Raw genomic sequence first — 94,038 nt, 5'->3', positions numbered from 1 at the left:
TCCGCCAGCGCGGCGAGCGCGAACGCCGGACCCAGCCACCAGGCCGGCGGCCCTGCCGAGGCGCCGAGCGCCAGGGCCGTGGCGGCGCAGGCGAGCGCGGGCAGCGCGGGCAGCAGCGCCGTCCGTCCGCCCAGGACCAGCTCGGTCCCGGCCAGCGCCGCCGCGCCCACGATCAACAGCACCGCGGCAAGTTCCGGCCCGGAGGCCCGGACCGGCAGCGTGGTCGTCAGCAGCCGGCGGGGCCCGTCGAGAACGGCCCGGCCAGGAGCGGCGGCGAGCAGGGCGTAGGCGATCAGCCCCGCGGCCGCCACCGCGGTCCGCTGGCCGTTTCCGAGCCGGTTCCTCACGGCGACGGCACCGCTGAGCACAACCGGAATCACGGCCGCGCCGATCACGAGGAGCTCGAACCGGCCGACCGGCCCGGCCCGGTGGTATCCGCCGAAGACCGGGGCGAAGGCCAGTCCGGCCAGAGCGGACTGCGTCCCCACCGGCAGCAGGGCGAGCACGGTGCCCCGCTGAGCACGGCCCGAGGCCGTTGCCCGCGGGCTGGCCGCGGCAGCCGTTCCGGCCGCAGCCGGAACGGTCTCGGCGGTGGCGTGGGCGGTGGTCACGGCGTACCCAGCCGACGCCAGGCCGCGATGACGGCGACGGCGGTCGCGGCGCGGAGCACCACCGTGCCCGGCCGTGGCACCGCCACCGGCGGAGCCGCCGCGGATCGGTCCTGGTCGGCCCGCAGCTCGGCGACCACGACCAGCCGGTGCCGCCCTGACCGGGACAGTAGCGCCGCGGCCGTACCGTCGTCGTGGCCGGTCACGACCACGACGCAGCCACCGGGGGCGATCCGCTCGAATGTGTGCAGCACCGGGGTGAACGAATCATCCGTGGTCGGCAGGGCCGCGGCGAGCCGGTCCAACGGATCGCTGCCCGCTGTCTGCGCCGGGTCCTCGCCGAGGATCCGCAGCGTCGCGCGCTCCGGGCGGTCCCGCGCCGATCCGGCCAGCCGGCCGAGCGCGAACGAGGCGGCGACCTCGACCGCCTCCTCGAACCGCTCGGGGTCATAGACCCCGGCACGGGTGTCCAGCACCACAGTGACGGTCGGCTCGTCGCTGTCCACGTGCTCCCGCACCATCAGCCGGCCTGTCCGGGCGCTCTGCTTCCAGTGGATGCGACGGGGGTCGTCCCCCTGCGCGTACTCCCGCAGCGAGACGAAAGCCGCACTGCCCGCGTTCGCTGATGGACGGACCTGGCCCTCCATGTCGAGGACGACCCCAGCAGGGGCGTGGCGCAGCGGGTGGACCCGCGGGCGCACCCAGACCGTCAGCTCGCCGGCGACGACCCGCGAGCGGCGAAATATTCCGAGCAGGTCGCGCCGCTCGACCGTGACCGGACCGAGACGGAGGACACCGCGCCGGACCCCGGTGACGGGGTAGCGCACGGTCCGCCGCCCGCCGCGGGCCAGACCGGCGATGGCCACCTCGACCGGTTCACCCTGGATTCGGTCGACCGCTACCAGCCGCGGGCTGGGCCACCGGGAACTGTTACTAGCGGTGATACTGCCCAGGGTGACGTCGCCGACGGTGAGATGACCTGATCGCACCGTGCGGTCCACCGTGAGTCGGGGCCGGACCAGCACGGATGCCCCAGCCAGAAGTACCGCGGCCGCCCAGGTCCCCGCCAGGGTGACCAGGAGTGGGAAGCCGGCGGCCATCCCGAGAGCGCCGGTACCGGCCGTCGTGGCCATGACTCCCCAGCCGACCCGGGTGACCACCGGCTCGCGTGCCGCTGTCGCGAGCGCCATCGAATCAGACCGCGTCGGTGGTGGTCGGCACCGGGACACCGGCGAGCACATCGTCCACGACGTCGGCCACCCGCGTGCCGCGCACGTCGGCGTCGGTGGTGAGCACCAGCCGGTGCGTGAGAACCGGCCGGGCAACCGCCTTGACGTCGTCAGGGACGACATAGGGCCGTCCCTGCCCATAAGCCAGGGCCTGCGCCGCCCGCAGCCAGCCGAGACTGCCGCGTGGGCTGAGACCGAGGCGTAGCTCGGGCCGGGTCCGGGTTCGCGCCGCCAGGCTGGCGATATAGCGGACGATCGACGGCGCGGTGTGCGCGGCTCGGACCATACCGATCATCTGGTTGACCACCCCAGGGGAGGTCACCGCCCCGAGATGAGGCGCCTCGGCTGCCGGGCCGCCGGAGAGAATCGCCATCTCGGTGTCAAGATCCGGGTAGCCCACCGAAATGCGCATGAGGAACCGATCCAGCTGGGCCTCCGGCAGGCGGTAGGTTCCCTCCAGGTCGATCGGGTTCTGAGTGGCCAGCACCATGAACGGTCGAGGCACCGGATGCGTTTCGCCGTCCACGGTGACCTGCTGTTCCTCCATCACCTCCAGCAACGCGGACTGAGTTTTCGGCGAGGCCCTGTTGATCTCGTCCCCGACGACGACGTTCGCGAAGACCGCGCCTCGCCGGAATTCAAACCGACCTGTCTCGGCCCGCCACATCGAGATTCCGGTGATGTCGGACGGGAGCAGGTCCGGCGTGAACTGGAGACGCTGCCAGGTGCCGCCGACGGAGGTGGCGAGCGCCTTCGCCAGCGAGGTCTTACCGACTCCCGGGACGTCTTCCACCAGCAGATGGCCGCCGGCGAAGAGACACGCGACCGCCAGTCGAACCACATCCGTCTTGCCATGGACGACTCTCTCGACGTTCGCCACCACGGCGTCGTGAACCTGGCGGAAGGCGGTTCCGTCATCGGAGTAGTTCGGGTCACCTGAGTAGCCCAGGTCACCGGAGTAGCTCGGGTCACCATGACGGTCGGGGCCGCCATGCGAGCCGAACGGCTGGCGGGCGTCTTCCGACCGGGGAAGGTAGGTCATTCTTTCCTCGCGAGATCGGGCGTGTTCGGGTCGGTCATCGGGCGGCTATGTCCAGGCACTCCGGTGCCGGAACGGCCGGGCTGGGAGAAACCTGCGCGGTCCGGACCACGGCCGCGGCGCGGAAGCAGTGCCGGCCTTCGGCCAGCCCTGGGAACAGGCGGGAACGCTGGCCGGCGGGCAGCGCGATGTCGGATTCCTGGTTCAGGTACACGCGGTACTCGACCGCGCCGGGCAGATCCGTTCCGGCCGAAAGCGAGACCCTGGCGGCATCTGGGCCGGCCGCCTCGACCGTGATGGCGACGGGCACCAGGGACCATTCGGCGGCCGTGGTGGGTGGTGGGGCGGCCGGTGGGCGTTCGCGCAGCGCGAGGCCCACCCCGACGCCGGCGCCGGCGAGCAGCGTGACCAGCACGGCCGCCGCGAGCCTCCACCACCCCTGCCGCGACGACGGGACATCCTTGGCCGGCGGCCGCGGTGGGACGGCGACCGTGGCATCCGCCGTCAGCAGCGATTCGGCGGTCCGCCTGTCCGCGGCCGGCGCCGACCGCTCCGGACCAGCGTTGTCGCCTCGGCTGTCGATGCTGGTGAGCAGACGTGCCAGCTCGGCGGCGCTCGGTCGTTCCTCCGGATCCTTGCGCAGGCATCGCTCGACCGCGCGCCAGAGCGGGCCGGGTAGGTCCGCGGGTCGTTCTGGCCGCTGCTGGAGATGCGCGAGCATCAGCGCGGCCTCGTTGTCGGCGTCGAACGGCCGCCGGCCGGCGAACAGCTCGTAGGCCAGGACCCCGAAGGAGTAGACGTCCACCGCCGGTGTCGGCGGCCTCGCCGCCGCGAGTTCCGGAGCCAGGTAGGCCATCGTTCCCATCAGGCGGGACGAACGGGTGAGCGACGAGTCGCCGGCCACCCGCGCCAGCCCGAAATCGGTCAGCCGGGCGACCGCGGTCGCGCCGCTCCGGTCGATCAGTACGTTCTCGGGCTTGACGTCCCGGTGCACGATGCCGGCCTCGTGCACGGCGGCCAGGCCTTCCGCCACCTGGGCGAGCAGGCGGCGGGCCTCGTCCCGCGGGAGCCGGCCGGCCGTGATCATCCCGCGCAGGTCGGGGCCGTCCACCAGTTCCATGACGATCGCGAGCGTCTCGCCCTCGATGACCAGGTCGAGGACGCGCACGACGTTGGGGTGGCGCACTTTGGGCATCGCATGCCGTTCACGGACGAACCGGGTCACCGTCTCCGGCTGCTCCGCGAGATCCGAGCGCAGCACCTTCACCGCGACCGCCGAGCCGGTGTCACGCCGCCGCGCGCGCCACACCTGGCCGGTGGCACCTCGACCAATCGGTGTGTCGAGCAGGTACCTGCTCCCGAGCTCTCTCCCTCCCTCCCCGTTGTTCCCGCCGTCCCTGGTGGGGCGCGCGGACGCTCCCGGTGCCGGCGCCACCGGAAGTGGAGCGGTCGGCGGCCGGGTTTCCAGCTGTTCGAACGAGCGGGCCAGCAGACTGCCGAACTCACCGGCCGACGCCGGGCGCTGCCGGGCCTGCGGCGACATCGCCTGGCGGACGACATCCACCACGGCCGTCGGGACTCCGCAGCCGGCCAGGTCCGGAACGGGGCCGGTCAGGGCCCGGAGTGCCACGTCGTCATCGCCCACCTCCAGCCCACCTGTCGCCGCGTAGGGCATCCGGCCACACAGCAGGGTGAACACGGTCGCCGCCAGCGCGTACACGTCGGAGGCAACAGTCCAGTCCTCTCCCCCGATCACATCCGGTGGCCGGTAGCCGGGGTTCGGGCCCGGGCCGTCCGGGGCAAGCGCGGGCAGCAGTGGGTGCGCAAGGACGATCTCCCCGGCCGGCGCCGCCAGCAGGTTCGCCGGCGTGATGTTCCCGTGCAGGATGTCGGCCTGGTGCAGGGCGTCCAGCGCCGGGCAGATCACCGCGACGACACGCAGGATGTCGTGAGCGGCCAGCGGGCCGTCCGCGCGCAGCCGATCGGCGAGCGACCCGTCGGCCCGGCCGCTGACCAGGAAACAGGAGCCGTCGTCGGCGAGGCCCGCGGCCAGCAGCGGCCAGAGCCGGGGGTGGTGCGGGGCGGAACGGAGATCCTCGGCCTGGTCGAGAACCCGGCCGGCGGTGGCCGGATCGAGCTGACCGACGAGATGCACGGCGACGGCGAACTCGTCGACGAGGCGGGTACCGGCGACGACAGGCCCCAGCCGGCCGGAGGCGAGCTCCGGTCCGAGGCGGTAGCCGGGGAGCCCGTCCGCCGGGTGAGCCCGGGAGCGTCCCGTGTTGCCGGTCCGCCCGAACTGCCCGGTGTGCCCGCCCCCGGCCCGCCCCGTGTGACCTGGGTGCGGCGGAACGTGTCCGGGCTTGGGTACTTTCACGATCCGGCGGTCCTCCCGGTCACGCGACGAGACCGGCAGATGGCCGGAATCGGAGGAGCCGGGACGACTGGATCCGGACCACTCGGAACGAAAAGGTAGCGCGGCGGCGGAAGGCGGTCGGATCGCGCCGTTGAGTGAGAGCGTCACGATCTGACTCCCGCTCCCGCTCCGGTGGTGGCGGCGGCGGTTCGCGGGTCGCCATGGTCCAGCACCTGGACGAACTGGTGGCGCCCGCGTGCCACCAGCAGCGCGCGGCCCGCCGGCCACTGCCCGAGCACCGACCGGGGCAGCCGCAGGTCGAAGACCTCGCCATCGGACGGCTGGGCCGGACAGAGCAGCAGGCCGGACCTGGAGCGCCGAGTACCCGCGATCCAGCCGCGGTAACGGGCGGCGACCAGATCCTCCGTGGTGCCGGCGAGTACCAGCAGCGAGCCGGTGTCACGGGCGCCGCGTAGGAACGCTTCGAGCAGGTCCGACACGCCGAGGTCGTCGACAAGCTCGGCGTCGTCCACGACGACCGCGACCGCCGTGCGTGCGTCGCGCACCTCCTCCAACCGCCGGGCCAGCTCCGCGCAGTTCTCGACGACCGCCCGGACACCGGGCAGTCCGGCGAGCCCGCGCAGCGGCGACGGTCGCGGGGCGAGCGCTATGACGGGCAGCTCACCGCCGACCCGACCCCGCAGGGTCGTGACGATCGAGACGAGGGCCCCGCTGCGGCCTGAGCCCGGCGGGCCCGCCACCACGAAACAACCACCGAGGGCGGCCAGGTCGATGTCGACCGCGGCGAGTTCGTCGCCGCCGACGGCCGGCGCACAGACCCCGGGGCCCCTCGCGGGGCCGGCCGGCCCGGTCAGCTCTGCCTGGGTGACCCGGTCGGGGAGCGGGTCAAGGCGCCGCGGCCCGCGACCCGCCGGGACGGGCGAGCGGCCGACGAGCCCCGCAACCAGCGCACCGATGTCCGCCGGGTTGTGGCGGGCGATCTGCACCTGCTCGCCGGTGGCGGCCCAGAGCGCCCGCCCCGTCGGCATCCGCGTCGGTACCCCGCGCCGGTCCACCCCGCAGACGCTGTAGTCCTCCCGATCCGCCTGGCGCAGCACCAGCCGGGACTCGACCAGCCCGCTGAGGCGATAGCCGAAGCCAGACCGGTCCGTGCTGAACAGCACGGTGATTCCGACGGACGACCCGTGGCGCAGCAGGCGCTCCACGGCCTCGATGAGCCGGCCGCCGTCGATCTCGTTGTACCGGGCCTGGAACGCCTCGATCTGGTCGAGCAGCACAACCAGATAGGGCAGCCGGTCCGCTGGGGCGGCCGCGGACCGCTGTTCGGCCAGCGAACTGTGACCGTCCGCCGCCAGGCGTTCGCGACGGCGGGTGATCTCCTGATCGAGGAAGGCGACCAGTCGGTCGAGGCGGGCCGAGTCCGCGCCGTCGATGACCGCGCCGGTGTGCGGCAGCGCCGCCAGGCTGCGCAGGCCTCCGTTTCCGCAGTCGATCACGTACAGGTGCGCGTCCTCCGGGCCGGCCGCCTGGGTCAGGCTCGCGGCCACGGTGCGCAGCGCCGTCGACCGGCCGCTGCGCACCGTGCCGATCACCGCGACGCAGCCGGTGCGCTCCAGGTCGAGGACGAACCGGCGCTGGAGCTGTTCGGATGGCAGATCGGCCAGACCGATCGGCAGCCGGACAGGCGTGCCAGCCCCCTTCCCAGTCCCAGCCCCGGCGTCGGTTCCCGGCCCGGCGCAGGCCGCGGCCGGATCATCGCCGGTGGGGAACGCCGCGAGCTCGGCGCCGGTCAGCACCTCAGGCAGCGGATCCAGCCAGGGCCGCCGCGGTCCGGTGAACCCGTCCCGCTCGGCTGCCGCCCGGAGATCGGAAATGATCGCATCGAGATCCGTCCGGCTCGACGTCGCTTCCGGCGTGACCGCTCGGGAGACCGCGCCGGCCTCGGCCAGACCCCGGGCGACCACCCGCGGGATTCCAGCGCCGGCCGGACCCGCGGTTCCGGCGGCTTCGGCGGCTTCGGCGGCTTCGGCGGCTTCGGCGGCTTCGGCGGCTTCGGCGGCTTCGGCGGCTTCGGCGGCTTCGGCGGCTTCGCCTGGCCGCGCCGGGTCTGCCAGGGCCGGGCCCCCGACCCTCGCCGCCTGGAACAGAGCGAGCTCACGGTGACCGGTGCGCAGGTAGGCGCGCCCAGGCTGGGCACTGGACAGCTGGGCGGCATCCGGCACGCCGATGACGTCCGTGCTGTCCTCCCGGCTGGTGACCCGAAGGCAGATCCGGAGATTGACATTCGCCCGCAGGTCAGGGGTGACGACGCCGGCCGGCCGCTGGGTGGCGAGAATGAGGTGGATCCCCAGGCTGCGCCCGCGCATGCCGATGCCGACCAGCCCTGGTACGAAGTCCGGCACCTCCTCCACCAGGGTGGCGAACTCGTCGACGATCACGACGAGCCGCGGCAGGCCTGGCCCCGTCCGCCCCGGCCCGGCGACCGCTTCGCGCTCCGCCAGCGCCCACAGCTCGTCGATGTCCCGGGCACCGGCCACGGCCAACAGCCGTTCCCGCCGGCGGAGCTCAGCTCCCAGCGAGTCCAGAACCCGGTTCGCGTGGTGGCCGTCCAGGTCGGTGACAAGGCCGACGCAGTGTGGGAGGGCGGCGGCCGCCGTGAACGCGCTGCCGCCCTTGTAGTCAACAAGCAGGAAGGTCAGGGCGTCCGGTGGGTTCGTCTGCGCCAGCGAGGCGACCATGGTCTGCAACAGTTCGGACTTCCCCGCGCCGCTGGTCCCGGCGACAAGCGCGTGCGGGCCGTCCCGGCGCAGGTCGGCGCTGACCGGCCCGTCCACGCCGACACCGAGCAGCATCCGGGTCGATGGTCCAGCCGGACGGGCCAGCGCCGTCACGCCGGCCGCCTTCGCCAGCTCGGTGTATCGCACCGTCGCCGGCAGCTCGGCACACCGGGCGGAGCCGAGCAGGCGCAGCGGCCGCAACGCGCGGGCGATCCGCCCGGCCAGTTCGGCGGAGACGCCGTCGGCGAGCACGCTGTCGACGGGCTCGGCGCCCGGCTGGCTGACCCGCAGCCGGCTGCCGCCCGCGCCCTGAGCGGCCAGCGTGGCGCGGCACTCGTCGGGCAGGCCCTCGGGCTCGTCGTCCAGGCACAGCACATACACGCGAGCCGTGGGCCCGTCGCGGAGCAGATCGGTGAATCCCCGCAGCGACCGGGCCTGCCGGGCACCGTCGACCACGACCACATAGGCGCGGCCGTCCGCGGCCGGTCCGTCGACCTCGGGCCCGTCCACCGTCGCGCTGCCGGCAAGCGCGCCACCGGCCGCGGCGCGGCGCCCGGCGATGATCGTGCGCAGCTGGGCGATTCTCGCCTCCGCCTGGTCCGTGTCCGCCCCGACCAGGCGCCACGGCCCCCCTGCGGCGGTGGCGCCCGGCCGAAGGTGTTCGAGCCACAGCAGCCACTCCCAGGCGGGGGCGGCGTCCGGGCGGCTGGTCAGCAGAACCAGGCCGACTGTGTCCGGGTCGTGCAGGACCGCGAGCTGGACGAGCAGCGCCCGGCTCAGGGCAAGCACCGTCGGCCGCGGGCCGGCCAGGCCGACGACCCCGAGCGTGGGCAGGTCGACGAGCTCCGGCACGAGCCGGCAGGTGGGCATCGTGACAGCGGGGGCGGCTCCGGTGACCCGGGCCGCCAAAGCACGGTCGACCAGGCCGCAGCGCAGCAGCAGGAAGTCCTCGTCGCGCGGACGGCGTTCCCACAGCCGTCCGCCGGGGCCCTGGGCGATGGCCAGCAGCGTCGCCGGGTCAGGGAATTCCGCCCGCAGCCTCCGTCCGCTCTCGGTGGCGTGAGCGCGCAGATCGGCGTCCAGCCGCTCGAGTACCTGGTCGTGCTCGGCGGTCAGGCGCCGGTACTCAGCCCGGCCACCGCGCCGGTCGCTCCACGCGCTCACCAGCAGCATCACCGGCGACAGCACCATGAAAGCGAGGTAGTAGCGGGCACCCGGCATCACCAGGAACATCACGGCGGCGGCGATCAGCGGTAGCACCACCGACGCGACCGGGAACCGGAACGCCCGTGGCTCGGTGGGCGCTGCGGGAGCGTCGAACACCGGCTCCGCGCGCGCTCCGGGGATGCGCGGCGGCCGGTTCACCAACCAGCCGAGCTGGCCGGGGTCCGGGCTGAGAAGGGCCGCGGGGCGAGCTGGCCGCCGCAGCGCAAGCACCGTCTCGCCCAGTTGGAAGACGTCGGCCTCCCGCAGGACGGCGGGGCCGTCGAGCCGGAAACCGTCCCAGGCGACGCCGTTGCGGGAGTCCAGGTCGCGGAGCTCCACCGTCTCCGGCGCCGTGATCGTCAGACCAGCGTGTTCCCGACTGACCTCCGGGTCGTCCAGCACGATGTCGCTTGCGGGGCCACGCCCGATCCGCACGTCGCCCCCGGCGGGCAACGGCACCGTCAGCCCGGCGTCCAGGCCACCGACCACCGCCAGCTCCCAGGGGCCAGGTGCGTCCGCTGCCGCAGGGCTGGTGGTGGGTTCGGCGGCCGGGTGGCCCAGACCGACGACCGCCCCCGGCATCAGCCCGGCGTCGCGCAGCGTGCTGTCGTCGTCCAGCTGGGTCCCGCCGAGGAAGAGCGCCCGGTCCGCGGCCTGGAACGCACGCACCGCTGCCCGGACATCACCGACCCGGGTGTGCGGCCCGGCATCGGCCCAGACACGGTGCCGCCCGCCGTCGACGTCGACGAGTTCAAGGTCGAGATCCATCGCGCTGCCGCCCGCCGCTGCCAGTCTCCGCCGCCCCGACCGGTCAGGAGCCGGCGGCCGTCAGCGCTTCGGCCCGGCGGCGGACCTCGTCCGCGGCGGCGGTCAGCGCGGCCGACAGACTGCGCAGCGCCGGCCGGTACTCCGTCTCCCAGGAGGCACGGAACCTGTCCGCGGCGCCGCCCTTCCAGTGGGCGTTCTGCAACTGGGTGGTCAGCTCCGACAGCAGCGTGTCGACAGATCCACTCTGCCGCCTGAGGCTGGTGTTCAGAGCATTGAGATCACCGATCTCGGCACCGATGACGGCCATGCGACACACCTCCGGACTCCTCCCGCGGCGGATCCGCGGGACGGGACCGACGGTAGGGATCACCGCCCGGCGCGGGAATCGGAAACCCTCCCCATTGACGGCGTCGCGCGGTGGTCAGCGTCGCAGCAGCCGCAGGTCATCCCGGGTGATCAGACGGGTGGTGATGGCGTACTCGGCAAGCTTGGTCAGAGCGTTCCACCCCATCAGGTTCGGGACGCCGGCGTCGGTCAGCCTGACCCGCAGATGCTCGATCCGTTTCACCAGGGTGGTGCGTGGGACATCCAGCCGCTTCGCCGCCGCGGCGTAGCTGCGTGGGTACGGGTCGTACCGGGGCGGATCCTCCAGGTAGCCGGCGAACAGAGCGACCAGAGCGAGCCGGTCCGCACTGTTGATCATCACCTTCTCGCCGGCGGCGGTGAGTGTGCCCGTCGCCGGCACCGGGGCACTGACGCCGTCTCCTCCGCCGTCGACTCCGTCGCCACCGGCGCCACCGGCGCCACCGTCGCCTGTTCGGCCTGGTCCGGCGACGGCCACCCGCAGCGAATAGACCCGGTCGGCGCCTTCGAGGACGACGCGGACCGGGCTCTCGACCGCGACCCGCCGGCCCGGTGGGACGACACTGCGCAGGCCGAACTCGTCCACGACCGCGAACAGCCGCTTGTCGCTGTCGTTCGACAGCCACCACAGGCTGCCGTCACCCTCGCTCTCGACCGAACCAGCGATCCGAGAGATCGCGGCGTCGCCGGCGGCCAGCCGCACTGTGCATTCCAGCGAGCGGCCGAAGGTCAGCCGCTGCCCGGCGGACAGCGGGAACACCTGACCGTCGTATTCGACCTGACCGGTCATCTGAGGGAAGCCCTTCCCATTGCGGTTGTGATGGTTCGTGTCCATATCATCGCGCCGAGCATCACTGAGCCAAGCGCCGACAGGGAGATCCGTGAGCCCGCGACCGCGAACCGCAGCCGCCACCTCCGCCACCGCGGACCGCCGGCGGCGGAGGCGGCGCCGATCAGCACCGCTCTCGCGGCTGTCGTCCTCACGGCGGCGCCCGGTGCCGAGCCTCGCGGTGCTGCGGGGCGGTGGCCGGCCGCGCACCCGCCTGGCCCTGGCCGCCTTGCTCCTGGTCGGGGCTGCCGCCGTCTCGACCGGAACCGGCTACCGGGCGTCCCAGGCCGTGCTGGGTGACGCGAGCACCTATCTGCCGAGCGGTCACACCGTGGCGCACGTCAACGGCATCACGGGTGAGGCGGACGCCCAGGTCCAGGGCTCCCTCGCCGCCGAGCGGGAACGTCTGCAGACGGTGGAGGTCGGCGGTCAGCTTTACGTCGTCAACCAGGACACCGGCGTGCTGTCCCAGGTCGACACCGCGGCGATGACCGCCTCCCCGGTGCCCGGCGCGGCACCGGACGGATCGCAGCGTGCCCTGTCGGCCGGCGGCGAGAGCGCGTACCTCACCGGTACCACCCCCGCCGAGGACGGACCGGCCGGTTCGGATCAGGACGCGGCGGCCGACAGCGACGCCAGCCGGACCGGCGCGGCCCAGGACCACCCGGATTCGCGCGGTCCGAGCTCGAACGGTCCGGGTTCGAGTGGTCCGGGTTCGAGTCGTCCGGGTTCGAGTCGTCCGGGTTCGAGTGGTCCGGCCCACAGCTCGGTGTCGCGGCTGGGCGGCGGTGGAGGTCTCGGGGCTCCGGTCCACCTGGACGGCCGGATCGTCGGGCAGGCCGCGGATTCGGCGGGAACCCTCTGGGTCCTGCTGGAAGACGGGCGACTCGCCCAGATCCGCGGCTCCGAACTGCTGCGCACGGTGAACGTCGGACTGGACAACCGCCTCGGGCTCACCCTGGTGCACGACCGCCCGGTGGTCGTGCGGGCCGACGCCGGCGAGGTCGTCCTCGTCCGATCGGACGGCGGAGTCCGCACGACCCCGGTCAGGCTGCCGGCCGGCGCCGAGATCCAGATCTCCGCCCCGAGCGAGACCGCGGGCGCGCTGTGGCTGGTCGTGGTTCCGCGGCGACAGATGATCCGGGTGGATGTCGAGCAGGGCACGGTGGGCGCACCGATCGCGCTCGGCAACGATGATCAGCCCCGGTACGGCCGCCCGCTGGAGGCCTACGGACGGTTGTACGTACCGGACACCACGCATCAGAAAGTTCTCTGGCTCGACGCAGCCACCCCTGCCGCCGCAAGTGAGATCGCGATGCCGGCAGGCAGTTCCGGTGACATCGAGCTGAAGATCGACGGTGGCCGAGTCTGGATCAACAACCAGTACGCCAGCTGGGCCGCCACGGTCTCGCCGGACGGCACCAGGTCCAGCGTCGACAAGGGCGACGGCTCCGGGCCCGCCGGCACCGCCGATGCGGCCGGCCCGGCGGGCGGCGCCGGTACCGGAGCGACAGGGCCGCCGGCCGCGGCGGGCATCCCGAGCACACCCCCGACGCAGCCGTCGTCCACCCCGCGGGCACCCGTCGGCCGCGCCTCTTCGAGCCCGTCACCCGCCCCGCCGGCGCCGTCGACCCGCTCCACCCCGCCGGCACCACAGCCGGCGCCGGCCGGTCGTACGCCACCTACCGGCGGTGGTCCCGTCGGGCAGTCGCCGGCTGGCGGACCGGCCGCCAGCGGACCGGCCGGCGGAACGTCGCGCACGACCCCGGCGGTACCGACCGTCACGGTGCCCGACGTCCGGGGCCAGCAGCAGACCGCTGCCTGCGCGGCGTTGCGCGCCCTGCGCCTGGAATGCCGGCCGGTGGCATCCGGCCAGCTGGACGGCGGGGCCGTCGGCACCGTCGTCAGCACCGACCCGAAGCCCGGGAGTCAGGTGCAGGAGCGATACATCGTCGAGGTCCGCTACCGAGACCGCGCGCAGGTGCCTGACCTGACCGGCAGGGAGGTCACCGCGGCCTGTAAGGAAGTCACCGACCTCGGGCTGACCTGCACCCCGACCGCGGAGGGCCTCGCGAGTGCCGCTACCGGCCTGAACCTGGTCACCGGGCAGGACCCGGTGGGAGGGAGCCCGATCGATCGCGGCGGCCAGGTGAGACTCGCCTACCCGGACAAGGTCGCGGTCCCCTCTATGGTCGGCACCGACGCCGCGGGCGCCTGCGGCCAGCTGGCGAGCACGGGCTTCACCACCTGCACCGCGACCGACCTCGGGCTCGCGCCGGCCGGAACGACCCCCGGGGTCGTGATCGACCAGCAGCCGGTCGCGGGCAGCGCCGCGGGGCCGGCCGACCCGATCACCGTCCGCTACTACGGTGGCGCGCCGGTCGCGGTGCCCAACGTGGTCGGGATGAACCCGGCGACCGCCGAGGCGACGATCAGATCGGCCGGCCTCAACCCGGTGCCGTCCACGGACTACCCGACGAACCAGCCGAACTCCGTCCAGACGCAGGACCCGGCGGCCGGTACCGCGGTGCCCCCGCAGGCCTCCGTCACCTACGCCTACGAGGACGCCGCCCCCGTACCGCTGTACCTGCACAGAACCCCCGAGAAGCCCTATTACTACCTGTTGAGTACCAATCCGAGCGAGGCCGGACACGTCCTGATACGGCAGCTCGGCAGCGTGTTCTCCGCGGCATCGCCGGGCGGTGGCACCGCCCCGGTCTACCGGTCCCGGTGCGCCAGCGCCTGCGGCAAGGGGGGCGTGACCTACTACTTCTCGATGAACCCCAACACGCAACAGGGCTATGTCGCCGAAGGGATCGCCTTCTACGCTTACGCCAACCGCCCGGCCGGCACCCTGCAGGTCGACGCGATGTTCAACCCGGCGGACGTCTCATGGGTGTGGGCGGTGAACCCGTCCGACGGCTACTCCGAGTACACGGCCCGCGGCTTCACCAGCTACAACTTCGCCCTCGGCTACATCTGGCCGTAGGAGTCGGCTCGGGAAGGAGCCGGGCGGGGCCGAGCTGACAGCCCCGCCCGGCGAGGGTCAAGGAATCGGCACGATCGGCGGCGGCACGGGGAGCGGCGGCAGCCCGCCGCCCGGCTGGTCACCCGAAGCGGGAAGATCTTCGAGTACCTGCCGGGCCCCGTCGACGACGTCGTCCACGGCTCCGTCGACAGCGTCGGCGACCCGGTCAAGCAGCCCGGGCGGCGGCGGCGGGGGCGGCGGTGGAGGCAACGGCTCGGGCAGTTCGACGGGTGGCTGACACTGATCGAGGTTCCGGTTGGCTCCCTCCCGCAGGCGGTTGGCGATCTCGCCGTCCGCGACGTCGTTCAGGGCCTCCCGCAGCTGGCCGACGCCGGCCTTCGCCCCGCCGGCCGCACCACCCGCGGCCGCCGCGGTGGATTCGTGGATCAGGTTGCGCACCGGGTCGTCCAGCGGGCATTCGAAGTCCTCCACGATCCGGCGCAGCCTGTCCGCCAGACCGGCCGGTGCGGCACCCGGGGCGCCGCCCGCGCCTGCTCCCGGCTTCTCCGCGGCGTCCGCCAGCTCGGCGAGGACCGCGCGCGCCCGCACATCGCGCCCGAGCCCGTGCAGGGCCCCGCCCGCCCGGGCCATCACCCCTCCCAGCCTGCTCAGCTCGGCCTGCGCCTGCCGCCCGAGCCCCAGGGGCAGGTCGTACCCGGCCGTCAGCGTCGGCAGCGCCGAGCTCATCCGGCGGCCGACGTCAGTCGCCCGGTCGAGGTCGGCGGCGACAGTCCGCATCGCCGCCGGGTCGAGTCGCAGATACTCGGTCATGTCCGCCCCCACCGGGCCCGGTCACGGACGGCCGCCTCGTAGCGGTCGGATCGGCGCTGCCAGTCCGTCTGCGCCAGGGTGAGCTCGTCGGCCGCCCGTCGCAGCTGGGAGGCGAGCCCGCGCAGCGAGCCCTCGGCGTCGTGGGCCGAGCCCTGCCAGTCGCTGATCGCGCCGCGAACGAAGCGGGCCGACCGGCCCGTCCAGCGGTCAGAGCCGACGATTCCGTAAATCGTGCCGGCCGCGCGGATCTCGTCGGCGAGGGCCTGCGCGTACGCGTCGCACACCGACGCCAGTGCCCGGCAGTCCCCAGGTGATCCGGGTGGTTTTGGTCCAGGAGGAACATCCATACCGGCGACGTTAGGAATCGCCCGGCCACGATGTCGATGGCAAGCCCTTCCCTGCGGAGGCCCTGGTATGGGTGCCGCTCATCCGGATCCGTGCGGGCAGCGACGGGTGCGCCGCAGCCCGGCGTCGCGCCTCCTGGCGCTGTGCGACGGACGGTTGAACCGTCCTGTCGACGTTTGCGCTGGTCAGGTGGGGCGAGTGGGCAAGGGCGGGCACAACCCGAACCACCACCCCGTGATCCCCGGCCCCACGATCTCCATCCCCGATCACGTGAACAGGCCACCTACCAGCGGAAACGCACGGCGACGCCGTCGTACGTCCACAACCGACGCATCGGCCGCCGCTGCAAGTTGACACCCGTACGGCCGGACGCCGGGTACGGCCCCGGCCCACGGCGCGCCCGGCACCCAGATCGGCTCCCGTCGCCGGGCAGTCTGGAACTCGAGCACGCCGCCTGGGTCCCCCCGACGTAGTCGACGGCCCCGCCGACGTTGTCGACCGGCCACGGCCGACCCATGCCTGGCCGCCACCGCCCGTCGCGCCGTGGCAGGAGGCCGTGGCCAGCCGCGCCGGTGGGGCCAGCCGCGCCGGTGGGGCCAGCCGGGCCGGTGGGGCCAGCCGGGCCGGTGGGGCCGGTGGGGCCGGTGGGGATCCCGGTCAGGCCCCCGGTTCTTCCGCGCCTCCCGGGCGGGCACGCGCGGACGGCGCGGACCCCGCGAAGGCGGCCCGATAGGCACTCGGGGAGACGCCGACGACGCGGCGGAAGTGCGGGCGCAGGGCGACGGCGTCGGCGAAGCCGGCCCGGCGGGCGACCTCGTCCACGCTCAGGCCGGCGGACTCCAGCAGTCGTTGCGCCCACAACACCCGCTGGGTGAGCAGCCACTGCAGGGGCGAGCTGCCGGTCCGCCCGCGAAAGCGCCGGTCGAACGTGCGCCGGCTGAGGTGGACGTGCGTCGCCATCGCGTCGACGTCGAGCGTGACGTCACCGAGCCGGTCCAGCGCGAAGGCGATGACGGCCGCCACCGGGTCACCGTCCTCGACCGGCGGTAGCGGCCGCTCGATGTACTGGGCCTGGCCGCCGGTGCGGTGCGGCGCGACGACGAGGGAACGCGCGACCGCGTTCGCGGCGGCCGGGCCCCGGGCCCGGCGCAGCAGGTGCAGGCAGGCGTCGATGCCCGCGGCGCTGCCCGCGCTGGTGACGATGTCGCCACCGTCCACGTAGAGCACGTCCGGGTCGACGGTGACCAGCGGGTGATCGGCGGCGAGCCGGCCGGCGAACCGCCAGTGGGTGGTCGCTCGCCGGCCGTCGAGCAGGCCGGCGGCGGCCAGCACGAACGCGCCGAGGCACAGTCCGACCACAGTGGCACCGCGGTCGGCCGCCGCGGCGAGTGCCGACAGGAGCGCGTCCGACGGCGGCGCGCCGTCCGGAGTCCGCCAGCTCGGCACGATCACCGTCCCGGCGGTGCCGAGCGCGTCAAGGCGGTGCGGTGGGTCGAGGAGCATCCCGGCCGAGGTGGAGAGGGGACCCGGCTCGCCCGCGACCGCCAGCACCGTATGGGCCGGGACGTCGGGGTGCACGGGCCCGAACACCCTGGCCGGCACCGACGCCTCGAACAGTGGCATGTCCTGCCCGAACACGACGGCGACGGTGTCGCCGTCCCGCGCCACCGGCATGGCCCCTCCCCTCCGCCCCTCCACGGCGCCGGGATCGGGGCCGCACCGGCTGTGGCTGTGGCTGGATTCTATCGAAGGATGGCTTTCCAGCCACTCCCTCTGGGACATCCCGTCGGGGAGTCTGTCGATGCCGGCCCCGCGGGGCGCGGCCGGCGGCCTCGAACGCGAGCAACAGGGAGTCATGTCATGGTCAGGCGCGCAGTCGTCGTCATCGACGTCCAGCAGGAGTACGAGACCGGGGCGATGCGGATCAGCTATCCGCCGCTCGCGGGATCGCTGGCAGCGATCGGCCGGGTGATGGACGCCGCGCACGAGCACAGGATCCCGGTCGTCGTGGTGCAGCAGGACGCACCGGCCACCTCGCCGATCTTCGCCGTCGGCAGTCCTGGCTGGCGGCTGCACCCCGAGGTCGCCGACCGCCATCGCGACGTCCTGTTCCACAAGCGGCTGCCGGGCGCGTTCACCGGCACGGAGCTGGAGGCCTGGCTTCGTGACCGCGGGATCGACACCGTCACGCTGGTCGGTTACATGACGCAGCACTGCGTGGGCACGACCGCGCGCCAGGCCTCACACCTCGGGCTCGCCGTCGAGGTCCTCGCGGACGCGACCGGCACTCTGGACTACCGCAACGAGGTGGGCGCGGTGGACGCGCGCAGCCTGCACCATGGCGTGCTCACCGTGCTGCATGCCGGGTTCGCCGCCGTCGCCACCACCGACGACTGGCTCGCCGCGCTGCCCGCGAAACGCCGCCTCCCCGCCGGCTCCCTCGCGACAACGGCCGCGGTGGCGCCGCGAGGCGCTCACCCGGCCGTCTCGACCACGACCACGACAGCGGCCATGGTCGCCGCCGGTGACACGACCGGCGGCTGAGCCCGCGACGACGCCTGCACGACGGCGTGTCGCCATATGTCCTGCAGACGGGACTCGGCCGCGACCATGCCAGCCGCGACGACCGCGGCATGTCTACCAGCGGAAACGCCCGCCCGTGCCGTCGCGCGTCGGCCACCGACGCGTCGACGACGACTGCCAGATGATCTACGGGGCCCGGGTCGCCGCAACAGCCCGGACACACGACTCGGCAGGCCGTCCCACGCCTGGGCCAGCTCAGGCAGAGCATCCGCCATCGGCTGTGCCGTCGTGGAGCGAATCGACGATCTCCTCAGGAGGAACTGGACCTTCGCGTCGATCGGGCGTCCACGGTACGCCGACTGAACAAGGTCGAGGCCATCATCGACGGTCGTGTAACCGAGCTTGCGATAAAGGAACGCGATGTCCTCGGCGTCAGCTTCGACACGGGCCGCGAACAACTTCCCGGCGGTGGCGCCGGAACCGCTCCTCGGCAAGGTCGCCATGTGAGTCCGCGTCGCCGGCGGCGGCATCACGAGGGGAGTTCGGCAGAATGCCGCCATGACTTCCGGATCGTTCGCCGAGTACCTGGCCGGATTGGACAAGGCAGCGCTGACGGGATTGCTGCGGGCACGGCCGGACGTTCGGGCCGAGCCCGTCCCGCGTGGGTTCGAGCAGCTGGCCCAGCGGCTGTGCGGGCCGGACTCGCTGGTTGCCGCGCTGCGCTCGATCGATCGGGATGCGGTGGTCGTCGGTCAGGCGGTCGCCGCCCTGGGATCGCGGGCCACGGTTGAGACCGTGGCCGATCTGGTCTCGGCACCGGAACAGGACGCGCCAGGAAAGGCCGTGTGGGACGCGGTCGGCGAGTTGTGCGGCCGTGGGCTGGCCTGGTTGGAGTCCGGGACGATCCGCCTGCCGGAACGACTGGCCGAGCACTGGGCGGCTGAGATCGGCGATGGTCGACCATTGGCCGTGATCGCGAGGTCGGCGCTGGTGGACGACGTGCGTTCGGCGGCTGACGCGCTGGGCGTCGAGGTGAACGGGCTACGTAAACCGGAGCTGATCGCCCGGTTGGTGGACGTGGCTTCCGACACCCGCGCGATGGCCGACGTGGTGCGCCGGCTGCCCAGGCCCGCGCGGGATCGTCTGGACCAGATACGCCATCGCTACAGCCAGATCTACCTGGGCTATGCCGCGCCGGCGGCCACGGGTGCCGAACGTACGTTGGCCGCCGCGGGCTTGGCGTTGCGGGTCAACGGGCGGTTGGAGGTGCCCCGCGAGATCGAGGTCGCGTCCTGGCTGGCGCAGCGAGACCTGCTGCTGACCGGACGGCCGCGGATCCCTTCCGCCACGGCCACGAGTGAGTCGACACTGGCCGCCGCCCAAGCCGCCGCGGCGGATCTGCTCCGTGGCGTCACGGCCCTGCTGGACGAGGCGCGCGCGCATTCGATCGTCGCGCTGAAGAAGGGCGGAGTCGGCCCACGGGAGCGGTCCCGGCTGGCCGCGCGGCTGGCGCTGCCGGTCGAGACGCTGGTGCTCGGTATCGACCTGACCTATGCGGCCGGGCTGCTCGGCCGGGCGGACACGGGCTACGCGCCGACCGATCGGTACGCGACGTGGCGGGAGGCACCGCCGGCCCACCAGTGGTCCGCGCTGGTGACCGCATGGTTGATGTTGGAACATGCCCCGACCAGCCGGGAGATCGGCGGAGACAAGGAACTGGCCCCGCCGCTGCCCCTGGCCTCGGCCGCCGGTGGGCTACGACGCGCCCTGCTGCGCGCGGCGCGCGGTGGGCTGTCGTTGCGGGTGGCCGGCGAGCACATCGACTGGTTCTTCCCGCTGCATCTGTACGGGCCAGGCGAGCTGCGGGACAAGGCGGCCGCCGCGATACGGGAGGCGGAGCTGCTGGGTGTCGCCGTCGCCGACGTGCTGACCGACTGCGGCGAACAGCTCGTGGCCCTTCTCAACGAAGACCTGGCCGCCGGCGAGCCGGCGGACGCGGTGGACTCGGTGGACGCGTTGGCCGAGCGGGTTGCCGGGGTGCTGACGGAAAGGCCGTGCACGGTGATACTCCAGTCGGACCTCACCGCGGTGGTGTCCGGCCAGCCGACGACGGCGGTCTCGCGGCTGCTGGGAACAGCGGCGGTGAGTGAGTCCCGGGGCGCTGCGGGAGTATGGCGGTTCAGCCCGGCCAGCGTCCGTGCGGCGTTCGACGCGGGCTGGACCGCCGCGCGACTGCTGGCCGATCTGGCGGCGGTGTCTGATCGGCCGGTGCCCCAGCCGTTGGAATATCTGGTCAAGGATGTGGCTCGCCTCCACGGGAAGATCCGGGTGCGGGGAATGCGCTCGTGCGTCGTGGCCGAAGAGGCCTTGATCAGCGAGATTCTGCATACCCGGTCATTGGCGAAGCTGTCCTTGGCGCGGGTAGCGCCGACGGTGCTGTCCAGCCCGCACGAGCCGCACGAGGTGCTGGCACGGCTGCGTGCGGCCGGACTGTCCCCAGTCGCCGAGGACGCGACGGGCACAGTGATCGTCGAGAAGCAGCAGGAGCACCGCGCGGCTGCGCCCCGGTCGGCGGCGCGGGCCGCGTCCACCCGGGTCCGGCCCCGGATGGATGCGGAGAAGCTGGCCGCACGGCTGCTCGCGGACCCGGATGGCGCGGACAGCGGCGGGGCGGATACCTCGGAGACGTCCGCGCGGCTGGCGCAGCTGAACCCTGGCCTGACCGATACCGAGATCATCCTGCTTGCCGACGCGATCGAGGCCCAGCGCGACGTGTTGATCAGCTACCGGAACAAGGCAGGAAACCGGACTGCCCGGGAGATCCAGCCGCACCAGCTGTACGGCCGATGGCTCGAGGCGTGGTGTCACCTGCGGGACGCACAACGGGACTTCACCGTGGCCAACATCGAGTCGGTCGCCCCGGTCGGCTGACCCCGTCGGTGGCCCTCACCGACTGCCTGTGCCCGCGCCCGACATCAGGCGACGAGGCCACTCACGCTCCAGCCCTCGGTGGGTTCAGGTGCCTTCGCGTACAGCTGCGAGGACTCGACGCAGGTCGACAGAGAACTGGGGTAGTTGCTCTCTGGCCGCGGTGTGCAGTATCTCGAGGTCGACGGACCAGTAGCCGTGGACGATCCGGTTGCGTAGCCGGACGGGCTGCTTCCAGGCGATGTCGGGATAGCTCTTGGTGATCTCTTCGGAGAGCTGACTGGCGGCTTCGCCGAGCACGGTGAAGTTCCACAGGAGCGCGTCGCGGCGCTGCCGGTCCGCTTCCAGGGCGCTGACGGTGATTCCGTCGGTGAGTTTCTGTGCCTGGTCGGCCGCTTCGATCATCTCGCTGAGAAGGAGGACGTCACGCCGCATAGACGGGCCGTGCCTCAGCCAGGACGGACGAGCGGAGCAGCGGGTGGAGCCCGCGGGCGGAGACCAGATCGACGGGCCGTCCGAACAGGTCGGTGAGGTCATCGGCGAGCTGCTCGATGTCCCAGCCCAGACGCCGGCCCGGCGCAAGGGTGTACAGGATGTCGATGTCGCTGTCAACGGTCGCGGTGCCGCGCGCCTGCGAGCCGAACACCTGGAGTTCCGCGATCCCGTAACGAGCGCAGATCGCGGCCAGGCGTGCCCTGTCGATCTCTACTCCGGCGATGGACCCCACAGGTCAAGGGTAGCCGCAGGAAGCTCAAGGTCCAGGGCGCACCGTTCCAACGCGCATCGCCGCTGATCATGACTGCCCGTTGACCAGCCGCACGGGCAAACCGCGACTCACTGGCATCACGCCCGCCCCGGCGACTCGGACCGAGGCCAGCGGCACCCCGAGGCGGTTAAGGGGTTAACTCAACACCGGCAAGCGAGCTCTGGACCACAGCGCCCGCCGGGGCGAATCAGGCGACGGTTCGGATTGCGCGAACTTTGCACCAAGCAAAAAGTTCAACTAGGCCAGGGCGGGCAAGCGCACGACGTCGGACCAACACGTGGCGGGCAAGAGGACGGTCGACCCGCTCGTTTGACATCTGATCTCGGCGTTCCCTATAGTAAAAGGCGCCGACGCGGGGTGGAGCAGCTCGGTAGCTCGCTGGGCTCATAACCCAGAGGTCACAGGTTCAAATCCTGTCCCCGCTACTTTAGTATAATTTGCTAGGGCTTTTTCTAATGTGCCCGCCTCAAATGTCTGTCGAGGCCTTGCGCGTCTCGGATCAGCTGCGATCAGCCGATCGTGCTCACTGTCCGGCCATAACCAACGGCGGGTTGAAGAGCCACCGGCTCAGCTGCGGCTCCCACTATCGGTCCTGTGATGGCAGGGCCCGGTGTCAGTCGACTACGGCTGCCGGATGACCCGCAGCGGTGGGCACTGAGCACACGGGGTAGCACGGGCGTCCCGCGCCTGGGCCGGCTCAGGCAAATTCTCCGCCGCTGTCGTCATGGAGCGACTCGACGATCTCTTCGAGGAGGAACTGGACCTTCACATCAATCGGGCGGTCACGGTAGACGGACTGGACGAGGTCGAGGCCTTCACCGACGGTGGTGTAGCCGAGCTTGCGATAAAGGAACGCGATGTCCTCGGCGTCAGCTTCGACACGGGCCGCGAACAGCTTCATCGCCAGCAGGTACTCGGCGGAGGCGACGTCAACGGTGAGGTGGTCGGCTTCGAAGTACCTGGTCGCGGCCGGATCCGGACCAGGTAGGAAGCCTTTCACCGCGTCGTTGAGCCAGTCAGCCGAGAGGCCATGGCGCTCGGCGAGCGCGCCCGCCGCCGCACGGACGACCTCGGATGGCAGGAAAACGGCGTCAAGATCACGGGTGGATCGGGTCGCGTCGTAGACGAGGGCGAGCGCGGCGCCGCCGACGAGAAAAAGGTCGGCCTTCGCGCCACGCCGGCCCAGTTCGTCGTTGAGCTCCTGGAGCAGGCTCGTGATCGACTCACGACCGAGACCCGGACTGGTCACGTCACGCCCGCTGAAGCGCGCCGCCGGTGATGAACACTCCCCGTTTACGGAACGACAGCGGGGACTCGACCAACGCCCGAGGATGGAGGCCCCTCAGCGTGGTGACGAACCACCACGGCACCGCCTCGAGCTCAGGATCGCGCACCCATGCGGGAGGCTGCCATCCGTCTCGACGGGCAAGGTGCTCTCCCAGCGCGGCAAGCGCCGCGTCCACCCGGCGGTCGCCGGCCATCCGTGGGCGTTCCGCCCACATTGCACTCGCCGCAGCGAGGCCCTGATGCCGCAGAACGCTGGTGTAGTCGTCGAGCATCTGTACAACGGCGTGCCGCCAGATGTCCTGCAGGCGGGACTCGGCCGCGACCATGCCAGCCGCGACGGCTGCGGCATCGTCAACCGTTCGGAAGGCGCGCAACGAGTCCACGTCACTACAGTACGCCGCTGATCATGGCATCTGCCTCGCTGAGTGGAGTCCGCTGAGACGTGGCGTACGTCAGTTGCCTAACCGCCCGTCCTCGGAGCATCGGCCCGCGTGCCTCGTTCGATGAGTAGACCGTCTCGCCAGTTGGCATCCGCTGCGAGCAGTCGAGCGGTTACAGCCTCCTGCGGCAGGCGAGCTGCGCCGCGCAGCAACTCGACGGCACGAGGGCGCTCATTCGGCTCGAGCCATGCGCCAGCTTGGCTGGCACCAGCGGCTGGCCAGGCTGCGGCACCCCGATGTTCAGTACCAGTCGGTACAGGCCTGTGGCCGGTCGCTGCCCCGACGTGTCCGGAGACTCAGGAAGTTGAGGGTTGTGCCAGATCCTGTGGACAGAACCGGGCACAACCCGAACCGCCACCCCACCATCCCCGGCCCCACGATCACCGTCCCCGATCGCATGGGCAGGCCGCCTACCAGCGGAAACACACGGCGACGCAGGCATACGGCGCCACCCAGAATCCCGGCCGCCGCCGGCGGCTGACCCCAGGGTTGGGGCTGCGGTCCGTAGCCCCAACCCTGCCGAGTCCGGGAATCTAGACGCGTCCGATAGAAGTCAGCTGATGGTGTTCGCGAACGCCGCACCACGACGTACGTCGTCGGGATGGACGGCGGGGCCGTTCACGTCGAGTGCGGCCAGGAGTGCCGCTGTCGGAACCTGGTAACGCCAGCCCAGCCGCATGACGCGACATGGGAAGCGCTCGGCGTGGACCAGCTTGTAGGCGGTGTTGATCGAGATCCCGACGGCCCGCGCAGCGGTACGCAGGTCCACGACGGTCGGCAACTCGAACAGCTCAGGGAAGGTGAGCCGCCGGTTCGTCACGCGGCCTCCCCCTCGGCGCGAGACCCTGCGTGGCCAGGCGGAAGCCTCAGCCCGAGCCGCTGAGCGACGGCACCGAGCCGCTCGCCCTCCACCTTGACCGGATCGCCGTCACCGCTCTGTTCGACAGCCGGCGCAGTGTCATCGACCAAGCGCTGAAAGGCGGCGATCGCTCGTGACGCGTCAAAGGGGGAGGCGTCGAGTGCCTGAACAAGCTCGATGTCGGCGGTGGGCGTTTCGCACCGGGGGCGGGGGACAGCGCGCCGAACATGACGGTATGTGGCCGACCATAGCCAGGCGCCAAGCTCCGGCCGGTCAGGGTCCGCCGAGCGGGCCGTGACAAGGAAGGCGCTGACAGCCTCGGCCTCCAGCTCGGCCAGATCCGCCACGAATCCGAATCGACGGCAATTCCAGCAGATCCTGCGAAGCCCGGGTGCCATCATCCAGATCGTGACCACGTCCCAGGGGTCCCGCTTCTCACGACTGGTGCGAAGAAGACGCGACCAGATGCTGTCACGTACTTCAGACGGCACGCCAGGATCCAACAGCATATCCCGCATCCTTTTGACAGAAATCTGCTCGACCTCAGTGGCCCCGGGGTACGGGACATCCACGGTGAGCTCCAGCATCGCAGGCATCAGCGCCACATGGGCATCGACGGAGTCGAGAACACGGTCGCGGAGCAGGATTACCAAAACAGTTCCCCCTCGGGCTGACGAGGCTTCTCGTACACGGCTATGCGCCGCCGCCACGGTCCTGCCCACCCCAAATGGGGACATGTACACCTTGAGGTGGTCTCGTCGTAGGCCCTCGCTCCCGGAGATGGCCGGTGCATGCCACGGCTTGGCCGACTCGTCAGAAGAGGGCAGGTTCGGAGGAGGGCGCTCCGTTGCGAGACCCGCCCACCCATCCGCCGGCCGGCATGTCCGATCTGCGGCGGGCCCCACCGACAGGGCGACGGCAGTCCCCACGACGAGAGCGCGAGTCGCGTAGATGGCCGACGTCTCGTGGCGCACGGCGCGTTCGTTGGGATCGCGCGGCGCTGGGATCACGGCCGCCGACCTGCTGATGGCATCGACTCCGCGAATGACGCCGGGACGGCGGAGGACATCGCCGACCATTGCCGCCGGTTGACCGCTTGATCTCGGTGATCGTCGCTGCGGCTGGGCGCGGTTTCGAGATCGCAGGTCTCGATCCAGATCGTCCCCGCATGATCCCGAGACGCGCGGTCGACAGCGCGGCCAAGGTGCCGCGATTGACTCGCGCGACGACGCGAGAGCAGTACACTTGGGTACTGAACCATCTGCCCCAAGGGGACGTGTCATGACCTACCGCCTGGAGATCGTCAGCGAGGTCCGGGAATGGCTGCATGACCTCCGTCGAACAGACCGAGATACCGCGATCCTCGTCGGCCAGGCCGTGACGGCGCTTCTCGACGAAGGCCCCAGCCTGGGCCGACCGCTCGTTGACAGGATCAAGGGCTCGCGACTCCACAACCTCAAGGAACTCAGACCCGCCTCGAGCGGAACCAGCGAGGTTCGCATCCTGTTCGTCTTCGATCCCGAGCGCCGCGCGGTCCTGCTCGTCGCCGGAGACAAGGCCGGGCGGTGGTCAGCCTGGTACGACAGGGCGATCCCACTGGCCGAAGCCCGCTACGCCCTCTACCTCAAGGAGCGTGACCTATGAGCGCCGCCCACGGGTACGACAGAGACGGGTTCCTCGCCGAGTTCTTCCCCGAAGAGCACGACCGCCACGAGGTCGAAGCAGGGGCCGAACGGCTCGTGGCCGAGAACCGCGCACATCGGCTCGCCGAGATGCGCCGACGACTGGGCCTCACCCAGGCAGAAGTCGCCGACCGCATGCACGTCCGGCAGGAACGCGTCTCCGCCATCGAACGGGCCAACATCGACGCCAGCGAGCTACGCACCCTCGCCGCCTACGTCAAAGCGCTCGGCGGGCAGCTGGAGATCATCGCGGACTTCGGAGGGGAACGGCTCGTTATCGGCTGAACGACCTTAGCCTGCCCGACCGGCGCCCCAAGAGATTCCAGCACCCGCCCCACCGATGCTCTCACCCGAATCCGAGACCCTCATCGCGTCGCCGATCTGGTCGACGGGCGGTTTCTGGCAGGCAGCGCAGCGGGAGCGTCCTGTCGGCAGGATGGCGGGCCAACCGGGGAGCTGGTGCACCGGCGGGGTCACAAGCCCAAACGAGACCAGGATTAAGACCACAAAGCCCGCCAAGATCCTTGGCGGGCTTTACTCTGCCCGGTGCTGATGGTGGGCAGGGGCGGGGTCGAACCGCCGACCTTCCGCTTTTCAGGCCGAACTGACCGTCATTCCAACGTCCGTAGACGTACGTTTTCGGCCGTGGAAGGCCGCTGACGTACGCGCCGGTTCGCCGACGTTGCTACACCCGTTGCTACACCTCGACGAGGCAACGAACGGGCCGTTCCCGGCAGCCCGGCAGCGCTTTCGCGCACCCCAGTCCTCCGGGCGAGAGGGCACGGTGGCGCCCAGCGCACCGGCTTCGAAGAGCCTCCCCCACCCCACGCCCGAGGTCAGGTTGGCGTGGCCTACTTCTACGACCACCGGCTGGGGGTGGTGACGAGTGAGCCCCATCATGACGAACCCCGCGGAGCCGAACATCGATGCTGCTGCTCCCCTCACGGCAGCGGTCGTAAAGCTCGTCACCGCGACGATGGCCGCTGTCGTCAGCCTGACGTTTCTGTTCGGATTCGGTAATGTCCTCGCGCTCGGGCTACGACTCGGCGTCCCGATCTGGGTCGCACCCCTGGTCGCCCCCGCCGTGGATCTCTCCGTCCTCGGACTCCTGGGAACCCGGCACCTCGCTGTGCACGGCGGCCCAGCCGAGGTGATGCGGTCAGCGCGACGCCTCCTCATCTTCTCCAGCACGGTAACCCTGGCCCTGAACATTGCCGAACCCCTGATCGCCGGGGACTACGGCAAAGCCGCCTTCGACGCCGTCGGCCCACTCCTCCTCATCGGATGGAGCGAAGTCGGCCCCGGCCTCCTCCAAGCCATCCAGAACACCGGAACCCACCAGCCATCAGCAGCCGACCATTTCACAACACAGGTAAAGGGAATCGGTAGAACCTCGACTCTGACCGAAGTTCGCACGCGCCCGCGAGGAGCCGCGCGGACCCTGCCGAGCCCGGGGAGGTCCGAACTCCGTCCGCAGGTGACCGAACATCAGCTCCTCGAACGAGAATGCGGCTGCGGGACACGGACGAAGGCGACCCCACCGGCCGGGGTGGACGCCCCGGTCCAATACGGGCCCCGGGTGACCGCGGCGGCGGTCTACCTGTATTCCGGTCAGTTCCTGTCGAAGGACCGGACCGCGACCGCGCTCGCCGAACTGGATCGATGTTGGTCGACAGTCGGGTGTTACTATGACTATAGGTCAGCTGCGATTATTATAATCGCCCAAGCCTCGGACCGGAGCTTCTCCCTACCTCCGCCAGACCTCTCCTGGACCTATGCCTCGAAGCCGCGGAGGCGCTCGGCGGGATCAGTGGCATTCAATAATCGTGGCGTTGGCGATGCCGCCGCCCTCGCACATCGTCTGCGGGCCATAGCGACTACCGTGACCTCAATATAGTTCAGCAGCGTGGACATCATCGGCCAGGCCCTGCCCGGCCGACACAGCCATCGTCACGATCTTTCTCTCCCACCCCGCCAAAGGTCACAAGATGATAGCCATCACCTGACTCACCTCATGCTGACGGATAGGACAGTTCTGGAGCAATATCGTGTACGGCTTGGGAAACGACCAGCTCTCGAGCACTCCCCTCCAGCGGGCGGCCCCCGGACGCTCAGGCCTCCTGACTCACCGGTAGTCGTCGACGCCCCACGCCTGCAGCCGTCGGCGTACATCGACAAGGCACCGTGTGGCGTCGGCACCATCGACCGCACGATGGTCGAACGTCAGGGCGAGCCGGATGATAGGTCGGATCGCGATTGTTTCCTGGCCGTCGGCGAGCCGGACGGCCCATGGGCGCCGGACGATCGTGGGCATGCCGAGGATCCCGACCTGCGGCTGGTTGATGATGGCAGGCGCCGAGACCGCGCCCACCGATCCGGGGTTGCTGATCGTGAAGGTGCCCGCCCGATAGTCGTCCGCGCCCGCCTTCCGGTCACGCACGCGAGCAGCGGCGTCGACGATGGACTGTCCCAGCGCCTCGACGGTAAGTCGCTGAGCACCACGGATCACCGGGACCATCAGGCCGCGTGGGGTGTCCACGGCGATACCGAGGTTGATCTCTCGCCAGCGCAGCAGCCGTTCGTTCTGGAACGTCGCGTTCAGGTCCGGATGATCCAGCAAAGCAGCACAAGCCGCTCGAGCGATGAACGGCAGGAAGGAAAGCTTTGGCTGTCCGGCTCCCTGCCGCTGCGCGTTCAGGGCGGCGCGGACGTCAGTCAGACGACCGAGGTCGACGTCGACCTCGGTCGTCATGTGCGCCGAGGTGCGACGGGATCGCGTCATGTGCTCGGCCGTCGCCTGGCGGATCCGACTGGTTGGGACGGCCTCGAACGGCACGTCCTCATACCCTGCCGGAATTTCTGAGTCGTTCTTGGGCGACGGCGACACTTCCGGTGCCTTGACCGGGAGCGATGTGATCTGCGCACTCGCCGCTCGGCGGCTTACGTCGTCCGGGGTGATCCTGCCACCGCCACCGGTGCCGGCGACCGCCGCGATCTCGACCCCGAGCTCAGCAGCCGTGCGGCGAGCCAGTGGAGAAGCCGCAGGACGATTGCCTCGGGCAATACCGGCGAGGAGCTGCGAGATCGCGGCTTCGTGGTCGAACGGTCCCGAGCTCACGTTGGCAGGACCGGAGCTCACGTCCGAGGTGCCGGAGGGCGCGACAGCTGTCGAGGGAGAGGGCGCGAGTCCCCGCCCTGGCTCCCCGACCGGAGCGGCGAGAGCCGGCCCGTCGGCGATCCGGGCCGCTGTGGGGTCCGGCACCGAACCGTCCGCCGTCACGACAGCGAGTGCCTCGCCGACGGGGACAACGTCGCCCTCGGCAAAGCGCTGCTCGGCCAGCACACCGGCGACAGTGCTCTCGATCTGCGTGTCCACCTTGTCCGTCGAGACCTCGCAGATCGGCTCACCGACGGCAATCTCCTCACCGACGTCCTTGAGCCACGTGGTCAGCGTCCCCTCGGTCACCGAGACGCCGAGATGGGGCATCGCCACGACGTCGGCACGTGGACCAGGAGTGGGCGCGGTCCCAGGCTCGGGACCGGCCACGGGCTCGGCAGCCTCGGACGCCGGAGGTTCGATCACGATCTCCTGCACCGCCGGTGCCGTCGACTCGGGGTTGGTCTCCTCACCCAACCCCGCGACGACGGCCAGGACTTCACCGACGGGCACGACGTCATCCTCGGCGAAGCGCTGCTCGGTCAGCACACCGGCGACAGTGCTCTCGATCTGCGTGTCCACCTTGTCCGTCGAGACCTCGCAGATCGGCTCACCGACGGCAATCTCGTCACCGACGTCCTTGAGCCACGTGGTCAGCGTCGCCTCGGTCACCGAGACGCCGAGATGAGGCAGGATCACATAGCTCACGACTGCACTCCTAGATCTTGAAGACCGCGAGGGCGGCACGCACGATCTCGTCGACCGAGGGAATGGCCGCCTGCTCCAGAACCGGATCCTGGGGCAGGGGGGTGTCGCTGCCACACACCCGCCAGACGGGGGCATCGAGTGCGAAGAACGCCCGCTCCTGCACCTGGGCGGCGATCTCCGCGCCGAAGCCCGCCGTGCGCGAGGCCTCGTGTACCACCATCAGGCGGTGCGTCTTCTCGACCGACGCCACGATCGCGTCGATGTCCAGCGGCACGAGGGTTCGCGGATCGATGACCTCGACGTGGATGCCCTGTGCGGCCAGGCGGTCGGCTGCCGCAAGTGCGCGTTCGACCATCAAGCCGGTGGCGACGATCGTCAGGTCTGATCCCGGCCGCGCGATCCGCGCTGAGCCGAACGGCACGAGGAAGTCCGGTGACTCCGGGACAGCGCCCTTCACCCGATAGAGGCTCTTGTGCTCGAAGTACAGCACAGGGTTGGCGTCACGGATGGCCGTCTTGAGTAGGCCTTTGGCATCAGCGGGGGTCGCCGGGACCGCGACCTTCAGACCGGGGACGTGCATGGCCAGGGTCTCGATGCTCTGCGAGTGCTCGGCCCCGGCTCCGCCGACCACTCCGGTGGGGAGGCGGACCACGACAGGCAGGGTGAACTGGCCACCATGCATGTAGCGCCACTTCGCCAGTTTGTGGAAGACCTCGTCGGCCGCGGTGAAGATGAAGTCGGCGAACTGCAGCTCGACCACCGGGACCGCGCCGGCGAGCGCAGCACCCGCGGCGCCCCCGACGATGAAGGTCTCATTGATGGCCGTGTCCCGGACACGCGACGGGCCGAACTCCTCGATCAGCCCTCGGGTGAGACCGAAGACTCCGCCGAGCTTTCCGATGTCCTGGCCCATGAGGAACACTCGGTCATCGCGCCGCATCTCCTCGGCGAGTGCCTCGTTGATGGCGCGTCCGTACCCCATGACACGCTCGGTCGACCCGGTCACCGACTGCTTGGCCGTCATGCCCACACGTCCTCGTAGATCACCGTGGTCTCGGGCCGCGGCGCAGCGAGAGCCTCGTCGAAGGCTTCCGCGACCCGACGGCGTGCGTCCGTGTCGATGTCGCGCCGCTCGTCGTCCGGGAGGAGCTCGCCGAGCCGGTGCACCGGATCGTTCGGGATCTCGTCGTCCTTGACGCGGTCCTCTCGGTACGGCTGCCGGTCGCCCTCGTAGTGGCCGCGGATCCGGAGGGTCTTCGCCTCGATGAGCGTCGGTCCATCTCCTCGTCGTGCACGCTCGATGGCCTCCGTCGTGGCGTCCATGACCGCGATCGCGTCCTGTCCGTCGACGATGACACCCGGCATTCCGTAGGCCGAGGCACGGTCGGCGATGTTCGGGGTCGGGCTCTGCTCTTCGAAGCGTGCGGACAGCGCCCACCCGTTGTTCTCGCACACCCAGACCACCGGCAGCTTCCACACCGAGGCCTGCAAGGCCGCTTCGTGCCAGGTGCCACGGCCAGACGCGCCGTCCCCGAAGAAGACCACCGTGACCCGACCATCGCCCAGCAGCTGCGACGCGAGCGCGGTACCAGCGCCGAGCACGAAATTCGAACCGAGCGTGCCGCCCTGTCCGAGGACACGCTTCTCGGCGCTTGCGAAGTGAACGGTGCCGCCGCCCTTCCCGCGGGTGCTTCCCGTGACCCGACCCAGCAGGTCACCGAACAACGCAGCGAGCGGCATGCCTTTGGCATACGCGTAACCGAGGCCACGATGAGCGTAGTAGAGGTAGTCGTCAGGATCCATCGCGGCGATCGCGCCTGCCTGCAGGCCCTCCTGACCGATGCCGGGGTGCCAGAATCCGCCGAACCCCTCCGTCTCGACGTAATCCCTGATCCGCAACTCGGCGAAGCGGATCGTCACCACTGTCCGGTAGATGTGGACCAGGCGTCCTTGGCGAGTGAGCTCGGCGGGCTGGAAGGGAGCGATCAACACTCGCCATCTCCTGTGGTTGCAGAACCGAGTTGGTTATGCGGTTCGCCGGCGAGGGAGGGCTGCCACTCCGGCAGTCGGCTGGCCGGCGTCGGGGACGTCACAGCGCGGCCATCGCGCCGCGGACCATCAGTGTGACCGAGCGGTCGACAGGGCCGAACTGCTCGACAGCGGCTGCTGCCACCTCGCAGATCTGCGGATCCGAGACGTCAGACTGGCACGCGCGAACCTCCGTGTCTGTCGCACGCAGCTCGTCGGCCACTTCCTCGAGAGCCACCGCCCGCCGTGCCGTCGGGACCAGACACGTACCACCGACAGGGGCGGGTGCCCCGGCGGACCCCACCCCCAGGTCGGAGCTCGCACCGGTGAGGACGACGACACGACCGTCGAGCCGAAGCGACCGCGACAGATCCACGACGCCTCCCAGAGAGTGATGGAGGGAAGCACTGCGACTTCCCCCTCGGACGAGCCATTGTAGGCTTCTGAGCGAGCGCTAGGTCAATAGCGAAGGAGAACCCAGGATGGCACGATTCCAGGTCGTGGTACTGACGAGAGCGGTCGAGGGGCGCCGCGACGAGCTCGCGAGGTGGTACGACGCTGAGCACATCCCTGACCACCTCCGGGTGCCCGGCTTCATGTCCGGCACACGCTTCACGGTGAACAAGCTCGACGCTCCCACAGATTTGCTCGACTGGGACTTCATGGCGGTCTACGAGCTCGAGACCGACGACCCGGCGGCCGTGATCGCAGAAGCCCGCCGCCGCCTAGGTACCGCGGAGATGCCGGTCAGCCCCGCCCTGGACATGTCGCAGACCATCGCCGTCCTGACCACACCCGCCTTCTCATCCACGCCCACACCTTGATCTAACGTACGCTAACTAATAGCGTGACGATCTCGTCCCACCGACACATTGGGGTTCAACCATGAGTGAGTCGCCGACGTCCCCCGTCGAGTCCACGACCGCGTCAGCCGAAGGCCTCAAGCACGGAGAGCTCTCTGGAAAAGCAGACGACCCCGTCATCTGGCTCGCCACGGTGTCGCAGGCGGGTCAGCCCTCCATCAGGCCGGTCTGGTTCGTCCTGCACGAGGGCAAGCTCGTTACTTTCAGCACCCCCAAGGCGTGGAAGGTCCGGCACGTCCAGGCCAATCCAGCGGTTTCCGTCACGTTCCATACGGACCGCGCCGCGAAGAGCGTGCTTGTGGTGACCGGTCGCGCCGAGGTCACCCTCGAGGGCACCCCGCCGTCCGCGATTCCGGCGTACTGGAAGAAGTACGAGACGGAGATGAACCACTACGGCTATACCCCGGAACGCTTCGACGAGCTGTACCCCGTGCGCATCACCATCACCCCCGACAAGTCCTGGGGCTGGTAAGCCGAAATCAACAGAGAAGGAATGCCTCCTGTTGGCCCCTCCTCGAATTCGCGGCGGATGACCTCCTGGACCACATCCGCAGGGGACTCGGGGAGGCAGGGACGACATAATGCGGCGCTTCGAGATCCGACCCGTCCTTCACCGCCCAAATGATCCTCGGCATGCTCCGCGGCGTCCTCGACCGGTACGGCCATCCGGATCCGCTCTCCGCCCACGCGATCGCAGCGAGCCGCACCCGTGCCGCCGTCCAGCTCGCCATCCACGCTGCCGCCGTCTAGCCCGCCTGTCGCACATCAGGCAGACGGCCACGTCACTCCGTGAGTGACGCCAGTGGTGCGGCGAGCTCGCGCCACTGGTACTCGGGGACTGTCCGCTTCTCCGCTGACAGAGCCTGCACCGCAACGTGGTCCGCGCCAGCGTCCAGGTGCTCCTTCACCCGCCGCACGATCGCGTCGGCGTCACCCCAAGCCACCATCGCGTCGACGAAGGCGTCCGTCCCGCCGTCCGCGAGGTCGTCGTCGGTGAAGCCCAGGAACTTCACGGCATTGGCATAGTTCGGCTGGGACAGGTACACGCTGGTGTAGCGCCGGCCGATCGCTCGCGCCCTGACCGGGTCAGTCTCCAAGACCACGGCCTGCTCAGGCGCGAGTAGCGGTCCCGACCCGAGGATCTCTCGCGCCTGAGCCGTATGCTCCGGGGTGACGAAGTACGTGTGGGCACCCTCGGTCCGCTCGCCCGCGAGACTGAGCATCTTCGGTCGTAGCGCTGCCAGCACGTACCGCGCCGGCGTCGTCGGACGCTGTGCCGTGTAGGGCGCACCCGCGATCCCATCGAGGTACTCGCGCATCGCCGTGAGCGGCTTGTCGTAGTTGTGACCGCGCAGCCCTCCGACGAGGTCGGCGTGACTCACGCCGAGGCCGATGAGCACACGCTCCGGAAACGCCTCGGTCAGCGCCTTCGTGGCGCAGGAGGCAGCCACTGCGTCGCGCGCCCACATGTTGGCGATGCCGGTAGCTCCGATCAGGTGGTCGGTAGCCGACAACAGCAGGGCGAGGTGCACGAACGGGTCTCGACCTGCGACCTCGGGGACCCAGACCGCGCCGTAACCGAGGGACTCGATCTCGGCGGCGAGCTCCTGAGCGCGGGCCGCGGGCACCGTGTCCAGCGCTCCGGTCCAGATACCGACGGGCGGCAGGGGGAATCGTGTCGTGGTCACCCAGCCACCCTAACTCTCTTGAGCTAGCGCACGCTAGACAGTAGCGTGAGCGCACTTCGTCCAGTCGAGACACAGAGGTGGCAGCATGCATCGCGTCACGACCGAGCGCCGAGGTCGCGTGCTCGTGATCCGGATGGATCGTCCCGACAAGCGGAACGCCGTCGACGCGGCGATGACCGCGGAGCTGGACGCGGCGCTCAACACTCTCGAGGACGACCCCGAGCTGTGGTGCGGAGTCCTCACGGGCGGTCCCGACATGTTCTGCGCCGGCACGGACCTCAAGGGGGGCCCCGGGACACCGACCGAGCGAGGCGGCAACTACGGCGTCGTCAAGCGCCGCCGCAGCACGCCGCTCGTCGCGGCAGTCGACGGGATCGCTCTGGGCGGCGGCTTCGAGATCGTGTTGTCCTGCGACCTCGTCGTCGCCGGCCGCTCCGCGCGGTTCGGCCTGCCGGAGGTCAGCCGGGGCGTGATCGCCAACTGTGGCGCCCTGTTCCGCGCTCAGCGTCCGCTGCCACTCAATATCGCCAAGCAGATGCTCCTGACCGGCCAGCCCTTGTCGGCGACGCGCGCACATGAGCTCGGCCTGGTCTCCGAGGTCGTCGACGACGGCACGGCACTCGAGGGAGCTCTGGTGCTTGCCGAGCAGATCTGCCGAAACTCGCCCTTCGCGGTCGGCGAGACGCTGAAGGCGGTCGAGCAGGTCGTCGGCGCCACCGACGAGGCTGGATGGGCAGCCACCGCAGAAGCCCTGTCCGCGATCCTCGCCAGCGCCGATCGCAGGGAGGGCGTCCAAGCCTTCCTCGAGAAGCGCGAGCCGCAGTGGGTCGGTCGCTGACCGCGGATCGCACCGACGCCGCTGCACGCGGCGAGGCGGTCGTCGCCGAGTCCTTCCCGACCGCCGAGACCGATCTCGACGACGTCGTCAGTGAGAACGGGATCCCGTCGCTGATCTTGCTCTCGAGTTGAATCGCCACAAAATCAGGACCAGATCCCGCTCCCACCGTCACAGCCAAGCGCGCTCGCAACCTCAGGCGAGGCCCCTCGCCGGGATGGCGACGTGCTTCGCGCGGAGGTACTCCCCCAGCGACTTCCCCTGGTGGTCGATGCGCACGTTCGGTGAAGTCTCTGTGCCGAGCAGTCCCTTCACGACGAAGTGCACGGCGTTGAGGCGCGGCAGCTCGTGGCGGATGATCCTCAGGTCGCGGGTCTCGGGCAGGAGGGCCCGGAGAGCCTCGGTGGACAGGGTCGAGCGCAGCCAGGGCCAGTCCGCTCTGTCCGTGACCCACACCCCGAGGTTGGAGTCCGACCCCTTGTCACCGGACCGGGCGTGGGCGAGCGTGCCCAGCGGCAGCTGGGCGCCGTCTGCGTCCGCCCGCGGAGGCTCCGGGTGTTCGGGCTGCGCGATCTCGTCAGGCTCGGCGTATCGCGAGGGACGCGGTGCCTCGACCACGCTCCCGTCCTCGAGGACCGCGACGTGGTCGAGGACCTCGACGTCCACCAGGCCCGGCCAGTAGCCCATTCTCGGCCACGGCGGTCCGAGCCGCTGCGCGCCTCCGTCGAGGTGTAGACCGGGGAAACTCTGGAGATAGAGGCCGAAAAGGACTCCGGCGAAGGAGCGCAGCGCCTCGCGCCGTTCGGCGATCGCCATGACCCGGATCGGGACGGTGGCTTCCCACTGGGTGGAGGGGTTCTCGACCGCGGCTCCGACGGGGCTCACGTCCAGGACATCAACCTCGCCGAGTGCGTCGTGCAGCTGGGATCGGAGCAAGGCGACCTTCGCCCCGACGTCAGGTCCGGTGCAGAAGACAGTCTGGGAGGTCTGCCATCCCGTCTGGGCGAACAGTGCGATCTTGGTGGTCCGCGGCGGTGGGGTCCCGGCCACGGGGCCGATACCGACGCGGTCCGGGCCGAGCTGGGTCAGCTCGACGGTGTCGAGGTGCACGGTCACATCCGGGTTGAGATAAATAGGGCCCTGGATCTCGTACACGAGCTGAGCGGTCACGGTGTCCACCGTGACGGTGCCGCCGTCACGGCGGTGCTTGGTGATCACGCTGCTGCCGTCGGCCGCGATCTCGGCGATGGGGAATCCTGGATGTCGGACCCCGGGCACCTTCTGGAAGCCGGAGAAGTTGCCGCCCGTCGCCTGAGCCCCGCACTCGATGACGTGACCGGCGACGACGGCACCTGCCAGGGGAGACCAGTCGTCCGGGCTCCAGCCGTGCCACCAGGCAGCGGGTCCCACGGTCAGCGACGCGTCTGTGACGCGGCCTGTCACGACGATGTCGGCGCCGTTCCGCAGAGCGGTCGCGATTCCGAAGGCTCCCAGGTAGGCGTTGGCCGCACGAGGCTCGGCCCCCCAGTCCTTGACAGGCGCGCCCGTGTCGAGATGCTCGAGCCTGTGCCCGGCGGCCTGCAGGTCGTCGATCCGGTCGAGGATCGAGTCTCCCGCGACGTGCGCCACCGTGAGGTCGAGTCCCTCCTCGCGGACGAGGGCTCGCAGTTTCTCGGCCAAGGAGGCCGGGCTCAGCCCGCCGGCGTTCGTCACCACCTTCATGCCGCGCTCCGCCACGGCGGCGAGATGGGGGCGCAGCTGCTGCACGAAGTAGGCGACGTAGGCGTGCTCGGGATTCTCACGGTAGTCGTTGGCGAGTGCCGCCATCGTGAGCTCGGCTAGGTAGTCACCCATGAGGACGTCGACCGGGTCACCTGCCATGACCTCGTCGATCGCCGAGCGACGGTCGCCGAGATAACCGGAGAAGTTGGCCACCCTGATCGGGGTCCTGCCGGTGGAGCTCATGAGCCTGCCTTTATCCGTTCGAGAGGCGTCCGCCAGGACGCCGTGGGCGTCAGAAGGCGGTGACTCCGCCGTCGATGGCCATGGCAGACGCGGTGGTCCACACAGACTCGTCCGACAACAGGTAGACCACCGCGTGCGAGATCTGCACCGGGTCCATGACGTCGCCCGGGATGAAGTGGGCGAACGTCGACAGCAGCCCCTCGTTCCCGGCGGCGATGTCGGCCATGTAAGGCATGATGTGGCGCGCCATCTCGGTGTCCACCGGTCCCGGGTGCACGGTGTTCACCCGGATGCGGTGCTTGCCCAGCTCGGCGGCGAGGGTCTTGCCCAGTCCGGTCACGCCGAACTTCGCAGCGCTGTACGGCAGGTTGAACGGGCAGCCCTTCAGGCCTCCGGCCGACGAGATCAGCACGATCGAACCGCCCTCACCGGCCTCGACCAGCAGGGGCGCCGACGCCATGACCGTGTTCCACACCCCGACAAGATTGATGTCGATGACGTCGCGGAACTGTTGCTCGGTGAACTTGTCCCAGGCAGCGTTGATCCCGATGCCCGCGTTGGCAACCACCCCGTCGAGCCGACCCAGCTGCGAGACGCCGGCCTTCACGACCTCCTGCAGCCGGCCGAGGTCTCGCACATCCGCGTGCTCGGCGACGATGCGCCGCCCGCGCGCCTCGACCAGCGCCACCGTCTCCTTGAGGTCCTCCGGCGTGGCTCCGGGGTACTGCGTGACCGTCGGGATCGACTCGCAGATGTCGACAGCGATGATGTCGGCACCCTCTTCGGCGAGGCGGACCGCGTGGGCACGGCCCATGCCTCGGGCCGCGCCCGTGATGAAGACGACCTTGCCGTCCATTCGTCCGGCCATGGCTCCTTCTCCTGTCGCTGATGCAGAGCGCCCGGTGCGCTCAGGCGAGGCTGGCTCGTGGCAGGAACTGCGTCACGCGTTACGCCCGAGGGCGCCGAGCGCCTCGAACACGACGCCCATGCGCAGCAGCTCGAGGGTCTGCTTCTTGAGCGGGTGGACCATGATCGCCCGTGTGAACCGGAGGGTGGAGTCGGATTTCTCCGCGATCTCGCGTGCGACCTCCCACGCCCTCTCCAGGACCCGCTCCTTCGGCACGACCTCCTTCACCAGTCCCCAGCTGAGTGCCTGGTCGGCCGTAATGACGTCGCCAGAGAGCATGTAGGCGCGGGCACGGTTTATGCCGAGCAACATGGTCATCCAGATGTGGCAACCGTCACCGGGGACCGTGTCCTGCAGGTGGAAGTGCGCGGAGTCCTCGAAGGAGGCGTCCTCCGAGGCGATGACGATGTCCGAGTAGAGCGGAACCTCACAGTGGCGCCGGGCCGGACCGTTCACGGCGGCGATCACCGGGACCTGAATGTCGAGCAAGGCGTTGTTCATCTCCGGCTGGTCGATGAAGCCGTCCTTCTCCCACATCTCGTACTCCTCGGCGAAGCTCATGCCGACCGAGACCGAGGTGGTCCTGCCGCCAGGAGCATCTGCGCGCGGCCCCAGGAACTCGTGACCGGTCCCGGCGATGATCACCACACGGTTGCCCCGGTCGAGCGCGATGTTGCGGAACACGCTCGTGAACTCGCGGTGAGCTGAAGCACCCCAGCGGAGCGAGTCGCCGTCCGTGTGCAGCAGGACCTCGAGGATCCCGCTCTCATCCCTGGTCAGTCTGATGAACTCGTACCTGTCCTGATAATCAGCCAGTTGCACCAACGCGCACCATCTCCTCTACAATGCCTAGCGAGCGCTAGGAAACTGGACAATACGTGCGCTCAATCACTTTGGCAAGGGCTCCTCGACGCAGCGTCGGGGTGCCGCCAGATGGCGGTCTGAGCCCGGACCCGCCCGCCGACGGTCGGGTACCACGGCAGCTGACGCCAGTTCAAGATCGTCATGCTCCCCGAGCGAGAGAGCCAACCATGCCTGAGATCGGCCCCACCTTCGCCGACACTCCTGTCCACCCCCCTTCGACCGCGAGCTCGCTGACACGCTCGCGGCTCTGCGGGAGGGGGTCCCGACCCTGACGCACGAGACCCTGCCGGCGATGCGGCGGATGATGGTCGAGGGAGTCCCCGGGGTCGAGCAGCCGGACCTGACCGCAGGAGGCGCCGTCCAGGTCACAGAGCACCGGGCCCCGGGACCCGAGGGTGCGCCCGACGTGACCCTCACCGTTCTACGTCCCCGCGCAGCGCACGGTCCTCGGCCCGCGATCTACCACGTCCACGGTGGAGGCATGGTCGCAGGCGACAGGCACAGCGGCATGCACCTGTTCCTGCCGTTCGTCGTCGACCACGGCGCGGTGGTCGTGTCCGTGGAGTACCGTCTCGCGCCCGAGCACCCCGACCCCGACCCCGTCGAGGACTGCTATGCCGGTCTGGTCTGGACCGCGGACAACGCCGCCGAGCTGGGCATCGACCCCGGACGGCTCATCATCGCCGGACCGAGTGCCGGCGGCGGACTCGCTGCCGGCACTGCCCTGATCGCCCGGGACCGGGGCTATCCGAAACTCAGCCACCAGGTGCTGGTATGCCCCATGCTCGACGACCGCTTCGAGAACCCGAGCAGCCGGATGCTCGACGGCGAGGGCATGTGGGACCGTAACGACAACCTCTTCGGCTGGACAGCGCTCCTCGGTGACCGCCGCGGCGGGCCGGACGTGTCGCCGTACGCCGCCCCGGCGCGCGCCGCGGACCTGTCCGGCCTGCCTCGTACCTACATCGACACCGGCTCGGCGGACTCGTTCCGCGACGAAGCACTCATCTATGCCCAGCGCCTCTCGCAGGCCGGCGTCAGTGTCGACTTCCACATGTGGGGCGGCGGCTTCCACGGTTTCGACATCACCGGCGCCGACGCGGCCCTCGCCCGCGCCTCGGTCACGACGCGGGCGGACTTCATCCGTCGAGCGCTGGAGACCTGATCCCTGGCCGCCGGTCGAGTCGCCCACCGATCTGTCAACGGGTCACGGAGCACCACTGCCGCCGACCCGCGCCGTCACGGACGACTCGGCCTGGCGCGCCGCCCGGGAAGTGTGCGCCGAACAGGAGGGCTCCGCTGCGCTCGGCTTCGTCCGCCACGGTCTCGCGAGATCGAGCCGCGCCGGCGTGGTCCAGGTCCGCGTGGCTACTCCAACCGCCCTCGACCAGCAGGACCGGGTGGTAGGCCGTGTCGCCGAGAAGCACGACCGGCCCGTCCGAGGTCTCGACGTCGACGGTGCAGTTGCCCGGCGTGTGTCCGGCCAGGAGCCGCATGGCCACGGCGTCAGCGATCTCGGTCCGCGAACCTGAGGCGATCTCCACCAGGTCCGAGACCTTGCCGAGGATGTCCCACACTCCGTCGGTCCCGGCGCCAGACGCCGGTCCAGAGCGGATCCAGTCCCAATCCGCCGCGTGGACGTGGTGGCGGGCGTACTCGAACAAGGGCTGACCCTGTGGTGCGAGCCATCCGACGTGGTCGATGTGCACGTGGGTCACGACGACGTCCGTGACCTCCTCGGTAGTGACGCCGAGCGTTCCGAGGTTGTCGAGGAGCTGAGCGCTGGGATCGATACCGGCCGGCGCCTCGGGTCCCAGGCCCGCGTCGACGAGGATCGTCCGATCGGCCGAGCGCAGCAGGTAGCCACCCATCGGCATCACCCAGCCACCCTCGAACCACGAGGACGCGTGCCAGTCGTGGGCTGCCGACGCCGGTGGCACGAGGATCATGTTCGGTTCGACGCGGGCCTCCGCGTCCAGGACGGGATCGATGCGTGGGACGGCCATGGGCGCTCCTCGGATGTGCGGTCGGTCAGATCCGGCCGGCGGCGTCGGCCCAGTACTTGTCGCGCAGCTGACGCTTGTACAGCTTCCCGGTCGCGAGGCGCGGGAGCTTGTCCTCGAAGTCGATGGACCGGGGACACTTGTGCCTCGCCAGGTGCTCCTGACAGAACTGGATCAGCTCCGCCTCGAGCTCGGGACCGGGAGTGCTCCCGGGCATCAGCTCCACAGCCGCCTTGACCTCCTCGCCCAGGTCCGGGTGCGGGATGCCGAACACGGCGGCGTCTGCGACCTTGGGGTGGGTGATGAGCAGGTTCTCCGTCTCCTGCGGATAGGTGTTCACCCCACCCGATATGATCATGAAGGTCGCGCGGTCGGTGAGGTAGAGGAAGCCGTCCTCGTCGAGGTAGCCCACGTCTCCGACGGTGCACATCCGTCCGTCGGGCGAGAGGGCCTCCTGGCTCCGCTCGTGGTCGTTGAAGTACCGCACGGGCCTGTCGGTCACGAACCACAACGTTCCCGGCATTCCGGCAGGCACCTCGTTCAGCAGGTCGTCACAGACCCTCAGGTCACCGGAGACGACGCGCCCCACGGTACCTCGGTGCGCGAGCCACTCCTCTGAGTTGCACGCCGCGAAGCCCATCGCCTCGGTGGCGCCGTAGTACTCCACGAGGATCGGGCCCCACCATTCGATCATCTGTTCTTTGATGGGCACCGGGCATGGTGCCGCCGAGTGCACGGCAACCTCCAGTGACGAGACGTCGAAGGACAGCCGGACCTCGTCGGGCAGCTTCAGCATCCGGACGAACATCGTCGGCACCAGCTGCGAGTGCGTCACGCGGTAACGCTCGACGAGCCGGAGGTACTCCGTGGCGTCGAACCGCTCCATGATGATCGCCGTGCCGCCCGTCCGGATGGTCAGGCCGACCGAGCCCTGGGGCGCGGAATGGTAGAGCGGAGCAGGCGAGAGGTAGGTGACTCCCTCCCGGAACCCCCACAGCGACGCGAGGAACTCCTGTGGCGAGAGCATGGTCTCCGGAGGGACCTCCGGCAGGTCGTAGAGAATGCCCTTGGGACGACCCGTGGTGCCTGAGGAGTAGAGCATCACGCGGCCGCGCCGCTCGTCGGAGACCGGGGTGCCCGGCTGCGTCGCGGTGGTCTCGAGGAAGTCGAGGAAGCCGTGTCGGTCGGACGGCGACAGCGAACCTTCCTCGTCGACGACGAGGAGCAGCTCGACTGCCGGCACCTGTGCCGCGGCAGCTGCTGCCGCGGGCAACGTCGACGCCGAGGCGATGAGGGCCTTGGACTCGCTGTTCTCGAGGATGTAGGCGAGCTCGTCCGCAGTCAGGTGGGAGTTCGCGGCCGTGACGTATAAACCCGTCCGCTCCCCGGCGCCACAGGACTCGAGGTACCTCGCGTTGTTCTCCATGAAGACCGTGTAGTGGTCGCGGAACCCGAGCCCGGCGTTGCGCAGAACGTGAGCGAGTCGGTTGGTCCGCGCCTCGTACTCGGCGTACGTCACAGCCTCGCCCGTCGATGCCATGATGAAGCACGGTTGGTCAGCGCGCTCAACGGCGTACTTGCCCGGATACATCTGTCTCATCCTCCTCGTCCCGCGCAGTTGTCCGCCCGGGAGCTCTGCGGTCAGCGGCGGTCGCTGGATCCGTTCACAGAGTCCGCAGGGTGCCTCGCGCGTCATCACTGCTCGGGAGCGGCGCTGCCGTCTCTCCTGTTGCCAGCCTTAGTCCCTGTTCGACCAACGTCACTGCGGCAGTGTGCAGCTTGGCTCCGATGTCGGCCGGCGCACGACCGGCCGCGGCCCGCGCGTGGCTGCCCTCCAGCAGGATGGCGAGTCGGTAACAGGCGAGGGCCTGGTACCAGCTGATCTCCGAGAGGTCCCGGTCCGTGCCGGTCGCGTAGCGCTCCAGGATGGCCGCGGGGCCCGGTAGCCCGGGCAGCGGTGCGGCCGGCGGGATACGCCCGGGACCGCCCGGGCCGGGCCACGTGGCCAGCAGGTGACCGAGGTCCAGCAGCGGGTCTCCGATGGTGGCGAGCTCCCAGTCCAGAACGGCGGCCACCTCGGGCGCGGACCGGCTGAACAGCACGTTACCCAGGTGAAAGTCACCGTGGATCACTCCCGGCCGCCAGCGACGGGGCACCCGCTCCTCGAGCCAGCGACCCAGAGCGGTGACGTCGCCGAGTTGGTCAGGACCGGGCCAGGCATCGAACTCGCCGTAGGAGTCGAGCTGACGTCGCCACCGCGCGACCTGACGCTCGAGCCATCCCTCGGCTCTCCCAAGATGCGCGATGCCGGCTGCCACCGGGTCCACCCGTCCCAACGCTGCCAGCGCGTCTACGAACGACAGGCCCATCCGCAGCTGGAGCTCAGGGTCTTCCCGGAACCGTTGGGGCACCTCCGACATGGCGTTGTAACCGTCCACCGCCTCCATGACGAAGAAGCAGCAGCCGAAGACGTCCAAGTCCTCGCAGAGGGCGACGAGCCGAGGGTGCGGGACCACCGAGCCGGTGAGCCCGGCGAGGATCGAGGCCTCTCGCACCATGGTGGCGTCGCTGTTGGGGCGCGGGTGCCCGGGCGGCATCCGCAGCACGTAGTCATGGCCGTCCCGGCTGAAGCGCACCAACAGGTTCTGGGTGCCGCCAGCCAGCACCGTCAGTCCGCTCACTGGGCCGGAACCGACGCCCTGAAGGTTCAGCCAGCTCGTGAGCTTCGCGACGACGACGCGCGGAGGGCTGTAGATCACTGCGCCGTCCGTCCGCCATCGACCGCCAGGATGGCGCCCGTGGTGAAGCTGGACGCCTCGCTGGCGAGGAACAGCGCCGCGCCGACGATCTCGTGTGGTCGTCCGGCTCGTTGCAGTGGGTAGCGAGCCAACTTCTTCTCGGTAGCCTCCATATCCCAGTGCGTGCTGACGTCGGTCAGGAAGGCGCCAGGCATGATGGCGTTGACACGGACGGTAGGGCCGAGCGCCTGCGCGAATCCCTGGGTCAAGGCGTGGAGTCCAGCCTTGGCAGCGGCGTAGGGCAGCTCAGTTGTGCCCGGCCTCCATGCCGCGATGCTGCTGATGTTGATGATCGATCCGCCGCCATCGGCCACCATGCGTGCCCCGGCTAGTGCGGTCAGCCGGAACGGGCCCTTGAGGTTCACCCCGATGACCTTGTCGAACAGTTCCTCCGAGACTGTGTCGAGACTGGGGTAGAGCGGCGACAACCCCGCATTGTTGACCAGCACATCCAGGCGTCCGAACTCGTCGTACACCCGATCCACGAGCCCGCCCTGCGCCGCCCAGTCAGCGACGTGCGACGCCACGGCGATGGCGCGACGCCCGGTGCGCTCACGGACCTCAGCGGCGACCTTCTCGCATGCCTCCAGCTTGCGGGACGTGACGACCACGTCGGCGCCCGCCTCGGCGAAGGCGACGATCATCTCCCGTCCCAGACCGCGGCTACCCCCCGTCACCAGCGCGACCTTGCCGTCGAGACCGAAGCCCTGGAACGATCCGGTCACAGCGCGGCCGCCTCGCGCTCGAGGCGCTCGGCGAGGATCCGCCGGGCAGCCGCACGACGGGTCGGAATGTGCTCAGTCGGGAAGAGACCGTCGGCCGGCTTGACATCTCGCAGGAGCTGCTTGGCTACGGTCATCTGGTGGATCTCCGTCGGCCCGTCCGCCAGGGACATCGACTCCGCACTGATGAGCATGGAGGAGAAGGGCATCTCGTTGGAGAGACCGAGCGCGCCGTGCAGGTGCATGGACCGACGTACGACGTCGTAGTAGACCCCCGGCATCGCCGCCTTGACTGCGGCGATGTCCTTCCGGACGCGCTGGTAGTCCTGGTGCTTGTCGATCAACCAGGCGGTGCGCAGGACGAACAGGCGGAACTGCTCGAGCTGGATCCAGCTCTCAGCGATCATCTGCTGGGTGAGCTGCTGGCTTCCGAGAGTCCCTGCTCGAACGTGACGCGAGACCGCCCGCTCGAGCATCATGTCCAGGGCTCGGCGGACCTGGGCGATCGTGCGCATGGCGTGATGGATGCGCCCCCCGCCCAGCCGCGCCTGCGCGATCTCGAAAGCAGCACCCTCCTTGCCGAGGACGTGATCCGACGGGACTCGGACCTGGTCATAGGAGACGTAGGCGTGGCTCGCTGTCTCCTCGCTCTCGGTGCCCAAACCGACGTTACGAATGATGCGCAGCCCCGGAGTGTCCGCAGGCACGATGAACATGGACATGCCACCGCGGGTCCCGAGTGCGGTGTCGGTGACCGCCATGACGATGTAGAAGCTGGCGTAGCGGGCGAACGAGGAGAACCACTTCTCCCCTGAGATGACCCACTCGTCACCGTCGCGGACCGCGGTCGTGGTGAAGAGACTGGGGTCGGAGCCGGCATGCGGCTCGGTCATCGAGTAGCAGGACCCGATTTCGCCAGCAAGGAGCTTGGTCAGGTAACGGTCCTTCTGCTCAGGCGTGCCGTAGCGAGCCAGGATCTCAGCATTGCCCGAGTCAGGCGCCTGACAGCCGAAGATCGAGGGAGCCCATCGCGAGCGACCGAGGATCTCGTTCAGCAGCGCTAGCTTGACCTGGCCGTAGCCCTCCCCACCGAGCTCGGGCTCGAGGTGGCAGGCCCATAGCTTCGCGTCCTTGACCCGCTGCTGGAGCGGGCGGACGATCCGCATGGCCCGCTCATCACCCTTGTCATACGGATCACCCAGCACGAAGTCCAGGGGCTCCACCTCACTACGGACGAACTCGTCGGCCCAGTCGAGCTTGTGCTGAAACTCGGGATCGGTGTCGAAGTCCCAACTCATGACACACCAGCCCTTGCTCGTCGATGATGGACGGCCCGCACAGCAACCCCTGTCGGTCCACGTGGAACGCCGACGCACCGCTGCAGTATTTCTAGCGCTCGCTATGCTGCCATTCGTCCCGCAGCCCCGTCAACCACGCGCAGAGTGATCGGCGGCCGATAAGGTTAGCCTAGGCCTAACGTTCGCTAGCACAGGCTCTCGCGGACACCAAGCATCGTGACCCGACGAGGACATGGCACCGGATGACAACTCAGCCAGAGCAGCGAGCACCCTTCGACTGGCAGTCCTACGAGGACCTCGAACTGCACCCGATCCTGTCGGCCGCACTCGCGGCGTTCTACGAGCACGGCTACCACGGGACGACGGTGCGCGACATAGCCGGTCGAGTCGGACTCACGATGCCGGCGCTCTACTACCACTACGGCAGCAAGGAGGGTATGCTCCTCGCTCTGCTGGACATCGGCATGGACGACCTCCTCGCTCACATCGAGGGTGGCCAAGAAGCAGCGGGTGACGACCCGCTCACCCAACTGGAGAACTTTGTCAGCGCCTTGTGCCTGCACAACATCAGGCGCCAGAACTTCGCCAGAGTCCACGCCGAATCGAGGTTCCTCGGGCCTGATCGCCGCAAGGACTACTTCAAGAAGCGCGACGAGGTGTTCAGCACACTCCTGGGGATCTTGGAACGAGGCAACCGGGCTGGAAGGTTCGCCCTGGAAGAGCCGCACACCATGGCCTTGGCCATTCTCGGCATGGTGAACGGCATCGTCGAGTGGTTCAGACCAGCCGGCGCCTGGACGCCGGACGACATCGCCGAGCGATACACGGGCCTCGCGTTGCGGCTCGCGGATGTCCGTGCGGGACGCAAGCGACCACAATGAACCTACGCACCATTCCCTGCAGAACCGACGGAGACGCGGCGCAGCGCGTCCGTGAGCGTGTCCGACGCCTCGCGCGCGAGAGAGACCGATCCCCGGGCAGCTCAGCCTGCTTCGAGATCGGTACCGCCTGGCGCGCGAAGAACCCTGCTCCTCGACCTGCTCGCGCTCTCCCCGACCCGCACAGGCCTGGCGACCCGACCCGCACAGGCCTGGCGACCTGCCGCACCGACATCGACAGGGCCCTGACCAGGTTCTTCGAGTTCTGCGCGACCGTCGGTGCGACCGTCCCCGAACTCGTCACCCTCGCCGAAACGATCTCCGGCTGGCGGGTCGAGATCACAGGCGCGATCCTCCACGGCCTGTCCAACGCCGCGGCGGGGGGTGTGAACCGCCAGGCGAAGCTCGTCTACCGGGTCGCCTTCGGCCTACGCAACGTCGCCAACCAGCAACGCCACGCCCGCTACACCGCATCCCGTTCCACCCGCCCCAATTGGCAACCCTCTGCAACCACCCACCCGCAGGCGGCGTAATCAACCGAACATAGAATCCGGCCAACTGCGAAGAGCCACATTCGCATAATCAAACTGCGGCAGAAAATCTCCGGCTGTCCTCGCACCCTCACCAGCGCCCACCAGTTCTGCGCGATCCGAAGCTACCTGTCCACCACCTAACCCAAGATTAAAGCGGTACCTGACCAGTTACGGTTACCGGACCCCGCAACAGGCCCACGACGACTACCAGGAACGCCAGAAAGCCTCCTGATCACCCCGGAACAGTTATTTGGAAGGCCGTTCGGAGAGATCGGAGCACATCAGGTGGACCTGATGCGTCGAATCCGCCCGGAGATTCATGCTCTCCGACCACTCGTCAGCTACTCATACTGTCGTCGTACAGGAGAAAGCGTCCTCCTCCCTGCCGCTTGGCGGCATACATCGCGATGTCAGCCGCGTGGAGAAGGTCTTCCGGGTCGAGGAGCTCTGGGCCGGACAACGCGACGCCGACACTGGCGGTCACCGCGGATGCGCCGCCAGATCTGGCAAGCGCGAGCGCCTCGGCCGCACGACCGGCGATCTGCTCGACCGATCCAATCGACGCGACGTCCACGCAGAGCACCGCGAACTCGTCACCCGCGAACCGCGCCACGACGTCACCGGGCCGGGTAGTTCGCCGCAGCCGGCTCGCGACCTCACAGAGCAGATCGTCGCCCGCACGATGGCCCAGCGTGTCGTTCACCGCCTTGAAGCCATCGAGATCGATGAACAGCACAGCCACCGCGCCGCCTCCTCGCTGCGATTGAAGAAGCGCCCGGCCAACATTCTTCAGAAAGGAGGTTCGGTTCGGCAGACCGGTCAGAGCATCGTGCAGGGAGCTGTGCCGCGCGGAGGCTGCACGGTCGCGCTCCGCCTCACGGGTGCGGGCCAGCATCAGACCAAACGAGATCTGCCCCGCGATCGCCTCGACGAAATCCCGGTAGTCCTCATCCAGCGCGATCAGGTCGCTGACCCCTGCGATGAACAGGCCGATGGGCGCCGAGCTCTCACGGTTCCGCAACGCCACCGCGACCGCGGTCGTCGGCGCGGGCGAACCGCCGGCCAGACGGATAGAATCCCACCCCGGAAGCTGCTGGATCACGCGCCCTCGCCCCGTCGACACCGCATCGACGATGTCAGGCAGGACACCGCAGCGGTGAAGCTCGGCGAGGAAACTGCGCCTCGCCTGTCGCCCGCCCAGCCCACCTGTGGTGACTGACTGCGGCGCCGACAGCAACGGATATCTCTCCCAGAGAAAGACGACAGAAAATGGAATGTCTGCCGGATATTTCTCCAACACGGCGGTGGCATGGGTGCCCACCGACCGCTGCGTACGAAGCCCGGCAAGGGACGCGGTCAGCTCCCGCTGACAGGCGAGACGTCTGGCTCGAATCACCTCCTGGGTCGTCTCCTGGTAGGTCGACAGGAGTCCCGCGATCCGCCCGTAGTCAGATATGTTCCGTATGGGGCTGAACGAGAAAGTGAAGTACGTTTCCGCAAGGTAGCCACGCCGCTTGATCAGCAGGCGCTTGTTCACCGACCAGGTGGACCCGCCCCCTGACATCACCTGCGCGGACAAGGGGCCCACCTCGTCCCAGGCCTCAGGCCAGAGCGACTTGAAAGGCCTTCCCATCGCGTCCGGGTGCTTGTCGCCGAGATCCGGTATACATGCATCGTTGTAAATATAGGCGAGCTCCGAGCCCCACATGACTATCATCGGGAAGCGGGACTCCAAGCACATAAACAGTGCTGTGCACAGGCTTGTTCCCCATCCACCGGGCGGGCCGAGAGCTGTGGACTCCCAGTCGCTCTTGGCCGCTATCGCCCGGCCCGCCGCACCACCGGCGGCGAGCAGCGCGTCGATCTTCACACGCCCCCCGCGCGCATCACGGCCGGCGGACGCCGCACGACCGATACCCTCAGCGCCGAACGCGCCCGTCGCCCGCGGTGTTTCCGCAGGAATCCGAGACCGTGCCGTCGCCTACCACCTCATCCGCTCTCGCCAACACTGACCCGCCGCACGACGCAGGAAAGTGCTGGTGTGCGCCTTCCGCTGCTGCTCCCCAACTCCTGCAGGACTTCCCCCGTGCAGCTTCAACAAACCCGTATACTATCGACGGTTCTGTCCCGTTCTCGGTGTTTCCGGCAGTTTGGTCTAGTAGGTCTCGGCCGATGGCCAGCGGTCACTGAACTTGATCGAGAACGCGTCGATCACGGGCTTCCAGCGGACGGTTCACCGAGCACGGCCGGTCCCGGTCGGGTCGAGGCTGCGGGTCACAAGATATAGACACTTCAACGCGGAGTGGATGCAACGGGTCAACGCAACAGCTTGATCAGCAAGGTGTTGCGTGGGTACTGGTGGTCGGCCGGCGATCCTGATGTCTGTCCAGCGTGAGTTCTGGGCTGGGGTGCGGTCGGGGATGGTGGTCGCTGAGGCGGCGGGTTTGGTCGGAGTGTCGGTCACCGTCGCTTGGTGGTGGTTCCGGCAGGTTGGCGGGGTGATGCCCGAGCCTTTCCCGACCGGCGAGACCTCGCCTGACGTGCGTCGTCTTCCTTCCAGGAACGTGAAGAGATCAGTTGCCGGCGGGCGGCAGGTGAGGGAGTGCGTGATCGCGCGTGGGCTGGGGCGTTCGCCGTTGACGGTGAGCCGGGAGCTGCGGCGCGGGACTGTTCGGCGGAAGTCGGGATATCGGGCCTCGGTGGCTCAGGCCCTGGCGGATCAGCGTGCCCGGCGACGAAGGTGAGGGTGCTCGCGCTGGACGAGCGGCTTCGCGACCATGTGCAGAATCGGTTGGACGCCAAGGACAGCTTTGAGCAGGTCAGTAGGCGGCTCGTCGTTCTGTTTCCCGATGACCCGCACATGCGTGTGAGCCACGAGACGATCTACCGCAGCCTCTACATGCCCGGCCGCGGTGGCCTGCGCCGGGAGTTGGTTCAGCGCCTGCGCACTGGCCGGACCCTGCGCAAGACCCGACGGACCACAGAACGAGAGGGCGCCTCGCTGGCATGGTCGGCATCGCGCAGCGACCGTCCGAGGTCTTGGACCGCGCCGTGCCGGGACATTGGGAAGGCGACCTCATCACCGGTGCGGAGAACCGGTCCGCGATCGGCACGCTCGTGGAGCGTTTGACTGGCTACGTCATGCTCCTGCATCTACCGAACAACCATGGGGCCGACGACGTCGAGGCGGCAACGGTCGACGTGATGAGCCGGTCGCCACTCACGCTGCGCCGCACTGACCTGGGACCAGGGCCAGGAGATGGCCAATCACGCTGCCACCGCGGGCTGCCACCGATACTCACAATCACTCTCGTATGATTCGTCGGACGAACTCGTCGCGAGTCCGCATTGATGCTTGTGCGACTGCGGTGTTCTGGGCAGCCAGGTCGAACCCGTGGAATGCCCCACCCCAGATGTGCAGGTCGACCAGGACGCCGGCCTGGGACAGCTTTAATGCGAAATCGAGCACCTCGTCCCGGAAGCTGTCGACGGATCCGCAGGAGAGGTATGTGCGCGGTAGTCCCGACAGTTCCTCCGCGCGCGCGGGCGCGGCATAGTAGCTGACGTCTCGCCCGCCACGCCGCTCTCCCAGCAGAGCATTCCAGCCGAAGATGTTGTCGTGCTGGTCCCACGGCCCATCGTTATCGAGCATCCGACTGCTGTGGGTTTGCAACCGGTCGTCGAGCATGGGACAGTCCAGAATCTGGTGACTGACTGCCGGGAACCCGCGGTCGCGAGCCATGAGCACGGCTCCGGCCGCCAGCCCGCCGCCGGCGCTCGCGCCGACCACCATGAGCCGGCTGCCGTCGACGCCGAGGTCTCCGGCAGCCTTGCCCATCCAGGTCAGCGCTGCGTAGCAGTCCTCCACAGGCGCGGGATCGGGGTGCTCGGGCGCGAGCCGGTACTCCACAGTCACGATGACCGCATGGCCCTCGACGACGTAGGGCAGGTAGGTATCTACGCCGAACATCCGCGTGCCCATCACCATGCCGCCGCCGTGGACGTGCAAGATCCCAAGCAGGTCGGGCGGCGCGTCCCGCGGCCTCAGCACGGTCACGACCAGCTCGGTCCCGTCAGGTCTCACAATGGCGAGGTCCTCGACGACGACGGACCCGCCGACGGTGTAGTCCATCGGCTCCTGGCCAGGGACACCTTCGCTGGTGAGCGCGCGTAACTGTGTGAGCGTGTCTGGCCCTAGCCGGGGGAAGAGCCGCGAGTACGCTAGTACCACCGGCTCAAGCTCGGGGTCGAACGGCGGGCGAGAGGGGGTCATCAGGCAGCTCCTGAGATGGCGGGATGGGCGGGCAGGCTGGGCGTCAGGCACGTCCCTGCTTCAGATAGCTCTCCATGACGCTGTCGGCGTCCAGCTCCGAGGCACGTCCGCCGAAGCTGAGCGTCCCGCGGTCCAAGATGTAGGCGAACTCGGACATCGCCAGCGCTTGGGAGACGTACTGCTCAACCATGAGGAGCGCGGCACCGGAGCTCGACAGGATCCTGAGCGCGTCGAAGATCTGCTCGACGATGCGCGGCGCCAGGCCCATCGACACCTCGTCGAGCAGGATGAGGCTGGGCGAGGCCAGTCGTGCCCGCGCCAGCGCCAGGATCTGCTGCTCCCCGCCCGACATGCGGCCAGCCGGGCTGTTCAGGCGCCGCCGCAGCACGGGGAACAGTTCGAGGGCCTCCTCGTAGGAGCGCGACCTCGCACGGGGCGGAATCTGCAACCGCAGGTTGTCCTTGACCGTCAGGTTCGGGAAGACGCCCTTGCCCTCCGGGATGAGACACAGACCTGCTGCCGCGCGGCGGGTCGGTGACAGCTTGGCGGTGTCCTGGCCGTTGAACGTCACCGACCCTGCCGTCGGCCGCAGCAGTCCACTCACCATGCGGAGCAGCGTGGTCTTGCCCGCGCCGTTGGGTCCGAGCAGTGCTGTGATGGATCCGGCGGGCACGTCGAGACTGATGCCGTGCAGCACCTGGGTGCCGCGATACCCACCGCGGAGATCACGGATCTCCAGGGCGTTGTCCGTGCGTGTCCGCATGGTGGTCATGAGGGCTCTCCTGATCCGAGTTCGACGAGCGGGCGGCTGTCGTCCTCGACCACGAGGCTTGAGTCGGTCTCACCGAGGTATACCGACCGCACGACGGGTGAGGTCGCGACCTCGCGAGGTGTACCGGTGAAGATGGGCTTCCCGAAGTCGATGACGTAGATGTTCTGGCAGATTGACAGGACCAGGGACATGTCGTGCTCGACGAGGAGGACGCCGACGTTCCGCTCCCGCACTACCCGTCGGAGGATGTCGCCGAAGACCTTGGTCTCGGCCTGATCCAGACCCGAGGACGGCTCGTCCAGTAGGAGGATCCTGAAATCGCCGGCCAGACACCTGGCCAGCTCCACCAGGCGGCGCTGCCCGGTCGACAGGGACGCGACATGGGCCGAACGGAGGTCCCCGAGCCCGCAGAGCTCCAGGGCGTGCTCGGTCGCGACCTCCATCCGTCGACGCTCGCTCCGCCTGCTGAGGATGTGGCGGACGGGGTTCGCGCCCGCCATGGCGCCCTCGGCGCCGAAGGCGACGTTCTGGGCAACGGTCAACGAGTCGAAGAGCTGCATCCGCTGGAAGGTCCGCCCAAGGCCCTGACGAGCACGGCCGGCCACGCTGAGTTTGGAGAGACCACGATCGTCCATGCTGATCTCGCCCGAGGCGGCGCTGATCAGTCCCGAACAGGCGTTGAACATCGTCGTCTTGCCCGCGCCGTTGGGCCCGATCAGACCGATGATCTGTCCGGTCGGGACCTCGATGCTCACGCCGTCGACGGCGACGACCCCGCCGTAGGTCACGCGCACGTCCTGAGCGCGAAAGACTCCGCCCGGGGCCCGGACCTGCTCCAGGAGCGCCTCACGCTCATCCGCAGTGACTGGTTCCTGCACCCGTGCCTTCCGCCTGGCCAGACGGTCGATCGCCGACTGCAGCCTGGAGTTGTCAACCTCCTGGGTGGCGGTCAGTCCGTAGAGCACAGCGCCGATGCCGAAGACCAGGGTGAAGATGTTGGTCACCGATTCGGACTGGAAGTACGCGGGGATGACCGCCAGCGGGAGACCGGCGAGAAGCGCGTCCCAGGGGGTCCTGCCCACCAGGATGATGACGAGGGCGAAGTACTGGAGGGACAGGAGCGGCGGGAAGTCGCCGATGGATGCGCTTCCGAGGTTCGCGCTCCACAACGCGCCGCCGATGGCAGCGAGGAAAGCCGAGAGACAGAACACCAGGACCCGTGTGATGTTCACCGTCGTGCCTGAGGTCTCGAGTGCTGACGGCGAGTCGGCCATACCTCCGAGGAGCCGACCGAGGCGTCCGCGGGAGATACCGACCACCATCAGGGCGCACGCGAGGGTGATGCCCAGGACCAGGTAGTAGAAAGGCTTGTCGTCGCCCAGTCCACCGGCGGTCGGCCTCCCCACGGTGACACCTCCGGGCTGGGTGCCGAAGAACCAGTCCTGTGTGTAAAACATGCTCTGCACGAGCACACCGAACCCGAACGTGGCCAGCGCGAGGTAGATGCCTCCGAGACGGATCGCGGGGATCGCCAGGACCGCGCCCACCGGCACGGCGACCAGGCCACTCAGGAGGAGCGCCAGGCCCCAGGGCAGGCCTTGGCCCTGCGTCAGGTGCGAGAGCCCCGCAGCTCCGATCGCCATGAACGTGACGTGGCAGAGAGAGACCTGACCTGACATCCGCACGAGCAAGGTCAGCGAGAGGAACACGGTCGTGAGAGCCAGGCCCGAGGTCCAGTGGATCAGGCTGAAGCCCACGAAACCGGGCACCGCCAGGAGCAGGACCAGGACAACCGCGGCCAGGCTGAGCTGGAAGCGGGCAGGGGCACGCCAACTCGGGTGGCTTCGCGGGATCACCTGTGGACGAGCCACGAGCTTCCGCTTCGGGAAGGCGATCAGGACCGCGAACAGCACGATGAACGGGATGGCGCCTGCCAGGCCGGCAAGGGGTCCGCTCGTGAACCACTTCGTGCAGAGCGCGGCCAGCACTCCGATGCCCAGCCCGCCGACGAAGGTGATCGGCATGCTTCGGAACATCCCGATGGCGGCGGCGCCGAAGGCCGAGACGACCAGCAGCGTCAGTCGGGTGGGGTCGAGGGGAACGAGCGGTGCGAGGAGGACCCCCGACCCGGCCGCGAGGGTCGACCCGATGATCCAGGCGAGGCGGCGGGTGGTCACCGGGTTGGTCCCGGCCAGCGCCAGGAGCTCGGGGTCGTCGACGACCGCGAGCGTCGCGATCCCGCGACGGGCGTAGCGCAGGTAGAGGCTCAGGACGAGGACGGCCACAGCCGTCACGACGAAGGTCACGATGTTGGCATAGGACAGGAAGGCGCCGAAGACCTCGACCGTGCCGTCGGGGAAGTACTCCGGAACGACCCGGGGCATGATGCTCCCGTAGTGCAGCAGTGCTGCGGCCTGCACGATGAGGAGCAGGCCGACCGTGGCGGCCACCTGGACCGCGAGCGTCGCGCCCTGGATCCGTCGCGCGATGAGCTCGAGGAAGAGGCCCAAGAGCGGCCCGAGCACCAGCACTGCCAAGGCGGCCGCCCAGACCGGGGACCACCCGTGCAGCACGGTTGTGTCGTAGAAGAGGTACGCCGCCACTGTGGCCAGGGCACCGTGGGCGAAGTTGAAGATGCCCGATGTCCGATAGGTCAGGACCAGGCCGACTCCGGCCAGTCCGTAGACCGCACCGGTCGACAGACCGATGAAGATAAACGGAAGTAACGTCGACATGGTTCTCCTGGAGGTGCGCCTGTGTGGAGGTGGTTCGTGGCGAGGGCGGGCGTCCGGCGGGACGGGACGCACGGTTCGCGCGGGTCATGCCGATGACGGCATGACCCGCGCGACGGTCGTCAGCTCTTGGTGATGGCGTCGAGCACGGACTGCGGGACACAGATCGGCTTGTCACCGCCGGTGAGCTTGCCGCTGTCGATCGTGGACTCGAAGTAGCACGGTGTGCGCCAGAACGTGCCCTTCTCGTAGGTGGTCGGAGCGGTGAGTCCGCCGAGCGTCTCGTCCTTCAGGGAGTACAGACCGTTGAAGACGTCCGCGGGCTTCGAGGTCGGTCCGACGCCGCCGGCCTCGGCAGCGGCCTTGAACATCTCTCCTGCCGCCCAGGTGGTCTCGTACTGCGGGGTGAACTCGGGGTTCGTGAAGGCGTCCTTGGCGTACGTGGTCATCGCCTCGGTGAAGGCCTTCGCGCCGGGCAACGACGTGCCCTGGTAGTTCGCCAGCGAGCTCCACAGCTTCGCGCCCTGCAGGCTGAAGTCGTTGAGCACGGTCTGCGTGGCGATGAAGGCGCCTCCGATCAGCGGCGGCTCGAACCCCTGGGAGGCACACTGGCCGGCCACCTTGGACACGCCGGCACCGTTCGAACCGATCTGCAGCCCGTCCACTCCTGCTTCCTTGGCTGCCAGGCACTGCGCGATGTAGTCCGGCTGGCTGAGGGAGATGGGGGTGCTGAAGTAGCCGACGCCCAGCTGCTCCGTGGTGGCCTTGGCAAGAGCGTCAGGCTGATCACAGCCCGGGTCGCAGAACATGTAGCCGTACTTCTTCGCGCCGAGTCGCTTGGCGATGTCGACCGACGCGACGGCGGCCGTCCACTGGTCGGCTCCGGTCGTGAACAGGTTCGGGAAGGAGTAGGGGCCAAAGGCGAAGTCGAATCCGATGAGCGGGATGTCGGCTGCCTTGAGGTAGTCCGCGGCACTCGGCATGACGGTGGCCATCAGGATCGCGGGCACCTTGTCCTGCTCCACGAGCTTCTTGGCGTTCTGCAGCGTCTTGGCCGGGTTCCCTGCGTCGTCGAGGAGGGTCACCCTGACGGGGTGGCCGTTGATGCCGCCGTTGTCATTGGTGTGGCTGACCCACGCGTCGATCACCTCGGGGACCAGGCTGAAGGCGCCACCGGTGAAGGCGGCGGTGCAGGAGCATAAGGCCCCCACGACGATCGGGTCGCCCTTCAACCCGCCGTCACTCGTGCCGGATCCCGAGCGGCTGCCGGCGTCACCGCCGTCACTGCTCGGCCCACAGGCAGTGACCGCGAGCATGAGCAGGGCCAGGAGAAGTGTGAGCTTCGGGGCGAACCGCCGAGGCCGATGTCTGGGTTGCACGTTACTCCTTGTGTCGGGTTTCTTGCGGGAGTTGCGAGCCGACCGCGCCGTCGATCGACGTGCCGGTCACCGGTCGATGACCGGAAGGATGAGACGGCTCGGACGGGCTCCGCCGTGGTGGACCGTGTTGTCGGCGACGACCATGTCCTCCACCGCCTCGGTGGCGATAACGCCGCCGGTGTTGGAGTTGCGGTCGTAGTGCGGGAAGTTGCTGCTCGAGATGTCGAGCCGGATGCGATGCCCCGTCAGGAAGACGTTGGACGTGACCGCCATCGGGACCGTCACCTCGTAGACCTCTCCCGGGGTCATCAGCTCCGGCTTCGAGAGGTCGTTGCGGTAGCGGAGACGGAGAATGCCGTCGCACAGGTTCAGGGCCCTGCCGTCAGGGAAGACGTCGACGAGCTTGGCGGTGATGTCCGTGTCGACCGCGGAGGACGACACGAAGACGGTCAGATTGACGAAGCCGGTGACCTCCAGGGGTGTCTCGAGGGTCGGCGACAGGTAGCAGAGGACGTCGCTGCGTCCGTCCACGGCGCGCTGGTCCACCGGCCCCACGAACCCGGGGAAGGGCAGCACGGCGCCACCGGCGGTCGGCACGGGATCGCGGGGGTCGTAGCGGAAGGTGTCCTGTGCCGCCGCGGTCGGCGCCTCCAGGGACAGCACTCCGTCCCCCGCGGCCGTGTTCGCCGACCCGGAGCTGCTCAGGTGGTAGTCGACGTATCGCGTGTCAGGGAGAGGCCAGTCCTCCTCGTCGCGCCACTGGTCGATGCCCATCACGAAGATGCGGACCCTGGGTTGTGGCGACGGCGCCGGACGGCCTCGCAACCACTCGTCGAAGAACGCGACGTGGGACGGCGACAGGTCGCAGTCGGCAGCCGCTCCGAAGGAGCGGTCCCGGAACTCTCCGTTCATCGGCATCTCGTGGTGCCAGGGGCCGATGACCAGCCGTGAGCCCTCTCGTGCCTTCTCCGACGCGGCTTCGCTGCGCATGCGCATGAAATCGGCCACCGTCTCGTGGACGAAGAGGTCGTACCAGCCGGACGTGAAGAGCGCCGGCGCCGTGACCGCTCCGATGGACGGTCTCCAGTCCTGGGCCTTCCAGTAGTCGTCGAAGTCCGGGTGGGCCAGCCAGTCGTCGCACCAGCGGCCCTTGCCGATCACGGGCAGGTCAGCGACCGGGAGGGCGTCGCACAGGGCCAGCGGGTCCGCCAAGGCACCGAAGAGCCGCTGGGCCGCCTCGGCCGAGTCGGTCTCGCCGTGCTCGAAGGCACGCTGCTCCTCGGCGGCGTACATGAAGGTGGTCCAGAAAGTGAGCATGCTCAGCGACAACGCGCCGCCGGGCGAATACCAGAGACCGCTGTACCAGTCCACCGCAGCGACGCTCGGAGCAAAGGCCTTGAGGCTCCGCTCGCCGCTGACCGCCATCGCCCACTGCGTCATGCCCATGTACGACGCGCCGTAGGCGCCGACCGTGCCGTCGAACCACTCCTGCTCACGCAGCCAGGCGAGAGTGTCCTCGCCGTCGGCGACCTCGTTGACCTTCGGCTCGAACGTTCCGTCCGAGGCGTACGTGCCCCGCCCGTCCTGGATGACCACGGCATAACCGGCGTTCAGGAACGCGGTCAGGGAGGGAACCGGGTTGAACGGACCGCCGGCGAAGCGATCCATCTCCTTGTTGTAGCTGGTGCGCATGACCAGGGTCGGTGCAGTGCCCTCGAGCGGACGCCACACGTTGGCGCGCAGCGTGACACCGTCCCGCATGTCCATCGGGACGTCGCGTTCGTAGATGTGCCTCACGTCAGTCTCCTGAACGAGGCGTCGAAGTGCACCGGCACTGTCACTCCTTATCGATCGCTAGGTCATCTGTCTAGCGCTCGTTAACCTCTCACGAGGATGTGCGTGTGGTCAACGTCTCAACGCCCGCTACCTGGTGGGCGATCAGACAGGTGCCGGCGGCGCTATACCTAGCGCTCCCTAAGCAGTATGATCGGTCGATCTTTGTCGCTTTGGAAGCGTCACGGGACACGATCCAGAGAACGCTCGCCCGGTAGGAGGAGCTCGTTGGTGCGGGACAGGGTCCGGTCCCAGCTGCAGGCCGCTGGTCTTTCTACGGCCAAGAACACTGACCCCGCTAGACCTCGGCCCGCACCTTGAGTCCCTTCGCATCTGCGAGCGCCGGGGAGCAGCACGACACTGTGCGAGATACCGGCTTCTGCGCCGGCCCATCCTCTGGGACGCGCCATGGGCGCCCGAGGAGCCCGGCGCCGGGCTCCTCGACTGTGACTCCTGCAGCAGCGTGGGACGGAGCCTGTGGGTCCTCAGCTCGGGCCGGTGCGCCTGGCGGGCCGAGATTCGAGCTATTCCGCAGGCCGACCGACGCCTGACGCCGAGACCTCGATGGTGACATCCTCCGCCAAGTAGCCGATCACGGTCTTCACCGTCCCAGCAGATCTGCCCCCTTCCACCACGGCGGTCAGGAGATAGGGCCCCGACGGGGGCAGGTGGAAGGTGAAGTGCCCGTTCGCATCGGTGGACGTGGCCGCCTTGAACTCACCCAGACCGGTATGGAGCACCACGGTCGCCCGACCGACAGGGACTCCGCCGCACACCACGTAACCGGTGAGAGCGAGCTCTCGGTCCAAGACCACCTGGAGCGGATCGTCGTCCTCGACGAGGTCGACGATCTCCGCGTGAGGTGCCCACCCCCGTGAGTTGGTCACGAGCAGATAGCGACCTGGCCCGGGGACAGCCACGGAGTACCGCCCGTTGTTGTCCGTCCTCGCCCAGTCCACCGGCTCGCCGCCCAGGCCGGTGACGGTAACGACCGCTGCCCGGGGCGCCAACGCACCACCGCCGGCGAGGACGCGACCGCGGACGACCATCTCCTCCCCTGCCCCGGAGACCCCGGTCGACCGCACTTCGTCGAGTCGTCTGGGAATCAGGGCTGCGAGTCCGAATGCCATGAGGGCGACCCCCGCGGCGATCCAGTAGACGAGCCTGAACGCCTCGAGCGACGGCACGGTGGTGCCCGCGCTGACGATTGTCATCGAGGCGAGGACGGAGGCGAGGAACGCGCTTGACACCGCGCCGCCGAGCGCTCGCATCAGCGAGTTCAGACCGTTCGCCGACGCTGACTCCGTGATGGGAACGTGGGCCATGATGAGCGTCGGCATGGCAGCGAAGGATAAAGCGGTCCCGACCGACACGAGGGACGCACCGACGACAACCTCGGTCACGGAACCCGTCAGGAACACCCTCAAGACATAGGCCGCCGCCATGATGCCGGCGCCCAGGAGAAGAGTGCCTCTTCCACCGACGCGGGTGACGAGCCGGCCCGACAGCGGGGAGAGTAGCACCAGGATCAGCCCGGAGGGCATCATGGCGAGCCCGGCTTCCGTGACCGACAGCGCGAAGCCGTAACCGGTGGCGGTCGGTTCCTGCAGCTGCTGGCTTGAGGCGAGCATGTTGATGTACAGCGGGAACGCCACGCACAGCGAAGCCGCATTGGTGAGGAGGACCGGCTTTCGCGCGGCGGTGCGCAGGTCCACCATCGGAGCGCCGACGCGCAACTCGAACGGGATCCACACTGCGAGGGTGAGCCCGGCGACCCCGAGGAGCCCGAGTACCACCGCGCTAGACCATCCCCATTCGTTCCCCTTGGAGACCGCCAGGAGCAGGGATGCCAGCGTCACGCTGACCAGGACCGCACCCGTGCGGTCGAAGCGCCCGGGCGTCCGCACCAGAGACTCCGGGACCAGCAGCAGGACGGCCACGGTCAGGACGACCCCGAGCAACGCGGCCGCCCAGAAGATCGACGCGAACCCGAGGTGTCCGTAGAGAACGCCGGACAGAGAAAGGCCGAGGGCCCCACCGATTCCGAGGGTGGCACTCATGAGGGCGACGGCGAAACCCACCCGCTCCTTCGGAAGCACGTCTCGCATCACACTGATCCCGACCGGGATCAGTGCTGCTGCGAAGCCTTGACAGGTCCGGCCCAGGAGGACGAGCGCGAAGGAGCCACCGCTCAGGGCGACCAGGAGCGATCCCGAGGTGCTCGTCACGAGCGCGATCACGACCATGCGCCGCTTTCCGACCATGTCGGCGAGGCGAGAGATGATCGGTGTCGCAATCGCACCGCTGAGCAGAGTCGCCGTCACCGCCCAGGCCGCCGAGGTCGGAGAAACCCCGAGGATCGTCGGCAGCTCGTGCACCAACGGGACGACCATCGTTTGCTGCAGAGCCGCCAACATGCCGGCGATCGCAAGCACGGCGGTAACAGGGCCGGGAGGATGCTCGGCGACTGCTGGGCGAGTCTTGATCTGTGCTCCGTTCAGAGGGCGCGGAGGATGCCCTCGTCCCTGTCCCTGGCATCGCCGAAGAGCATGGCCGAGTTCTCCCAGAAGCTCGACCCCACGAATGCCCAGGAACACGTCGAATGCCGCTTCGGCCAGAGGAAGTTTCGTCGCGCGTCTCACATTCGGCCCCACGAGACGTTGGCGGACCATCGCAGCAACCCACTGGACATTCGGTTGAGGAGCGCATCGCTCTCCACAGATCCCCCGGACCACGACAGGCTCGCAGCGGCGAGGAGGTGCCATGGGTCGGCAGCGAGCCGCTCCCGACGATGCGTCGAAGTCACTCCTCCTTTGACGAGGGAGATGCGGATTTGATCAGGTCCATGACAGTCGAGTCGGCAAGGGTGGTCACGTCACCGACCTCGCGGTGCTCGGCGACGTCTTTCAACAAGCGGCGCAGGATCTTCCCGGAGCGGGTCTTGGGCAGCTCTGGAACGACCATGACCTGGCGCGGCTTCGCAATCGGTCCGATCTCCTTCGCCACGTGTCGTCGGAGCTCCTCCCCGAGATCGGCGCCGCCGACACCGCCCTCAGCCGGGGTCGCCCGGTCGCGCAAGATGACGAATGCGCACACGGCCTGGCCGGTCGTCGGATCCGCTGCACCCACAACCGCCGCTTCGGCGACAGCAGGGTGCGAGACGAGTGCCGACTCGATCTCAGCAGTGGAGAGGCGATGGCCAGACACGTTCATCACGTCGTCGACCCGGCCCAGCAGCCAGAGGTCTCCGTCCTCGTCGAGTTTTGCACCGTCGCCCGCGAAGTAGAGCCCTTCCCAACGCGACCAGTAGGTCTCCTTGAACCGCTCATCGTCGCCCCAGAGCGTTCGGAGCATCGCCGGCCAGGGCTCCCTCAGCACGAGGTAGCCGCTGTTCCCCTGGGCGACTGGCCTCGCGTCGTCGTCGACCACGTCGACGACGACGCCCGGCAGCGCCTTCATCGCCGAACCGGGCTTGCCAGCAGTCACACCGGGCAAATGGCTGATCATGATCTGGCCCGTCTCCGTCTGCCACCACGTGTCGACGATGGGGCAGCGGCTGCCTCCGATGACCTCGTGGTACCAGACGTACGCCGCGGGGTTGATCGGCTCGCCGACCGACCCGAGCAGCCGGAGGGACGAGAGGTCGAAGCCGTCAGGGATCTCGCGACCCTGCTTCATGAAGGTCCGAATGGCGGTGGGCGCGGTGTAGAGGATCGTGACTCGGTAGTCCTGCACGATCTTCCACCATCGACCCTTCTCAGGGGTGCCCTCGTACATCACCTGGGTCGCTCCGTTGGCCAACGGTCCGTAGACCATGTAGGAGTGCCCGGTCACCCAGCCCACGTCTGCCGTGCACCAGTAGACGTCGGTCTGAGGCTTGAGGTCGAAGACCTCCCAGTGCGTGAACGACGTCCCAACGAGGTAGCCGCCCGTCGTGTGCAGGATGCCCTTGGGCTTGCCTGTAGTGCCTGAGGTGTACATGACGTACAGCGGGTGCTCGGAGTCGTGCATCTCCGGCGTGTGGTCGGCTGACGCGCCGTCGACGACGTCGTGCCACCACACGTCGCGCCCGCCTTCTTCGGTTGGGTACCAGGCGACGTCCTGACCTGTGCGACGTACAACGACGACGTTGCGCACCATCTCGCCGGTCTTCTCGACGGCCTCGTCGACCGCCGGCTTGAGCGCTGAGGGAGCGCCGCGGCGATAGCCACCGTCGGCGGTGATCACGACGCGGGCTCCGCAGTCGATGATCCGTGACGCGAGGGCATCGGCCGAGAAGCCGCCGAACACCACTGTGTGTGGCGCTCCCAGGCGCGCGCAGGCAAGCATGGCAACGACAGCCTCAGGGATCATCGGCATGTAGATCGCGACCCGGTCGCCCTTCCTCACGCCGAGGGCGGTCAACGCGTTGGCAGCCCTCGACACCTCCGCCTTGAGCTGGGCGTAAGTGATACTTCGGGTGTCGGCATCTGGCTCACCGACCCAGTGGAGCGCCACCCTGCCGCCGTTGCCGGCCGCGACGTGACGATCGACGCAGTTGACCGAGGCGTTCAGAGTGCCGCCGACAAACCATTTGGCGAATGGGGGGTTCGACCAGTCGAGGACCTGGTCCCACTCCCGGCCCCAGTCAAGCCGCTCGGCCGCCTCGGCCCAGAACGCGGCGCGGTCAGCGTTGGCCCTGGCGTAGGCCTCCTCCTTGACGTTGGCGTGCTCAGCGAGGTCGGCCGGCGGCTCGAACCGTTGCTCCTCGCGAGTGAGGTTAGTCAGGGTCTGTTCGGCCACGATGCTCTCCTCGCAAGACGGACTGGTTGACTCAACCTCGCGAGATTATAGCGAACGCTATACCAGCACGCCCTCACGCCACTGAGAGCACCGAATGTGGCTTCCTGCTCTTCGGAAACCTCCGACCTCCACGAGGCGGGTGCGATCACGTCCGGAGGCATGGCGTTCGGAGAGTGACTCCACGTGATCCTGCTTGCAGGTTATGCGGACAGTGCTTCGTTCGTCACGATGATCTCGGGCGTGTCCGGCGGTGTTGCGCGACGAGTCAGTTCTCGTGAGGATTTCCAGGACGGCATCTGCCATCTCACGGCTACCGGAGGTAATGGTTATCGCTGCCTGGTGATACCTGCGCTTCGCGCTGTCGTGCCGAGATGTCGAGGAACTGGTCGCTGAACCCGGCCTCAAGGCCGATCATGCTGTCGGTCTACCGGTGGGTCACTGGCTGAATTCTGGACGGTACTGCGACGGCAAGTCTCAGCTCAGGAAGAGTTCGCCTGGTCGCCGGGAATAGGCACGGTGGGCGAGCGACTACCTGCCCGCGGGCTGCCTTTCGCATTAGGGGAATCAAGTGGCTCCGCCGGAGGTTCCCGGTGACTTCCCGCGCGCATGCCGTCGATGAACAGCCTGAGGTGACGTCGGTAGAGGCCGGGTGAAGTCTGCCAGGTCGCCTCTATGATCGCCGCCAGGGCGACCTGGATGAACGTGACGTCCGTGGCGTCGAAGTCAGGACGAAGGGTGCCCTGTTCCTTGGCTTTGGCGACCATCTGCTGTACCAGCGGGGCGATCTCCTCACGGGATTTGATCACCAGCGGGCAGCTGGGCGCGCTCGATACCACCAGCCCTCGAAGGCCACAGTTGTTCGCCTGCATGTGCATCGAGTCTTCGAGGTAGCGGACCAGGCCGCGCCACCCGTCGGAGTCAGCCGCCGCCGCGCGGGCGCTGTCGGTCGCGCAGGCCAGCCGGTCGGCGAAGATCGCGTCCAGCAGGTCGTCCTTCGTCGAGAAGTGCCGGTAGACGGTTCCGACACCCACTCCTGCCCGGTGGGCGACGTCCTTCAACGTCACACTCAGCCCCTCGGTGGCGTAGAGCTGTTCCGCGGCCTCCAGTAGCCGGGCACGGTTACGCGCCGCATCCTTCCTGGTCGGAGGGCTCGCGGCGGTAGTCATGCCGCGATCGTACCCTCATTTGGAACAACGGGTCCGCTTCTGGTACGGTCCACATCCGGACCAACTGTTCCGTTTTCTCCGCAGTGTGGGAGCCCTTCGATGCCACCGAAGCCAACAGATCACAGAGCCCAGCCGGCCATCCCACGGAAGTGGCTCGCCCTTGCGTTCGTCGTCACCGCGCAGCTCATGGTCGTGCTGGACGCCACCATCGTGAACGTCGCGATGCCCGCCGCGCAGGTCGATCTGCACTTCGCGGACCACGACCGGCAATGGATCATCACCGCCTATGCGCTCGCGTTTGGCAGCCTGCTCCTACTCGGCGGCCGCCTGGTAGACCTGTTCGGGCAGAAGCACGCGTTCATCGTCGGCCTGGCCGGGTTCGCCCTCGCGTCCGCGCTCGGAGGGTTCGCGTCCTCGTTCGGGCTCCTGGTCACCGCGCGGGCCGGGCAGGGTGCGTTCGGCGCGCTCCTGGCGCCTGCCACGCTCTCCCTCATCTCCACAGCTTTCACCGACAGCAGGGAGCGGGCCAAGGCATTCGGTGTCTTCGGCGCAGTAGCTGCGTCGGGCGGCGCGATCGGCCTGTTCATGGGCGGCGTGCTCACCGAGTATCTGTCCTGGCGCTGGTGCCTGTTCGTCAACTTGGTGTTCGCTCTCCCCGTGCTCGCCGGCACGGCTGTCCTGCTGCCTCGCACGGCGCGAAGTGCCCGTCCCCGCATCGACGTGCCGGGGGTGATCACGGTGACCTCGGGCCTGGTGGCGATCGTCTACGGGTTCGCGCGCGCGGAGTCGCGGGGCTGGAACGACACCATCACCGTGGGTTCGCTGTTCGCCGGCGTCGCGCTCGTCGCTCTGTTCGTGTTCGTGGAACGACGCTCGCAGCACCCGCTGCTCCCGCTGCACGTGATCCTCGATCGCGACCGCGGCGGCTCCATGCTCGCCCTGGGCCTGCTCAGCTTCGGACTGTTCGGGCTGTTTCTGTTCCTGACCTATTATCTGCAGACCACGCTGGGGTTCTCCGCGCTGGCGACGGGTTTGGCATTCGTCCCGTTCCCCTTGTCGATCATTGTCGGGGCGAACCTCATCAGCGGCCCGCTGCTGCCCCGGTACGGGCCGAGAGTGCTGATCGTCATCGGCGCGGTAGTCGCCGCGGCCGGCATGCTCATCTTGCAGGCCCTGGCCGTCGACGGCTCCTACCTCGCCGTGGTCATGCCCGCCCTCGTCGTGACTGGAGTCGGTGTAGGTCTGGTCTTCACCGCGTCCGTCTCGACGGGCACGCTCGGCGTAGACCCCAGCGACGCGGGGGTGGTCTCGGCGATGGTCAACATGGCGCAACAGGTCGGCGGGTCGATAGGAACAGCTCTTCTGAGTAGCGTGTACGGCAGTGCCGTTCAGCAACGCCTCCGGGATGGCTCCGGAGCCAGCGGTGATCCGGATGCCGCTGCCGTGCACGGCTACCACGTGACCTTCGCCGTCTCAGCGACCTGCCTCCTTGTCGTCGCGCTCGCCGGATTGATCGTCCGCCGTGTGCGCGATCGGGTCACACCCACCGCCGAGCACTCAGAAGTACTCGTCACCGCGCATTAGCCCCGTTTCCCACGCCCCGACCAGATCATTGGGAAGATCCCGATTATGCCTATCGCCGTCACCGGCGCTTCCGGCCAGCTGGGCCGTCTCGTCGTCGAGAACCTGCTCGCCACCGGCATTCCCGCCGCGAATATCATCGCGATTGTCCGCAACACCGCGAAGGTGGTAGATTTCGCCGCGCGCGGCGTCACGGTCCGGCATGCCGACTACACCGACCGGACCGCCTATTACTCAGCCCTCGACGGGGTGGAGCGCCTGCTGCTGATTTCAACACCCGGAGTGGGTGCCACCGTCATGCGCCACGCGAATGTGGTCGAAGCCGCCGTGGCCGCGGGCGTCGGCCACATCGCCTACACCTCGATCCTGCACGCCGACACCAGCTCCAACCCGCTCGCCGACGAGCACGCCGCGACCGAGAAGCTGATCGCCGCTACCCGCATCCCCGCGACCATGCTCCGCAACGCCTTCTACACCGAGCTCTACACCTCCCAGATCCCCACCTACACAGCCGTCGGCGCAGTGGTCAGCGCCACCGGCGAAGGACGTATCTCAGCCGCCACACGCGCGGACTTCGCCGCCGCGGCAGCAGCGGTACTCACCTCCGACGACAACGAATCGCGCATCTACGAACTCGGTGGCCCGTCGTTCTCCCTCGCCGAACTCGCCGACGAGGTCACCGCCGTCACCGGCACACCGGTGGCGCACCGGAACCTGAGCGAAGCGGACTTCGTTACAGACCGCCAAGCGGCTGGCATGGGCTCGGGAGCGGCGCTCTTCGCCGCGGCGGTGGATGCCTCCATCGCCGCAGGCGAGATGGAGACAGGTTCCACCTCGCTCGCACAGCTGATCGGCCGCCCCCGACACCGCTCGCCGAAGCACTCAGCCAGACCACCTCGCCACCTGCCTAGTCCGAAAGCCGATTCCCACACGTGGCCGTCAGGTCGACCCGGGATCCCCGCAGGAGCCGCACAGCCCCTGAACACCATCCAGAAAGAAGGAACCATGCCGAAAGGCATCGCAGTCATCGTCGGCGTCGGCCCCGGCCTGGGCATCGCCCTGGCCCGCGCCTTCTCAGAAGCCGGCCATCCAGTCGCGCTGCTCGCCCGCAACAAGGAGCGCCTCGACCAGTACACCTCCGAGCTCTCCGCCCTCTCCGCGCACCAGCCGGTTCGCGGCTACGCCGCCGACGCCGCCGATCCGGACTCGCTGCGCGCGGCGATCAACACCGCGATCAACGAGCTCGGAGCGCCCGAGGTCCTCGCCTACAACGCAGCGCTGCTGCGACCCGACACCCCGACCGACCGCGACGACGCGGGCTGGGCGAACTCCCTCGCCGTCAACGTGCTCGGCGCCAAGGTCGCCGCCGAGACAGTCCTGGCCGCCTTGCCGGGACACGGAAGCCTGCTGTTCACCGGCGGCGGTCTCGCCTACGCCCCCAACCCGGCCTACGCCTCCCTGTCTGTTGGGAAGACGGCGCTGCGTGCCTACGTCCACACCCTCGCAGCAGAACTGTCGGGCACCGGCGTGCACGCAACCGTCGTCACCATTGACGGCGGCATCGGCGGCGGCGAAGAACGATTCGAACCCTCCGTTCTCGCCCAGGCATACGTCGACCTGCATCACCAGGCCCCCGAGGACTGGCGCCCAGAACTCATGCGCTCCTAGTGCCACGTGATCCCGTTTGCTTCCCGTATACGTCTGCACTTGTTGATGAAGAATGCACGGAAGCCGGCGAGGCGAGACAGATCCCAGCGAGGATCTTGTCGGCGACGGTCCAGGCAGACAGCCAAGCGACGCTGTTCCAGTAGGTAACGTGGTCGCCGATCTGGCGGGTCAGGGCGTGGACGGTTCGAAAGGTGCCGCAGCGACTGTCGCCGGGCGCTGATCACGAGTGCGATGCAGGACTTGGGAATTAGAGACTCAGGGCACCAGGCGAGAACGACCCGACACCAGCAAGTGCACCCAGTCGACCACCCGAAGATAACTTCTCTTCGCGGTTTTTGTAGTGCATGAAGTGCCGCAAGTACCCAGAAAAGAAACTCCACCCTCAAGGCTAGGTAGTGCAATGACGGATTCTAGGCAAGTTTCTGTATGTGTCGTCGGTGCCGGTTCAATGGGTGTTCTCACCGGATACGATCTGAGTGAAGCGGGCGTCGCAGTCACCTTCCTCGTTCGACCGCATCGCCAGGAGCAGCTCTCCCGGCCCCAGTTCCTCTACTCCTATGACAGCCACAGTCTGAAGACCTACTCCCGCTACGACGTCATCATCGACCCCGCCGCGCTCTCGGGAACCTCGTTCGACTTCGTCGTCGTCACACTCGACGGCGCGTCGCTCAGCGCGGACGCCGGCCGAACACTTACGCGCGAGATCGGCCGGGCCTTCCGGGGGACGTCAACCGGTGTGATCCTCGGCAGCATCGGGCTGGACATACGGTCCTGGTTCCTTGAACAGTCCGGCCTCGCCGAAACCCAGGTGACCCAGGGCACCACCGGTTCACTTATCTACGAGGTGCCCCGCGCCAAAATCCCCTGGCACCCGGGCGTTAAGGCAGACCTGCTGGCCAAGGCGGACTATGGCTACCAGCCCCTGTCACCGGCCGCATTCGTCGTCGACGACAGTGCGCCGCAGGTTGCGGCCGACTTCGCGGCGCTGTTCGGCGTCAATGGCGCCGGAAAATGCGCCACGCTGACACAGGAGGAGTTCGGGCTGCAGTTCGCCGCCTTCCCCGTTATCGCGGCATGGGAGCTGCTGGACTGGCCTTCTCTCGCCGACCTCGACCATACCAACCCCACCTGGCAGCTCGGAGTCGAAGCCATGGGCGAGATCCAGCGTCTGTCGATCTTCGGCCCATCAGGCCCAGGTGCCAGCAGGCAGACAACTCCAGAGAATGTACTGGCACTCTTCCAGCAGATGGAAACCGGCGTGCTCCCGCTCGACTTCGCAGCATTCAATGCCTACCACCACGGCGGCAAGGTCAACAATCAAGACCATGCCTTTCTCCGTGACGCGCTGAACCGCGGAGAACTCGAAGGGGCCCAGATGCCAGCGCTTCGCGCGCTCGTCGCGCGACTGCCACCTGCCCAGAAGCCGTAAGCGAGGCGGGGTTGCCCGGCAGTGAGATTCTCCCGGGCTACCCTGCCACCAGGTCGCGGCGTATCTCCCGACCACCGGCTACCGGGCGCGCCATGACCGCACGGCTGCCGGCCGGATATCGGGTCCCGACTGTGATCGACGCCTTCGCGATCACTTTCCGTGACCGCTGGCCATCCGCCGAGGCCTACTGATCCAAGCTGCCGGAAACACCGTTGGCGACACAGTCCCGTTACTGTGTGCTGGTCGAGCACGATGCGGCGGCGAAGGAAGGGGAATTCTGCTCTGTCGTGCATCTGGCGTGTGATCCGTTTGGTCTGGCTGCTCAACCATCAGCTGCCGCTGTTGTGGATGGACAGGGTGAGCCCGGTGTCAACCGCGCGGTCGAGGTCGAGACCGCGGATGAAGGAATGCAGGTGAAACAGGTCGGTGGCACGCACAGTGATGCTCCGTTCATCGAGCCGGTTGGCGTTGCCGTCGGTGGGGTGAAGGAGCTCAACGACGCCGCCGGGCGAGTCTGGCGAGGGCGACTGTTTCCGGGGAGGCGGTCGGCAGCACCGGCGAGCCGCCACAGGTCCCGCGGCCGGCCTCGTCGTTTAGATCGAGCACGATGCACGCTTGTTCGCGTTCCGTAGGGCGAACGCGACCCTGTCGCGCCGGCCCGGTGAGCCCTGGGAGGCTTGCCCCTCAGGACGTCGGCCCGGTGGGCGAGGTAGCGTCACACGACTTCGGCGCACCCGCAGTGAGGTCGAGCACGACCGTTCCTCACAGCGGCAGGCCGCCGGCCGGCCTTTCCCCCGTCCCGGTCACTGCCCTTCCCATTTCGGTTCTCGCTTCTCCGTGAACGCTTTCGTGCCTTCCTTCGCGTCCTCACTGTTGAAGACGACATCCACGGCTTCGGTGTTGATTCGCCAGACCTCGGGCTCCCAGTCGGATCCGGCGGCGTAGGTGTAATGCACGACGCGCTTGCTCTGCTGGACCGACAGCGGCGCGTTCGCGGCCACGGTCCGGGCGAGTTCGAAGGCGACTTCGAAGGCTGTGCCGGCCGGGGCGACCCGGTTCACCAGGCCGATCTCGTAGGCGCGGGCCGCCGAGAGCGGTTCGCCGGTCAGAACCACCTCCAGGGCGATCTTGAGCGGGATCTGCCGCTGCAACCGGATCACTCCACCGGCGGCGGCGAACAGGCCCCGCCTGACCTCTGGCAGGCCCAGCGACGCGGCCTCGTCGATGACAGCGAGGTCGCAGGCCAGCACGATCTCGGTGCCGCCCCCCAGCGCGAAGCCGTTGACGGCCGCGATCGTGGGTTTGCCGATCCAGTGCTGGGCGATGCCCGCGAAGCCCCACTCGGGGTGCTCACGGTCGTCGACCCGGTGACCCCGGGCCAGCTCCTTGAGATCAGCGCCGGCGCAGAATGCCCGCCCCGCGCCGGTGATGATCACGGCGCGGACCAGCGGGTCGGCCTGCGCCTGCTCGAGCGCCGCTCCCGCGGCGGCCGACAGCTGCGCGTTCACCGCGTTGAGCGCGCGCGGACGGTTCAGTGTCACGACTCCGACGTGGCCCAGGCGCTCGAACCGGGCCGCACTTCCCACTCCGGCGGGATCGAGGGTCGCTCCGGACGTTTCCGTGGTCATCGCTGCCCTTCCCACGCCGCGGCGACGGTGACTTCCCGCAACAACACCGCCCATTCCGGGTAGTCGCGTTCCGCGGCGTGAGCGGCCGCGACCGCCGCGGACGGGACCGGCGCGGGGGCTACTACCGGGTAGCCGTGGTCATCGGGTGTGAAGACCTCGGAGGCGAGGTCGTCCGCGCCTGCGGACCGGTCGGTCGCGGCGATCAGCTCAGCCATCTGGACTCCCGTTCGGTGTTGACCACGCCGCACGGCGCGGGGGATTTCGGTGTTCGGCCCGGGGTGAGACCCCGCGGCCCGCGCGCGGGCCACATCGAGGGCGGTGGGCTCATGACAGCCGGCCGGAGGCCCAACTCGAAGCACAATCACCGAAGCCTAAAGACGAAGATTTTCGGCACAGACCGCCGGCGCCTACCCAGTCAACCTGGCCGGCTACTACCGGGGCGCCATCCGGATCGCACCGTCGAGACGGATGGTCTCGCCGTTGAGCATCGGGTTGGTCAGTACATACGCGACCATCGAACCGAACTCCACAGGATTTCCCAACCGAGACGGGTGCGGAACCTGCCGGCCCAGAGACGCCTTGGCCTCCTCCGGCAGCGCGGCCAACAGCGGGGTGTCGAACAGGCCCGGCGCGATCGTGACCACGCGGATCTGCAAGCTTCCCAGGTCGCGGGCGACCGGCAGGGTGAGCCCGACCACGCCGCCCTTCGACGCGGAGTACGCGGCCTGCCCGATCTGCCCGTCGAACGCGGCCACCGAGGCGGTGTTCACGATGACCCCGCGTTCCCCGTCGATCGGCTCGGCCATGGCGATCCGCGCCGCGGCCAGCCGAATGACGTTGAACGTGCCGACGAGGTTGATGTCGACGATCCGCTGGAACTGATCGAGCGGAAACGGGCCGTCCTTGCCGACGGTCTTGATCCCGTTCCCGGTGCCGGCACAGTTGACGGCGGCCCGCAGCGTGCCCAGCTCCGCGGCGACGTCCAGCGCGGCCGTGACGTCGGCCTCGCTGCGGACGTCGCCGGCGGCGAACCGGACCCGGTCACCGAGCTTGCCCGCGACCGCGGCGCCATCCGAGCCCGGCGGATCGAAGATCACCACAGAGGCGCCGGCCTCCACCAGCTTCTCGGTGGTCGCCAGCCCCAGGCCGGAGGCCCCGCCGGTGACCAGCACGACCGAATCGGTGACGTTCATGTGTCCTCCTCTCCCTCACCGATGGGACTCAGAGCAGTTCGAAGATGGTGGCGTTGGCCTGGCCGCCGCCCTCGCACATGGTCTGCAGCCCGTAACGGATGCCGTGGTCACGCATGTGGTGCACCAGAGTCGTGGTGAGACGCGCCCCGGAACCGCCGAGCGGGTGCCCGAGCGCGATCGCCCCACCGTTCGGGTTGAGTGCCTTGGCGTCGGCACCGAGATCTGCCAGCCAGGCCAGCGGCACCGGTGCGAACGCCTCGTTGACCTCGAACGCACCGATCTCGTTCACTGTCAGCCCGGACCTGCGCAACGCCTTCTCGGTCGCCGGGATCGGCGCCGTCAGCACGATCACCGGATCGGCGCCGGCGAGTACCGCGGTGTGCACCCGCACGACGGGGGTCAGGCCCAGCTCACGAGCCTTCTCGCTGGTGGTCAGCAACAGCGCCGCCGCCCCGTCGGAGATCTGCGAGCTGTTGGCCGCGGTGATCACTCCACCCTCCGGCCTGAACACCGTCTTCAACCCGGCCAGCGTCTCCAGCGTGCCGCCGCGGCGCACGCCCTCGTCCCGGCCGACCACGGCGCCGTCGTTCAGAGTCACCGGCGCGATCTGGGCGTCGAAGCGGCCCTCGTCCTGCGCCGCGGCCGCCTTCTCGTGCGAACCGAGCGCGAACTCGTCGAGCTGGGTGCGGGTGAACCCCCAGCGCTGCGCGATGGCCTCGGCACCCAGCCCCTGATTGGGAGCCTCGGCGCCGTAGCGGGCGCGGAACGCCGGACCCAACGGATCCTGGCCCTGTATCGCGCTGCCCATCGGGACCCGGCTCATCGACTCCACCCCGCCGGCCACCACGACGTCGTAGTGGCCCGCGACCAGCCCCGCGGCGGCGAAGTGGACGCACTGCTGGGACGAGCCGCACTGCCGGTCCACCGTGACCCCGGTGACCGACTCCGGCCAGCCCGCTGCCAGCGGGGCGTTCCGGGCAATGTCGAGGGTCTGCTCACCGACCTGGGAGACGCAGCCCCAGATCACGTCATCGACCACAGCCGGGTCGATCCCGGTCCGCTCGGCCAACGCCTTCAGCACGTACGCCGACAGGTCGACGGGATGCACGGCGGACAGGGGGCCGCCGCGCTTGCCGACCGGCGTGCGGACGGCCTCCACGATCACTGCGTCAGGCATGTGCGGGTCCTCCGTCGATGGTGTCGATGGTTCTCGTTCGCCAGCGGCGCGGCCGGCCGCGCGCCAACCACCGTCAATGTGACGGCGAACTTCAGTCACAGTCAACCTTGACGGTGACGGCCACCGAAAGACATCGTGCACTGGCGCTTCGCGCACGACATCCACGAACACCTGCGCGGACGCGTACACGCGCCGGACGCACACTGGCCGACCGAGCGGGCTCCGGCCTGGTTCTCCCCCTGCTACCGGCAGATGTGACGATGGACGATGCGCGCCGGCCGCCCCGGACACGAGCTCCGCCGCCGGGCGAACCAGCGGCGAACGAACGAACACCCGGTCGATCCAGCGCCTGGCCGGGACCTGCGGGAGGACCGATGACCAGCGACACCGACACGAGCTATCGCGCCCGCCGTGACGGGCAACGCGAGGACAGCCGCAACCGGATCCTCGACGCCGCCGTGGACTGCCTGGTCGAAGGCGGCTACGTCAACGCGACCACCCCACGCATCCAGAAGCGGGCGGGCATCTCACGCGGCGGATTGCTCCATCACTTCCCCTCGCGTGACGCGCTGCTGGTCGCCGCCTCCGAGCATCTGGCCCGGCGGCGGATCGCGATCTCCGTGGCAAGGGCCGAACAGATCGCCCGCTCCCATCCGGTCGGACCGGAACGGCTGACCCAGATGGTCGAGCTGCTCTGGTCGACCTTCCACGAACCGCACTGGTGGGCCGCGCTGGAACTGTGGACGGCCGCGCGGACCAACGACGAGATCGCGACGGCGCTTCGGCCCACCGAGCGACATCTCGGCGGGATCGTCCGCGGTGCCGTCGACGCCATGTTCGGGCCCTACTACGTCGGCCACCCGCGCTACCCGCAAGTACGGGAACTGCTACTCAGCAGCATGCGCGGCCTTGCTCTGGCTTACACGTTCGACCGCCGCGACCCGACCCGCGACCCCAACCTCAGCATGTGGAAGGACCTGGTGCTCGTTCTGTTGGACGGTCAGGACCAGTAGGCCGCCACCCTCATCCGTCACCGTACGACAAACGCCTGCTCCGAGCCGAAGAGCACGGCGCCGACAAGTGGCACCATCGGCCCTCCCAGCAGCAGCGAGCAGTTCGCGCCGGGCACCTGGTTGACCGAGGTGCCCGACTCATCTCATGCTGACAGATAGGGGCGCGAGCGCGATGGCCTGGTTCTCGGATTCCTTTCCTTGCGGGCTCGTCACCGAGGTGCTGCCCAAGCTGGAGCCCGCTCGCGGCGTCAGCAGGGCGACCTGGACGACCGGGATGTGGCGCTGTCGTATCCCTGGGCATCGCCGGGCCGTGCCGTCCACGGCCGGGCGCGTCGGTCCTGCGACGTCACCGGGACACGTAAGGATGCAGGGAGCGCCGACCAAGTGGTGCTCGGCCTACGCCAGCCCGCAGGCGCCGGCCCTGGCGAGGAGGCCGCCTGGCAGGCATGCCTCGCGGAGGCATTGCTGCCCTGAGCGGCGTTCGCATCGCCGTCTGCGGGCGGAGGGTCGTTTAGGGGTGTCGTGGCTGGTCATGGTGGGTCGTCAGGGTGGGATCGTAGACGACGAGTCCGCGAGTACGTCGGCGTTTAGCGGCGTACATCGCCAGGTCGGCGTGGTGGAGCAGGGTGTCGGGGCAGGCCGGCTCGGTGGTGTGGTCGAGGGTGGCCAGGCCGAGGCTGGCCCGTGGACGGTAGGGGTGGTCCGCGAGATGGCAGGGCGTCTGGACTGCGGTCGCGAGGCGCTGCGCGATCGGGACTGCGGTGTCCGGGTCGGAGCCAATGAGGATGACGGCAAACTCATCGCCGCCGAAGCGGGCTACCGTGTCGGTGGAGCGGGCGGCGTTCTGTAACCGGTCGGCGCTGATCTTGAGGAGTTCGTCGCCGGCGGCGTGCCCGAACGCGTCGTTGACCGCTTTGAAGTGGTCGAGGTCGATGAACAGCACGGACACGGTCTCGTGGCCGGTCGGTGCGTCGTCGTTGTCCGGTTCGGGGCTCGGGCCGACGGCTTGTCGTAGGCGCCGGGCGAACAGCTCCCGGTTCGCCAGACCGGTCAGAGGGTCATGAAACGCCTGATAGTGAAGCTGCTCTTCGCGTTCCCGCAGGGCCGTGAGCAGGTGGGTGTTCTCGGCGATAGTGATCATCTGGCGGGTGAGTGCCAGGACCAGCAGCGATACGGTGCCGTACGCCTCGACCCGATCGAGGGGCGCTCCGGCGGCGAGCCGGCCCAGGACGAGCGTGCCGGCGACGGCGAGCACGGTGTATGGCAACGCGGCATGCGCCCACATCGCCCGAGGGCTGGGCACGGCCTGACCGTCGCGCTCCGCCGGAACATGAGCCGGCACCAGCGCGGCGAGGCCCAGCAGTTGGACCGAGGCGATCAGTGGCAGCAGGCTCCAGGCCGGGAGGTCGTGGCGGCCGTATGCGACTTGATAGACGAGGACCACGCTCGTGAGGGCGTAGGCGAGTAGGCCGCCGCCGAGCAGCACCAGCGTCGTCGGGGACCGTGGCCGGCGGAACGTCGCGATCAGGAGCACCGTCGCCGCGAGGATCAGGCCGGTGATCTGGTGGACCAGCGCGAGGAGAAGCTCCGCAGGGTTCGGTGAGCTTGCGCGAGCGACGGCTCCGAGCGAGGTGACCCATTCCACCAGGAGGATCGAGCCGACGATCAGCGTGCTGTCGAGGACGACGATCGCGTGCCAGCGCATGCGCCCCACGCCTCGCGCTCGTCCGTTCAGGCCGTCGACCGGGGAGGTCGGCAGGGAAAGCATGCCAGCCAGCGCCGGGCCGTAGAAAACGACGATCACACCTGTCGTCACACGGGACACAATCGAACCGCCCGTCAGCAGGGTCACGAGGGTGACGAGGCCTCCGCCCATGTGGCCGACCGCGAATACACCGATCAGTAGCCGCCATCGCCGATCACCGTCCGCGGCGCGTCGCGCGGTATACAAGAGTATGAACGCCACGGCGAATTCGGAGGCGAACGCAACTGCGAGCGTCGCGATCCGCGCTGGGTTCGCGGGCAGCAGTGCGGCGAACGTCGCGGCGAGTCCGAGGAGCAGGGCGCAACAGGCCGCGGCCCACCGGAACACCCGGGGCCTAATGGACCAAGCGGTCGAATGTCGGGGGCCTGTCACAGAGCCCCCACGAGGCGGAGCACCGCCACCACATCCCGTCCAGCTCTGTAATATCGAATACTCGATGCGATGACGCCAAGCCGGCGCGGTCTCGCGGGGCACCGAGCCGTTACCCGGGAGACGTACCCGGCGTTGGTCCACAGAACCCGCCAGCGGACGCCGCGCACGCGGGCGTCATTCCCTCCGGGTCGCAGCCAATTTATGCGGCTCGTTCGTAGCTGCTGATCGGGCCGCCGAGGATGCGGGAGGCAGGCCGAGCGTCTTCAGACGCGGCGGAGGGTCACGCGCCGACGCGGTGGCCGAGCTTGAGTAGCTCGCCTTGGATCCGCTTGTACCCCCATGTCCGATTCACGGTGCAGACCTGCCTACTGAGTCCCGCCGGCATCGGTGCTGGTCAGAGCCGGCCGGCCGCCCGGCCCCTGTTCCTGCGGTGGGCGGCCTGGTCGACCTTCTCCGGGATGACCGCCCTGATCCCACGCCCACGCAGGTAGGCGCGGTTGGCACGCGAGGAGAAGGCCTTGTCGCCGGCGACCGCGCCAGGCCGGGTACGCGGACGCCCGACAGGTCCCAGCACCCGCACCTTGCGCAGGACGGCGACGAACTGCGGGCTGTCCGCGGTCTGGCCCTCGGTCAGCACGAACGCCAACGGCCGACACCGCCGGTCCGCGGCGAGGTGGACCTGCTGGTCTGTCCACCGCGCGACCGGCCCAGCAGCGCGGCCTTCAGCCGCACCGCGCGTCGGCGCCGGACACGCCGGCGCGCCATCGCCACCGACGTCGCGACACTGTCGCGCCCGGAGATCGGCGAACTCGCCGAGCCGGCCGCGCCCGGGCGCGGCGGGTCGTCGACCAGCCGCACAAGCGCAACCCGGTGCTGTCGGTGCTGATCCGCCGCGCCGCGCTCACGACGCCGGGGCTCGCCTCGACGCTGCACCTTGCGGCGGCACTGGCGGGCGACGAGCGGCCGTACGGCGCCTGGCACGCCGAATGGCCGACGCTGCGTGACCTCGCCCGCCGTACCGTCGTCGCGGCGCACCACACCAGCGAACTGCTGCGCGGACTGTGCGTCGAGGCCGTCCGCATCGGTGCCACCGCCGAGCGGGCGTGGCCTGACCTGACAGCGGAGCGCCGCTCGATGGCCGCCTTCGCCGGCGGCGAACCGGCCGACGGCCCATACCTCGGCCTCGCGGAGACCACCGTCACGACCGTGCTCGCGCGCGCGAACGCCTACCTGGAGGCCACGCGGTGACTCCCTCAGATCACGGGTGTCGACCTCGCCGGCAACCCCCACCAGCCGCTTCTCGTGGTCGGCCCGTCGCCCACGATGCTCGGCGGATTCATCCAGTGATACACGCACGGCCGGGCGATCAGCAACGACATCTCCCCCGTGCTTATCAGCTTCGGCTCCGCGACCTGGTTCGGCATCCCACGGCCGGTGTACCTAGTCGTGCTTGTCGTGGCCGTGCTCTGGTACGACTCGCCCAGACGCCCTACGGGCGCTCGCTGTACGCGATCGGTGAGAGCCCGCGGGCGGCACGCCTCGTCGGCATCAGCGTCCGTGCCTACCCACTGCTCGCCTTCGCGGGCGCCGGTCTCGTCGCGAGGGCCGCCGGGGTGGTGCTGGCGGCCCGCGCGGCCGGAGCGACCGCCGACAACGGCACCACGATGCTGTTCCCCGCGCTCGCCGCCGTGTTCCTCGGCGCGACCGCTATCCGTCCCGGCCGGTTCAACGTGTTCGGCACCGTGTTCGGCGTCGCCCTCGTCGCGGTCAGCGTCAGCGGGCTCACCCTGGCCGGCGCGGCCGACTGGGTGAACCCGGTCTTCAACGGTGCCGCGCTCGCGGTCGCCGTGGGCCTGTCCACCTTGCTGCGCCGCCAGGCTGGCAGGGGCGGTGACTGACCCACGCCTACCGGCCTCCGCCGCCGGCCGGTCCGCCTGGGTGGGCCGGCCGACGGCGCGGTCATCAGCGAGCTGACGACCGCGGCGAGGTTTCACCTACGCGGCGTGGGCGATGCTGGGGACGTGAACGGTGAACGGCGTAAGCGTGGGCCCGACGGATGGCGGGGCTGAGACCGGGCCGAGAACCCGCGTCCACGGCGGGGCGGGCGCAACCGCCGGGAGGCGCGTCGCCGGCTGAGCTGCTCCATGAGACCAAGCGCAGCCGGATCACCAGGTTGGTGCTCCCGGACGCCACCGTGATCCGCAAGGAGCCGCTCGGGCCGGACGCGCCCGGCCGGCTCCGCCATGAGGTCCAGATCCTCACCAGGCTGTCCGGTCTGTCGGGCATCGCCCAGCTCGCCGAGAAGCCGCAGCCGGCGACGCCGACCGCCGGGGACGCGATCTTCCTGACGGACGTCGGCGGCGCTCCGCTGTGTGAACGGCCAGTACCGATGGACTACCACGAGCTCCTGGGGCTCGCGGAGTCCCTGGCGCGTGCCGTCGCCGCGATGCATCACCGTGGAGTGATCCACTGCGATCTCAACCCGACGAACGTCATCGTCAGTGCGGACCTGAGCGCGCTCTGCCTGATCGACTTCGCGCTGGCGGTGGTCAGCGATCCGGTCGCGCTCGACGCGCCCCCCGTCTACGCGGACCGCCCGGAGATCATCGGGACGGTTCCCTACCTGGCGCCGGAACTGGCCGGCCGGACCGGCCGGCCGGTCGACGTTCGCGCCGACCTGTACGCCCTGGGCACCACCCTGTACGAACTGGCGACCGGCGCTGCGCCCTTTGGTGCCGGCGACCCCGTCCGGATCATCCACGACCATCTCGCGCGGGTGCCGAATCCGCCGGTGCGAGCGAATCCCGCGGTGTCGTCCGAGTTCTCGGACATCCTCATGCACCTGCTGGAGAAGGAGCCGGACGATCGCTACCAGACGGCCGACGGCCTGGTGTACGACCTAACCCGGCTGCGGCGGGACGGTCGGCTGACGCGCCCTGGCGAGCATGACCTGCCCGCGCGGCCGTTGACGCCGTCGCGGCTGGTCGGGCGCGACCGCGAGATCGACGAACTGCGTGCGGCCTTCCTCGGCATGCTGGCCGGCAGGTGCGGCGGGGTCCTGCTCAGCGGGCCGGCCGGTACGGGCAAGACGTCTCTGGCCGCGCAGCTACGACCCGTCGTGGCCGCGCACGGCGGCTGGTTCGTGGCCGGCAAGTTCGACCAGTACCGCCGTGACCAGGACTACGACGGCGTCCTGCAGGCATTGCGAGCGCTGGGCCGGCAGCTGCTCGCCCAGCCGGAGGTCCCGCTCGCCCGGATCCGCGACCGTCTGCTACAGCGGCTCGGGCCCGCCGCGGGCCTCGCCGCCGCCCTGGTGCCCGAGCTGGCCGTCCTGCTGCGGGTACCACCTGACCCGGGCGACCCGTTCACTGCGCAGGCACGCGCGCAGCACAACGCCGTCGAGATCCTGCGTGCGGTCGTGTCGCCGGACCGGCCGCTGGTGTTCTTCGTCGACGACCTGCAGTGGGCTGGCCGGACGCCGCTCGGACTGGTCGATGAGATCTTCTGCCGTGCGGAGCCGGTCGAGGGCCTGTTGCTGGTAGGCGCCTACCGAGACGACGCCGTGGACGCCACGCACCCGTTGGCGCCGCTGCTGGCCAGCTGGGCCGCCCAGCCCGACGGGCCGCCGCGGCTGCGGCTCGGTGGCCTCGCGACGGCCGGCCAGGCGGACCTGCTGGCCGATCTACTGAGCCTGCGGCCCCAGGCCACCGCCGATCTTTCCAGAGTGGTCATGGTCGCAACGCGCGGCAACCCCTACGACACGATCGAACTGGTCAACGCGCTGCGCCACGACGGGCTACTGACGTGGGATGACGGCGCGTGGCGGTGGGACCTCGCCGTGCTGCGCCGCCGGCTGGGCCCACTCGACGTCACCGCGCTGCTGGTCGAACGCGCGGCCACGCTACCGCGGGCCACGCAGAACCTGCTGTCGGCGATGGCCTGCCTGGCCGGTCAGCTGGAGCTGGATCTGCTCGCCACCGCGGTCGGCCGCACGCCCGGCGAGACCAGGCGGCGGCTCGCCCCCGCGATCGCCGACGGTCTGGTCGTCGCGGTCGGCGGCGACCAGGAGAACGTCCGCTTCTGCCACGACCGTGTCCATGAGGCCGTTTTCGCCGGGCTTGCCGCGCCGGCGCGACGCGACGTCAAACTGGCGCTGGCGAGGCGACTGGCCAAACGGCCCGAGTTCGCCACCGTCGCGGCGGAGCAGTACTTGGACGTGCTCGACGCCCTGGACAGCATCCCGGAGCGGCGGCGGGTGGGCCAGCTCCTTCGCCGGGCCGCCGCCGAGGCGCGGGTGCTCGGTGCCCACCTGCTGGTGGAGCGGTTCCTTACGGCCGCGCTGACGCTGGTCGACCCGGCCGACGTCGCGGCGCTCATCGAGCTGCACACCGAGCGGCATGGCGCCTTGTACCGTCTGGGCTGGCTGGACGAGGCCGATGGCGAGTTCCAGACGATCGACCAGCTGTCCGCCTACCCGGCCGACCGCACCGCCGCCGTGGCCGTCCAGATCATGAGTCTCACCAACCGCAGCCGCGGTGACGAGGCGCTCGGTCTCGGCCTCGACCACCTGCGGCGGCTCGGCGTCACCGTCCCCGACCGCGCGGAACTCGACGGCGAGATCGACCGCGGAATGACCCAGCTCTACGCCTGGATCAACGACATCAGCGGACCAGGCGACGTGCGTCAGGCCGCCCGGCCCAGCCGCAAACGGCGAGCGATGGTCCGGATCATCCAACGGCTCATGCCCGCGGCCTTCTTCTACGACCAGCGGATGATGGACTGGATGGCTGTCACAGCGTTGCGGATGTGGATGCGGGACGGCCCGGATCCCGACCTCGTCGGGTCGGCCGCGCACATCGCCTTCACGCTCATCATCCGCCGGGGCGACTACGCCACCGCCCATCGCGTGATGCGACGCATCCTCGCGCCGCCGCGGGCCAGTGCTGGCGACGCCGAGCGCTGGGAGGCCGAGCTGGCGGAAGCACGTCTTCTGTACACGATCAGCACCGGGCACTGGTTCGACGCGCTCGAGGACAACGCCGCCGAAGCACGGCAGGTCACGGCGGCCCTGAGCGGAAACGGGGACATGCAGAACGCCTGCTGGACCCAGTACGTGCTGCTGTGCAACCTGCTGGACTGCTCGCCCTCGCTGGACGCCATCGTCGCCGAGGTCGACAAGTCCCTGGCGTTCGCCACCCGGACTGGGAACCGCCACTCCGAGGAGGTGTTCCGTTCGTTCCGACACCTCGCCCACGCGCTGCTCGGTGACGCTACCCAGTCGGAGACGAACGAGGCGACCGAGCTGAGCCTGCTGGCCGACAACCCGCCCGCCCTCGCGCACCTGCACGTCACCCGGGCGATCGCCGCGGCGATCTTCGACCAGCCGGCCGACCTGGCCCGACACACGGCCGCCGTACTGCCGTTCAGCCCCACGATCGGAGCGAGCTACACGATGGCCATCACGCGGGTGCTGCGCGCGCTCGCGTTGGCGGCGCAGGCCCGGGTCACCGCGACGAACGCGCGCGACGCGATGTTGGCCGAACTCGCCGACCTGGTCGCATGGCTGTCGACACGCGCCGACGACGCGCCCGCCAACTTCCGCCACCTCCTGCGACTCGTCGAGGCCGAGCGCGCCTGGGCCGTGGGCGACTTCCAGCAAGCGGCCTACGCTTTCGACCTGGCACGGCAGGAATGCCACGTACGGACGCGCCCATGGCACCGCGCGGTGATCCTGGAAAGAACCGCGCGGTTCTACCTGGCGCACGGGATGAATGAAGCCGGTCGCTCACTGCTCGTCGACGCCCGCCGCGAGTACAGCCGGTGGGGAGCAACCGCGAAGGTGCTTCAGCTCGACTGGGCGAATCCGACGCTGTGTGTCGAGCCAGCCAGCACAGCCCTCGTCCAGCGGCAGGGTGACGACACAGACGGCGTGCCCCGGCGCGCCACCCTTGCCGCGGGCACGATCGACCTGCTCGGCGTCGTCGCCGCGTCCCAGGCACTCAGCTCCGAGACCAGCCTCGCGGGCCTGCGCGCGCGGGTCGTCGGCATCCTGTCGGAAATGACCGGGGCGACCGGCGTGCGGCTCCTGCTGCGCGACGACGGCGGTGGCTGGTCGGTGCATGATGAAGCCGGGTCCGGCGCGGCACTCGACGCGACCGCCGCGCGCGGCCAGGTGCCGTTCTCGGTGGTCTGGTACGCCGAGCGGACCCAGGAGCCCATCGTCGTCGCCGACGTCACCAGGGACGACCGGTTCCACGATGATCCCTGCTTCGCCGGCCTGGACCGATGCTCCTTGTCCGCGGTCCCGATCCTCATCCGAAACGAACTACGCGCCATGCTGCTGCTGGAGAACCGGATGATCCGTGGCGCGTTCTCCACCGAGCGCCTCGATGGGGTCATGCTGATCGCCAGGCAGCTCGCGGTCTCGCTGGACAACGCCCTCGTGTACGCGTCGCTCGAAGCCAAGGTCGCCGACCGGACGCGGCAGCTCGCCGCCGCCAACGCACGGCTGGCAGCCGCCAACACCCGGCTGTCCCAGCTCTCGGTCACCGATCCGCTGACAGGGCTCGCGAACCGCCGCCGCCTGGAGGACGTCCTCGGCTCCGAATGGGACCGGTCCAGGCAGCAGCACGTCCCGCTAGCCCTCGCGATGGTCGACATAGATCATTTCAAGAGCTACAACGACCACTATGGGCATGCCGCCGGCGACCGGTGCCTGCAACGGGTCGCGGGCTGCCTGGCCACGAACGTCGGCGACACGGAGCTGGCAGCTCGCTACGGTGGCGAGGAGTTCGCGATCGTCATGCCCGACGCGGACCAGATCACCGCCGGCGAACGGGCCCGGTGCCTCTGCGCCGCCGTCGCCAGGATAGCCGAGCCGCACGCGCCGGCTCGCCAGCGCATCGTCACTGTCAGTGTGGGTGTGGCTTCGGTTGTGCCCGATCGCGAAAGCCACGCCATCAGGCTGGTGGAACTCGCCGACTCGGCGCTTTACCAGGCCAAGCGTGCCGGCCGTGGTCGGGTGTGCACCGCGTCCGCCTGAGCGGGCGGTGGGGCGATCCGCCCGGCCACGTCACACCCGATGACCAATACGCATGGCGGCACGACGAGGGGCACCTCCGCCACAGGCCATCCGCGGCCTGCCGTCTCGCCGCTGTCTACGGACGAGTCATGTTGTACATCACTCGGCATGCGACAAGACCGGTAATACCGCCGCTCCCGCGAAGAAGCATCCCCTGCGGTTCATCCGCCCATGCCACCGACGGTTCCACAGTAGGACCTGCCGTCGTTCTTCGGAATGAACCGCGAATCGTCCGCACTGATCTGGATAAAGGCAAAACAGGTCGTCGGAACACGGAAATTCGTCGAGAGGTCGATCGATCCCTCTGGGGTCATGCCAGCGCCGTCGTAGTTCGTCACGGCCCGCAGGCCCGCGATGAAGGACTCCCTGGTCGGGCAGCGCCCGGCGGCGACCATACCGCGCAGGAACAGGTCCGCGGATATCCAGCCAAAAGCGGCGCTGTCCTGCGTCGGCGGTTGGATCTCGGGAGAGTATCTGTTCATCGCGTCCAGGAAGGTCAGCTGACCCGGCGTCCGCTGCTCGAATGGCACGACCGTCGTGAAGACGGACGCGCCGGCCAGCGCCACCCCGCCCGAGGCAAGGGAGCTCGCGTCATAACCCAGCGGCATCAGCGCCACCTTGAGGCGCACCCCGGCCTGGCGAAGCTCCGGAAGCAGTTTCTCCGTGATCGGCGGCAGGAGAGTACCCGTGAGGGCGTCGACGTCCAATTCCTTCATGCGGGCCGCCAGGTCGCTGTAGGAGGTGGTCGCGGGGGCCACCTCGAAGGTCTTGACGACTTGCACCCCGCTCGCCTGCAGGCTGGCCGCGATCTGCGTGTTCAGATGCTCGCCCGCGACGTCTCCCGGCACGGAGATCAGGGCCGCGCGCGAGGCGCCCTCGCTCTCCAGATACCGGCCCCAGGTCACCGAGGTGCCCGGGCCGTTGTAGAACCAGGAGAAGATGTTGTTCTTGTCCAACCAGGTGATGTCCGTACCCATGCCGGTGACCGGGACATTCTTCCTGTTGAGCAGGTCGCTCGATCCTCCGGAGGCGAGGGGGGCCTCGATGATCCCGAACACCTGCTCGTGTGCAAGGAGATCGTCGGCCGCGATCCGGTTGAGGCTCTGGTCCGACTGGTCATCGCGCCAGACGTAGGTGACCCTGCGGCCGTACACGCCGCCGTCCTCGTCGTTGGCCCTGGAGATCCGGGCCTCCACGCCCGCGTGGAAGGCCCGCATGCTGTTGGCTGCGACACCGGAGTCGTTCCAGATCAGGCCGGCTTTGATCTCATGCTGCGTGACGCCGGCCGCCGACGTCGCGCAGGACGGTCGGACAAGGGAAGTCCGAAGTAGACCCGCCAGGCGTCCAGTCCCTGCAGCGGCAGGGCGGAGGCGAAGGCCCGTTCGGTGCGCGGTGCGTCCAGCAGGTGCCACGCCAGCACCGTCGGGCTCTCCGGCCGCGCGCCACCGTCGGGTGGCACCGCGACGAATGGCACGCCAGCGGCGACGTCAACGACGACCTCTGATGTACCCGTCATGAGACCCCTCCACATCGACTTGCACTGGACGCCGTCCAGCTTAATTGGACAGCGTACAGTAGGCGGCATGGACTTCCGACGATCGCCCGGCCAGCGGGCCGGACTGACGCGGGACGCCGTCCTGGCCGAGGCGAGGGCCGTCATGGCCGACGACGGCGTCCAAGGTCTGACCATGCGGGCGCTGGCTGAGCGGCTCGGGGTACGGCCGAACGCGCTCTACAGCCACGTGACCAGCAAGGCCGAACTCCTCGACGCTGTCCTGGACGACGTGCTCGGCGAGGTCGCCACGCCGGCAGGCGACGGCAGCCCTCGCCACGAGGTTCGCCGGCTCATGGCCTCGGTCCACGACGTCGTGCGCGAACACCCCGACCTCGTACCGCACTACCTGGCCAAACGGGGCCTGCGCGGACCCAACGGCAGGCAGCTTCGGGCCGCGACCGAACAGCTGCTCGCCCGGGCAGGCCTCCCCCCGGACAAGGCGTCCGAAGCCCGCCGAGTCCTCGCCGTCTACTCCATCGGCTTCGCCGCCTTCAGCGAGACACCGCCTTCGGGACCGGTCGGCGACGGCGCACCACCCATGCGCGACAGCTTCGCCACCGGCCTCGAATGGCTACTCGCCGGCATCCTCGGCGAATGACCGCAGGACGGGCCGAAGCTGGGTCGTCGGCGGCCCGGAACCCTACGAAAGGAATAGTTGAGCACTCGCTCTAGAACAGGCTGCCGTCTGTCCTGAACAGTCAATTAAAAGGGATTCCGATCATGCGGTCCTCAAGTCGGGAGAACTGTGAACGAGGCCATGTCCCGATCGACGAACGGGACCGAGTCCCGATCGACCTGGACCGCCGAGCCTGCCGGGATCGCTGCCGGCGGGTGGGCAGCCGTTCGGTGCTGCGCGGCGCTGCTCGCGACGGCGCCCCGGCTGATCGCCCCGCGCCGGCCCGATCAGCGGTTGCTGACCTCGCTGTCCGTGGTCGACCCGCCAGCGGCACGTCGCACCGTGCGCGTCCGCTCGCTGGTGCACCGGGTCCGGCAGGTTCCGGCGCCGGTCGTCGTGGAGGGGCAGTTCCGGCCCGCCACCGTGGCTAGCGCGATGGTCACCTTCCTGGTCGAGCACCCCGACGCGACGTTCCTCGTCGACCCCGCCCTGTGCGCCGGAACCCAGGCGCGGGTGCTGCGCGGCATGGCGGCACCTACGCGCCGGCTGCTGGCCGCCGGCGGGGACGGCCCCGGCGTCGTCGAGGTGCTGCAGGCCGCCGACGTCGACCCAGCCTCGATCGACTTCGCGGTCGCGACGCACGTTCACTGGGACCACGTCAGCGGCATGATCGACCTGCCCGGGGTTCCGCTGTGGGCGTCAGCCGAGGAGCGTCCAGCGCCTCCAGGCACCGCGCTGCGGGCTCGCGGCGGCTCGATCGCAAGCCTCTACGACGCGATACGACCAGAACCGTTCGAGCTCGCCGGACCGCCTGTCCTGACCTTTCCACGCAGCCACGACCTGTTCGGGGACGGCAGCGTCCTCGCGGTGGACCTGGCCGGTCACACCCCGGGCAGCGTCGGCCTGCTGCTCGCCACCGAAGGCGGCCGGGCACTCCTCGTCGGCGACGCCGCGTGGAGCGCCGTCCAGATCCGGCGTCTGCGCCAGAAGGCTCCGTTTCCCGGCTGGTTGGTGGACGGCGACCGCGACCAGGCGTTCCGCACGCTGCACCGGCTGCACGCGATGCCATCGACGGTCGTACCCGTCCCGGCGCACGACCCGTCGGCTGCTCAGACCGCCGTAGCCGCCGGCATCTTCAGCTGAGATCCATGCCCCGAGACCACACGAAGGACGAAACATGGGCTACGGCTGCACCCACCATCTGATCGACGTAGAACGCGTCCGCGCGCTGATGGTGCCCCGGCTGCTCGGCCGGACCACAGAACCGACCGCATTCGACAACCGGCCGGACGCCGAGCAGATCTGGGCCACCGTGCGGGCCGCGCTACCGGACGACCCCGAGCGGGCAGCGTCGCTGCTGTGCCAACTGGCTGTCCTGTGGTCGTCGGCCGAACTGCCGCACGGTTACACCCGTGGTGCCGCGTTCTCGCTGTGGGACCGCATCGAGGGCGCCGGGAAACTGCCCGACGGTCTCACCGACAGTCCCGAACCGCTGTTCGCCGAGGTGGTGGCGCTCTACCCGGACCTCCGAGGCACGTTCCCCACGGAGTTCTACGGCAACCACGAGACCGGCTGCTACGTCTCGCTGCAACACGTCGCGACGGCGTACGTGCGGCGATCGCGGCGATGCCGGCCGCGTCCGTGGGCCTGCTCGACCCGATCGAGCGGGTGCTGGCCGTCGCCGAACAGCGAGGCCTGGGCTACTGGGAGGCAACCGACCTCGACGTCTCCCAGGCCGACGCCGACCTGCTGCGAAGCGAAGCACCGCCGGAAATCACCGAGCTCCGGCTTCCCGAACCTCCCGACACGGTCCAGGTCCGAGGAAACCGGGCGTGGATCGCGAAGCAGGGCGGCGGCTGGACGTACGTCGTCGACCTCGACACCGGCAGCATCGGCGAACTCCCGGTGAACGTGAGATCGGCCGTCGAGACGCCGGACGGTCTCGGCGTCGGCATGGTCCGGTCACCCGACGGCTTCGTCGCGGTGGTACTCGACGAGAACTGCCAACCCCTCCCGCTGCCCGACCCAACGTGGCCGCTGAGCAGGATCGTGCAGATCGGCGACGAGGTGTACGGCTGGCCGGCGCGCGTCAAGCACTTCCCACTGCTGCGCCTGGACGGCCAGCAGTGGGTCGCTGCCCGGCGCTTCTTCGTTCGGGCCCTGGCGCAGGGGCGCCGGCCAGCCGAGGTCACGACGGACAAGGCCTCGGTCTACCCGCGGATCCTCGACGAGCTGCTGCCCGAGGCCTGCCAGGTCGACGCCGCTCGGGAGAACAACCGGATCGAAGCCGACCACGGCCGGTGGAAAGCGCGGCCCCGGCCGATGCGCAGGCTGAAACGCCTCCGCTCGGTCCAGACGATCAGTTCCGGGCATGCTCTGGTCCAGAGGGAACGCGATGGCCGTGCGTCCGACTGTGACTGACGTTGAGGGGTTCGGCAAGGAGCTCGTGGCGGCCAGTCCGGATCTGTTTGGTTCGATGGTGAAGGCGTTCGTGGAGGCGTTGATGGGCGCCGAGGCAGACGGTGTCCGTGGTGCGGAGTACGGGGAGACAGCAGGCGCACGGACATAGTTGACCATCATGCGACCGGCCCCGCGCCGGCGCATCGCCCCAGGTCACAGGCTCAGGCCGACTTCTGGCACCCCACAGGCTGGAACCGCCCCCTCCCGGAACCGACCACCCACCCCACCGGGAACGTTCCCGTCCACGGCGGCGCCCCGGCCCCCAACCGGCCCCGTGCACGCCCGATCCCCACGCAGCGTGACCCCGAGGCAGGGTGCGCGGATGAGCCACCGCCAGACGACGCGCAACGCTCCAACCGCACCGCACCCACCCCAGAACCACGACGGTGCCACCGTGGACGGCGCCGGTGTTTCGGTGTTCGTGGTGGTGCGGGCGGCGTACTCCGCATCGATGAACTCGAACGCCGCTCGACAGCGTGAACTTCCCAAGCGACCTGCGGGACACCACCCTCAGCTGGCGGGACCGATCTGGTTAAGAGCCAAGCTGCGAGTGGTTCCGGGGTGGCAGGTGATCGGCTGAAAGCCTGGCCGCGCCGTAAGTCTGGCCGATCTGCAGACAGCGGTGGAGCTGGCCGAGGAAGCGGTTGAACAGGTGCCGCAGCGCGGCGGCGTGGCTGTCGCCCGAGTCCGGCGGCGGTTGTAGTGGTCCTTTGCCGGACCTGGTCTGGGGACGATGGCGAAGGCCCAGACGAAGCCGACCGCGTTGAGGCGGTCGTTCTTCAGCGGGAAGACCGTCCGGATGGACGGCGCCCTCGCGCCGTTCAGGGCGTCAATCCCAGGCGCCGCGCGGCCGTGACCGCTTCCAGCCGGCCCTCGACGTGGAGCTTGACGTAGAGACTCTTCAAATGGCCCTTGACTGTGTAGACGCCGATGCCCAGGCGGTCGGCGATCGCTTGGTTGGACAGGCCCGCCGACAGCAGCGCCAGCACGTCGTGCTCTCGTCGCGTCAGGTGCAGCTGGGTGCGATTGTCGGACGCCGGGTCGGTCAGGAGGTCGGCGGTCTCTAGGATGCGGGCGTGCAGCACCGGGTCATCGACCTCGTGGGCGAGCACCCGCAAGCGTGCATGCGCGTCGGCCAGCCGGGCTTGTCGTATGCGTTCAGCCTCGGCATCCCTTTGGGAGTCGTGGAGCCGTCGGAGCACCTCACCTACGGCGAGCTCCTGCTCCAGGTTGCGGGCCTCGTCAGTGACGGCGTCGAGCAGCCTGCCCATCTCCCGCTGACTGATCCGCAGGGCGGCATACAGCACTGCGACAGGCCTGCGCGCCACGATGACTGGCACCGCCGCCATCGCGTGCAGGGCCTCCGCGCGGATGATGGCGTCGTAGTCGTGCGTGATCCCTGGGGCCCCGATGTAGTCGGGGATCGCGAGCGCCCGAGCCTGCGTCGCTACGCGGCCACCCAGCCCATGCCCCACATCCAGTTGTACTCCCCGCAGCGGCCCGACGACTTCACCGTCGAAGCGGTCGAGAAGGACACCGGCATCGCTGATCCGGCCACTGAACGTGACGCTGACGCCCGTCGTGCGACGTAGCCGAGCCAACGCCGCGGCGATGCCCGCGGCCATGGCGTCGGAGGCCAGTGGCATCCCCCTCGTTGGAGGGTGGTGTGCGTTCGGGGTCACTTCCACAGTGTGACCCACATCATCGGCGGTTCACGACCGGCACAGGCGACGAACCAGGCATCCGCGCTGGCTCAGGAGCATTTATGACTACCCGCACCGACGAACACGACACAACCGCGAGCATCGACGACATCGTCGCCAGTTGGCTGGCGTCGTACGATGCAACCGATACTGACGTCGCCCACCTTCTGTGCGATCGGCACGACCCCCAGGCAATCGCCTTCACCTTTATCGAGCCGGACAGGTCATCTCGTCCGATGACCTACGGGGAGATCGCTGAGCGCTCCAGGCGCCTGGCGACCGTGCTCGCCGGGCTCGGCGTCAAGCGAGGCGATCGCGTGCCCGTGCTGATGGGCAAGCGACCCGAGCTCGTCATCACCCTCTTGGCGGTGGCCCGGCTGGGCGCGGTATACGTGCCGCTTTTCACCGCCTTCGCCACCGGCGCGATCCAAATCCGCGTCGACAACGCCAAGGCCCGGATCGTCGTCACCGAACCCTCCCAGCGGGCCAAACTCGACCCCATCTGGGGCATCGAGATCCTCGAGGCCGGACCCGATCTGGAGAGGATGATCGAGTCCAGCGAGCCGCTCGCCGAGTCCGTCGCCGTCGGAGGCAACGGAACCATGCTGCAGCTCTACACTTCCGGCACGACCGGCAAGCCCAAAGGCGTCCCTGTCCCAGCGCGCGCTCTGGCCAGCTTCCACTGCTATACCCACTTCGGTCTGGACGTCACCCCCGACGACGTATTCTGGAACGCTGCCGACCCGGGCTGGGCCTACGGGCTCTACTACGGCGTCCTCGGCCCTATGGTCGCCGCGCGGCCCAACCTTCTTCTCAACACGGGATTCACACCCGAGTCCACGGTGGCCGTTATCCGGGAGTTCGGAGTGACCAACTTCGCCGGCGCCCCCACGATCTACCGAGCGTTGCGCAAGAGTGGCCTGGCCCAGGGCATCTCCCTGCGATGCGCCTCCTCGGCGGGCGAGCCTCTAACACCCCATGTCGTGGCCTGGGCGAAGAAGGCACTCGGCTCCGAGGTGCGGGACCACTACGGCCAGACCGAGCTGGGCATGGTGATCAACAACCACTGGCACCCTGGCCTCGTCCGGCCACTCAAGGATGGCTCCATGGGACAGCCTATGCCAGGCTACGCCGCCGGCGTGGTGGAAGGGCAGATCGCCATCGATGTACCCGGCAGCCCGCTGCTGTGGTTTACCGGCTACCACGAGGAGCCGGAAAAGAGCAGGGAAAGGTTCACCGCCGACGGTCGCTGGTATCTCACCGCGGACACTGGACAAGTCGATGAGGATGGCTACTTCTTCTTCACCGCCCGTGACGATGACGTGATCCTCGCAGCCGGCTACCGCATCGGTCCATTCGACGTGGAAAGCGTCCTCGTCACTCACCCTGCGGTCATCGACGTCGCGGTCGTGGGCCGCCCCGACCCAGAAGGAATCCGAGGTGAGGTCGTCGAGGCGTTCGTCGTGTTGGCGAACGGCGTCAAGCCGGCGAACGACCTCGCAGAGGAACTCAGGAACCTGGTTCGAGATAACTACTCCAAGCACGCCTACCCGCGTACCGTCCACTTCGTTGACGCGCTACCCAAGACTCCCAGCGGCAAGGTTCAGCGCTATCTCCTGCGGCAGAGTTGATCCGTCCACTGTGCCTATGGGCTCTGCCACGCCTGCGGCCTTGAGCTCCTAGACGGCGGTGTACCGCTCGCGGGCGAAGTCATCCACCCCGAGGACCATCACCGCCCCGATCTGCGGGTCGGGCAGCGCCCGGACCCGGCGCAGCAGCGTGTTCCGGCCAGCGGGAAGCCCCATTCGGCCGGCGAGGCGCGCCCCGGTTCTGCCCGCCAGCACCAACCCGATCGCCTCGATCAACCGGTCGGCCAGCGGGGTGAACCGGGTGCGCGGACGCGTCACGCCCACGACCTGCTCCGCGAACGTCACCCGGGGACAGCTCGCTGTCAGACAGCGGAACCGCCGGACCAGCAGGTCGATCTCGACGTGAGCACCCGCGATCGCCGCATCGACCGACCGGCGTCGATGCCGCCCGTGGGCCCGCTCCGAGACCACCCCGCACCCGGGGCACGCACCACCGGCTCCTCGAACATGGGCCCGTAACCGCAGCCGATCACCAGACCGGTCCACCCGGCCGACAACGAGACCCGCCAGGTGCGGAAGGAGAACCCCAAGATCAGAAAGGCGCCCGGCGCATGATCACAGAGGGTCGATCGTGGTCAGCGCACCAGGGTCAGTTCGAGCACAAGATCAGGGACAGATCCAGATTGATACGGAACTTGCTGGCGAGCGGATCAGTTACCAGCTCTACTCAGGTTGGTGATGGTGTGCACGGACCGTCCGCCACTGAATCCGATGGTCCCGCCGCTCCGCTTCCCGAGTCCGGGCCGGTCAGACGGCTACGCCAGCGGGTTCCGCCACGTTATGCGGCTCATTTGTAGCTACCGGTGTAGCAAAAGGCCCGCGGCCGTCTGGGAAGCGATGCGGCGCGCTGGACCGCGAGTGCGGGCGTCGCAGGTCCTGCGGCTTCAGCGGCCCGTTCAGGTGGAGAGGTGCCGGACCTGCGTCTCGGAGAGGACGCCTGACCAGGGCATTTATTCAACGTCGGACGCGATTGGCGGGGCACCGCGGCGGGCGAGAGCCGACTTGACCGTGCTGTCCGGAAGCGGACGGTCTGTCGGAAGTGTCTATGCAGGTCAACGGGTGTGCGGGCGACCGTCCGCCGTCCAACCGCAGTCGCCGTTGCTACACCCGTTGCTACATAATGATCTACAAATGCAGTAAACGATCTCTTCCGCGAGATAAAATCGCAGGTCAGAGGTGGTGGGCAGGGGCGGGGTCGAACCGCCGACCTTCCGCTTTTCAGGCGGACGCTCGTACCGACTGAGCTACCTGCCCATGTCTTGCATGTGGTGCTCAAAAAACGCGGTCCCGACGGGATTCGAACCCGCGACCTCCGCCTTGACAGGGCGGCGTGAACTCCAGACTTCACCACGGGACCATGTTCATCTTCAGTTGTGTGCTGCCCATCCTAGAGGATCGGATGGCCTTGCTCCAAATGCCTTTTCCAGACCGCCTGAGCCGGTGCCCCGGACCTGCGACTGCCGAACTGGAGGTCATGCTACAGGACGCTGCGCCCCATCCGGCCGCTGGGGGCGGGAAGTTTTCACAGGCTGGTCGAGCACCTGGATCGAGGGATCTGGGCGGGCCGGACCGGATCGGCCGCGGGCGGGCGCCGACCCTGGCGGCGTGGGCGCCAGGGTGCCTGGCGACTGGCCCGCCCTGCTTCTTCTCCCGCACGCATGGGCTGATCGCGGACTCCTTCAACGACCGTATCCGCCGGGTGCGACCCGACGGGACGATCATCACGGTGGCGACCTCCGTGCCGCTGCGACGTCCGCGGGCCGTCACCGTCGCCGCGGACGGCACGCTGCTGGTCGGGGACACCGACGGGCACCGCGTCTGGCGAATCGACCTGGACGGGTCCGCGGGTACCGGCTCTGCCGGTTTCTCGGGCGACGGCGGGCCGGCGGAGCGGGCGGCGGTCGGCCGGCCCGTCGCACTGGCGACGGATACCCGGGGACGTCTGCTCGTCGCCGTCCCGGAGCACCTGCGGGTCCGCCGGGTCGGGCTGGACGGGCTGGACGGGCTGGACGGGCGCGTCGAAACGATCGCCGGCACCGGCTACGGGGGACGTCCCGCGGCCGACGGCGGCATCGCGACCAGCACCGACATGGCGACGCCGACCGGGCTCGCGCCCGCCCCGGACGGCACCTTCTACGTGGCCGACCCGTCCGGGGATCGGGTTCTGGCGGTCCGCACGGACGGAGTCGTCGCCGGCACCGCGCAACAGCCCGGGGTGGTGACTGTCCGGGACCCGAGGCAGGTCGCCGTCGGTGCCGACGGCACGCTGTACATCGCCCAGCCCGGCCGCAACCGCGTCACGGTGGTTCGCCCGGCGCGGCTGCCTCGGCTCTGACACCGGCCACCTGTGTGGCCCCGCCCGAAGCCGAAGCTCGAAAGATCGGAGGATTTTGGTCGCCGCAACCGCAACGACCACGATCCTCAGGTTTTGCTCGGCAGCTGCGGGGAGCCGGCGCGTTCGGGACCACACGACCACGCGGCCACACCCGGGACCACAGTGGTCCGTATTCCGCCCGGCCACGGACCGGAGCAAGATGGGCGCGTGGGGGATTCCGTAACCAGAAGTGACGACTTAATTGCAATGACAGCAGGTCGCCGCACCCATCACGAAGCCGTTTGTGGGCCTGGTTTCCAGGCCGTCTCCGCACGCACACAGGCGATCCGGGTTCCCGGCACCGCGCGGGCACCCCTGGGCGAAGACAGCGGCCCATGAACGGCTCGGCGACGTCGATCCTGGCCAACGCCGCCACGACTGCCGCATACCTGGCGATCTGCCTGTCGATCGCCCGCGGACTGTGGCGCTCGGGCCAGTGGCGCAACAACCCGTTGGGCCTGGCGACGGCCGCCATCTTCTTCACCTGCGCGATCGGGCACGGGTCGCACATCTTCCACAATCCGCACGCGGGCGGTCACCCCACGCACGGCGCCTCGGACGGCTCCGGTGCCGCCTTCGACCCGAGTCTGATCGACGTCCAGTTCCTCACCACCGGGTGGGACGTCCTCACCGCCACGGTCGGCATCTGGTACTGGACGTTGCGCGGGCGCTTTCCCGCGCTGGTCCGCGGCACCGCACTGTTCGAGGATCTACGGATTCGTGAGGCCACACAGCGGACACTGCGCGAGAGCGAGGAGCGCTACC

The 94,038-nt window shown here is 69.2% G+C and carries 71 protein-coding genes, 3 tRNA genes and 9 pseudogenes; 30 read left to right on the top strand and 53 right to left on the bottom strand.

What is annotated here, in order from left to right; all coding sequences use genetic code 11:
* The 7 genes and pseudogenes from FREUN1FDRAFT_RS05505 to FREUN1FDRAFT_RS05470 form a co-directional block, all read right to left on the bottom strand.
* Nucleotides 1–611, bottom strand: a pseudogene (locus FREUN1FDRAFT_RS05505) (hypothetical protein); the annotation flags it as partial.
* Nucleotides 608–1,798, bottom strand: coding sequence for a DUF58 domain-containing protein (locus FREUN1FDRAFT_RS05500; protein ID WP_006538977.1), 1,191 nt, complete (start codon nucleotides 1,796–1,798; stop codon nucleotides 608–610). The pseudogene FREUN1FDRAFT_RS05505 and the gene FREUN1FDRAFT_RS05500, both read right to left, overlap by 4 nt.
* Nucleotides 1,799–1,802: 4 nt before the next feature.
* Nucleotides 1,803–2,879, bottom strand: a complete 1,077-nt coding sequence (locus FREUN1FDRAFT_RS05495) for a MoxR family ATPase (RefSeq protein WP_006538976.1) — start codon at nucleotides 2,877–2,879, stop codon at nucleotides 1,803–1,805.
* Between the two features lie 34 nt (nucleotides 2,880–2,913).
* Nucleotides 2,914–5,253: a serine/threonine-protein kinase gene (locus tag FREUN1FDRAFT_RS39510; RefSeq protein WP_157474351.1), complete on the bottom strand. Its 2,340-nt coding sequence runs from the start codon at nucleotides 5,251–5,253 to the stop codon at nucleotides 2,914–2,916.
* Nucleotides 5,254–5,396: 143 nt separating this feature from the next.
* The gene (locus FREUN1FDRAFT_RS39505) at nucleotides 5,397–10,004 is read right to left on the bottom strand and encodes an FtsK/SpoIIIE domain-containing protein (RefSeq protein WP_006538974.1); all 4,608 of its coding nucleotides are present in this window, start codon (nucleotides 10,002–10,004) and stop codon (nucleotides 5,397–5,399) included.
* Between the two features lie 43 nt (nucleotides 10,005–10,047).
* Nucleotides 10,048–10,311, bottom strand: coding sequence for a WXG100 family type VII secretion target (locus FREUN1FDRAFT_RS05475; RefSeq protein WP_006538973.1), 264 nt, complete (start codon nucleotides 10,309–10,311; stop codon nucleotides 10,048–10,050).
* Between the two features lie 114 nt (nucleotides 10,312–10,425).
* Nucleotides 10,426–11,157, bottom strand: coding sequence for a hypothetical protein (locus FREUN1FDRAFT_RS05470; RefSeq protein ID WP_035950199.1), 732 nt, complete (start codon nucleotides 11,155–11,157; stop codon nucleotides 10,426–10,428).
* A 205-nt stretch (nucleotides 11,158–11,362) separates the two neighbouring features.
* Here FREUN1FDRAFT_RS05470 and FREUN1FDRAFT_RS05465 point away from each other — a divergent pair, with 205 nt between their 5' ends.
* Nucleotides 11,363–14,185: a PASTA domain-containing protein gene (locus tag FREUN1FDRAFT_RS05465; protein ID WP_006538971.1), complete on the top strand. Its 2,823-nt coding sequence runs from the start codon at nucleotides 11,363–11,365 to the stop codon at nucleotides 14,183–14,185.
* 57 nt (nucleotides 14,186–14,242) lie between these two features.
* Here FREUN1FDRAFT_RS05465 and FREUN1FDRAFT_RS05460 read toward each other — a convergent pair whose 3' ends face one another.
* The 3 genes from FREUN1FDRAFT_RS05460 to FREUN1FDRAFT_RS05450 form a co-directional block, all read right to left on the bottom strand.
* A complete protein-coding gene (locus tag FREUN1FDRAFT_RS05460) occupies nucleotides 14,243–14,995 on the bottom strand; it encodes a hypothetical protein (protein WP_006538970.1) in 753 nt (250 codons plus the stop codon).
* Nucleotides 14,992–15,279, bottom strand: a complete 288-nt coding sequence (locus FREUN1FDRAFT_RS05455) for a hypothetical protein (protein ID WP_006538969.1) — start codon at nucleotides 15,277–15,279, stop codon at nucleotides 14,992–14,994. Before FREUN1FDRAFT_RS05455 ends, FREUN1FDRAFT_RS05460 begins: the two co-directional genes overlap by 4 nt.
* Before the next feature lie 718 nt (nucleotides 15,280–15,997).
* Nucleotides 15,998–17,014 carry a GlxA family transcriptional regulator gene (locus tag FREUN1FDRAFT_RS05450; RefSeq protein WP_006538967.1) on the bottom strand — a complete coding sequence of 339 codons (1,017 nt, stop codon included), beginning with the start codon at nucleotides 17,012–17,014 and terminating at the stop codon, nucleotides 15,998–16,000.
* 186 nt (nucleotides 17,015–17,200) lie between these two features.
* Here FREUN1FDRAFT_RS05450 and FREUN1FDRAFT_RS05445 point away from each other — a divergent pair, with 186 nt between their 5' ends.
* Nucleotides 17,201–17,884, top strand: coding sequence for a cysteine hydrolase family protein (locus FREUN1FDRAFT_RS05445; RefSeq protein ID WP_006538966.1), 684 nt, complete (start codon nucleotides 17,201–17,203; stop codon nucleotides 17,882–17,884).
* A gap of 537 nt (nucleotides 17,885–18,421) precedes the next feature.
* A complete protein-coding gene (locus FREUN1FDRAFT_RS05435; protein WP_006538964.1) occupies nucleotides 18,422–20,794 on the top strand; it encodes a WYL domain-containing protein in 2,373 nt (790 codons plus the stop codon).
* 84 nt (nucleotides 20,795–20,878) lie between these two features.
* Here FREUN1FDRAFT_RS05435 and FREUN1FDRAFT_RS05430 read toward each other — a convergent pair whose 3' ends face one another.
* Together FREUN1FDRAFT_RS05430 and FREUN1FDRAFT_RS05425 are read right to left on the bottom strand one after the other, a co-directional pair.
* Nucleotides 20,879–21,226: a DUF86 domain-containing protein gene (locus FREUN1FDRAFT_RS05430; RefSeq protein ID WP_006538963.1), complete on the bottom strand. Its 348-nt coding sequence runs from the start codon at nucleotides 21,224–21,226 to the stop codon at nucleotides 20,879–20,881.
* Nucleotides 21,216–21,518, bottom strand: coding sequence for a nucleotidyltransferase family protein (locus tag FREUN1FDRAFT_RS05425; RefSeq protein WP_006538962.1), 303 nt, complete (start codon nucleotides 21,516–21,518; stop codon nucleotides 21,216–21,218). Before FREUN1FDRAFT_RS05425 ends, FREUN1FDRAFT_RS05430 begins: the two co-directional genes overlap by 11 nt.
* A gap of 390 nt (nucleotides 21,519–21,908) precedes the next feature.
* On the opposite strand from FREUN1FDRAFT_RS05425, the gene FREUN1FDRAFT_RS05420 reads away from it, so the two are divergent.
* Nucleotides 21,909–21,982 (top strand) — tRNA-Met (locus FREUN1FDRAFT_RS05420).
* A 272-nt stretch (nucleotides 21,983–22,254) separates the two neighbouring features.
* Here the strand turns inward: FREUN1FDRAFT_RS05420 and FREUN1FDRAFT_RS05415 are convergent.
* From FREUN1FDRAFT_RS05415 to FREUN1FDRAFT_RS05400, 4 genes are all read right to left on the bottom strand, one after another.
* Nucleotides 22,255–22,806 carry a DUF6036 family nucleotidyltransferase gene (locus FREUN1FDRAFT_RS05415; protein ID WP_006538961.1) on the bottom strand — a complete coding sequence of 184 codons (552 nt, stop codon included), beginning with the start codon at nucleotides 22,804–22,806 and terminating at the stop codon, nucleotides 22,255–22,257.
* Between the two features lies 1 nt (nucleotide 22,807).
* The gene (locus FREUN1FDRAFT_RS05410; protein WP_035950136.1) at nucleotides 22,808–23,227 is read right to left on the bottom strand and encodes a hypothetical protein; all 420 of its coding nucleotides are present in this window, start codon (nucleotides 23,225–23,227) and stop codon (nucleotides 22,808–22,810) included.
* A gap of 610 nt (nucleotides 23,228–23,837) precedes the next feature.
* The gene (locus tag FREUN1FDRAFT_RS05405; protein ID WP_006538959.1) at nucleotides 23,838–24,104 is read right to left on the bottom strand and encodes a hypothetical protein; all 267 of its coding nucleotides are present in this window, start codon (nucleotides 24,102–24,104) and stop codon (nucleotides 23,838–23,840) included.
* Nucleotides 24,101–24,796 carry a hypothetical protein gene (locus FREUN1FDRAFT_RS05400; RefSeq protein WP_006538958.1) on the bottom strand — a complete coding sequence of 232 codons (696 nt, stop codon included), beginning with the start codon at nucleotides 24,794–24,796 and terminating at the stop codon, nucleotides 24,101–24,103. Before FREUN1FDRAFT_RS05400 ends, FREUN1FDRAFT_RS05405 begins: the two co-directional genes overlap by 4 nt.
* A 628-nt stretch (nucleotides 24,797–25,424) precedes the next feature.
* On the opposite strand from FREUN1FDRAFT_RS05400, the gene FREUN1FDRAFT_RS05395 reads away from it, so the two are divergent.
* The 3 genes and pseudogenes from FREUN1FDRAFT_RS05395 to FREUN1FDRAFT_RS41085 all read left to right on the top strand — a co-directional run.
* Nucleotides 25,425–25,787 carry a type II toxin-antitoxin system RelE/ParE family toxin gene (locus FREUN1FDRAFT_RS05395; protein ID WP_006538957.1) on the top strand — a complete coding sequence of 121 codons (363 nt, stop codon included), beginning with the start codon at nucleotides 25,425–25,427 and terminating at the stop codon, nucleotides 25,785–25,787.
* Nucleotides 25,784–26,110 carry a helix-turn-helix transcriptional regulator gene (locus FREUN1FDRAFT_RS05390; RefSeq protein ID WP_006538956.1) on the top strand — a complete coding sequence of 109 codons (327 nt, stop codon included), beginning with the start codon at nucleotides 25,784–25,786 and terminating at the stop codon, nucleotides 26,108–26,110. The genes FREUN1FDRAFT_RS05395 and FREUN1FDRAFT_RS05390 overlap by 4 nt, the downstream gene beginning before the upstream one ends.
* A 613-nt stretch (nucleotides 26,111–26,723) precedes the next feature.
* Nucleotides 26,724–27,156, top strand: a pseudogene (locus FREUN1FDRAFT_RS41085) (hypothetical protein); the annotation flags it as partial.
* A 794-nt stretch (nucleotides 27,157–27,950) separates the two neighbouring features.
* Here FREUN1FDRAFT_RS41085 and sucB read toward each other — a convergent pair.
* The 4 genes from sucB to FREUN1FDRAFT_RS05365 form a co-directional block, all read right to left on the bottom strand.
* Nucleotides 27,951–29,729 (bottom strand): 2-oxoglutarate dehydrogenase, E2 component, dihydrolipoamide succinyltransferase, encoded by a 1,779-nt coding sequence (sucB, locus tag FREUN1FDRAFT_RS05380; protein ID WP_063745266.1) that lies wholly within the window; start codon nucleotides 29,727–29,729, stop codon nucleotides 27,951–27,953.
* Nucleotides 29,701–30,714, bottom strand: a complete 1,014-nt coding sequence (locus FREUN1FDRAFT_RS05375; RefSeq protein ID WP_006538953.1) for an alpha-ketoacid dehydrogenase subunit beta — start codon at nucleotides 30,712–30,714, stop codon at nucleotides 29,701–29,703. Before FREUN1FDRAFT_RS05375 ends, sucB begins: the two co-directional genes overlap by 29 nt.
* A complete protein-coding gene (locus FREUN1FDRAFT_RS05370) occupies nucleotides 30,711–31,682 on the bottom strand; it encodes a thiamine pyrophosphate-dependent dehydrogenase E1 component subunit alpha (protein WP_006538952.1) in 972 nt (323 codons plus the stop codon). Before FREUN1FDRAFT_RS05370 ends, FREUN1FDRAFT_RS05375 begins: the two co-directional genes overlap by 4 nt.
* Nucleotides 31,683–31,779: 97 nt before the next feature.
* Nucleotides 31,780–32,094: an SDR family NAD(P)-dependent oxidoreductase gene (locus FREUN1FDRAFT_RS05365; RefSeq protein WP_006538951.1), complete on the bottom strand. Its 315-nt coding sequence runs from the start codon at nucleotides 32,092–32,094 to the stop codon at nucleotides 31,780–31,782.
* Nucleotides 32,095–32,200: 106 nt separating this feature from the next.
* Between FREUN1FDRAFT_RS05365 and FREUN1FDRAFT_RS05360 the strand changes: the two genes are divergently transcribed.
* Both FREUN1FDRAFT_RS05360 and FREUN1FDRAFT_RS05355 read left to right on the top strand, forming a co-directional pair.
* Nucleotides 32,201–32,542, top strand: coding sequence for a hypothetical protein (locus tag FREUN1FDRAFT_RS05360; RefSeq protein ID WP_006538950.1), 342 nt, complete (start codon nucleotides 32,201–32,203; stop codon nucleotides 32,540–32,542).
* A gap of 61 nt (nucleotides 32,543–32,603) precedes the next feature.
* Nucleotides 32,604–33,053: a pyridoxamine 5'-phosphate oxidase family protein gene (locus FREUN1FDRAFT_RS05355; RefSeq protein ID WP_006538949.1), complete on the top strand. Its 450-nt coding sequence runs from the start codon at nucleotides 32,604–32,606 to the stop codon at nucleotides 33,051–33,053.
* A gap of 310 nt (nucleotides 33,054–33,363) precedes the next feature.
* Here FREUN1FDRAFT_RS05355 and FREUN1FDRAFT_RS05350 read toward each other — a convergent pair whose 3' ends face one another.
* Nucleotides 33,364–34,269 (bottom strand): TIGR03620 family F420-dependent LLM class oxidoreductase, encoded by a 906-nt coding sequence (locus FREUN1FDRAFT_RS05350; RefSeq protein WP_006538947.1) that lies wholly within the window; start codon nucleotides 34,267–34,269, stop codon nucleotides 33,364–33,366.
* An 85-nt stretch (nucleotides 34,270–34,354) separates the two neighbouring features.
* Between FREUN1FDRAFT_RS05350 and FREUN1FDRAFT_RS05345 the strand changes: the two genes are divergently transcribed.
* Both FREUN1FDRAFT_RS05345 and FREUN1FDRAFT_RS43500 read left to right on the top strand, forming a co-directional pair.
* Entirely contained in the window at nucleotides 34,355–35,107 is a 753-nt protein-coding gene (locus tag FREUN1FDRAFT_RS05345; RefSeq protein ID WP_006538946.1) for an enoyl-CoA hydratase-related protein, read from the top strand.
* Nucleotides 35,092–35,238, top strand: a complete 147-nt coding sequence (locus tag FREUN1FDRAFT_RS43500; protein ID WP_006538945.1) for a hypothetical protein — start codon at nucleotides 35,092–35,094, stop codon at nucleotides 35,236–35,238. Before FREUN1FDRAFT_RS05345 ends, FREUN1FDRAFT_RS43500 begins: the two co-directional genes overlap by 16 nt.
* A 61-nt stretch (nucleotides 35,239–35,299) precedes the next feature.
* Here FREUN1FDRAFT_RS43500 and FREUN1FDRAFT_RS05340 read toward each other — a convergent pair whose 3' ends face one another.
* The 3 genes from FREUN1FDRAFT_RS05340 to FREUN1FDRAFT_RS05330 all read right to left on the bottom strand — a co-directional run bounded on the left by FREUN1FDRAFT_RS05340 (nucleotide 35,300) and on the right by FREUN1FDRAFT_RS05330 (nucleotide 38,798).
* Nucleotides 35,300–37,069: an acyclic terpene utilization AtuA family protein gene (locus tag FREUN1FDRAFT_RS05340; RefSeq protein WP_006538944.1), complete on the bottom strand. Its 1,770-nt coding sequence runs from the start codon at nucleotides 37,067–37,069 to the stop codon at nucleotides 35,300–35,302.
* A 49-nt stretch (nucleotides 37,070–37,118) separates the two neighbouring features.
* Nucleotides 37,119–37,937 (bottom strand): mycofactocin-coupled SDR family oxidoreductase, encoded by an 819-nt coding sequence (locus FREUN1FDRAFT_RS05335; RefSeq protein ID WP_006538943.1) that lies wholly within the window; start codon nucleotides 37,935–37,937, stop codon nucleotides 37,119–37,121.
* A 72-nt stretch (nucleotides 37,938–38,009) separates the two neighbouring features.
* Nucleotides 38,010–38,798: an enoyl-CoA hydratase/isomerase family protein gene (locus FREUN1FDRAFT_RS05330; RefSeq protein WP_157474348.1), complete on the bottom strand. Its 789-nt coding sequence runs from the start codon at nucleotides 38,796–38,798 to the stop codon at nucleotides 38,010–38,012.
* A gap of 343 nt (nucleotides 38,799–39,141) precedes the next feature.
* Between FREUN1FDRAFT_RS05330 and FREUN1FDRAFT_RS05325 the strand changes: the two genes are divergently transcribed.
* Nucleotides 39,142–40,005, top strand: coding sequence for an alpha/beta hydrolase (locus FREUN1FDRAFT_RS05325; protein WP_232295061.1), 864 nt, complete (start codon nucleotides 39,142–39,144; stop codon nucleotides 40,003–40,005).
* A 34-nt stretch (nucleotides 40,006–40,039) separates the two neighbouring features.
* Here the strand turns inward: FREUN1FDRAFT_RS05325 and FREUN1FDRAFT_RS05320 are convergent, their stop codons facing one another.
* The 5 genes from FREUN1FDRAFT_RS05320 to FREUN1FDRAFT_RS05300 all read right to left on the bottom strand — a co-directional run bounded on the left by FREUN1FDRAFT_RS05320 (nucleotide 40,040) and on the right by FREUN1FDRAFT_RS05300 (nucleotide 45,661).
* On the bottom strand, nucleotides 40,040–40,846 hold the full coding sequence (locus FREUN1FDRAFT_RS05320) for an MBL fold metallo-hydrolase (RefSeq protein ID WP_006538940.1): 807 nt from the start codon (nucleotides 40,844–40,846) through the stop codon (nucleotides 40,040–40,042).
* A 25-nt stretch (nucleotides 40,847–40,871) separates the two neighbouring features.
* Nucleotides 40,872–42,434 (bottom strand): AMP-binding protein, encoded by a 1,563-nt coding sequence (locus FREUN1FDRAFT_RS05315; RefSeq protein WP_006538939.1) that lies wholly within the window; start codon nucleotides 42,432–42,434, stop codon nucleotides 40,872–40,874.
* Nucleotides 42,435–42,507: 73 nt separating this feature from the next.
* Complete coding sequence (locus tag FREUN1FDRAFT_RS05310) at nucleotides 42,508–43,602, bottom strand: phosphotransferase family protein (protein ID WP_006538938.1); 1,095 nt, start codon at nucleotides 43,600–43,602, stop codon at nucleotides 42,508–42,510.
* Nucleotides 43,599–44,366 (bottom strand): SDR family NAD(P)-dependent oxidoreductase, encoded by a 768-nt coding sequence (locus tag FREUN1FDRAFT_RS05305; protein WP_006538937.1) that lies wholly within the window; start codon nucleotides 44,364–44,366, stop codon nucleotides 43,599–43,601. The genes FREUN1FDRAFT_RS05310 and FREUN1FDRAFT_RS05305 overlap by 4 nt, the downstream gene beginning before the upstream one ends.
* Nucleotides 44,363–45,661 (bottom strand): acyl-CoA dehydrogenase family protein, encoded by a 1,299-nt coding sequence (locus FREUN1FDRAFT_RS05300; protein WP_006538936.1) that lies wholly within the window; start codon nucleotides 45,659–45,661, stop codon nucleotides 44,363–44,365. Before FREUN1FDRAFT_RS05300 ends, FREUN1FDRAFT_RS05305 begins: the two co-directional genes overlap by 4 nt.
* 242 nt (nucleotides 45,662–45,903) lie before the next feature.
* Here FREUN1FDRAFT_RS05300 and FREUN1FDRAFT_RS05295 point away from each other — a divergent pair, with 242 nt between their 5' ends.
* Nucleotides 45,904–46,542 carry a TetR/AcrR family transcriptional regulator gene (locus tag FREUN1FDRAFT_RS05295; protein WP_006538935.1) on the top strand — a complete coding sequence of 213 codons (639 nt, stop codon included), beginning with the start codon at nucleotides 45,904–45,906 and terminating at the stop codon, nucleotides 46,540–46,542.
* Nucleotides 46,539–47,072 carry a transposase gene (locus FREUN1FDRAFT_RS45890; protein ID WP_006538934.1) on the top strand — a complete coding sequence of 178 codons (534 nt, stop codon included), beginning with the start codon at nucleotides 46,539–46,541 and terminating at the stop codon, nucleotides 47,070–47,072. The genes FREUN1FDRAFT_RS05295 and FREUN1FDRAFT_RS45890 overlap by 4 nt, the downstream gene beginning before the upstream one ends.
* Nucleotides 47,073–47,409: 337 nt before the next feature.
* Here the strand turns inward: FREUN1FDRAFT_RS45890 and FREUN1FDRAFT_RS05285 are convergent, their stop codons facing one another.
* On the bottom strand, nucleotides 47,410–48,942 hold the full coding sequence (locus FREUN1FDRAFT_RS05285) for a GGDEF domain-containing protein (protein ID WP_006538933.1): 1,533 nt from the start codon (nucleotides 48,940–48,942) through the stop codon (nucleotides 47,410–47,412).
* 285 nt (nucleotides 48,943–49,227) lie between these two features.
* Nucleotides 49,228–49,374: pseudogene (locus FREUN1FDRAFT_RS43495) on the bottom strand (IS256 family transposase); the annotation flags it as partial.
* A 444-nt stretch (nucleotides 49,375–49,818) separates the two neighbouring features.
* On the opposite strand from FREUN1FDRAFT_RS43495, the gene FREUN1FDRAFT_RS43490 reads away from it, so the two are divergent.
* Nucleotides 49,819–50,202 (top strand): hypothetical protein, encoded by a 384-nt coding sequence (locus FREUN1FDRAFT_RS43490; protein ID WP_157474346.1) that lies wholly within the window; start codon nucleotides 49,819–49,821, stop codon nucleotides 50,200–50,202.
* Nucleotides 50,203–50,376: 174 nt separating this feature from the next.
* On the opposite strand, the gene FREUN1FDRAFT_RS05275 is transcribed toward FREUN1FDRAFT_RS43490, so the two are convergent.
* The 7 genes from FREUN1FDRAFT_RS05275 to acs form a co-directional block, all read right to left on the bottom strand.
* Complete coding sequence (locus tag FREUN1FDRAFT_RS05275) at nucleotides 50,377–51,345, bottom strand: alpha/beta hydrolase (protein ID WP_006538931.1); 969 nt, start codon at nucleotides 51,343–51,345, stop codon at nucleotides 50,377–50,379.
* 43 nt (nucleotides 51,346–51,388) lie between these two features.
* Complete coding sequence (locus FREUN1FDRAFT_RS05270; protein ID WP_006538930.1) at nucleotides 51,389–52,117, bottom strand: ABC transporter ATP-binding protein; 729 nt, start codon at nucleotides 52,115–52,117, stop codon at nucleotides 51,389–51,391.
* Complete coding sequence (locus tag FREUN1FDRAFT_RS05265) at nucleotides 52,114–54,852, bottom strand: ATP-binding cassette domain-containing protein (RefSeq protein WP_006538929.1); 2,739 nt, start codon at nucleotides 54,850–54,852, stop codon at nucleotides 52,114–52,116. Before FREUN1FDRAFT_RS05265 ends, FREUN1FDRAFT_RS05270 begins: the two co-directional genes overlap by 4 nt.
* Nucleotides 54,853–54,971: 119 nt before the next feature.
* Nucleotides 54,972–56,228: an ABC transporter substrate-binding protein gene (locus FREUN1FDRAFT_RS05260; RefSeq protein ID WP_006538928.1), complete on the bottom strand. Its 1,257-nt coding sequence runs from the start codon at nucleotides 56,226–56,228 to the stop codon at nucleotides 54,972–54,974.
* Nucleotides 56,229–56,294: 66 nt separating this feature from the next.
* Complete coding sequence (locus FREUN1FDRAFT_RS05255) at nucleotides 56,295–58,025, bottom strand: CocE/NonD family hydrolase (protein ID WP_006538927.1); 1,731 nt, start codon at nucleotides 58,023–58,025, stop codon at nucleotides 56,295–56,297.
* Between the two features lie 560 nt (nucleotides 58,026–58,585).
* A complete protein-coding gene (locus FREUN1FDRAFT_RS05250; protein ID WP_006538925.1) occupies nucleotides 58,586–60,496 on the bottom strand; it encodes an MFS transporter in 1,911 nt (636 codons plus the stop codon).
* A gap of 367 nt (nucleotides 60,497–60,863) precedes the next feature.
* A complete protein-coding gene (acs, locus tag FREUN1FDRAFT_RS05245) occupies nucleotides 60,864–62,843 on the bottom strand; it encodes an acetate--CoA ligase (RefSeq protein WP_006538924.1) in 1,980 nt (659 codons plus the stop codon).
* Between the two features lie 346 nt (nucleotides 62,844–63,189).
* On the opposite strand from acs, the pseudogene FREUN1FDRAFT_RS45885 reads away from it, so the two are divergent.
* Nucleotides 63,190–63,280 (top strand): annotated as a pseudogene (locus FREUN1FDRAFT_RS45885) (IS6 family transposase); the annotation flags it as partial.
* A 42-nt stretch (nucleotides 63,281–63,322) separates the two neighbouring features.
* Here the strand turns inward: FREUN1FDRAFT_RS45885 and FREUN1FDRAFT_RS05240 are convergent.
* Nucleotides 63,323–64,009 (bottom strand): TetR/AcrR family transcriptional regulator, encoded by a 687-nt coding sequence (locus FREUN1FDRAFT_RS05240; protein ID WP_006538923.1) that lies wholly within the window; start codon nucleotides 64,007–64,009, stop codon nucleotides 63,323–63,325.
* 99 nt (nucleotides 64,010–64,108) lie between these two features.
* Between FREUN1FDRAFT_RS05240 and FREUN1FDRAFT_RS05235 the strand changes: the two genes are divergently transcribed.
* From FREUN1FDRAFT_RS05235 to FREUN1FDRAFT_RS05220, 3 genes are all read left to right on the top strand, one after another.
* On the top strand, nucleotides 64,109–65,593 hold the full coding sequence (locus tag FREUN1FDRAFT_RS05235) for an MFS transporter (RefSeq protein ID WP_006538922.1): 1,485 nt from the start codon (nucleotides 64,109–64,111) through the stop codon (nucleotides 65,591–65,593).
* A 45-nt stretch (nucleotides 65,594–65,638) separates the two neighbouring features.
* Nucleotides 65,639–67,258: an SDR family NAD(P)-dependent oxidoreductase gene (locus FREUN1FDRAFT_RS44965; protein ID WP_006538921.1), complete on the top strand. Its 1,620-nt coding sequence runs from the start codon at nucleotides 65,639–65,641 to the stop codon at nucleotides 67,256–67,258.
* Between the two features lie 400 nt (nucleotides 67,259–67,658).
* Nucleotides 67,659–68,687 carry a 2-dehydropantoate 2-reductase N-terminal domain-containing protein gene (locus FREUN1FDRAFT_RS05220; protein ID WP_006538920.1) on the top strand — a complete coding sequence of 343 codons (1,029 nt, stop codon included), beginning with the start codon at nucleotides 67,659–67,661 and terminating at the stop codon, nucleotides 68,685–68,687.
* Between the two features lie 803 nt (nucleotides 68,688–69,490).
* Here FREUN1FDRAFT_RS05220 and FREUN1FDRAFT_RS05210 read toward each other — a convergent pair.
* The 4 genes from FREUN1FDRAFT_RS05210 to FREUN1FDRAFT_RS05195 form a co-directional block, all read right to left on the bottom strand.
* Complete coding sequence (locus FREUN1FDRAFT_RS05210; protein WP_006538917.1) at nucleotides 69,491–70,315, bottom strand: crotonase/enoyl-CoA hydratase family protein; 825 nt, start codon at nucleotides 70,313–70,315, stop codon at nucleotides 69,491–69,493.
* A complete protein-coding gene (locus tag FREUN1FDRAFT_RS05205; RefSeq protein WP_006538916.1) occupies nucleotides 70,312–70,530 on the bottom strand; it encodes a hypothetical protein in 219 nt (72 codons plus the stop codon). Before FREUN1FDRAFT_RS05205 ends, FREUN1FDRAFT_RS05210 begins: the two co-directional genes overlap by 4 nt.
* A gap of 216 nt (nucleotides 70,531–70,746) precedes the next feature.
* Nucleotides 70,747–71,508 (bottom strand): 3-hydroxyacyl-CoA dehydrogenase, encoded by a 762-nt coding sequence (locus FREUN1FDRAFT_RS05200; protein ID WP_006538915.1) that lies wholly within the window; start codon nucleotides 71,506–71,508, stop codon nucleotides 70,747–70,749.
* 28 nt (nucleotides 71,509–71,536) lie between these two features.
* Entirely contained in the window at nucleotides 71,537–72,685 is a 1,149-nt protein-coding gene (locus FREUN1FDRAFT_RS05195) for an acetyl-CoA C-acyltransferase (protein WP_006538914.1), read from the bottom strand.
* Nucleotides 72,686–73,059: 374 nt separating this feature from the next.
* On the opposite strand from FREUN1FDRAFT_RS05195, the gene FREUN1FDRAFT_RS05190 reads away from it, so the two are divergent.
* Complete coding sequence (locus FREUN1FDRAFT_RS05190; protein ID WP_006538913.1) at nucleotides 73,060–73,698, top strand: TetR/AcrR family transcriptional regulator; 639 nt, start codon at nucleotides 73,060–73,062, stop codon at nucleotides 73,696–73,698.
* Between the two features lie 511 nt (nucleotides 73,699–74,209).
* On the opposite strand, the gene FREUN1FDRAFT_RS05185 is transcribed toward FREUN1FDRAFT_RS05190, so the two are convergent.
* The 3 genes and pseudogenes from FREUN1FDRAFT_RS05185 to FREUN1FDRAFT_RS41065 form a co-directional block, all read right to left on the bottom strand.
* A complete protein-coding gene (locus tag FREUN1FDRAFT_RS05185; protein ID WP_232295058.1) occupies nucleotides 74,210–75,514 on the bottom strand; it encodes a GGDEF domain-containing protein in 1,305 nt (434 codons plus the stop codon).
* Between the two features lie 561 nt (nucleotides 75,515–76,075).
* Nucleotides 76,076–76,220, bottom strand: a pseudogene (locus FREUN1FDRAFT_RS47915) (transposase); the annotation flags it as partial.
* A 15-nt stretch (nucleotides 76,221–76,235) separates the two neighbouring features.
* Nucleotides 76,236–76,594: pseudogene (locus tag FREUN1FDRAFT_RS41065) on the bottom strand (transposase); the annotation flags it as partial.
* Between the two features lie 120 nt (nucleotides 76,595–76,714).
* Between FREUN1FDRAFT_RS41065 and FREUN1FDRAFT_RS05175 the strand changes: the two are divergent.
* The 3 genes from FREUN1FDRAFT_RS05175 (at nucleotide 76,715) to FREUN1FDRAFT_RS05165 (ending at nucleotide 82,877) form a co-directional block, all read left to right on the top strand.
* Nucleotides 76,715–77,083 carry a hypothetical protein gene (locus tag FREUN1FDRAFT_RS05175; RefSeq protein ID WP_232295057.1) on the top strand — a complete coding sequence of 123 codons (369 nt, stop codon included), beginning with the start codon at nucleotides 76,715–76,717 and terminating at the stop codon, nucleotides 77,081–77,083.
* Between the two features lie 95 nt (nucleotides 77,084–77,178).
* Nucleotides 77,179–77,733, top strand: a complete 555-nt coding sequence (locus FREUN1FDRAFT_RS41060) for an ABC transporter permease (RefSeq protein WP_198144243.1) — start codon at nucleotides 77,179–77,181, stop codon at nucleotides 77,731–77,733.
* Between the two features lie 158 nt (nucleotides 77,734–77,891).
* Complete coding sequence (locus FREUN1FDRAFT_RS05165) at nucleotides 77,892–82,877, top strand: diguanylate cyclase domain-containing protein (protein ID WP_006538907.1); 4,986 nt, start codon at nucleotides 77,892–77,894, stop codon at nucleotides 82,875–82,877.
* A 200-nt stretch (nucleotides 82,878–83,077) separates the two neighbouring features.
* Here FREUN1FDRAFT_RS05165 and FREUN1FDRAFT_RS05160 read toward each other — a convergent pair whose 3' ends face one another.
* Together FREUN1FDRAFT_RS05160 and FREUN1FDRAFT_RS45880 are read right to left on the bottom strand one after the other, a co-directional pair.
* Nucleotides 83,078–84,133, bottom strand: a complete 1,056-nt coding sequence (locus FREUN1FDRAFT_RS05160; RefSeq protein WP_006538906.1) for an ABC transporter substrate-binding protein — start codon at nucleotides 84,131–84,133, stop codon at nucleotides 83,078–83,080.
* A 32-nt stretch (nucleotides 84,134–84,165) separates the two neighbouring features.
* Entirely contained in the window at nucleotides 84,166–84,432 is a 267-nt protein-coding gene (locus FREUN1FDRAFT_RS45880; protein ID WP_006538905.1) for a hypothetical protein, read from the bottom strand.
* Between the two features lie 67 nt (nucleotides 84,433–84,499).
* Here FREUN1FDRAFT_RS45880 and FREUN1FDRAFT_RS39480 point away from each other — a divergent pair, with 67 nt between their 5' ends.
* The 4 genes and pseudogenes from FREUN1FDRAFT_RS39480 to FREUN1FDRAFT_RS43485 all read left to right on the top strand — a co-directional run bounded on the left by FREUN1FDRAFT_RS39480 (nucleotide 84,500) and on the right by FREUN1FDRAFT_RS43485 (nucleotide 87,656).
* Entirely contained in the window at nucleotides 84,500–85,069 is a 570-nt protein-coding gene (locus tag FREUN1FDRAFT_RS39480) for a TetR/AcrR family transcriptional regulator (protein ID WP_006538904.1), read from the top strand.
* Between the two features lie 159 nt (nucleotides 85,070–85,228).
* Nucleotides 85,229–86,230: an MBL fold metallo-hydrolase gene (locus FREUN1FDRAFT_RS05150; RefSeq protein ID WP_006538903.1), complete on the top strand. Its 1,002-nt coding sequence runs from the start codon at nucleotides 85,229–85,231 to the stop codon at nucleotides 86,228–86,230.
* 990 nt (nucleotides 86,231–87,220) lie between these two features.
* Nucleotides 87,221–87,508 (top strand): annotated as a pseudogene (locus tag FREUN1FDRAFT_RS05145) (DDE-type integrase/transposase/recombinase); the annotation flags it as partial.
* Nucleotides 87,501–87,656 (top strand): transposase, encoded by a 156-nt coding sequence (locus FREUN1FDRAFT_RS43485; RefSeq protein ID WP_232295056.1) that lies wholly within the window; start codon nucleotides 87,501–87,503, stop codon nucleotides 87,654–87,656. The pseudogene FREUN1FDRAFT_RS05145 and the gene FREUN1FDRAFT_RS43485, both read left to right, overlap by 8 nt.
* Before the next feature lie 712 nt (nucleotides 87,657–88,368).
* On the opposite strand, the gene FREUN1FDRAFT_RS05140 is transcribed toward FREUN1FDRAFT_RS43485, so the two are convergent.
* Nucleotides 88,369–89,193 carry a helix-turn-helix transcriptional regulator gene (locus FREUN1FDRAFT_RS05140; RefSeq protein WP_006538899.1) on the bottom strand — a complete coding sequence of 275 codons (825 nt, stop codon included), beginning with the start codon at nucleotides 89,191–89,193 and terminating at the stop codon, nucleotides 88,369–88,371.
* Nucleotides 89,194–89,312: 119 nt separating this feature from the next.
* On the opposite strand from FREUN1FDRAFT_RS05140, the gene FREUN1FDRAFT_RS05135 reads away from it, so the two are divergent.
* The gene (locus FREUN1FDRAFT_RS05135) at nucleotides 89,313–90,881 is read left to right on the top strand and encodes an AMP-binding protein (RefSeq protein ID WP_006538898.1); all 1,569 of its coding nucleotides are present in this window, start codon (nucleotides 89,313–89,315) and stop codon (nucleotides 90,879–90,881) included.
* Nucleotides 90,882–90,929: 48 nt separating this feature from the next.
* On the opposite strand, the gene FREUN1FDRAFT_RS45870 is transcribed toward FREUN1FDRAFT_RS05135, so the two are convergent.
* The 4 genes and pseudogenes from FREUN1FDRAFT_RS45870 to FREUN1FDRAFT_RS05120 all read right to left on the bottom strand — a co-directional run bounded on the left by FREUN1FDRAFT_RS45870 (nucleotide 90,930) and on the right by FREUN1FDRAFT_RS05120 (nucleotide 92,256).
* On the bottom strand, nucleotides 90,930–91,184 hold the full coding sequence (locus FREUN1FDRAFT_RS45870) for a hypothetical protein (RefSeq protein WP_006538897.1): 255 nt from the start codon (nucleotides 91,182–91,184) through the stop codon (nucleotides 90,930–90,932).
* A 33-nt stretch (nucleotides 91,185–91,217) separates the two neighbouring features.
* Nucleotides 91,218–91,385 (bottom strand): annotated as a pseudogene (locus FREUN1FDRAFT_RS47335) (ISL3 family transposase); the annotation flags it as partial.
* Between the two features lie 691 nt (nucleotides 91,386–92,076).
* A tRNA-Phe gene (locus tag FREUN1FDRAFT_RS05125) sits at nucleotides 92,077–92,153 on the bottom strand.
* A 28-nt stretch (nucleotides 92,154–92,181) separates the two neighbouring features.
* A tRNA-Asp gene (locus tag FREUN1FDRAFT_RS05120) sits at nucleotides 92,182–92,256 on the bottom strand.
* 369 nt (nucleotides 92,257–92,625) lie between these two features.
* Here FREUN1FDRAFT_RS05120 and FREUN1FDRAFT_RS05115 point away from each other — a divergent pair.
* Both FREUN1FDRAFT_RS05115 and FREUN1FDRAFT_RS05110 read left to right on the top strand, forming a co-directional pair.
* Nucleotides 92,626–93,234: a hypothetical protein gene (locus FREUN1FDRAFT_RS05115; RefSeq protein ID WP_157474344.1), complete on the top strand. Its 609-nt coding sequence runs from the start codon at nucleotides 92,626–92,628 to the stop codon at nucleotides 93,232–93,234.
* Between the two features lie 374 nt (nucleotides 93,235–93,608).
* Nucleotides 93,609–94,038 (top strand): annotated as a pseudogene (locus tag FREUN1FDRAFT_RS05110) (hybrid sensor histidine kinase/response regulator); the annotation flags it as partial.

Origin of the sequence: Parafrankia sp. EUN1f, assembly GCF_000177675.1 — a bacterium.
Lineage (GTDB): Bacteria > Actinomycetota > Actinomycetes > Frankiales > Frankiaceae > Parafrankia.
The sequence above is the reverse complement of the archived record's forward strand: the minus strand, read 5'-3'. Positions and strand labels throughout refer to the sequence as shown.

Coding starts and splice junctions, on each gene's coding strand:
- FREUN1FDRAFT_RS05445 (WP_006538966.1), top strand. CDS start 17,201: ATGGTCAGGCGCGCAGTCGTCGTCATCGACGTCCAGCAGGAGTACGAG.
- FREUN1FDRAFT_RS05360 (WP_006538950.1), top strand. CDS start 32,201: ATGGCACGATTCCAGGTCGTGGTACTGACGAGAGCGGTCGAGGGGCGC.
- FREUN1FDRAFT_RS05345 (WP_006538946.1), top strand. CDS start 34,355: ATGCATCGCGTCACGACCGAGCGCCGAGGTCGCGTGCTCGTGATCCGG.
- FREUN1FDRAFT_RS05160 (WP_006538906.1), bottom strand. CDS start 84,133: ATGCGGGCCTTCCACGCGGGCGTGGAGGCCCGGATCTCCAGGGCCAAC.
- FREUN1FDRAFT_RS05450 (WP_006538967.1), bottom strand. CDS start 17,014: ATGCCGGTGGCGCGGGACGGCGACACCGTCGCCGTCGTGTTCGGGCAG.
- FREUN1FDRAFT_RS05220 (WP_006538920.1), top strand. CDS start 67,659: ATGACGGATTCTAGGCAAGTTTCTGTATGTGTCGTCGGTGCCGGTTCA.
- FREUN1FDRAFT_RS05435 (WP_006538964.1), top strand. CDS start 18,422: ATGACTTCCGGATCGTTCGCCGAGTACCTGGCCGGATTGGACAAGGCA.
- FREUN1FDRAFT_RS05140 (WP_006538899.1), bottom strand. CDS start 89,193: ATGCCACTGGCCTCCGACGCCATGGCCGCGGGCATCGCCGCGGCGTTG.
- FREUN1FDRAFT_RS05265 (WP_006538929.1), bottom strand. CDS start 54,852: ATGTCGACGTTACTTCCGTTTATCTTCATCGGTCTGTCGACCGGTGCG.
- FREUN1FDRAFT_RS05235 (WP_006538922.1), top strand. CDS start 64,109: ATGCCACCGAAGCCAACAGATCACAGAGCCCAGCCGGCCATCCCACGG.
- FREUN1FDRAFT_RS05335 (WP_006538943.1), bottom strand. CDS start 37,937: ATGGCCGGACGAATGGACGGCAAGGTCGTCTTCATCACGGGCGCGGCC.
- FREUN1FDRAFT_RS05275 (WP_006538931.1), bottom strand. CDS start 51,345: ATGACCCCCTCTCGCCCGCCGTTCGACCCCGAGCTTGAGCCGGTGGTA.
- FREUN1FDRAFT_RS05200 (WP_006538915.1), bottom strand. CDS start 71,508: ATGAACGTCACCGATTCGGTCGTGCTGGTCACCGGCGGGGCCTCCGGC.
- FREUN1FDRAFT_RS05340 (WP_006538944.1), bottom strand. CDS start 37,069: ATGAGCTCCACCGGCAGGACCCCGATCAGGGTGGCCAACTTCTCCGGT.
- FREUN1FDRAFT_RS05355 (WP_006538949.1), top strand. CDS start 32,604: ATGAGTGAGTCGCCGACGTCCCCCGTCGAGTCCACGACCGCGTCAGCC.
- FREUN1FDRAFT_RS05470 (WP_035950199.1), bottom strand. CDS start 11,157: ATGACCGGTCAGGTCGAATACGACGGTCAGGTGTTCCCGCTGTCCGCC.
- FREUN1FDRAFT_RS05270 (WP_006538930.1), bottom strand. CDS start 52,117: ATGACCACCATGCGGACACGCACGGACAACGCCCTGGAGATCCGTGAT.
- FREUN1FDRAFT_RS05500 (WP_006538977.1), bottom strand. CDS start 1,798: ATGGCGCTCGCGACAGCGGCACGCGAGCCGGTGGTCACCCGGGTCGGC.
- FREUN1FDRAFT_RS05430 (WP_006538963.1), bottom strand. CDS start 21,226: ATGCGGCGTGACGTCCTCCTTCTCAGCGAGATGATCGAAGCGGCCGAC.
- FREUN1FDRAFT_RS05325 (WP_232295061.1), top strand. CDS start 39,142: ATGATGGTCGAGGGAGTCCCCGGGGTCGAGCAGCCGGACCTGACCGCA.
- FREUN1FDRAFT_RS05205 (WP_006538916.1), bottom strand. CDS start 70,530: ATGGCTGAGCTGATCGCCGCGACCGACCGGTCCGCAGGCGCGGACGAC.
- FREUN1FDRAFT_RS05195 (WP_006538914.1), bottom strand. CDS start 72,685: ATGCCTGACGCAGTGATCGTGGAGGCCGTCCGCACGCCGGTCGGCAAG.
- FREUN1FDRAFT_RS05495 (WP_006538976.1), bottom strand. CDS start 2,879: ATGACCTACCTTCCCCGGTCGGAAGACGCCCGCCAGCCGTTCGGCTCG.
- FREUN1FDRAFT_RS45890 (WP_006538934.1), top strand. CDS start 46,539: ATGAACCTACGCACCATTCCCTGCAGAACCGACGGAGACGCGGCGCAG.
- FREUN1FDRAFT_RS05150 (WP_006538903.1), top strand. CDS start 85,229: ATGTCCCGATCGACGAACGGGACCGAGTCCCGATCGACCTGGACCGCC.
- FREUN1FDRAFT_RS05165 (WP_006538907.1), top strand. CDS start 77,892: ATGGCGGGGCTGAGACCGGGCCGAGAACCCGCGTCCACGGCGGGGCGG.
- FREUN1FDRAFT_RS39505 (WP_006538974.1), bottom strand. CDS start 10,004: ATGGATCTCGACCTTGAACTCGTCGACGTCGACGGCGGGCGGCACCGT.
- FREUN1FDRAFT_RS05390 (WP_006538956.1), top strand. CDS start 25,784: ATGAGCGCCGCCCACGGGTACGACAGAGACGGGTTCCTCGCCGAGTTC.
- FREUN1FDRAFT_RS05300 (WP_006538936.1), bottom strand. CDS start 45,661: ATGAGTTGGGACTTCGACACCGATCCCGAGTTTCAGCACAAGCTCGAC.
- FREUN1FDRAFT_RS05135 (WP_006538898.1), top strand. CDS start 89,313: ATGACTACCCGCACCGACGAACACGACACAACCGCGAGCATCGACGAC.
- FREUN1FDRAFT_RS05295 (WP_006538935.1), top strand. CDS start 45,904: ATGACAACTCAGCCAGAGCAGCGAGCACCCTTCGACTGGCAGTCCTAC.
- FREUN1FDRAFT_RS05395 (WP_006538957.1), top strand. CDS start 25,425: ATGACCTACCGCCTGGAGATCGTCAGCGAGGTCCGGGAATGGCTGCAT.
- FREUN1FDRAFT_RS45880 (WP_006538905.1), bottom strand. CDS start 84,432: ATGACGGGTACATCAGAGGTCGTCGTTGACGTCGCCGCTGGCGTGCCA.
- FREUN1FDRAFT_RS05190 (WP_006538913.1), top strand. CDS start 73,060: ATGACCAGCGACACCGACACGAGCTATCGCGCCCGCCGTGACGGGCAA.
- FREUN1FDRAFT_RS05210 (WP_006538917.1), bottom strand. CDS start 70,315: ATGACCACGGAAACGTCCGGAGCGACCCTCGATCCCGCCGGAGTGGGA.
- FREUN1FDRAFT_RS39480 (WP_006538904.1), top strand. CDS start 84,500: ATGGACTTCCGACGATCGCCCGGCCAGCGGGCCGGACTGACGCGGGAC.
- FREUN1FDRAFT_RS05320 (WP_006538940.1), bottom strand. CDS start 40,846: ATGGCCGTCCCACGCATCGATCCCGTCCTGGACGCGGAGGCCCGCGTC.
- FREUN1FDRAFT_RS05375 (WP_006538953.1), bottom strand. CDS start 30,714: ATGACGGCCAAGCAGTCGGTGACCGGGTCGACCGAGCGTGTCATGGGG.
- FREUN1FDRAFT_RS44965 (WP_006538921.1), top strand. CDS start 65,639: ATGCCTATCGCCGTCACCGGCGCTTCCGGCCAGCTGGGCCGTCTCGTC.
- FREUN1FDRAFT_RS05315 (WP_006538939.1), bottom strand. CDS start 42,434: ATGTATCCGGGCAAGTACGCCGTTGAGCGCGCTGACCAACCGTGCTTC.
- FREUN1FDRAFT_RS05240 (WP_006538923.1), bottom strand. CDS start 64,009: ATGACTACCGCCGCGAGCCCTCCGACCAGGAAGGATGCGGCGCGTAAC.
- FREUN1FDRAFT_RS05460 (WP_006538970.1), bottom strand. CDS start 14,995: ATGACCGAGTATCTGCGACTCGACCCGGCGGCGATGCGGACTGTCGCC.
- FREUN1FDRAFT_RS05475 (WP_006538973.1), bottom strand. CDS start 10,311: ATGGCCGTCATCGGTGCCGAGATCGGTGATCTCAATGCTCTGAACACC.